Source organism: Streptomyces sp. M41(2017) (assembly GCF_002078175.1).
Taxonomy (GTDB): Bacteria; Actinomycetota; Actinomycetes; order Streptomycetales; family Streptomycetaceae; genus Streptomyces.
Window position 1 is genome coordinate 5,733,762 of sequence record NZ_MWFK01000001.1, and the last position, 115,343, is coordinate 5,849,104.

Sequence of the window (115,343 nt, forward strand, 5' to 3'; positions counted from 1 at the left end):
CAGGTGCGCGATCGCCTCGTGCGTCGGAAGGTCGGCACGGTCGAGCAGCAACTGGCGGGCGAGGGTCGCGCGGTTGAGCGACCGGTCGTCGAGAACGGTCGTCATCGCCGCACCACCCGCCTGCGGATACCCGCCGCTGCAGGGTGCGATGCCGTGGCACCTCCGACGGGCTTCCAGGTCCTGGTCACACTGTTCCTTTCCACACCGGTCAGGCAGTCAGCAGTCAGCTGTCAGGAGTTGACGGCTGACTATCGAAGGTCGGTCAGGTCGCCTTCTGGCCGTCGAGGCTCTCGCGGAGGATGTCCGCGTGCCCGGCGTGCTGTGCCGTCTCGGCGATGACGTGCATCAGGACCCTGCGCACGCTCTGCACGGCGCCGGGCTCGTGCCAGGGTGCCTCGGGGAGCGGGTGCGTCGCCGAGAGGTCGGGGACGGTGGCGACGACCTCCTCGGTGCGGGCCGCCACCTCCTCGTAGCGCTTGACGATGTCCGCCAGTGTCTCGCCGGGCAGCATGCGGAAGTTGTTCTGGTGGTCGATCGCCCACTGCGGGAACTCACGCGCCGTGCCGGCCGCCATGTCCGCCCAGGTGACTCCGGCGGGCAGGTCGTAGCGCAGCGCCGACGGGCCCTCCACGGCGAAGCGCAGCCAGCCCTCCTCGATGGAGGCGACGTGTTTGATCAGACCGCCCAGACTCAGGGAGCTGACCGTCGGGTTCGCTCCGGCCTGCTCGTCGGTGAGGCCGCGCACCGTGCCGGTGAGGGCGGACCGGACGGCCGCCAGTTCCGCGAGGAGGTCGGCCCGCTCGCCGTCGAGTGCGGCGGTGGACGAGGCGGAGGAAGGGGACGAGGGAGGCGTTGCCATGTGATCAGGTCCTTCGGGTCGGTCCGGTGGTTGCGAACGAGACCACCGTCTCAGGAGTAGCGGACAGGATGTGTCCGCTACTTGGGGGACGATCGGGGACATGCCGAAGACATCCGCGCGACTGCTGTCCCTGCTCTCGCTCCTCCAGGCCCGCCGGGACTGGCCGGGGCAGCTGCTGGCCGAGCGCCTGGACGTCAGCCCGCGCACGGTGCGGCGGGACATCGACCGGCTGCGCGAGCTCGGCTATCCGATCCGCACCGCGAAGGGCCCCGACGGTGGCTACCGCCTCGGCGCAGGTACCGAGCTTCCGCCGCTCCTGTTCGACGACGAGCAGGCCGTGGCCCTCGCCGTGGCGCTGCGGACCGCGGCCGTCACGGGTGCGGGCATCGAGGAAGGGGCGGTACGGGCCCTCAGCACCGTCCGGCAGGTGATGCCCGCACGGCTCCGCCATCGCGTCGACGCCCTTCAGGTCACCGCCGTGGACCGAGCGGGGACGGCGGTGAGGCCGCAGGCCGACCCGGCCGTCCTCCTGGCCCTCAGCGCGGCCGTGCGCGCCCGCGAGGTCGTCCGCTTCGACTACAGCCCGGCCTGGACGCCCCCGCCGGTCCCGGACACCTCGGTGCCGCACCCGGCGGGCGGCCTCGCCCCGGATCCGCCGCGCCGCGCGGAACCTCACCACCTCGTGACCTGGGGCGGACGCTGGTATCTCGTCGCGTGGGACCTCGACCGGGCCGACTGGCGCACCTTCCGGGCCGACCGGATCGACCCCCGCACGCCGAGGGGCCCCCGCTTCACCCCACGCGAGGTGCCGGGAGGAGACGTCGCCGCGTTCGTCGCCGGCAGGTTCCGCGGGTCGGTGGCTCGCGCGCGTGCCGGCGTGGCTGGTTCGCCCGGGTCTCGCGGCTCCACTGGAGCCGGGGGCTCGGACGGTTCCGGCGGGTCGGTGCCCTTGGCGGACTGGTCCTGCCGGGGCGAGGTGATCCTCGATCTGCCCGCCGCCGTCGTCTCCGGGTACGCGAGGGACGGCGTCGTCGAGGAGCTGGGACCCGGCCGGTGCCGCCTGGTCCTCGGTTCGTGGTCGTGGGCCGGTCTGGCCGCGGCCGTCGCCGGGTTCGACACCGAGATCGAAGTGGTCGGGCCGGCCGAACTCGCCGACGCCTTCGCGCTGCTGGCCCGTCGTTGCGCTCGCGCCGCGTCCCGCGCGGGGACCGGGGAACCCGCGGGCGCGAGCGACCCTTCCGTGGTCCCCTGAGACCTCGCACGCCACGGGGGCCGGCTCGCTGACCTGGAGCGTCCGTGGTCTCTCGCGCTGAGGCGAGAGCGGGACATGACCTCTTTCTGAGGCTCAGTCGTCACCGGGGGAGCGGCGGGAAGCCGGCTGACGGGTGCGTCGATGGATCACGCCGAAGGTCTTCTGGAGAGCTGTTGTCGACTCGTCGTAGGAGCGTTGGGCCACTCCGACGAAGAGGCAGTCGATGATGGCGAGTTGGGCGATACGGCTGACGGTGGCACCGGAGCGGAACGGGGTCTCCCGGACGCTGGTCGTGAGCACCAGGTCGGCGCTCCGCGCGAGGGGGGAGCGGGCGAAGTTGGTGAGAGCGACGGTCGTTGCGCCACGTTCCGCTGCGACCTGGAGGGGCTCGATCGTGTCCTGCGTCGTGCCGGAGTGCGAGATGGCGACGGCGACGTCCTCAGGCCTGAGCAGGGCTGCTGCCGTCAGCGCGGCGTGCGTGTCGGTCCAGATGAACGCCATCAGGCCGATGCGATGGAGTTTCTGGTGCAGGTCCTGTGCCACGAAGCCGCTGGCTCCGACGCCGAAGATGTCCACGCGGCGGGCGTGGCTCACGGCGTCGATGGCGCGGCCGAGGGTCTCGACGTCGACTCCGGCGCCGGTCTCCTCGAGAGCGCGGACCTCGTTGTAGATGATCTTCTCGACGATGCGGTCGAGTGTGTCTGTCGCGCTGATGTCGGTGGTGACCGCTGGTCTGTCGCCGCCCAGGACGTCCTCGCGTGCGGCCGCACTGGCAAGAGCGAGTCGTAGTTGAGGATATTTGGCGAGACCGATGGCTCGGCAGAAGCGCATGACGGTGGCGCTCGAAGTGTCTGCCAGGTTGCCGAGAGCACCGATGGGGAGGTGCGCGGCCGCGGCTGGATCGGAGAGCACGGCCTCCGCGACGCGTTGCTCGGAGGGGGCCAGGGAAGGCAGCGCCCCGCGGATGCGCATCAGGATGTCTGCGCTCGCCGCTTCTCGCGCGGTGTCGACGGTGTCGCGCCGGGGGGCCGGATGCGCCATGCGGTCCTCCTGTTGTGGATGGCGCAAGCCTAGCGACGTTCCGGGGCGGAGGTCAAAAATAAACTTCAAAAATGATGGCCCGTAACTTATTGACATGCGGAGGTTGCTGTTCCGATACTCGCTGGACATTGAACGACCCTGCGGACTGACGAACCGAGACGGCCAGCTGCCTGTCTCCGATAGGAGAGTCTTCGCATGACAGCCGTGCTGGCTGTGGACCTGGGCAAGACCGGCTGTCGCGCCGCGATCTGGACAGACCACAGCGATGAGCCCCTGCTCCTGTGCGAGCGGGCCGGCGCCCCCGGCCTGGCCGGTCTCGGTGGTGCCGCCGCCGCCGAGACCGCGGTGCTTGCCGCAAGCAGGCCGATTCTTCGACAGTGGCACGGTACGCACCTCGCCGCCGTCTCCGTCGGAGCGGCCGGCGCCGCTGCGGCGCCCGACGCTGCGGAAGAGCTGGCCCGACGTCTTCTCGCTCAGCTGTCCGCCGACGAGGTCGCCGTGACCAGCGACGCGGTGACAGCACACGCGGGCGCGCTGGGGGCCCAGGCCGGAGTGGTGCTGGCTGCCGGAACCGGAGCGGTCGTCGTGGGCATCGGCGACGACGGGACCTTCACCCGCGTCGACGGATGGGGCCCCTGGCTGGGTGACGAGGGCAGTGGCGCCTGGATCGGACTGGCCGGGCTCCGGGCGGCGCTGCACGCACACGACGGCCGCGCCGCAGACACCGTCCTGCGCAAGGATGCGACCGAAGCCTTCGGAGACCTGGACAGGCTTCCTGCCCTTCTTTCCAACGAAGAGAATCCTGCTCGCGTCGCCGCGTCGTTCGCTCCCCGAGTCGGCCTGGCGGCAGCCGCCGGGGACGGCGCGGCCGGCGAGATCATGCACGCGGCCGCGACGGCTCTGGCCCGGAGTGTGGTTGCGGCTGCCCGGACCCTTGCCGGACAGCGCTCCCTGCCGGTCGCTGTCACGGGTGGTCTGTTCGGCCTCGGCGAGCCGCTGACCGGCCCGTTCGAAGCACTGATCACGTCCTCGAACCTCCCCCTGCACATGGTCCCTCCACTCGGTGACCCGCTGGCTGGAGCGCGCACCCTCGCCTTCGCCGGCCGACTGCCGCACGAGGCGTCCGTCAAACGTGTCCGACACGAGGCCATCGCCCCGTCTCTGTCCACCGGGTGATGGCCACGGGGCAGCGCGCCGTCGACGCCACCCCGTTCCGTCGCCCCCACCGGTGCACTGGCACCTGCCGTCCCTTCTCGGTGCGACCGCACCTGCCCCACAAAGGAGTGAGCCCGTGCGTCACCTCGACCTTTTGGTGATCGTCGCGTATCTGATCGCGATCGCCTGGATCGGCCTGCGCCTGTCAGGACGCCAAAGATCGGCGAAGGAGTACTTCGTCGGCGAAGGCAAGATGCCCTGGTGGACCGTCTGTTTCTCGGTCGTGGCCACCGAGACCAGCGTTCTGACCGTCATCAGCGTGCCGGGTGCCGCCTACAACGGCGGTGGCTTCGGCAACGTCGAACTTGCCTTCGGCTACATCATCGGCCGCGTGATCGTCGCCACGGTCCTCATCCCGCTGTACAAGCGTGGAGGGTTCGTCAGCGCCTACCAGTACCTGGGGGAGCGTTTCGGACTGAAGCTGCAGGGGCTCGCCTCGGTGACTTTCGTCTTCACCCGGCTGCTCGCGGAAGGCGTTCGCCTGTTCGCCTCGGCGATCCCCATCAAGCTCCTGCTCGACGAGCTCGGCGTCCACACCAGCTACAAGCTCATCATCATCGTGCTGACGCTGATCACCGTTCTGTACACGTACCTGGGCGGAATCAAGGCCGTCATCTGGACCGACGCCATCCAGATGGTGTTGTACGTCGGCGGAGCCATCCTGGCGATCGCCGTCCTCAGCGGTCACGTGGGCGGGGCAGGCTTCTCCGACGCTCTGCACGCCGGCCGGTTCAAGCTGTTCGACACCGACTTCGACCTGGCGCACATCATGACCAGCTCGTTCGCCTTGCCGACCGCGATCATCGGCGGCGCCATCTTCGCGATGGCGAGCCATGGCTCGGACCAGTTGATCGTCCAGCGCATCCTGGCGACCAACAGCCTGCGTGACAGCCAGAAGGCCATGATCGGCTCCGGCGTTTTCGTCGCCGTCCAGTTCGCCGCGTTCTCTCTCGTCGGTGCGCTGCTGTGGAGCTACAACAGCCAGAAGACCTTCGCGGACATGGGGCTCGACAGCGCCGACAATCTCTACCCGCACTTCATCCTGCACGACTTGCCCGTAGGCATCTCCGGTCTGCTGGTGGCCGGCATCCTGGGCGCCGCCATGGGCTCCCTGTCGTCCGCGCTGAACTCCATGTCCAACTCCACCGTCTCGGACATCATCCAGGCCTTCTTCAAGCGGGCCCCTTCGGACGAGGCGCTCCTCAAGCTGGCGCGGGTGATGACACTGGTCTGGGCCGCGCTGATGGCCGTGTTCGCCTGCGCCTTCAGCACAAGTACCGGCAACGTGTACGTCACCGGTCTCACGATCGCCGGCTACACCTACGGCGCGCTGCTCGGCGCGTTCCTGCTGGGCCGGCTCGTCAAGCGTTCGAACGAGATCGACGCCGTGATCGCCTTCCTCGTCACCGTGGGCGTCATGACGTACGTCGTACGCGGCGTCAAGATCGATGTCACGGCGGCCGGAGGGACCGTACCGACCGCCATCGCGGCGCAGTGGCTGGTGCCCCTGGGCGTCCTCGTCACCCTGATCGTGGGTGGCGTGATGAGCCTGTTCCACAAGGCACCGGTCCCGAAGCCGGCGGGAGCGGCCGACGAACCCGCGACGGACACCGTGACCGTGGCCTGAGCATCACCGCATCACGCCCCGGCCCGGGGCGGTCCCGGCCGTCGTCGCCGAGGGCGTCCCGGGCCGCCCATCCTGGAGCACTCATGATTCGCACCCCCGGTCGTACTGCCGCCGGCACTCTTGTCTCCCCCGCAGGACCTCTGCGGCGCCGCGAAGGAGGCGTGTCATGCGTGTGATCGGCTTGATGTCCGGAACCTCCTACGACGCCATCGAGGCTGCCGCGGCTGACATCACGGTCGAGGGGGACGCGCTGGTGCTGCGGCCTCGCGGCGCCGTGAGCCTGGCCTACCCCGACGACGTGCGAAGGCGGATCAGCGCCGCGCTGCCGCCTGCCGCTGTGACGATGGAGGACGTCTGCCGGCTCGACACCGCGGTAGGCCAGGCCTTTGCCCAGGCCGCCGTCCACGCCGTCGGCGCACTGTGCCCGGACGGCGCCGACCTCGTGGTGTCACACGGGCAGACAGTGCACCACTGGGTGCAGGACGGCACCGTGCGAGGAACCCTGCAGCTGGGGCAGCCCGCTTGGATCGCCGAAGCGACCGGCCTGCCGGTTGTCTCCGACCTGCGCGCTCGGGACGTGGCGGCGGGAGGACAGGGCGCACCGCTGGTCGGCCTGCTCGACACCCTTCTCCTGCAGGGCCGCACCGGGACGCCGGCGGCTCTGAATCTGGGTGGGATCGCCAACGTGACCGTCGTCGCGCCGGGCGAGGGCCCCGTGGCCTTCGACACCGGGCCGGCCAACGCCCTCGTCGATGCCGCGGTGCGTCACTTCACTCAGGGGGCGCGCGACTACGACGAGGACGGGAAGCGCGCTGCCGCGGGGCAGGTCCACGAAGGACTGCTCTCGCGCCTGCTCGAAGACCCCTACTACCGTCGTGCGGCGCCGAAGAGCACGGGCAAGGAGCTCTTCCACCTGCCGTACCTGCTGGACGTCCTCGCGGCGGAACCGGTGACCGACCAGAATGACGTCCTGGCCACGCTCACCCGGCTCACGGCCGTCACCGTCGCCGATGCCTGTCGCGCGTACGGCGTCACCGAACTGATCATGTCCGGTGGAGGGGTGCGCAACCCGGTGATGACCGCGATGATCGGCGAGGAGCTGCCGGGAGTCCGTCTGCTGGTCAGTGACGACCTCGGAGTGCCTTCCGACGCGAAGGAGGCGCTGGCCTTCGCCGTCCTCGGATTCCTGACGGTCCATGGCGTGTGTGGTGCGCTTCCCTCCACCACCGGTGCCCGCCACGAATCCATCCTGGGAAACATCACGCCAGGACGCGGCCCCCTCAGCTTGCCTGCGGTGGCAGATACGCCGCGGCGTCTGCGCATCGTCAGCTGACGTCACCCCGGAACGACGGCGGCGGATCCCCGTCACCGCAGGCCGGGCGAGGCACGGCGCCCGGAGGAACTCTCAACCGGCATGCACGCGGACGGCCCTGGCGGCCACGACGTACTGAAGGACCCATGAGCCCTGCATCTGTTGTCCCACCCAGCCCCGCCGTCGGTGACCGAGCCGACGAACTGGCCGAACTGCTGCGCTCCTGTGTCAGTGACCCTTCCAGGGTCCTGACGGGCGTACCGCAGCGAGCGGCCGCGGCACATGACGCCTCTCACTATCTGCTGGACCCGCAGGCCGTCGTGCGTGCGGCCTCCGCCCAGGAAGTGGGGGCCCTGATGGCCGCCGCCCGCGCCACGGGTCTGCCTCTGACCCTGCGCTCCGGCGGCACCAGCCTTTCCGGCCAGGCAGGAACCGATGGCCTGTTGGTCGACGTGCGCACCCACTGGCGTCAGGCCGAGGTACTCGACGACGGGCTGCGTCTCAGAGTTCAGCCGGGCCTGACGGTCCGCCAGGCGAACGCACGGCTCGCCCGCCACGGCCGACGTCTGGGTCCCGACCCGGCCAGCGAGTCGGCCTGCACGATCGGCGGGGTGGTGGCCAACAACTCCAGCGGCATGACGTGCGGTACCCAGGACAACACCTACCGCACGCTGGAATCGCTGGAATTCGTTCTCCCTTCGGGCACGATCGTCGACTCGGCGGCCCACGACGCCGACGGTCTCCTGCGCGCGCGTGAACCCGAACTCCACGCCGGCCTGCTCCGGTTGCGTGATCGGATCCGCGCCTCGGAGAGCTCGCGCACGACCATCGCGCACCAGTTCTCCATGAAGAACACCATGGGCTACGCCCTCAACTCCTTCCTCGACCACACTCTGCCGGTCGACATCCTGGCCCACTTGATGATCGGCAGCGAGGGCACGCTCGGATTCGTGTCGCACGCCGTCTTCAGGACCGTTCCGGTGATGCCGCACGCCGCCACGGGCCTGCTCATGTTCCCCGGCCTGGCCGAGGCCACCGACGCACTGCCGGCCCTGCTGGCCGCAGGTGCGCGAACCGCCGAGCTGCTCGACGCCGCTGCCCTGCGCGTGGCCCGGACGGACGCAGGCGCAGACGAACAACTACGGGGGCTCCGGATCGAAAGCCACGCCGCGCTGCTCGTGGAGTTCACCGAAGACACGGTGGAAGCACTGGAGACGGTCCTCGCCGCGGCACGGCCGGCTCTGTCGCGGATCCCGGTCATCGGCGGCGCACGGTTCACCCGTGACGCCAAGGCGCGAGCGAAGCTGTGGCACCTCCGGAAGGGCCTCTATACAGCTGTGGCCGCGGCCCGCCCCGTCGGCACCACCGCGCTGCTCGAAGACGTCGCGGTACCCATGCCCAGGCTCACCGAGACGTGCGAAGGGCTCATCGGACTGTTCGATCAGCACGGCTACGACAACACCGTCATCTTCGGGCATGCCCGGGATGGCAACGTGCACTTCATGCTGACCCAGGACTTCGACTCGTCCGCAGAGGTCGAGCGCTATGCCCGTTTCACCGACGACATGGTCGATCTCGTGCTCGGCGCCGGCGGTACGTTGAAGGCCGAACACGGCACGGGCCGGGTCATGGCCCCCTTCGTGCGGCGACAGTACGGCGATGAGCTCTACGCGGTCATGCGGGACATCAAGACGCTCTGTGATCCTTCCGGGGTGCTCAACCCCGGTGTCGTGCTGGACGACGACCCGATCGCGCATCTGCGCCATCTCAAGAGCGTCCCGGCAGTCGACGAGGACCTCGACCGCTGTGTCGAGTGCGGCTACTGCGAACCGGTCTGTCCGACCGCGGACACCACGACCACACCGCGCCAGCGCATCGTCCTCCAACGTGAGATCGCCCTGGCGACGGCGCAGGGCGACGACGATCGGCGCGAGGCGCTGGAAGCCGACTACGCCTACGCCGCCGTGGACAGTTGTGCTGCCGACTCCCTGTGCGTGACGGCGTGCCCCGTGGCCATCGACACGGGTGCGGTGATGAAGCGGCTGCGCAGCGAGCGGCACAGCGACGTGGCCCAATCGATCGGCACGTTCACCGCCCGCCACTGGAGTGGTGCGGTCGCAGGTGTACGCACCGCTCTCACGGTTGCCCACAAGGCTCCCGCCCCCGTCACTCGTGCCCTCACGCGGACCATGAGGGGGCTGGGTGCCACCGAGTTGATTCCGGACTGGCAGGAAGACATCCCGCGGAGCGGCCCGGCACGTCCGGCGGCCCGTCGACCCGACCAGGCTCAGGCCGTGTTCTTCGCAGCGTGCATCGGCACTCTGTTCGCGTCGAGCACGGACGGTGCGTCCGGCGCGGTCCCGCAGGGAGCGGCCGGCGCGTTCTTGGCCCTGTGCGATCGGGCCGGCATCGCGGTGCGGGTCCCCGAGGGACTGGACGGCCTGTGCTGTGGCACGCCATGGCAGTCAAAGGGCTTCACCCGAGGCCACCGGGCCATGGCGGAACGCACCTTGCGCGCCCTGTGGAAGGCGTCCGACCACGGCAGGCTGCCCGTCGTCTGCGACGCCTCCTCCTGCACCCACGGGCTGCTCCAGCTGGCGGATGCTCTGCCACCGGAAGAGCGCACTCGCTATCAGGGGCTGCGCTTCGTCGACAGCGTCGAGTTCGCCGTCGAACGCATCCTGCCCGCGCTGCCGAAGCCTCGACAAGTGAACTCCCTGGCCCTGCATCCCACCTGCTCGACGGTGCACCTGGGCATCGACGACGCATTGCGTACGCTCGCGGAGACCGTCTCCCACGAGGTGTCCGTTCCCGACAGCTGGAGCTGCTGTGCCTTCGCCGGCGACAGGGGACTGCTCCATCCCGACGTCACGGCGGGTGCCACGGCGGCTCAGGCCGCCGAAGTGAAGCAGCGGGAGCACGACGCGTACGCCTCGTGCAACCGCACCTGTGAGATGGGCATGACCCGAGCCACCGGCCGAACCTACCGCCACGTTCTGGAAGTGCTCGACGATGCCACCCGATGACCAGGAGCACTGGAGCTCACATCAGGCAACAGGGCTCGAAAGTTGACGAAATCCTCACGTGAAAATAGATTTCAAGAGTGATCCGAGAAGTGAAGAAAACTTTCAGAAGTCCGGCGTCGCCCCCTCCCGCCGCTCTCGCGATCAAGGTCCGGACCCTCGCACCGTCGATGAGCCGTTCCGTGGGGCACGTCGCCCAAGTTCTCGTCGGGGATCCGGCGGGATGTGCGGTCCTCACCGTCACGGCACTCGCACGGCTCGCCGGGACCAGCGAAGCCACCGTGGTCCGCACCGCCCGCATTCTTGGCTACAGCGGCTACCGGGACCTCCGCGTCGCGCTGAGCGTGCTGGCCGCCCAGCAGGAGTCCGGCCAAGCCCCGGCCGTCACGAGTGACATAGCAGTGGACGACCCGATCGCCGACGTGGTCGCCAAACTCGCCCGGGACGAACAGCAGACGCTCGCCGAAACCGCTGCATGCGTGGACACCCGTCAGCTCGCCGCAGCAGTCGCCGCAGCGTCGACCGCCCGACGTATCGCCGTCTACGGAATCGGCGCCTCGTGCCTCGTCGGCCAGGACCTGGCGCAAAAGCTCCTCCGCATCGGTCTCGTCGCACACGCGCACACCGACCCTCACCTCGCCGTCACCGACGCGGTGCTGCTCCGCCAAGGGGATGTGGCCATCGCCATCACCGACTCCGGCTCCACGGAAGACGTCATCGAGCCGCTTCGGGCTGCCTTCGAACGCGGGGCCACGACCATTGCGATCACCGGAAACCCGGTCGGACCCGTCGCGCGGTACGCCGACCACCTCCTCACCACCACCACGACCCGGGAAAGCGAGCTGCGACCGGCCGCCATGTCGAGCCGCACAGGTCAACTCCTGCTCATCGACTGTCTTTTCGTAGGCATCGCCCAGCGCACCTACACGACGGCGGCTCCAGCACTCGCCGCCTCCTACGAAGCGCTCGCACACCGCCACGTACCGAACCCCCGTCAACCGCCGCAAGATTGAGAAAGCAGAACGCCCTCCCATGACTGCCACCAAGAACTCCGCCGCCTCTCCCGAGGGCTACAGCCGGCTGCGCGCTGAGCTCGACACCCTGACCACGGAAGTCTTTCGGCCCGAGCTGGCCGAGATCGACGCGCTCCCCACGCAGGAGATCGTGAAGCTCATGAACGGCGAGGACAGCAGCGTCCCAGTCGCCGTCGCGGAGAGGCTTCCGCAGATCGCCGCCGTCATTGACGCCATCTCCCTGCGTATGGCCCGTGGTGGGAGGCTGATCTACGCAGGAGCCGGCACCGCGGGACGGCTCGGCGTCCTCGACGCCAGCGAGTGCCCGCCCACCTTCAACACCGACCCGGCAGAGGTGGTCGGCCTCATCGCGGGCGGCGCCTCCGCGATGGTCACAGCGGTCGAAGGCGCCGAGGACAGCAAGGAGTTCGCGGCTGCCGACCTCGATGAACTGCGCCTGTGCGACAACGACACGGTGGTGGGCATCTCGGCCTCCGGCCGGACCCCCTACGCCATCGGAGCTGTGGAACATGCCCGAGCACTCGGCGCCCTGACCGTAGGGCTGTCCTGCAACGCGGGATCGGCGCTCGCAGCCGCCGCCGAGCACGGCCTGGAGATCGTCACCGGACCCGAACTGCTCACCGGCTCCACCCGGCTGAAGGCCGGAACAGCCCAGAAGCTCGTCCTCAACATGATCTCGACGATCGTCATGATCCGGCTCGGGAAGACCTACGGAAACCTCATGGTCGACGTGCGAGCCTCGAACGAAAAGCTCCGTGCCCGATCCCGTCGGATCGTCGCCTTGGCCACGGGGGCGCCGGACCGTGAAATCGAAGCAGCGCTCACGGCCACGGGTGACGAGGTGAAGAACGCGATCCTCACGATTCTGGGTGAGGTCGACGGTCCCACCGCTGCCGCACTCCTCGAAGAGTCCGACGGCCACCTGCGGCCCGCGCTCGCGCAGGCACGGGCGACGCGCTGACCAGTACGTCTTGTACTGCGTCGAGCGGCTGGGAGAGGCCCGGGCCGGGGCTAGTGCGCCGCCGTTCTCGCGGCGGCGTCGTGAAACGCGCGGCGGAGGTCGGTGATCCTGTCGCTGTCCCGCCTCGGATGAACCCGGTTGGTCAGCAGAACCGCGTAGCGTTGGGTGGCTGGGTCGATCCACAGGCTCGTTCCGGTGAAGCCGGTGTGCCCGTAGGAACGGTGGCCGAACGCCGTTCCGACGGGTGAGCCGATCTCGTCCTGTCCCTGCCAGGCGAGTGCGCGACGCAGGTTCAAGGCGTCGGTGTGGGGGGCCGTCATGAGGGCGGCGGTGGCCGGTGTCAGGAGCCCGCGGCCTTCGTCGGCAAGTGCGGTGGCGAGGAGTTCCATGTCGCCGAGGGTGGAGAAGAGGCCCGCGTGACCGCTGGGCTGACGGAGCACGGCCGCGTTCTCGTCGTGGACCTGGCCGACGATCATGCTGCGGCGCCAGCTGCAGTTCTCCGTCGCGACCGCCTGTTCGCGACACTCGGGTGCCGGACGGAAGAGCGTGCGCCGCATGCCCAGCGGTGCGCAGACCAGCTGGGTCACCAGATCCTGTAGAGGCTGCCCAGTGGCTGCCTCGGCGATGAGGCCGAGGATGATGAAGCCTTGGGAGCTGTACTGGACCCGTGTGTCCGGTTTCGCGGTGAGGGGCAGTTGGCGTACGGCTTCCAGGAGTTGGGCGCGCGTGGGGTGGTCGCGATACAACGGTACCCGGCCGGGGATTCCGGAGGTGTGGGTCAGGAGTTGTCGTACCGTCAGGTCCGCCTTGTCGCCGTGGCGGTATTCCTGAAGGTGCGTTCCGATGGTGTCGTCGAGGCCCAGTGCGCCGCGTTCGACGAGTGCCATGACCGCGATGCCGACCACGGGTTTCGTCAGTGAGGCGAGGTCCCAGAGGTCGTCGCCGTCCAGCGGTTGGCCGTCCCAGCTCCGAGTGCCGGTCCATCCGCGGTCCGTGGGTCCCTGCGGGCCTCCGACGGACCAGGCGGCGCCCGAGTAGATGTGCTGTTCCCGGCCTTCGGCGAGCAGTTCGTGGAGGGTGCTCATGGGCGTTCACCCTGGAACGGGCTGTTCGCCGCGCCCAGAGGGGGTGTGCGTCTGCCGAGGCCCGCGGAGACGGTGCGGGCGGCGGCGCGCACCATGGGCCCGAATGCCTCGACGTTGTCGTCGTCCAGGGTGAAGGTCGGGCCGGAGATGCCGAGCGCTCCGAGGACGCGGCCCTCCGCGTCGAGAACGGGAGCTGCCACTGATCTGACGTCCAGCTCGTCGTACTCGTCGTCGAGTGCGTAGCCGCGGAGCGCACTTGCGGCCAGGAGCTTCGTGAGGGTGGCGGGTTCGGTGAGGGTCTGCGACGTGAGGGCTTGGAGGTGCGGCGCCTGGATGATGGCGGCGCTCTCCTCGGGCGGTAGCGCCGAGAGCATGGCGAGTCCCACGCCGCAGGCGTGCAGTGGCGAGGCGTGGCCGGGCTGTGTACCCATGCGGTACTCGCGGGCGGGCTCGGACTGTTCGAGGTAGACGGCGTCGCCGGCGTGCCGGACCGCGTAGAACGCGAGGTGGCCGGTGCGCTGTCGCAGATCGGCGAGGGCGGGGCGGACGAGCTGGAGGACACCGCCGTCGTTCAGGGCCGCGGCGGCCAGGCCGAGGAGGCGCGGGCCGGCGCGATAGCTGCCGCCTTCGGAAGGCTCGGCGAAGCCGTGTTCCGCCATGGTGCGCAGATGCCGGTGGACGGTGGGTTTTGTCAGGCCCGTGCGGCGTGCGATGTCGCCGAGCCGATGGGGGGCGCCGGGCTGGACGAGTGCTTCGAGCACGTCCATCGCCTTGTCGACGGGCCCCTTCACGAGTTCCTGATCGACCAACCGGGTGTTGACCTCTTTCGCCATGACGCCTAGCTTAGCGCACCTCATTCCATTTAACGGAACGGAGGTGCTGCTCGATGGAACGCAGTCCTCGAGGGCGCACCAGGGACGGCAGCCGTCCCGCGCGACGCAATGTCCTGCGGGCCGGCGGCCTGATGCTCGGGGCCCTCGGCGCCCCGGCGCTGCTCAGCGCGTGCGGCACCACGGCGGCCGCGAACGGAGCCGGCGACGTCCTGCGCGTCTCCCAGCCCGGAGACCCCAAGACGCTGGATCCGCAGAAGCAGGGCGACATGGTCTCGATGAACGTCCTGATCAACATGTTCGACACCCTCACCACGCGGGGCAGGGACAATCAGCTGCATCCCAGACTCGCCGTCTCCTGGAAGGCCACCAGCAGGCGGACCTGGCGCTTCACGCTCCGCCCCGATGTGAGGTTCCACAACGGCGAGCCGTGCGACGCACACGCTGTCGCCTTCAGCGTCAAACGGCTGCTGGCTCCCGCCACCAAGTCACCGATCGTCGAACTGCGCTACGTCGAAGACGTGACCGTGGTCGACCCGCTCACCGTCGACGTCCACACCACGCTGCACGACCCGATCCTGCCCGCCAAACTCTCCCTGTTCGGCGGGGTGGTCGTCCCGCCGCGCTACCTGTCGGAGGTGGGCGACGACGGCTTCGCCCGGCGGCCCGTCGGCACGGGTCCCTTCACCTTCGTCAGCTGGCAACGGGACCACGAACTGCGCATGCGGGCCTTCCCCGACCACTGGCAGGGTCCGCCGAGCCTCGACGGCCTCGTCTTCAGCCCCGCTCCCAACGCCTCGTCCTCTCTGGCCTCCCTCCAGAGCGGAGGCGTCGACCTCGTCGCCGGCCTCACACCGGACGCCGCGCAGCAGCTTCAGGGCTATTCCGGCGTTCGGCTGGACGGTCATACAGGCATCCGCACGTCGTATCTGTCCCTGAACACCCTGGAAAAGGGGCCGCTTCAGGATCGCCGCGTCCGGCAGGCACTCAACCACGCGATCGACGTACCCCTGCTGATCAAGGCCGTCCTCGGTGGTAAGGCCACGGAGACTCCCGCGCTCGTCCCGCGAGGCGCGTTCGGCTTCGACCCGACCGTCAAGCCGTTCACTCGCTCGGTGGACAGAGCCCGCGCCCTGCTGGCCGAGGCCGGCTACCCGCACGGCTTCACCACCGCACTCACCGCGTCCAACGTCGACTCCAACGTCGCCGAAGCGCTTTCGGGCCTCCTGGCCAAAGCAGGAGTCCACGCGCCCGTCAACCTCCTCGACCCCGGCACGTACGCGGCTCGCCTGACGTCGGACAACCGGGGAGCGCTCGGTCCCCTGTATCTCGCGGCCAGCACCGTCTGGACGATGGACGGACAGAGCATCGTCCAGTCCAACGTGCGCAGTGACCGCCGCCAGAGCCGCTGGCATTCCAAGGAAGCCGACCGGCTCATCGACCTCGAAGAGCTCTCCGAGGATCCCGCACGGCGCGAGCAGGCTTTCTCCGATCTGCAGCGACTGATGCGCGAGGAAGCGCCGTTCGTCTTCCTCTACCAGCTCGACAACATCTTCGCCCGCAACGACCGGCCTCAGTGGAAGCCCGGATCCGCAGGCGTTCTCGCGATGCAGAGCGCGGAGGTCTCGCAATGAGCGACGTCACCCTCGACGAACCGCCGGCCCGCACACAGACCCCACCTCGCGTCGGTCACCGTGCACGTCTCCTGCGCACGATTCTCCAACGGCTCCTGACAGCCCTGTTCGTCCTGCTGTGCACGGCGACCGTGGCCTTCTTCCTCGTCAGGCTCTCCGGCGACCCCGTGAAGATACTCCTTCCGCCGGACGCCACGGCCCAGCAGGAGAGCGCGCTGCGCGCCTCCCTCGGACTCGACCGGCCGTTGCTGACGCAATACGCCGACTACCTCTGGGGGCTGCCCCGCCTCGACTTCGGCGACTCCCTCGTCTACGGGCAGCCCGTCAGGGAGATCCTCGCCGACCGGCTGCCCGCCACTCTCGAACTGGCCGGCGCGGCCCTGGCCGTGACCCTCGTCATCGCCATCCCGGCGGGAGTGTTCGCCGCGATGAGGCGCGGCCGCGGCTCCGACAAGACCGTGATGACGGGCGTCCTGCTGGGCCAGTCGACCCCGCCCTTCTGGGTCGGCATCCTCCTCATCCTGGTCTTCGCGGTCTGGCTTCACGCCCTGCCCGCCTCGGGATACGGACACCTCGCCAATCTGGTCCTGCCCGCCGTCACCCTCGCCGTCTACTCCGTCGCCGTCGTCGCGCGTCTGCTGCGTTCTTCGCTCATCGACGTCCTGACCTCGGACCACATCCGCAGTGCCCGGGCCAAGGGATTCGGACCGCTCAAAGTGGTTCTCACCCACGGACTGCGCAACGCCTCACTGCCCGTGGTGACCGTGGTCGGTCTGGAGGTGGGAAGCCTGCTCGGCGGAGCGATCCTCACCGAACGAGTCTTCTCCTGGCCCGGAGTCGGACAGCTGACCATCGAAGCGATATCCAACCGCGACTTCCCACTGGTCCAGGCCACGGTCCTCTTCTTCGCCACCACCTTCGTCGTGGTCAACCTGCTGGTCGACATCTCCTACAGCTTCCTCGACCCGAGGGTGAGGACGTCACGATGACCACTGCCTCAGCTCCCGCGAGCACCGAGACCCGCGACGCCGTGCAGACCGGCGGAGCCGGGTCCCCCGCCCTCACAGCGCTACGACGCAACAAGTCCGCCGTCCTCGCGCTGAGCGTCCTCTCCCTCCTGCTCATCGCCGCACTGTTCGCACCGCTCATCGCCCCCTACGACCCCAACGCACAGGACCTCCTCCAGCGCCTGCAGCCCCCCGCCTGGAGCGGCGAAGGCCACGCCGCCCATCTCCTGGGCACCGACCAGCTCGGCCGCGACATGCTCTCCCGCGTCATCTACGGAACTCGTGTCTCGCTGCTCGTCGGCGCGGGCGCCGCCCTGCTCGCAGGGGTCATCGGCACGCTCGTGGGGCTGGCCTCCGGCTACTTCGGCGGCTGGGCCGACCGGACACTCATGCGTCTGGCCGACGTGCAACTCGCCTTTCCCTCGCTGCTCCTGGCCCTGGCCATCGTCGGTTTCGTCGGCTCGGGCCTGTGGCCTGTCATCCTGGTGCTCGGGTTCACCGGCTGGGTCTCCTACGCCCGAGTCGTACGGTCCGAGGTGATGTCCCTGCGTACACGCGACTTCATCACCGAGGCCCGGGCGATCGGAGCCACCGACGCCACCATCATGCGCCGCCACCTCCTGCCCAACGTGGTCGCGCCCCTGCTCACCATCGGAACCCTTCACGTCGCCGCCGCCATCGTCGCCGAGGCCTCCTTGAGCTATCTCGGCCTGGGCGTGCCCAAAGAGACCGTCACCTGGGGCTCCATGCTGGCCGACGGACAGCTCTACCTGGGTACCTCCTGGTGGGTCGCGGTCTTCCCCGGCATCGCCCTGATGCTGACCTCTCTCGCCATCAACATCACCGGCGACGCACTGCGTGACGTCGCGGACCCGAAGGCCTACCGCCGATGACCATGGACCGAGCGACAACCAACCCCACCCGGCGCCCACCGACGGAAAGGCAGCCACTCCTGGAGATCAAGGGCCTGAGCGTCGACTTCCAGCTGCAGACCTCCACCGTGCACGCCGTACAGGACGTCTCTCTTCACGTGAGCGCCGGCGAAACCCTCGCCGTCGTGGGGGAGTCGGGGAGCGGAAAGTCGGCCACCGCACTCTCGGTGCTGCGCCTCAACCCGAGCCCACCGTGCCAGTACATCCGTGGCGAGATCCTCTTCGACGGACGTGACCTGCTCAAGCTTCCGGAGAAGGAACTCGGCCGGATCCGGGGCCGTGACATCGCCATGGTCTTCCAAGACCCCATGACGTGCCTGGACCCGCTCCAGCGCGTCGGCGCACAAGTCGCCGAAGTACTCAGGCACCACACCGACATGTCGCGTGCCGAAGCCAAGCAGGCCGCACTGGCCGCGCTGGACGAAGTCGGCATCCCCGACCCCGACCTCCGCTACCGCCAGTACCCGCACGAACTCTCCGGAGGCCTGCGTCAGCGCGTGATGATCGCGACGGCGCTGGTGGCACGCCCCCGAGTCCTCATCGCCGACGAGCCCACGACAGCGCTGGACGTCACCGTGCAGCGCCAGATCCTGGACCTCCTCGTCACCCTTCAGCACAAACACGACATGGGGGTCGTGCTCATCACCCACGACCTGGCCGTCGTGGCGGAGACGGCCGACCGCGTCGCCGTCATGAACCAGGGCAGAGTCGTCGAGACCGGCACCGTCCTCGATGTCTTCGACCACCCGGCCGACGAGTACACCCGCACGCTGCTCGCCGCCACCCCACGACTGGAGGCGGCATGACCCACGCAACCGCTGCGCCGATCGACCCCGCCGGGAACGTCATTCTCGAACTCGTCGACCTGCGCAAGGAGTTCGGCGCCAGGACCGTGAACGTGGCCGTCGACAACGTGTCGCTCCGCGTCCACGAAGGCGAGACGCTCGCGCTGGTCGGTGAGTCCGGCTGCGGCAAGACCACCCTCACCCGCCTGCTGCTGAAACTCCTCGAACCCACCGCCGGCAGCGTGCACTTCGACGGACGGGACCTCGCCTCCCTCTCCGCAGCGGAAATGCGGTCCGTACGTCGACAGATGCAGGTCGTTCTCCAGGACCCCTACTCCAGCATGAACCCCCGCATGCGCGTCTCCGGCATCGTTGCCGAACCCCTGGTCACCCATGACCCCGCACTGCGCGGTCGGCGCGCCCGGGCCCAGGTCGGAGAGCGCGTCGGAGAACTCCTGGAATCCGTCGGCCTGAGTGCCGGCGTCCAGAACCGCTACCCGCACGAATTCTCCGGAGGCCAGCGCCAGCGCATCTCCATCGCCCGGGCTCTCGCGCTCGACCCGCGTCTGCTGGTACTCGACGAACCCACCAGTGCCCTGGACGTTTCCGTGCAGGCGACCGTCCTGGACCTCCTGGCCGAGCTCCAGCAACGACTCGGCCTCACCTATGTCTTCGTCTCCCACAACCTCGCCGTGGTGGGCCAGGTCGCCGACCGTGTCGCGGTGATGCGACGTGGGCGTCTGGTCGAAGTCGGCAGCACGGCAGCCGTGCTGCACACGCCACAGCACCCCTACACCCGCCAGCTGCTCGACGCTGTGCCGGTGCTCGACCCGCGCAGGGGCCGACGCGGTGCCAGGGCTGCCGCCTTGCCCGAGGAGACCAGCCGATGAGCGCCCAAACCCTACGCGTGCGACAGCACGAGACCCGCCGCGCCCAGCAGGGCGATGTCATCCACGGCAGCCGTGCTCACCAGCACCCGCGGCTGCTCGCCACCGGTGAAAGCCGCACCGTCGCGCAGGCGTTGCTCGACGACGCTGCGGAAACGCTCACCACCCTGACGCGCCTCGCCATGCAGGATGAACAGGCCAGGAGCGAAAAGCTGCTGCACGTTCAGCAGACCCAGAGCGAGGTTGTGCGCGTACTCGTCGACGATCTCGCGGGCGAGCCCGTCGCTGTGGTCCACCAGTTCCTCCAGGGACGCGGCCGTGCCCAGCCCGGCGGCGCGAGCCCGGGCAAGCAGCCAGCCCGTGGTGGCCAAGGTCTTCCAGCAGCCGAGGTTCCCGCACGTGCACCGTTCGCCGCTCGCCGACACCGTCATGTGCGCACCGCTGCGGCCACCGGGCGGAGCCATGACCTCGCCTTCGTACAGCACCCCTACCCCGAGGACCGCACCCGTCGAGACCGAGGCGAAAGTGCGCCGCCCGCGCCCGGCACCGAACCATCGGTCGCCGAGCACCTGGAGGCGTGCGCGGTGCTCCACCCGCACACGTGCGCCCGTGAGTGCGCCGAGCCGCTCGGTCACCGGATATCCGTGCAGCCCGGGTACGTCGTTCACTTCCCGTATCAGACCGGTCAGGGGATCCACGAGCCCGGCCGCGGCAACCCCGACGCCACGCAGGTCATGCTTTCCGAAGATCTCGGCCGCCCCGGCGAGCGCGGCGTCGATGTCGCCAGGGGTCGCGGAGCCCGCGTCGTACGCGACCTCGGCGCGCTCCAGGATGCCGCCCGCCGCGGACAGTACGGCCGCCCTCACCCGACCGGGCAACAGCTCGACAGCGCCCAGCCGCTGCGGTGCGCGCGGAACGGTCGCCTCCGACACGGGTTCGGGGACCAGGCGCAGCGGAGAACGTTTGAGGACCATACGCCGACTCTGGCATGCCCGCGTTTCGGAGAGGAAGCACCGTGAGCCAATCGAGACTGAGCGAACTGACCTGGCGAGAGGTGCGTCAGGCCGGCGAGGAGGGCATCGCTCTGCTGCCCATCGGCTCGCAGGAGCAGCACGCCTCTCATCTGCCCATGGGGACGGACACGCACCTAGTCGAGGCGGCTGTGGACCGCGCGCTGGACCTGCTCGCCGAGGACACCTCTCCCGCCGAGGTGGTGCGGTTGCCGGTGCTGCCCTTCGGGCACAGTCCGCACCATCTGTTCGCCGCCGCGGTATCACTGTCCGCGGCGACACTGGGCGCGGTCCTGGACGACGTCCTGGACTCGCTCGTGACGAGTGGCTACCGCCGCATCATGATCGTGAACGGGCACGGCGGCAACGACGAGATCATGCGCCTCGCCGTGAAGCGGTTGGCCCTGCGCTCGCGGGTGACGGTCGCCGCATGCTCGTACTGGACCCTCACCTCCGGCACCGAGCCGGCGGGCCGGCCGGACGTCACTCCGGGACATGCCGGCTGGTTCGAGACCTCATTGATGCTGGCGGCCTGCCCCGACCTCGTGCGGACACCTGTGCCCGCGCGCGGCCCCGTCGAGCCCCCGCCCCTGTTCGACAACCCGCCCCACCCCGGCCTGACCGTGGAGCGACACGGCGAATGGGAACGCGTCGGCGGATCGACGGACGATCCTTCGGACGCCGACGCCACCGAGGGTGACCTGCTGCTCGACGACCGGGCCCGCGCACTGGCCCGTGCGATCCAGGCCTTCGACAAGGCAACGCGCTGAGCGACCGGCACGGTCCGTCCCGCAAGCCGGTCTTTCCGCTGCTGCAAGGAGAGAGAAATGAAGATCACTGACGTCGACGTGTGGGTTGTCAACCTTCCACTCGTCAACCCCTTCACCAGTTCATTCGAAACAAAAACGGGCGAAACGCGCACGGTGGTGCGCATTCGCACCGACGACGGTGTCGAAGGCTGGGGCGAATCGATGTGGGGCCGCCCGGTCGCTGCGATCGTCGAGTCGATCGCCTCGGACCTGATAGGCACCAGTCCCTTCGCCTTGGAGAGTTTCCACCGCAAGCAGCACATGGTGCCGTTCTTCTACGGATACCTCGGCTATGCGGCCATCGCCGCGATCGACGTCGCCTGCTGGGACGCGATGGGAAAGATCACGGGCCAGTCGATCACCGATCTGCTGGGCGGTGCTGTGCGCGACGAGGTTCCCATCACCGCGCTCATCACCCGGGCCGATGCCCCGGGCGCACAGGGTCCGCGACTGCCCGAGGCGATGGCGGAGCACGCCGTACGCGTCGTGGCGGAGGGCGGCTTCGAGGCGGTCAAACTCAAGGGCACCAGGGATTCGACAGGGGATGTGGCCATCCTCCGCGCGGTGCGTGACGCGCTGCCCGACGTGAATCTGCGAGTCGATCCGAACGCGGCATGGTCGGTGCCCGACTCCATCCGCGCCGGCATGGCCCTGGAGGAAATCGACCTGGAGTACCTGGAGGATCCATGCGTCGGCATCGAAGGCATGAGTCAGGTCAAGGCGAAGATCCGCATCCCCTTGTGCACCAACATGTGCGTGGTCCGCTTTGAGGAGTTTGCTCCCGCCATGCGCCTGAACGCGGTCGACGTCATCCACGGAGACGTCTACAAGTGGGGCGGTATCGCGGCGACCAAGGCACTCGCCGCGCACTGCGAGACCTTCGGCCTGGGTATGAACCTGCACAGCGGGGGCGAACTCGGCATCGCCACAGCGGCCCACCTTGCCGTCGTGGCCAGCACGCCTGTCCTGTCACGTGCCATCGACAGCATGTACTACCTCCACGCGGACGACATCATCGATCCGTTGCACCTGGAGAACGGCCGACTGCGGGTGCCGACGGGACCCGGTCTCGGGGTGAGCGTGGACGAGGACAAACTCCGACACTACGCCGCGGTCAACGAGCGCGACGGAGACCTGACGGGATGAACGAGCGCACCGTACACACCCTCGACGCCCCGGCCCCCGCAGGCGCCTACTCCCAGGGCGTGATCGCCGGTGGGTTCCTGTTCACCTCCGGCTTCGGCCCGCAGAACCCGGCAACCGGCGAGGTGGCGCACGGCGTGGCCGCTCAGACCACACAGGTGCTCCGCAACATCGGCGCCGTGCTCGCCGAGGAGGGACTCACCATGCGTGACGTGGTGAAGGTGACGACACACCTTCAGCATCTGAAGCGCGACTTCCACGCCTACGACCGTGCCTACCGTGAGTTCCTTGGAGACGCCCGTCCGGTGCGCACCACGGTGGGCTCGGATCTCATGGACATACTCGTGGAGATCGATGTAGTGGCCGCCCTGCCCGCACCGGGTCAGCCCGCCTGAAGGCGCCGGCGCTCGCCGATCGTCGACGAGCGCCGGCCGTGGCCGTGCGGCCGGCCACGCTCGTGACCAGGTTCGGCAACGGGAGCGACGTGGTCGGGCCGGCCGCGCTCCCCGGCGCCTTCGCAGCGCCGGCCCGCCGCCGTGCCAGGACCGCCTCCCACGCGGGGACCGGCGAACCCGGCGGCACGAACGAGCCTCCGGCGAGACCCTGGGGCTGCCCAGGTCCACCGGTCCCCGAGGCCCGCTGCGGGGGACGAGCCGCACGCCGGCCGCAGCGCGCCCGTACGCCGTCGCGCTCGTCGGGCAGAGCCCGAGCCCCGGCCATATCTTGAGAGAGTGATCCGTTCCAGCGCCACCCCCCAGGGTGGAGACGGCATCGACCCGCCACGGTCGTCGAGAACGTCGACAAGCCGACGAACCGACTACGCGGGCGCCATTTACGGCTCGATCCTCGCCGCCTCCGTAGTGGCCACCGCGGGATCGGGCGGGGAACACCCCCGGCTGGAAGTCATCGCCCTGCTGCTCGTGACCGGTCTCGTCTTCTGGGCCACGCACGTCTACGCCCACCTGGCCGGGGAAAGGATCGTGGGCCAGCCCTGGTCCTGGCCGGAGATCCGCCGCAGCGGCCTGCACGAGTGGGCCATCGTCGAGGCCGCGGCCCTTCCCGCCGCGGCCGTCGCCATCAGCTGGTTCGGGATGAGCGTGAACACCGGGCTGTGGCTCGCCCTCGGGGTGGCGGTCGCCCAGCAGGTCGTGTGGGCGTGCCTGGGAGCCGTCCGCGCCGGGGCCTCCCGGGGGCAGGTCTTCGCCGAGGGGTTCGTCAACCTGGCACTCGGCCTGATCATCGTGGGCGCCAAGGTCGTCCTCAAGGACTGACGGCGCGGCGTCGGCGAGGACCCACCGATCCCACACGGTCCACAAACCCTCTAGGGAGGCCGGCATGGCGGACGAGACTCCTGGAGCCCGGGCGGGAGAGAGGCCGCGGAACGGGCCCGGCGGGCGTCGCGGTGACGCGCCCCGGTATCTGCCCATCGCGGAGCACGGACTCATCGGCGACCTGCGCAGCGCCGCCCTGGTCGGAACGGACGGCACCATCGACTGGTACTGCTGCGGCCGCTTCGACGCGCCCAGTGTCTTCGCGTCGATCCTGGACGCCGACCGTGGCGGAAGCTTCGAGCTCGCCGCCGACGTCCCCGCGCGGGCGAAGCAGTTCTACTTTCCCGACACCAACGTCCTGATCACCCGGTTCTTCGCGGACGGCGGAGTGGGCGAGATCCAGGACTTCATGCCGGTCGTGGACGGCTCGCGCGAGGCCGACCGGCACCGCCTGATCCGCCGCGTGGTGTGCGTCCGCGGCACACTGCCCTTCCGCGCCCGGATCGCCCCCCGCTTCGAATACGGCACGGTCCCGCACACCGTTCACCTGGACGACGGCCAGGCGATCTTCGACTCGCCCGCGCTCAAGCTCGCGCTGACGTCGACCGTGCCCCTGGAGGCCGACGGGCAGGACGTGCGGTCGCTGTTCAAGCTGGGCGAGGGGGAGTCCGCGGTCTTCGCGATCGACCGGATCGACGACGACGTGCCGCCGCGCTTCTGCGCCGTGGCCGAGGCCGAGCGGGAGTTCAACTCGACCGTCGCCTACTGGCGGCGCTGGCTGTCCAGGTCGCGATACAAGGGCCGCTGGCGCGAGATGGTGCACCGGTCGGCGCTCACCCTGAAACTGCTCACGTACGCGCCCACCGGCGCCATCATCGCCGCTCCCACCACCAGCCTGCCCGAGCAGATCGGCGGCGAGCGGAACTGGGACTACCGCTACGTGTGGATCCGCGACGCCGCCTTCTGCGTCTACGCCATGCTGCGCCTCGGCTTCACCGAGGAGGCCGAGGCGTTCATGACCTTCCTCTCCGAACACGTACGCCTCGACGATCCCGACACGACGGCGCCGGGCGGTCCGCTCCAGATCATGTACGGCATCGACGGGCGCCGTGACCTGCCCGAGCGTGAACTGCCGCACCTGGAGGGCTACCGGGGATCCGCCCCGGTGCGTGTCGGCAACGCCGCCGTCGGCCAGCTCCAGCTCGACATCTACGGGGCCCTGGTCGACTCGCTGTACCTGTACGACAAGTGGGGCCAGCCGCTCTCCAGCGCGCACTGGGACGGCATCAGCGCGCTCGTCGACTGGGTGTGCGACAACTGGGACCAGCCGGACGAGGGCGTGTGGGAGACCCGTGGCGGCCGCAAGGCGTTCCTGTACTCCCGGCTGATGTGCTGGGTGGCCATCGAACGGGCCATGCGGCTGGCCCAGCACCGCGGTCTGCCCGCCGACACCGTCCGCTGGGGCACCGCCCGTGACGACATCTACCGGCGCATCATGAGCCGGGGATGGTCCGATGTGCGCCGGGCCTTCACCCAGTACGAGGACAGCGACATCCTCGACGCGTCCCTGCTGATGATGCCGCTCGCCAAGTTCGTCTCCCCGACCGACCCGAAGTGGCTGGCCACCCTCGACGCGCTGGGCGAGGACCTGGTCTCCGACTCGCTCGTGTACCGCTACGACCCGCAGGCGAGCCCCGACGGCCTTCAGGGCGAGGAGGGCACCTTCTCGATCTGCTCCTTCTGGTACGTCGAGGCGCTCACCCGCGCGGGCCGTATCGACGAGGCCCGGCTCGCCTTCGAGAAGATGCTCACCTACGCCAACCACCTCGGCCTGTACGCGGAGGAGATCGGCCACACCGGGGAGCAGAGCGGGAACTTCCCCCAGGCCTTCACCCATCTCGCCCTGATCAGCGCCGCCTTCAACCTGGACCGCAAACTCGGCTGACGGCCGCGAACGACGGCCGGTGTCCTCAGGGCGCGGTGAACAGGCCGGGGAACCGGGGAGCGAGCCACGGCCTGCGGCCCCTCACCAGGATGCGGCCACGCGCGAGAGGGCCGGCCTGTCCCTGGCGGCCCAGAGCCATCAGCAGGAACGTGACCGGCTCGATGTGGATCGTGCAGTCCGGCCGGGCCGACGGCCGGTCCTCGACGGACAGCACGCCGTCGGACACGGCCACGCCGAACCCGCCACCGCCCCAGAGCCGTACGTCGTAGCGGGCGTTCATGCCGGTGACACGGGAGGAGTCGGCGACCCGCGGCATCACCCGGAGCATGAACGGCATGGTCAGGCCCACCCGGGCACGGTCGAGCATGTGCGGCCTGCCCAGGGCGCGGGCGAGGTCGTAGCCGTGCCCGAGCATGTGCGTCAGCAGGTACGAGCCCAGCTCCTGGGAACTCATCGGACCGAGCGGGGTGACCATAGGCCCCTCGGCGGTCCCTTCCTCCAGCGCCCGCAGGCAGGCGTCCGCCTGCTCGACGATCATGGCGGCCAGCGGTAGCGGCTCCCGCTCCCCGAACTCCGCGAGGGAACGCTCGTTGGCCTGGGCGAGACTCTGCGGCGTGCCGTCCCCGTAGGGGCGCTCCTGCCCTGCCGCGAGCCCCGCCATCAACGCGTTGGCCAGCGCCAGATGCGCGGCCGCCTCGCCGACGTTCCACTCCGCCCCGGGTATCCGCCGGCCCATGTCGGTTCCGGGACCCAGCAGGGCGGCTATGTCCCGGGCGGTCCCGCGTATCGCCGTGCCGAGCCCGTCGGGCAGCGGCCTCCGCACATCCTGCCCCGCCACCGAGTCCACGTCGCGCCCTTCCTGTCGACGTCGCCTTCTCCTCGACCGGAACAGCCGAGGAGAAGGCGACGCGTTGCCGGTCACCGGGCGTACAGAAGACCAGGCGACCGCCGTGACGACAACCCCCTGAGCCGCGACGACGCACGCCGAGGCGGCCACGGGGCGGGCAAAGCGGACACAGGGGTCAGGACCGGGCCAGGACCGGATCGCTGTTGTACGCCTCCACCTGCAGGGACGGACGGCCGGACGCCAGAGCCGACGCCGGCCAGGACAGCGTCACCCGACGGGACTCTCCCGGCAGCAGCCACAGATAGTTGTCGCCGTACAGCGTGGGCAGGACGCGCTCCCGGCCGGCCCGGTCCAGCAGCGAGAGCCGGACCATCGCCGCGACCGCCGTGCCCCGGTTGCCCACGGTGGCGGTCAACTCGTGGCGCGCCCCCGCCTGCGACAGACGGGAGACCGCGGCGGACAGCTTGACCTTCCGCCCCGAGTTGAGCGCCTTCAGCGCGGCCGGGGTCCGCTGACGCCAGTACGTATTGACGGACAGCGGGCGGCCCGCGGAGTCCTCCAGGGTCAGCCGGAGCAGATGCAGATCCGGCAGGTCGTCGGTCCATCCGACGGTCAGGGCCCGTGTCGTGGTGGCGGCGGCCACTTCGACGCCCGCCGTATGGGTGGCCCCGTGCTGCCGGCCCGACAGGTCGTACAGACGGGCGGTGACCTTCGCCCCCTTGAGCGCCCGGCTGGTGTGGTTGACCGCGATCACCTGCCCGGTCCGGGGATCCGCCTGCACATGCAGGGGCTCGCAGCCCGAACGGGCCCCGTAATAGGTGCCGTTGACGTCGAAGTCGTAGTCGTAGGTCTGCCACACGGTGCTGTGCCACGCGGGGTGGGACATCCACAGCATGAGACCACTCGCGTCGTCCCACAGGTGCGCGTTCCACGCCTCGAACATGGCGCGTGTGTTCTCGTAGTTGACGAACTGGGCCTTGCGCGCGAAGTCGTCGAGGTCCGTCGCCGTACCGAGCCGGGTCTCGATGGCCGCCTTGTAGTTCTGCGGCGCCTGGTTACCGCGCTCGCTCCAGTCGTGGTAGTACCACGCACCGCGGATCGGCCACTCCGGCTCGTCGCCCGTCATGTTGCGCAGACTCGCCGCCGTGGAGACGACCGGCATACCGATCTCGGTGTGGAAGCCGAAACTGCTGCTGCCGTACGTCGACGGCTCGTAGTACTTCTCCGGCTCGACCCAGCCGTAGGGGCCACCGCCCGTGATGATGCCGCCGGCCGAGTTGTTCTGATAGAGGATGCCGGGAGCCTGCTGCTCGACCGCCTCCCGCATGCCCTTGTCGATGGCGGCCGGGGGATTGCCTTCGTTGGCCCCGCACCAGACCACCACACTGGGGTGGACGCGGTAGCGCAGCACGGTGTCCCGCGCCGTCGCGTTGAACGCGTCGTGGTCCGGCGGGTCCATGCCCCAGGCATTGGGGAAGTCGTTCCACACCAGGATCCCGTGCTCGTCACAACTGGCGAAGAACTCCTCGCGGTTGCTGCTCCCCACCCAGTTGCGGATCATGGTGAAGTTCATGTCGCGGTGCATCCGCACCGCCGCGTCCATCCGCTCCGCGGGCATCCTGCGCAGCAGCTCGTCCCAGCCCCAGTTGCCGCCGCGCACCAGAACCCGGACGCCGTTCACGCTGATCTTCAGCGGCTCGGGCGTGTTGGTCACCGACGTGACGTCGGTCCACGCCTCCCCGTCGTCCGACGCCTGGATCGTGTACGTCTTCGGGTAGGCCGCCTCCCACACGATGGCCACCCGGTCGAAGCGCCGTGCGCTGCCGAGGTCCACCCGGAGCCACTGGTGGTCCGCGTACTCCGAGGACCAGCGCGTGCCGGGGTCGCCGTCCGTCGCGGCGGAGGCCGGGTGATCGGACTCCTGCGTCGAGGCGGTGGCCGTCCTGCGCAGCGCGAGGTCGGTTCCCGGCTCGGCACTGTCGATCACCGAGAGGGACCACAGCGAGTTGCCCCAACTCGTGTTGCGCACGCCGCAGTCGATGCGCACGTAGCGTGCCGTGCGCGGGGTGAACTCCTCCACCTGGAGGCTGGCGTCACCGCTGTTGAACGGCAGCGGCACGGCGGTGTTGTCGACGGACTTCACGTCCCGCCACTGGTCGCCGTCGGTGGACACCTGCACCACATAGGTGCGCGCGTACGCCTGCTCCCACACCAGGTCGACGCGGTCGAAGGACTGCGTGGCTCCCAGGTCGACCCGGATCCACTGGTCGTCCTGGTAGGCCGAGGACCACCGGGTGGCCGGGTCGCCGTCCGTGACGTTGCCGGCCGCGTGGCCGTCCTCGTCGGTCGTCGACGCGGCGGCGTCGGCGTGCAGCGCGAGGTCGGTGCCCGGCCGGGCACTGTCGAAGACGGACAGCGTCCACAGTGAACTGCCCCAGTCGGTCGCCCGGGTCAGGCAGCGGACGCGGACGTGCCGGGCCTGCTGCGCGCCCACGTCCACGGACTGGGTGTACGCGTCACCGGAAGCGACGAAGGGAAGTGGTACGTCGTACTCGTAGCCGAACTGGCGTATGCCGAAGCGGGTTTCGCGCCGGTCGCTCTCGGAGCCGTCCACCACCGCGACCATCGTCAGGTCGTGCAGACGCGCGCTGCCGAGCCCGTTGGGCCACCACAGCTCGGGGTTGCGCAGCCGCAGCCCGCTGAAGGCGTCGGGGGCGAACACGACGTCGACGCTCCGGCCCGCCGGGACCGTGACGGTGCGGGAGACGCGTACGGAGCCGAACGCCGCGGTGACGGTCGCCTTGTGGTCGGCGCTGTCGGCGTTGCGGACCGGCACGACGATGGTCAGTTCGGCCGTCGAGGTGTCGGGGAGGTCCGGCAGGACGGTGTCCACCCGGGGATCGCCGATCACGACCTGCCCGGTGGATCTCAGGCGCACGTGGTTCCAGATGCCCGCGACCCGGTCGCGGACGGCCGGCATCCAGTCCCAGCCCGAAGAGGCCAGATACGTGGGGGAGTTGAGGTTCATCTGGTTGGCGCCGGCGTCGACCCACGCCTCACCGGCGGGTCCCTTGTCGCCGGGGCTGCCGGGCACGGGCATCGGCGTGATCTTCACCGCCAGCGCGTTCTCGCCCCGGGTCTCCAGGAGCTTCGTCACGTCGTGGGCCGAGCGGGCGAACGGGTACAGCAGGTCGCCCACCTGCTTCCCGTTGAGCCAGATGTCGGCCCGGTGGTTGATGCCGTCGAACTCCAGCCAGATCCGGCGCCCGGCACCCGTCCGCAGGCCGCGCGGCAGCTCGAAGTCCCGCTTGTACCACCAGGAGTGACGGGAGAGCGCCTCGGGGATGTGCAGGTTGTTCAGGCCGGAGACCGGGTCGGGCAGCTTGCCCTGGTCCACGAGGGACGCGAGGACGGTACCGGGCACCGTGGCCGGCAGCCAGGTCCGGGTGTCCACGTCGGTCCTCGACAGTGCCGCGCCGTCGCCCTTGGCCCAGTCGTCCATGGTGAGCGTCCAGCCGGACTCCAGCGGCACCGTGCCGTCGCCGGCCACCTTCAGTGCCGGGGCGTGCCCGTCGTGCGTGCCCCAGTCCGTCCACCCGGTGGCGGAGGGGCGGCGCCCCTGGGCGGAGCCGAACACCTCGAAGCCGTTGACGCCCAGGGGGTTGGGGCTGGACCGCTTGCGGGAGGTCAGCCGCACCCAGCGCGCCGTGGTCGGCTTCGGCAACTGGATGTCGACGACGCCGCCGGTGCCGGCCGTCGTGCGGTACACGCTGGTCCACGAGGTGTGGTCACGGGACGTCTCGACCACGAAGTCGACCGCGTAGCTGGAGAGGATCTCCTTGCCCGTGGTGCCGTCGGCCCAGTTCCCGGTCGCCGGAGGCGTGAACACCGGGTCGCTCGCGTCCGCTTCGAAGGTGAGCCGGATCCAGGTGACCCGGCAGTCCGCCTGGAGGTCGACCGAGATCCACTGCGGGTCGCCGCCCCCGGCCCGCCACCCGGTGCCCCGCACGCCGGGGGAGGCGACCCGGTCGACCACGAACTCCCCGGGCGTGGGGGCGTAGTCGGTGGACGAGACCGTCACCGGCCGGTAGACGGCGAGTTCGTCCTCGGACCCCCGCGCGACGACGGGGCCCTGGCGCCCGGCTGCCACGGCGGTACCGGGCAGCGCGCCACCCAGGCCGAATCCGGCCAGCAGCGTCGAGCCGGTGAGGACGATCGATCGTCGGGAGGGGGAGTGCGGCGGATTCGGCTGAGCCATCAGCGGGTTGTCCAATCACACGGGTGGTGCTTGAGGAGCACAGGAAAGGGGCGGCTTGGGGCATGGCAACGTTGTCACAGTGAATGACAACGTTGCCAAAGAGTGTGACGCGTGAGGGTTCCTGTCAAGAGTCGTGACGTCGACCGCCCCCGAAGCGGGAGGACTTGCGCCTCGTGGGAGATGGCCGGAGGGGTGGAACGTGGCGGAGCGGGCGCCGTTCTCTGCGCTGGTTTCGGCCAGGCAGCCCCGCAGTGGTGCGTGACTCCCGCTTCAGCCCCGCGACCTTCTGGGCGCCCTCGTGCCCCCGGGCGCCCTCGCTCGACCGAGGCCAACTCCGGGACGTCCCCGTCCCCCGATTCCTTTCACCGACCTGCCCGGTCCGTACTGCCGAACACGTTCACGGCGAAAGGGAAGACCATGACCAGCACCGAGGCCCTCACCGTTCCGTCGGCGATCCGGGAGGCCGATCGCGCGGTCCGCGCCGTCATCGACGCCGTCTGTGCCGCTTGGGCGGCGAACGACGCGGACGCGTTCGTGGAGCCGTACGCCCCCGACGCGACCGTCCTGCTTCCCGGCACGTTCCGGCACGACCGGGAGGAGCTGCGGACCGCCATGGCGGCCGCGTTCGCGGGCCCGCTCAAGGGCTCCCGGGCGCTCAACGAGGTCCAGAGCGTCCGCTTCCCCGGTGAGGACACGGCGCTCGTGATCTGCACGAGGTCCGTGGTCCTCGCCGGGGAGGACGAACCGCGCGAGGAGTCGCACGCCCTGGACAGCTGGGTGCTCTCCGCGTCGGACGGCGCCTGGTGGGTGAGGGGCTTCCACGGCTGCCCGGCTCACCAGGCCTGAACCGGCGACCACGCCGGCATCCGGCCGGTGGGCCCGTGTACCCGGGCCCACCGGCCGCGGGCCCTCCCCGAACGGTCCTGCCCCGCCGGTTCCACCGCCCTTCCCCTGGGCCTTACCTGTCGGGTAATCGCCCCCACGTCGCGCGACTGGCATCGTCGTTCCCGACGGAGCCCGATCGGCCGGAAGGACGCCACCATGACCGCGTACGCCATAGCCCACCTGCGCGAAGCCGAACCGCACCCCGAGATCGCGGCCTACATCGAGCGGATCGGCGCCACCTTCGAGCCCTACGGCGGCGGGTTCCTCGTGCACGGCGCGCAGCACGAGGTCTTGGAGGGCGGATGGCCCGGTCATGTCGTGGTGATCGGTTTCCCCGGCATGGCCGAGGCGCGCGCCTGGTGGGAGTCCCCGGCGTACCGGGAGATCGCTCCGCTGCGCTCGCGGCACATCGAGGGGGACATCGTCCTCGTCCCGGGTGTCCCCGAGGGGTACGACCCGGCGGTCACGGCGAAGTCGATGCGGGAGGCGCTGTCGGCCGGGTAGGCGGCACCGGCCGGGGCACGGACACGGCGGCCACGCACCGTCGTCGCCCGGCCGGTGGTCGGTGCGGACCTGGCGCGACGGAAGGGACGGCGTCCCCGGAACCACGGGTGACGCCGTCCCTTCCGTCGTGCGCGCGTCGGCGCGCTCAGGCGGGGAGGCCTGGGCCGGGCGGCTCCGGACGCGGGGCCCGATGGAGACGGGCACCCCGTCCGGAGCCGGACCGGACGTGACGGGTCAGCAGGCGCCCTCGTCCTGCCACGGACCCCAGTCGGAGGCACCGGGTGCCTCGTTCTGGGTCCACCACTTGGCTTTCCAGTTGTGATGGTTGTACGAGGCCTCGTTGCCGGCGGTGTACACCGCGGACGAACTCCACGCCGTCTTGCACGCGCCGCTCGGCGGCGTGGGCGTCGGGGTCGGCGTGGGCGTCGGGGTGGGCGTGCCGGTGGGCGGGGTCGCTCCCGCGAACTTCACCGAGTACTTGGCGAAGTCCCAGGAGTTCTGGGCCACGCTGGAGCAGGTGCCCGACGTACGGCCGCCGTTGTCGGCGGGCGAGCACTGGCGGTCGCGGTTGAGCGACCAGAAGGTGAAGCGGTCCATGTTGTGACTGGTGGCGAAGTCCAGCACGGTCTGGAAGTCGGCCTGCGAGAAGTACTCGCCGGTGTCGCTGCGGCCGTTCATGCCCGAGAAGCCCTCGTGGGCGTACGCGGTCGACTGGTCCCAGCCGAAGGTGGACTGGAGGATCGTGTTGAAGTTGGCGAGCGCGCTGGTCTGCGACGCGGCGCCGTTGAACCCGCCGTCGAACGGCATGATGGAGAAGTTGTTCGGCGTGAAGCCCTGCGACTTCGCTTCCAGCAGCATCTGCTTGCCGAACCAGCCGGTGCCGTCCGCCGTGCCGGCCGTGGTGACGGAGACGTACAGTCCGGGGTTGTTCTGCTGGAGGATCTTGGCGGCGCCGATCTCGTTCTTGATGGCCGCCGTGTTCTCGTACTCCGGCTCCTCCAGGTCGAAGTCGATGGCGTGCAGGCCGTACTTGGTGATGACCTGCTGGTACGCCGCCGCGGTGGAGGCCGCGTCCGAGCAGGCCTGGCCGAGCTTGGTGCCGCCGTACCCGCCGATGGAGACGGAGACGTCACCGCCCTTGGAGCGGATGCCGTTGATGACCGACTGCACGGCGGTGTCCGAGGAGACCGCCGACGTGCCGCCCCACGTCGGCGAGCAGCCGCCGCCGTTGGGAGCGAGGATGAAGGCGAGCTGGAACGCCTTGAGGCCCGTGGCGTCCATGATGGCGCCCGCGTCCGGCGGCTCGTTGTCCGTCGGCATCAGGTAGGGGGCGGCGGCGTACCAGCGGTTGCTGAGCGCGGTGGTCGCGCCCGAGGCGTTGCCCGCGACCAGCGCGGTCGTGCCGACTGCGGCCAGGCTGACGGCTGCTGCCGCGCCCAGACATGCGCGAAGACGTCTCACGGTGCCTCCAGAAGGGGTGGGGGAGTGGCCATAGCTTCCGGCCACTGTCGCGATCACGTCAATGAGTTGGACTAGACCAGATAGGTCTTTGGACTAGACCATGCAATCTCTTTACTCAAGGGCCTGTGCGTCGCGCTCCTCGGGGTGCGCATGGGGTCAATGCGGCCGCCTATGCGCCGAGTTGGCGGTGTCCGGCGTTCGATGCGATCCGCGACCGTGCGGGGCCACCCGGGAAAACGCGTGCGCAGACATCTTGTCACTGAGTGACATCCGCTCCTACTCTCCTGATGTGACTCCGGAGTAACTAACGGGCTTCGCACGGGACTTCGACGTCCGTCCTTCCTGGTCACACGCATGCGAACAGCGCACCACCCGACCAAGAGGCACAGCACGGGACGGCGCAGCCGCAGCCACGAGCACCGGGGCTCCGCCGTGCACAGCACCTCATGGCATGTCTCGCCCGGCGCCGCACCCTGTGCGGACGGGCGCTCCCGCACGCGTCGCCCGGCCGACGACGCGTGCGCGGCGGCGCACGTCCTGTGCCGGACCGCATCCCCTGCCCGGGCCGGGGCATGCCGCGGTTCCCCTTCACCATCCCGAGCCGTCCCCGTACCGGGGGCCGCCCTGCTCCACCCCGACCGGATCCACACGTCGTATCCCCACGGCGGCGGCCCCGGTCGGCTCCCCAAGCGGGTCCGTGCGTCGAGCCGTTGACCTCGCACGCCCGCATCACCGACCCCCTTCGAGGAAGCAGGGAGTGAGCCGCATGGAACGACCCCACCGACCCCACGGCCCCGAGAACGCACCCCGTTCGACGTCCGCCCGACAGCCAGGCCTGGAAGGGCCGTCGACCGAGTCCCGCACCGGATCCACCGCGCCCCGGGGCGGCCGGCTCCTCGCGACGGCCCTCGCCGTCTGCGCCTGCCTCGCCGTCCAGGCGCTCCCCGCCACAGCCGCCACCGGCGCGGCCGGCACCGTGTCCCGCGGGGTGACGATCCCCGCGTTCTACGACCCGCCCACCGCCCTGCCGGAGGCCAACGGCGCGATCGTGCGCAGCGAACCCCTCCCGCTCGCCCTCAGCCTGCCCGGCCTCAACGGCCCCTTGCCCGGCACGGCGACCCGCCTGATGTACAAGTCCACCGACTCGAACGGCGAACCCATCGCGGTGACCGGCGCCTACATCGAACCCTCGGCCGCCTGGAAGGGCGGCGGCCCACGACCGGTGGTCGCCGTCGCACCCGGCACCATGGGGCAGGGCGACCAGTGCGCCGCCTCCCTGGGCCTCCAGCACCCGATCACCCTCAACGGCGAGACGGTGTCGATCGGTTACGAGGACCTGTCGATCTACCGCCTCCTCGCAGCCGGCACGGCGGTGGTCGTCACCGACTACGTCGGACTCGGCGCGACCGACCGGCTCCACACCTACGTCAACCGCCTCGACGGCGGCCACGCGCTGCTCGACGCCGTCCGCGCCGCACGCAACCTCACCGGCGCGTCCGTCACCACCGCCTCACCCGTCGGCCTGTTCGGCTACAGCCAGGGTGGCGGCGCCAGCGCCTCCGCCGCCGAACTCCAGCCCTCCTACGCTCCGGACATCACCCTCGCCGGCACCTACTCGGGGGCGCCGCCCGCCAACCTCACCGAGGTGATCAAGGGCATCGACGGCAGCGCCCTCGCCGGCGCCCTGGGCTGGTCCCTCAACGGCTTCCTGCAGTCCGACCCTGAACTGAAGGCCTTCGCCGACGCCCACATCAACGCCGCGGGCAAGGCAGCGCTCTCCGACCTGTCCACCATGTGCGTCGGCGACTCGATCTTCGGATACGCGTTCAAGAAGAGCTCGTCGTGGACGACCGACGGTAAGTCCATCAGCGCCATCGTCGCCGAGACCCCGGCACTCCAGAAGGTCCTCGACGACCAGCGCATCGGCAAGCTGAAGCCGACCAGCCCGGTACGCGTGGCCACCGGCATCCAGGACGACATCGTGCCGCACGCCCAGGCGCGCCAACTCGCCGTCGACTGGTGCCGAAAGGGCGCCACGATCACGTACGACGCCGTGAACCTGCCCAACCTCGGCGACGGGCTGCTCACCAACCACCTCGTCCCCCTCCTCACCGACCAGGGCGACGCCATCTCCTGGCTCACCGACCGTCTCTCCGGGAAGCGCGCCACCTCCAACTGCTGGTCGATGCCCCTGCAACCCTGAGCGGCACGACCTCGGACCCCGGATCCTGGACCCCGGACGGCGTCAGAGCCGCCGGGGTCCTCGGGTCGTCTGCTCCGCACGCGCCGCCGCCTCTGCCCCCGCCGCGGCGGAGCGCGGACCTCCGCATCACGGGCGGTCCACGGGGTGGTGCGGCCCCTCCCGTGACGCGAGGATGCCCCCGCGCGTGGGACGCGCAGGAGTCCGCTCCCGCTGTCGCCCCGTGGACGACAGCCCGGAAGGCGCGGCGGCGACGCTCGCGCGGCGAGGACCGAAGGGGACATGCGATGGGCTCACACGCGGCACCCGGCCGGCGCAGGCGCGCCCTGCTGATGCCGCTCGGTCTCGTCCTCCTGGCCGGCGCCCTCTTCTGGGTCCCCGGCGCCGACGGCGCACCCCGTCCCACGGACGCCTGCCGCAGCACCGGAAACGCCCTGCCGCACGGCGACTGCGGCCCGTTCTGGCAGGTCCTCGCGGAGGACTTCAACGGCGACCGGGTGCCGCTCGGATCCTTCAGCGACTGCGACCACCACGCCGACACCTCCGCCGCGTACTGCGGTGGACTCAAGGGCTCGTACCGCGACAACTGGTGGGCCTACCCCACCGGTTGGCAGGACACGGCGAACGACCGGGACAGGAGCGTCGTCGGCACCTACCACCCGGAGGACACCGTGAGCGTGGGCCCCGGTGAACACGGCGACGGGATGATGCACATCCGCATGTGGCGCCCCGAGGACGGCGGCCCCGTACACGCTGCGGCGCTCGTGCCGCGTGCCGTGATGCAGATGGCGTACGGCAAGTACAGCGCGCGCATCAAGGTGACGAAGGTGGCCCCCGGATACAAGTCCGCCTGGCTGCATTACGGCGACGGCTGCGAAATGGACCATCCCGAGGGGGAGTGGACGGGTGGCATCACCGCCTTCCACCATCCCTGCGGCGGGGGAGAACAGGGCTACTTCCCCAGCGGCGCCGACTGGACCGAGTGGCACACCGTGTCGACGGAGTGGACACCCGGGCGCGTGCGGTTCTTCGTCGACGGCCGCCGGATCGGCGAGGACACCCGAGGAGTTCCCTCCGGCCCCCTCTCCTGGGTGCTGCAGAACGAGAGCGCCCTCGAAGGCCCCGGCGCGGCCCCCGGCAGCAGCGCGGAACTCGACGTGACCTGGGTCGCCGCCTACGCGTACGGATGGAGATGACCGCCCTCGCGTCTACGGCGACAGGGCCCGAGACGCCTCCACGGCCGCGCCGACGACGGCCCCGCCCGTCCGCCCGGGTGCGCCCCATCCGAAAGACAAGCGGACGTATTCGCTCAATGTGTGCCCATTTAGGGAAAAGCGCCTTGAATTCAGCCGACTATTTCTAGGCTCGCCTCCTGTTTCTCAGGAACGGGGAGGCCCCACGTGCCGCAATCCCACCGGACGGACGAGTACGATCTCGTCCTTCCCAGCGGTTTCGACGACATCGTCCGAGTGATCGACCGCCACGTCGCCGACCGGCAGGCCGGGACACCGACCGGGCGGCGCACGTCGAGACACCGCTTCCCCGCCCTGCTGCTCGCCCGCGAAGCGACCGCCGAACCGGGCGTCATGGCGGCGACCGCGGCCACTGCCACGCCCGACGACACCGGCCGCGGCCTCCCCGACCCTGCACTGTCGGCCCTGGTCACCCTCTACCACCAACGCCTGCTCCGCCTCGGCACCGGCGAGACGGGCCACCTCGCGAGCCTCGCCCCGCACGCGCTCGTCGACGAGGAACTGCTCGCCGGCGAACGCCCCGGCGAGGACGACCCGGGCAGCGACGGGCCCCACGTACGCCTGCTGGACCGGGTCGCACGACAGTTCCGCGCCACCATGCCCGACGGCTCCGGCACCCTCCGGCTCCCCGAGTTCGACGCCTGCCTGTCGGTCCTGCGCGCCGACGTCGCCCCGGGCGACGTGACGGACGAACGACGGGCACTGCGGGACCGGATCTACGACAAGTACGCCTGGAAGTTCGGATTCGCCGCCGAGGTCACGCGCCTCGGCGAAGAACTCGGCCCCCGCCAGTGGACGGCGATCACGAAGGTGGTGACGACACCGCTGGCCTGGCTGTGGCGGTGGTCGTACGGCCTGCGCGTCGACCGCGGAACCCGCTTCCGCTGGGTGGGCGCGATGCTCGACGAACCGGGGCGCAGCTTCCTCAACTCCGCCATGTCCCTGCGCGACGCCCACCTGCGCTCCAGAGCACAGGAACGCGCCGGCCGGGAGGCACCCGCCGACGCCACTCCGGCGGCGGCGTCCGCGCTGTACGCGGCGTCCGCCGTCTCGGCCCGCGACGAGGCCGTGGTCCGACAGGTACTGCTGACCGCCCTCGTCCACGACCTCGCCCGCGCCGCCCGCCCGCCGATCTGGAGTGCCCGCAGGCCCAGGCGGCGCTGGCCCTTCGTCCTGCTGCTGCCGACGGTCGGCGGCGACGACTCCCCGAGCCGCAAACTCCTCAACTCCTTCGCCGCGGTGGCCGAGGACCTCGGGACATGCCCGCTGCTCGTCCTGGGCGCCGCCACGGCGGACCTTCCGCCGTACGCCGTCCCCCTGCCGCGGCACACCGTCCCCGTCCAGGGCAGCCGCCACCTCGACACCGGCTCCACCGCGCAGGCGGTGGCCTCCCTGCTCGCCGCGGGTGCCGCCGGACGGCCCGTCGACGCCGTACGACTGGTGCCGCTGTCCCGCGTTCCCGACAACGGAACGACCGCAGAACGGCTCGCCGTCCAACGGACCGTGCGCTCCCGCGACCGGCGGGCCGCCGACTGGCTGCGCCCGGTCGTCGCCGCCGTGGCCGTGGCGGCGCTGATCGCCACCGGACTGTTCCAGGCGCTGCGCCCCGACGCGACACAGTCCCGCGCCACGCCCTCTACGCCCAACCCCTCGTGCCGGCACGTCAGCACCGGCGAACGCGTCGGCATCACCGACGGGGCCGACCACTGCGACCTCGCCCACGGCCTCTACGCACCCGAACTGCGGTCGCTGGAGCACACGTTGGGCGAACAGAACGCGAAGGTCGACCGGACCAAGCCCTACCGCACGCTGGTGTTCTTCGCCCCGCTGAGTGTCGGCTCCGCGTCCCGCCGCACCGTCCCCACCGGATTCCAGATGCTGCGCGGTGCGCTGCTCGCGCAGAAACAGGTCAACGAGCTGATCCTCAAGTCGCAGATGCCGGTCCGGCTGCTCGTGGCCAACGCGGGGGAGTACTTCGCCTTCGGCTCGCACGGCGGACTCAACACGACGAACCACAGCGGTGTCGACGTGTCCGCCATGATCGTCGACAGGATCCACCGTGACCACATCGCCGGTGTCATCGGCCTCACCCAGAGCCGACCGGAGTCCCTCCAGGCAGCGGCCGAACTCGATGCCAAGGGCGTCACCGTCATCGGCACCGGCGTCTCCGGCCAGCCCATGGTGGAGGGCGACTCCCCGGTGTCGTACTTCCAGCTCTCGCCCCCCGACGCGCGGATCGCCCGCGTCATGGCGGCCTTCGCCCGGCACTCGCCCCAACTGGCCGCCCTGACGAAGATCGACCCGGGGCACACCGCGCCGGCCGCCGTCGTGGTCTTCGACCCCCGGGACCACTACTTCAGTGCCGACTTCAAGAAGAGGTTCACCGACGCCTACAGCCACGACGGGGCGGTGTACCCGGTGCCGTACAGCGAGACGGGCAACGACAGTCAGACACCGGCCGTTGCCGCGAACATCTGCACCCTGATCCGCAAGACGGACGGATTCGTCCTCTACGCCGGACGCTCCGGCGTCATGCACGACCTCTTCTACTACCTCCAGAGCGACAAGGAATGCCGCACCCACCAGGGCCGGGTCGCCGTCCTCGCGGAGAGTCCGGCACCGGACCTCGTCCTGCACCCGGAACTGATGCCCCGCAACTACGGCTCCCTGAGCCTCTTCTACAGCCAGTTCAGCGTGCCCGACCCGCAGGGCTCGTTCGCCGGCAGCTTCCGGCAGTCCTTCAACGCCTCCTCGGACAGCGACGCGGCCGCCGGATACGACGCGGTGAAGGTCTACTTCAAGGTGATGAACGAGATCTCCGTCACCGACCCCGAGTTCACCCCCAGCGCCGTCGTCACCTTCCTCCAGTCCACCGGTGTCGCCGACTTCGTGGGGGAGTCGGGGATCATGACGATCGGCAAGGGCCACAAGTACCCGGTGGACAAGGAGATCGACATCCGCGAGATCACCGCGGACGGCCGCAAGCGCACCGACCTGACGTGCGGAGCGGTCACCGCGAAGGCCGACGTGATCACGCGCTGGGGCCCCGACGGGACGTTCCTCTGCCCGGAGGACGACTGACCAACGGACCAGGAAGTCGGCCGGCCGCCGGAACTGCTCGGGCAGCGGCATCGCCGCATCGGTCGGCGTCGACCACCCCCTCCACCGTGGGCAGCCCGTCCCCCACCTCCCCTCCCCGAACCTGAGTACACGTTCCGACCGCCGCGTCCGCCCCGGATCAGAACTCCTCGTGCGTCTCCGGGTCTCCGCCCAGACGACGGCGCGGATGATCGGAGACGGTCGCCAGTTCCTCGGGGGTCAGCTCGAAGCCGAAGATGTCCAGGTTCGCCCGCTGGCGGCCGGGGTCGGCGGACTTCGGAATGGGTACGGCCCCGAGTTGGGTGTGCCAGCGCAGTACGACCTGCCCGGGTGTCACGCCGTGCGTCTCGGCGATCTTCCCGAGGGCCGGGTCCTCCAGCAGGCTGGAGCCGCGGCCCAGGGGGCTCCAGCTCTCGGTGATGATGCCCTTGTCCGCGTGGAAGGCGCGGAGTTCGTCCTGGGGGAGGTAGGGGTGAAGCTCGATCTGGTTCACCGCCGGGAGGACCCCGGTCTCGGTCTCCAGCCGGCCGAGGTGTTCCGCGGTGAAGTTCGAGACGCCGATCGACCGTACGAGGCCCTGCTCGCGCAGCTTGATCATGGCCTTCCAGGAGTCGACGTACTTGTCCACGCGCGGCAGGGGCCAGTGGATGAGGTACAGGTCGACGTAGTCGAGTCCGAGGCGGCTCCGGGACTCCTCGAAGGAGGCGAGCGTCTCGTCGTAGCCGTGATGCCGGCCGGGGAGTTTCGTGGTGACGACGACCTCCTCGCGCGGGACGCCACCGCGGGCGACGCCCCGGCCGGTGCCGGTCTCGTTGCGGTAGTTCGTCGCCGTGTCGATGAGGCGGTAGCCGACGCCGAGGGCGCCGCTCACGGCCTGCTCGGCCTGGGCGTCGTCCATCGGCCAGGTGCCCAGACCGACAGCGGGGATCGTCGTTCCGTCATGGGCGGTGAGGGCCGGGATGCTGATCACGGGGAGCCTTTCGGATCGATGACGGGTACCGACCCATGGTGCACGGGTGCCGTCGCCGGGGCGACGCGGGCTCCCGGTGCGTCGCTCCCCGTCAGCCTCCCGGCCCGTCCCGGTACCCGTACCCGAATCGACCGATTCCGTCGAACCCGCCGACCGGGCACCCGCACCGGCCCGCCTGACGAAGGCGGACCGGCGCGAGCATGCCGGCGTGCGGGGGTCAGGCCGTGTGGAGCGTGAGTCCGTAGCGGTTCAGGATCTCGTTGATGGGCTGGTACCAGGTCTCGCCGCCGCTGCTGCAGTTGCCCCAGCCGCCGGAGGTGACGCCCTGGGCCTGGTCGCCGCTGATGAACGAGCCGCCCGAGTCGCCGGGTTCGGCGCAGACGCTCGTCTTGGTCATCTGGTGCACGGCGCCCTGGCTGTAGTTGACCGTCTCGTTCTTGGCGAGGACGTTGCCGCAGTGCCAGTGCGAGGTGGAGCCGGAGCGGCAGATCGACGCGCCGATGGGAGCCTCGCCGGAACCGCGGACGAGCTGGTCGGAGACGGTGCCCCAGCCGAGGACGACGGGGACCGTCCACCAGCCGCTGCCCACGTTGACCCAGGCGTAGTCGTTGTCCGGGAACGAGGAGCCCTGGAAGTTGCCGATGTAGCTGTGGTCCCAGCCGCTGACACCGGCGCCCGCCTGGCCGCAGTGCCCGGCGGTGACGAAGCCGCCGTACACGGAGAAGCCTATGGAACAGCGGACGTTGCCCGTGTAGTACGGGTCGCCGCCCACCGTGCCCGCGGCGAAGGTGCTCGGCGCCGAGCCGGTCTGTCGGACCGTCACGGGACCGGCCTTGCGGGCCTGCGCCACGAAGGCCCGGACATCGTTGTCATCCTTGTGGGGGGAGACCACGTTCACGACGACGGTGCTGGACCTGGGGTCCACGTGCCAACTGCTCACGCCGGCCGGTGCGTCGAGCGTGTCGAGGCGCTTCATCGTGGCGTCGAGCTGCCGCTCACTGTGCTTGACGAGGGTGACCCGCGCGCCGGTCGACTCGACGGCCTCACGCGCGGCCATCGTGGTCAGCGCGACGACGAGCCGGCCGCTCTTCACGTCGAACCACGAGCCCCCGTACGAACTGCCGGCCCTGGTCCGGGCGGTGCGCTCGACGGAGCGTGCGGTGGTCTCCTGGGAGAGCCGGGTGGTCGCCTGCTTCTCGGTGAGTCCGAGGTCGCGCTGCATCGCCGAGAGCAGCGCGGAGGAGGCGGGGGCCCGGGTTGCGGTGGGGGTGGTGAGGGGTGCGTCGGCGGCGGCGGTCTGGGTGAGTCCGACGGTGGCGGCACTGACGAGCAGGCCCGCGGACACAGCGGTGCGCAGAACTGTTGTGCGTCTCAAGGGAGTTGCCTTTCGTCGATCCGATGGTCGGTGAGTGGGGCGAAGGGCATGAGAGAGCGCTCTCAGAGGTGCGAGGTCGAGAATAGTCAATGAGGTTGAGCAGGTCCATGCCAATGCATGACCGCTCTTTGGGATCAGGTCGCGGCGCCACGAGAACGATCTTTCGGAGCACGTCCCGGCCGGACGTCCTGCGTCACACCCGATCGGATTCGGACGCTTCGCGGACCGGTTCCCCGCGATCTTGGGCGGCGATGCCGGGCCGAGGCCGAACGCCGCCTGACCACGGCCGCGTTGGCAGTAGGCTCACCCTGCTGCGACGCCCCGGTCGGCTGTACGGACCGGCTCTGCAACGGCTCGCGGCGACGGACGGATCTCTACGGCGTGAGGATGAAGTACACGTGCTGATAGCGGGGCGGTATCGGCTGCACACCACTCTCGGTCGGGGCGCGATGGGGGAGGTGTGGCGGGCGCAGGACGAGATGATCGGACGGCCCGTCGCGGTCAAGCTGCTGCTCTCCCAGGATGCCGACCCGACCGCCGCGGCCCGGTTCCGCCTGGAGGCGCAGACCGCGGGACGGCTGAACCATCCTCATGTGGTGGGAGTCCTGGACTTCGGCTCGTTCGAGGACCGGCTCTTCCTGGTGATGGAACTGATCGAGGGCGACAGCCTTTCCCACGTCCTCGCCACCAGCGGCACCCTTCCCGCCGAGCGGGTGGCGCGGATCGCCGCGCAGGCCGCCGCCGGGCTCGCCGCCGCGCATCAACAGGGCATCGTGCACCGGGACATCAAGCCGGGCAATCTGATGCTGGACGCCGACGGGAGCGTCAAGATCGGCGACTTCGGGATCGCCCGGTTCATGGACGACCCGGCCGGCGGCCTCACCGCGACCGGACAGATCGTCGGCACCAGCCTGTACCTGGCCCCGGAGCGGGCGCTCGGGAAGACCGCGGGACCACCGTCCGACATGTACTCCCTCGGCTGCGTCCTCTATCAACTCCTCACCGGGCGGCCGCCCTTCCAGGCCGCCAGTGCCGTCGCGATCCTCCACCACCACCTCGACACCGCCCCGACCCCGCCCCGGGAACTCGGCGCAGAGCTGCCGCCCGCGTTCGAGAACTACCTCCTCGGTCTCCTGGCGAAGCAGCCCGACGACCGTCCGACCGCGCAGCAGGCGGCGTCCTGGTACAGCACCGGCGCCTGGCAAGGGCGTCCCGAACCCCTTCCGGCCGTACGGCCGGCGCAACGCCGCAGCAGGCCCGACCTCGGAGTCGCGGGCCCCGCGACCACGTACGCCCTCCCGTCGGCCGCGCCCTCCCACGGGGCGACCGTCACCCGGGAGGCGGCGGGGGCCCGTCGCTCACGCAGACGCAGACGTTCCGGCGTGAGTGAACTCCTCACCCAGCGGCCACGAGCGGTGGGCGCCGCCGCGGGAGCGGTGGTCTTCGTCCTCGCGGTGCTCGTGGGCGTGGCCTTGTTCTCGCCCGACAGCAGCTCCGCGGAGACACCCGGGTCCGGTTCGGACGGCACGGTCAGCTCGTCCCCCACGGACGCGGCGCCGTAGCGGTCCGGACGCGGTCCGGTCAGGTCGACGACGGTTCCTGTCGGCGCGCGTCCTGCGATGCTCCGCCTGGGTCCGTCCGGGCCGAGTCGGCCCCCTCCGGGTTCGTCCCGGACCCGGTCGACGGGGATTCCGCCTTCGCCGGCTGCCGCTTCGCCAGCGCGGCCTCCAGTGCGACGCGTATGTCGTCCGGGAGTGTGCCGCCCCGGCCGAAGGCGAGGACCTCGTCCGCGATGACGTGCAGTTTGCGGTTGGTGTGCTGGGAGGTCTCGCGCAGCACGTCCCAGCTGTCCTCCGGGCCGATACGGCCGAGGACCAGCAGGGCACCGATGGCCTGATCCACGGTGGCGTGCGAGGACACGGCCCGATGGAGGTGGGTGCGCTCCTCGTTGAGCCTGTCGTTCTCCTGCACCAGGTCCGTGGTGGACAGCAGGCGCAGGGGATCGGACCTGGAGATCGCGAAGAACGCCATCGCTCTGGTGGGGGTCGGCTGATCATTCATCACGGTTCGTGTGCCCCGGATCGGCGTCGCAATCCCCACGAACCGGCGCACTCCGGCTGGTTCGGCCGTACGAAGGCGGGGAGGGGCCGAGCCCGTACCTCCGGGCACAGCCGAGCGGGGGCCCGCCGGAGTGTCTCCGGCGGGCCCCCGCTGCGGGCTGTCGTCGCGGTCAGATGCCGCGCTGCGTCTGGTAGTAGCCGCCGACCTGCTCGTGGTAGCCGGCGTCGCCGACGTGCTTGTCCTTGTCGAACTCGGGTGAGTCCTTGATCTGGGCCTTGGTGAGCGCCACGAAGATCTTGTGCTCTTCCAGGTCGACGGACTGCACGGTCCCGGCGGGCAGGAGGACGTGCTTGCCGAAGATCCATACGCCGGTGTCGACGACGAGGTAGGAGGAGTCGACCTCGTCCGAGTGCTTGTCGACCTTGCCGATGCTGCCATCGGTGGCCTCGACCTTGAATCCGGTCAGGTCGGTGCCCGCGGTGTAGCCGGTGGTCGGCTGGTAGCCCCAGATGTTGTCACTCATAAAAGTACCGCTCCCTCATCGAAATTCGTTGCCTGCTCACAGCTGGACTGTGGTGGCTCTTTAGGCGTCATCGAATTCGGTGACGTTCGTTCAGAAAGCCGAGTGCCCATGTGCTTTGGTCTCACACATGCGTCGTCACTTTTTTGTCTGTTGCCGCCGGGACGGACATGGGTGGGGCCCGACGCCGTGGCGTCGGGCCCCACCCATGATGCGCGTGTGCGTGCTGTTCGGGCTGTCTACCAGCGGTACCAGCGGCCACGCTTGCCGCCGCTCGCCGTCGGACGGATCACGAAGCCCAGGACCCACACGATCAGGACGATCACGGCGATCCACCAGAGCGCCTTGAGCGCGAAACCGGCACCGAAAAGGATCAGGGCGAGCAGAAGAACAAGAAGAATAGGAACCATAGTTATCGACCTCCGGAGCCTCGTGTGCCCGGCGATTCGATCTCCATTCCCGCGGAACCGGTGGAAGTTCCGGGTTTGAAAACTCTGTTCGGGGCTACGGAGGCGCGAACGTGGTCGCCCACCGGATTGCTGACATCCGTCGATCGCTCATACGGGCGCTGTCGAATGGAAGCGCCGGCGGCTCTCTGGCAGGGTTCTTTCGGTGACAGCCGACACGGGACCGGACCGCACCCCTGACGGGCGCTACGTCGTCGTCGGTGGTCGGCGCTGGCGGGCGACGGACCCACAGATCCCCGAGGACGCCGCGGCGCGCCTCCGTTCGCATCTCATGGCGGCCCGCCGCGCCGTCGCTGCCGCCCGGCGTGCGGAAGACCCCGAAGCCGAACGGGCGGCACGCACGCGTGTGCACCGGTCCAAGGTGGCCCTGGGGGAGCGCGGCACGCCGTGGTGGGAGCAGAGCGACGGGGAGCGCCGGGCGCGATGGCGCGAGGGCCTGGCCGCGCTCGACTGACTCATGAACCGGGCACACGGCGTCGACCGCGGGCGCCCTCGCTTCACCGCACGGGGGGGTGTCGTGCCGCGTCCGGTGGGTCAGCGGCAGCGGCGGAGACGGATGGGGCCGCGGGCCTTCGCCGGCTCGACGGGACGGCCGCCCTGGGTGATCTCCACCTCGCCGGCCGCGACGAGCCGCCGGGCCGCGTGCCGAACCGGCTCCATGAGCGCACGCCACCCGTCGTCCTCGCCTGCGTACACCGCCCGCGCGGCGTCGGAGGGACAGATGGTCGCGCCCGGGGCACGGCCATCCAACAACTCCAGGATGACTCGCTCCAGGCGCCGGTCCGTCGTCTGCTCGTCGTGCGGCACTCCACCAGTATCGCAGCGGAGGCGGCAGGGGGCCTGACCTAGAGTTCTCACGGCCTACGTGACCAGGCTCGTCGGGTGTCGGCGTCGCCGCATTCACCAGCCGACCAGATCCATGGACCGGTGAGCGAGCCAGTCCATGAACGACACCGGCTGACCGCTCAGGTTCAGAGGAAGGATCTGGTCACAGGTGGCTCGGCCGTCGAACCACAGTGAGCCCCTGAGCGGACCGCTGACAACGAGCAGGGTCGAGAAGCCACATCCGTTGTCCTGGATGAACACTGCGCCCGAGGTCATGCGCTCCTGGAACACCCCGTACTCGGCGTCCCACTGCCCCCACGCCGCTCGGTAGGCATCGTGGTCCGCGAAGTCCTGCGTCCGCGGCTCGCGCGCGTCCAGGTCATCCTTGTAGGCACGGTAGGAGTCGGGAGGCGCGAAGTCGGTGGTGAGCAGGTCGTAGTTGGTCGACGAGTCCCCGTACCAGCCCCAACCCACCGCGGATCGGTAGAGCCGGTTCACCGTGCCCCCGGCACTCCGGCGGAGCAAATACGCTCGGTACTGGCCCGGAAACCTGATGCCTAGCTCTGCTTCCGCTTCGCAGATCTCTGCTTCGGACAACGGCGGCGGGGAAGCGATCCGCCCCGCGGGCGGGCGGCCGCACTCGCCCGAGCGTCGCCCCCGAGCGATGCGCTGGTCTATCTCTGTCCAATCGGTCGCCACACAGGTGAGGGTAGACGCGAAAGATCCGTCAGGACACGTACGTGGTCATGATGCCGACCGGTCCTATTGGGGAGGATCGTCCAACCACGCGGCGGGACCGGACGCACCGATCGCTGGGCGCTCTGAGAACCGTACGTCGACCTGAGTGAGGCCGTCCGGCCGTCTGGCCCCGCCGACCCGAACCGGCGTCAGCCCTTAGTCGTCGCGGACGACACCGGTGTCAGCAGGCCGCGGGCCTGGACGGCCGGGAGGGACAGGGTTCGATAGCCCACGCTCTCGAACAGGACCGTGATCCTGTTGCCCTCCTCGCTCATCACCTGGCCCTCGCCCCAGGTGCTGTGTCCCACCTTCATGCCCGGCGGAAAGTCGCTGTCGGCGGTCCCGGCCGCCTCGGGTTCCAGCGGGTCGGGGCCCGTGCCGGAGAGGATGTCCCCCGTTCGGACGGGGGTTTCCTTCAACTCCTGTGTGCGGGCGCACGTGTCGCAGCCCGCGCAGTCGCCCTCCGCGAGCGTCTCACCGAAGTACCCGAGCATGTGGCGCCGGCGACAGCCGTTCGTCTCCGCGTACGCCCGCATCATCTCCACCCGTGAACGCTCCAGGTCGACACGCGCGGTGGCGATCCGTACCGCCTCGCGGACGCAGACGTCCCGCCGCGCCCCGGGAACGGCCCGGACGCCACCGCGCTTCTCCGTCGTCACCGCTCCCGCCTCCTCCAGGAGGTGCAGCATCGACGTGAGCGGTGTCTGCGACAGCCCCGTGCGTTCCCGCAGGGCCGTCGCCGTGACCGGCCCCTGCTGCTCGCGCACCGCGTCGATCAGCCCGCCCAGAACCTCCGGGTCGGGGTGGGCGCCCGTCCGGAACCGCTGCACACCGAGGTCCTCGGGCCGGTACGCGAGGATCGCCGTCGACGGCTTTCCGTCGCGGCCCGCCCGGCCGATCTCCTGGTAGTAGGAGTCGAGGGAACCCGGCACGGAGGCGTGCAGCACGAAGCGGATGTTCGGCTTGTCGATGCCCATCCCGAACGCGGAGGTGGCGACCACGACATCGATTTCGCCCTCCTGGAAGCGGTCGTGCGTCCGGGAGCGCTCGGCCGCGGAGAGCCCCGCGTGGTACGGGGAACTGTCGAATCCGAGCGCCGACAGCTCCTCCGCGTACTGCTCGGCCTCGCGCCGCGTCCCCACGTAGACGAGGCCAGGTTTGGCCTCGGCCGCGGCCCGCTCCACCACCCACTGGCGCTTGCCGGCGTTCTCCCGGTGCCGTACGACCTCCAGCGTGATGTTGCGGCGGTCGAACCCCGCGACCACCTCGTGCGCGTCGCGCATGCCGAGCCGCTCGACGATGTCGGCCCGCACGGGGGCAGCCGCACTGGCGGTCAGGGCGAGGAGCGGCGGCCGGCCGATGCGCTCGCGTACGTGGGACAGGGACAGGTAGTCGGGCCGGAAGTCGTACCCCCACGACGACACGCAGTGCGCCTCGTCGACCACCATCAGCGCGGGTGAGGCGGCGGCTATCTGCTCGACCACCTCGTCCTTGGCGAGCTGCTCGGGCGAGACGAACAGGAAGTCCAGGCTGCCTTCGCGAACGCGCTCCCACACGGCTTCGTTGTCCCGCGCACGCTGGGCGGAGTTGACCGCCGAGGCGTCGGAGCCCTCGATCCGGGCGAGCGCGGCGACCTGGTCCCGCTGGAGCGCGATCAAGGGGGAGACGACGACGGTCGGCCCCTCCAGCAGCACGCCCGGTACCTGGTACACAGCAGACTTCCCCGCGCCCGTCGGCATCACGACGATGGTGTCGCGCCCCTCCATCACGGCAGTCATGGCGGCGAGTTGGGAGGGCCGCAGCCGCTCCCAGCCGAAGACCTCACGGGCGCACCGGCGCAGACGTCTCGTGAGGGACCGGTTCCTGAAGTAACCGACCTTGATCCGCATGGCACTCCTGACGCTGCTCTCCAGTGGGGCTCGCCGCCCGGGTACCCCCGGCCGCGACGGAAAACAGCCCGGGCGCGGAGAGTTGCCGTTCCGTGTCCTCGGAGGGCACGGTGCGACGCTTCTCCGGCGCCAGCGTGGGCTCGCCGGGTCGCTCCGCCCCGGCGGCGCGTCACCCCTGCGGCGCGATGTCCGATCGCACGACCGCGTACAGGACCATGTCGCGCCATGCGCCGGCCCGGAAACACGCTCCGCGGAGGACTCCCTCACGGGTGAAGCCCGCGCCCTCCAGAGCACGCTGCTCGGCGATGTTCGTGAGTTCGGTGCTTGCCTCGACCCTGTTCACCTTGGTGTGGTCGAACAGGTAGGCGGCCAGCTGCCGCTGAGCCTCCTTGCCGTAGCCCCGGCCGCGTTCGGCCGTGAGCAGGGAGATGCCGATGTTCCAGCAGGGCGACGCCGGCCCCTGCATGACTTCGTGCCACTGCACCTCACCGACGAACCGCTCGTCGTCTCCGGCGATCACCAGCCGGCCGCCTTCGGCGGACAGGAAACCGTCGGCCCACCGGCGTCGGAGCTGCCCAGGGTTGCGGAACCCGAAGAAGCCGTGGTCGCCGGCCTCGGCGGGGTCTTCGTGAAGGCGTTCGAGCTGGTCGAGGTCCGTCTCGGTGACGGGGCGCAGGTGAATGTGATCATGAAGCGGCATGGTCACCAGCGTACGAGGCGGCAGGTGCGGGACGTCGCACGGTCCCAGGTCGGCCGGTCCCGGCTCGTCGGGGCGCCGCCGCGCTGCGCCGCCACGGGACCCGCGGCGGTGGCGTGGAGCAGTCGCGCCATAATCCGGGGGTGACTCCGACCGCGCGGCAGCTCGCCCTGGCCACCCTGGACCGTCAGCTCCTGCTCGAACGGCAGCGCCTCGACGTCGCCGACGCGGTGCGCCGGGTCTGCGCACTCCAGGCGCAGACTCCGGCATCGCCCTATGTCGCCCTGTGGAACCGCCTGGAGGGCTTCAGACCCGAGGACCTCGACGCGGCGTTCGCGGATCGCCGGATCGTGAAGGCGACCCTCCTGCGGATCACCCTGCACGCCGTCCACGCCGAGGACTACGACGCCTTCCGGGCCGCCATGCTGAGCACCCTGCGTGCCTCCCGGCTGTACGACCGCCGCTTCACCGCGACAGGCCTGACAGCGGACGACGCCGACGCGCTGCTCACGGAACTCGCCGACCACCTGCGGCTCCCCCGCACCGGCGCGGAGGTGGAGAACCACCTGAAGGAGCGGTTCGGCGAACACGCGCACCGCATGTGGTGGGCACTGCGCACGTTCGCGCCCGTCCACCACGTACCGACGGACGGCACCTGGTCGTTCAAACAGCCGAACACCTACCGCGCCGCCCGGACCGCTTCCCGAGCCGCACCCCAGGACCCGGACGAAGGAGTCCGGCAGTTGCTGTTCTCCTACCTGCGGGCCTTCGGCCCCGCCTCCGCGCAGGACTTCGCCCGCTTCACCCTGCTGACACGCCCCGTGATCTCCCGGGCTCTGCAGCAGCTCTCCGACCAGTTGGTGCGGCTTCCCGGCCCCGGCCGCGCGGCCCTGTTCGACCTGGACGGGGCCACCCTGCCGGCCGAGGACACGCCGGCCCCGCCGCGCCTGCTGCCGATGTGGGACAGCACGCTCCTGTCCCACGCCGTACCCGGGCGGCTCATGCCCCTGGAATACCGACCCCTGGTCGTGCGGCGCAACGGAGACGTACTGCCCTGTCTGCTCGTCGACGGCGAGGTCGCGGGAGTGTGGCGGGCGACCGACGGCGGACTGGAACTGACCGCCTTCCGCACCATCGGCAAGGCCGCGTGGCGCAGTCTGACGGAGGAGGCCGAGCGGCTGACGGCCTTTCTCGCCGACCGCGATCCGACGGTCTACCGACGGTACGGACACTGGTGGGACAAGGGCTTCTCCGCGGTCGAGGGCCACGGTACGACGGTAAGGGTGACGCCATGAGCGAGCGCGCGGCGAGCCGGACGGCGGTGCTCGTCTGCCAGGGGCGGGCGGCGGCCGACGGGAGAGCGGGGACGGGTCGGTTCGCTGATCCGGTGGCGGTACGGCTGCTGCGGGCCGAGGAACGCACCCCCGTGGAGCAGGTGCGCGCGAACACTCCGCCGACGGGCTGGCGGGAGCGCGCGGCGTACGAGGGCGTGCGGGCCTGCGCCGAGGTGGTCGTGCCCCGCACGGTGGCGATCGACGAGGCGCTGCGCGCACACGCGGGGGACCAGCTCGTGATCCTCGGCGCCGGTCTGGACACACGGGCCTGGCGTCTGTCGGAGCTCGCGCGGACCGACGTCTGGGAGGTCGACCATCCGGCCTCCCAGCAGGACAAGCTTGACCGCCTGCCCGCCGAACAGTCGGCCGTGTCCCGGTCCGTGCGCTTCACGCCGGTCGACTTCGCGCTCGACGACCTCGGGGTGGCCCTCGACGGCGCGGGCCACGACCCGTCGACCCCGACGGCATGGCTGTGGGAGGGCGTGGTCCCGTACCTCACACGCGACGAGGTACGCGCCACCGTGGCCGCCCTCGCCGCCCGGACGGCCCCCGGCAGCGTACTCGTCGTCAACTACCAGAGTCCGTCGACGAGAGCGGCCGCAGGCCGGCTCCTGACCCGCTTCCTCGGCAGTTCCATCACCTCCGGCGAACCGTGGCGCTCGCTGTGGCGACCGGAGCAACTGGCCGCGCTGCTCGACGAGTACGGCCTGCGCGTGCTGTCCGACGACAACCTCCTCGACCTCGCCCACGCCCATGGCATCCCGCCCCAAGGGCGGACGTCCCTGCGGTCGGGCCGTGTCGCCGTCGCCGAGAGCCGCTGACGCGCCGGGTCGAGGGGACGACCCGACGGGAGCACGGCGACAGCTGGTGTCCGCAGGTCCTCGGGTCCCGATGACCGCGCGCCGGCCCTGAGCGGACGGTCGTCACGAGGCGCGTTCGTGAAGTGCCGCCGGGTGGCCGATTCCGCCCTGCCCGTCTCGCGCCCCGGCAGGTCTCCGAACGGCCCGGATGCGCGCCGAACGGCCCTGGACCATGCTGGCCCCATGGCATCCGCGACGCCCGTGACCGTGTACCCGCCCAGCGAGGGAGGCGGTCGGCGTGTACAGGTCGACACCGCCGTCCTCGGTACCGCCTACTCGCTGCACGACCTGACGGCGTTCCTGCAGGAAGCGGGTTTGCAGAACTGGGACGAGCTCGACGTGGTCGGCTCCGACCTGATCGAGTGGCGCGGCGGCGGCCCGGATGTCTGGGACACCCCCTAGCGCCGCGAGCGGCCGAACGGCCGGCCGGTGACTCTGTGCGCCCGTACGGGCGCACACCCGTCCGCGGCGGGATTGCAGTCCGAAAGCGGAGCGCCCCTTCTTAAGTACGGCTTAAACGCGCCTTAAGAGTTCGAGGGTGACGCGCTGGTCCTCAAGTAAGCCCAGTTCAGAGGGATTTGGTGATCCCTCCAAGTGGTTGGCCTCTCCGTGAGTCATGCGTAGCATCGGGGCCCATCGGTGACGGCCGTGCCGTTGTGAGAGCGCTCTCAGGGTTTGCTCGGATCATCCACGCGCGAACGTCGACCGTGCCGGACAACCGAAGAGTCTCCCCCCGACAGGGTGCGTCGCGTCGGCGCACCTCTCCGCAGGGCCACCCCCCACAGCCTCGCCGCAGGCACAAGCACCAAGGAGCACCACAGACATGACGCCTCGTCACCAGCGTGATCTCTCCCGCCGCAAGATGCTCTTCGCCCTCGGCGGCGCCGCCGTGGCCGTCCCCGCGATCGCGGCCGTCGCGCCGTACGCCCTGGCCGACACGACGGACGCCTCCACCAAGGCCGCCGCGGGATCGCTGCCGCTGACGATCGTCAACAACAGCGGCTCCTTCGACAACGCGTCCGTTCACGTCTACGTCGTCGGCAACCAGGACGGCCAGCAGGTCCGCGTCACCCAGGACGGCACCCTCGCCCCGATATCCCTCGCGGACAACGGCGCCGACGGGTTCACGGACTACGCGCTCACCTTGTCCGGCAGCGGGGAGACGCAGCTCAGCCTCCCGCACATGTCCGGCCGCATCTACGTGTCGCTCGGAGAGAAGCTGAAGTTCAAGGCCGTCGCGGACGGCAACGGCAACGCGGCACTCCAGTACCCCGCCGGCTGGGTCACCTCGGACCCCAACTACGCGGTGCTGCACGACTGCGCCGAGTTCACCTACAACTCCGCGGGCATGTTCTGCAACACGACCATGGTCGACATGTTCAGTGTGCCCATGAGCATCCGCCTGAACGGGGACAAGGAACAGACCACCGGCACGGTCCGCGACGGCGGACGTGCGGCCGCCTTCGCCGCGGTGAAGGGCATCGAGGACTTCGCGCCGCTGGTCGTGGACGACGTCCGCATCATCGCCCCCGGCCATGGTCTCGACGCCGGCCTGTTCGCGAAGGACTACTTCGCCCCGTACATCGACGAGGTGTGGAGCACCTACACCGGCAAGGACCTCACCGTCACCACCAACGCGGGTGCGTTCACCGGACGGGTGCGCGCCGACAAGTTCACCTTCGACGGGCCCGCCTCGGTCTCCTTCAGCAAGCCCTCCACCCGTGACGTCCTGTTCTGCGACGGCAACCTCGCCGCTCCCAACGACGGAACCACGGGTCCGGTGGCCGCGGTGCTCGGTGCGGGCTTCAACCGCTCGACCCTGCTCAGCAACCCGGCCCAACCGACCACCTCCGCGGCCGACTTCTACCGGACCGACCTCACCAACCACTACGCGAAGGCCGTCCACGCGGCGACCGAGGACGGCAAGGCCTACGGCTTCGCCTTCGACGACGTGGCCGACTTCGCCTCCTACATCCAGGACACCGCCCCCACGGCGATCCGCCTGACGCTGACGGCGTTCTAGGAACCGCTGTCCGGGGACGGTAGATCGGGGAGTCACCGCGGTCGGCGGCGGTGACTCCCCTTCCTCTGGGTCACGTTGGGCGTCAACAGCCCAGGCGGGGGCGACGTGGCGTAGAGGCCCGCCCACTCGGGCGTCAGGCTGCCTCCTCCAGGCTGTCTTTGGAGTCCTTGGAGTCCTTGGAGTCCTTGGAGTCCTCGGGGTACTTGGGGTCCTTGGGGTCCGGGATCACTCGCGACCGCCACCCGGTCGCCATCACCAGGGCGGTGCCCACGAGAAGGCCCAGCGCGGGCAGGACCGGGAAGCGGCCGCCGGGGGCGAAGCCCCGTACGGCGAATCGGGTCAGCGCGAGCACGCTCACCGCAAGACCCGGCCACAGGAGCCAGGCACGGTCGGGCGCGGCGCTCGGGCGGGTCCGCTCGTGGAGCAGGGTCAGCCCGCGCTCCAGCGGGCGCAGCGCCACCACCACGCCGGCAAGGACCGTGCCGAGCACCAGCAGCCACGGCACCCGCAGCGCCCACCAGGCCGCCGAGCCGAGAGCGGGCTCGGGGGCGAGACCGGTGAGATAGAAGGCGGCGGCCACCACCAGCACCGGCAGCATGTGCCACAAGTACAGGGTCATGCTGGCGCCGCCGACGGGACCCACGACGCGCCACACCCGCTCGCGGGCCAGCAGTCGCCGCACCGCCGGGGCGGCGACCAGGCACACGCCGGTCTGTGCCACCACCCAGGCCAGCATCGCCGCCGAGGGAGGGTTGGTGTTGCTGGGGTCCTGGCCCGTCACCAGGATGAGGCTCACGGGGAACGGCCCGAACGCGATCAGGGCGCCGAAGGCCACCGCGCCACACCCCGCCATGACCTGCGCCAACGGCCGACGGCCCGTCAACAGGCCGTCCTGCCAGCAGAAGCCGAGCTGATACGCGACGCCCCACACCAGAACGTAGTCGAGCAGTCCCACGTACGGGGTGTGGGCCGTGACCACGAACACGTCCGCGGCCAGTGCGACCACCGCCATGGCGACGGGGACACGCAGCCCCCAACGCCGGTGCAGGAAGTGCAGAGCGGGGGTCGACGCACTGAGCACGAGGTACACGGGCAGGAACCAGAACTGCATGGCCATCGCCCAGCCGACGAGCGCGAGGGTGCCGGAGTCCACGCCCACCGCCGAGCAGATCCCGACCGAGCAGAGCACCAGCACGCTGTACGCCCCTGCCGGAAGCAGCAGCCGCAGCGCCCGGCCGCCCACCCATCCCGCGGCGGTCCCGCCCGCCGGGCGCGCCCGCTTCCAGGAGCCGCCCGCCGCGTGGCCCCCGGCCAGGAAGAACAGCGGCATGATCTGGAACCCCAGGGTCAGCCACTGGGTCCAGGGCAGCGTGGCGAGCAGCTCCGGTGCCGTGATCTCGCCGTCGGACGACCGGACGAGCGCGGTGATGACCCAGTGCCCGAGCACCACCAGGACGATCGCCCACGCCCGCAGGAAGTCGACATAGCGGTCCCGTTCCGCGCTTCTGCTCATGGATCGTCATGCTGCCCGCCACAGGCCGTACCCAAGGCCGGACGTGGAGGCCGCAACCAATTCGTGCCTCCTGCGACATCCCACGGAGTCCCCAGGGCCGCCGGGCGGCATCGACCGACACGCGGTCCGGTCGGCGCGCGCTCCTCGCTCCGGGCCACTACTCCGGTCGCGCGCCGCCGTTGAGCGGATGGGATGGATCTCGGCCCAGCCGGATTGCTTCCGTGGGGCACGGTCTACGGAACACCCATGGATCCATCGCTGGGCGGGCACGACGGGCCGACGACACAACTCGAGCTGGCCGTGCTGGGGACGCTGTTCACCGAGTCCCCCATCGGCCTCCACGTCCTGGACCCGGACCTGTGTCTGGTGCGGTTCAACAGAGCGGCCCGGCACATCCGGGCCTTCCCTCTCGACGACGCCGTGGGCCGTCACCCGCGGGAGTGGGCGGGAGACTTCTACTCCGGGGCCTTCGAGACGATGCTGCGGGACGTACTGAGTGACGGTGTGGCCGTGCTCGACGTCGAGGCGCGGGGCCATCTCACGCCGGGGTCGCCCGAGACCGTCCTGTCCATCTCCACCTTCCGGCTGGAGGACCCCGCAGGCGCCGTGCTCGGGGTGATGGCGGCGATCGTCGACGTCACCGACCAGCACCGGGCGACGGCACGGCTGGAACTGCTGGAGCGGGCCAACGGACGCATCGGCACGACGCTCGACATCTTCCGCACGGCACAGGAGTTCGCCGACGCGCTGGTGCCCGCCCTGGCGGACGTGGTGGCCGTCGAGGTCCTGGACTCGGTCCTGCGCGGCGAGGTCTCCGCGCCGGGCGCCGTGTTCGAGCACGGTGCGTTGCGGTGCGCGGGCGTGAGCGCTTCCGTTCCGGAACCCGCCGACAGGCTTCCCACCATCGGTGAGGCGATCGGCCTGCTGTTCGGTACCCCCTTCTCGCAGAGTCTGTCCGACCTGCAGCCGCGCCTCGTCGCCGAGCTGACATCGGGCAACGGCTGGCCGAACCACGAGGCGGTGCGGGGACGGCGCATGCTCGAAGCGGGGGCCCACTCCCTCCTCGTCCTGCCGCTGGCCGCCCGTGGCGCCGTACTGGGCGTGGCGCACTGCTACCGGGACCGCACCCCCGGAGCCTTCGACGACGACGACCTCGCCCTCGCCTCCGAACTCGCCGACCGCGTCGCCCTGTGCCTCGACAACGCCCGTCTCTACACACGCGAACGCTCGGCCGCCCGCATCCTGCAACTCAGCCTGCGTCCGCCGCAGGTGGTGGGGCACGCGGCGGTGGAGACGGCGTCCAGCTACTTCCCGCTCGGCGCGGGAGGCGACTGGTTCGACGTCATCCCGCTGTCCGGAGCACGGGTCGCCCTGGTCACCGGCGACACGGCCGGCCAGGGCCTGCAGGCCGCCGCGACCATGGGCGAGGTCCGGGCCGCGATCGGGGCGCTCGCCGTCCTCGACCTGCCACCGGACGAGGTCCTGCAACGCCTGCACGCCCTGGTGACCCGGCTGCGCGGAGAACGGCCCGACCACACGGACCCGACCGAACACGATCCGTCCGACGGGCACACCACGTGTCTGTACCTCGTCTACAGCCCCGTCACACGCCGCTGCGCCGTCGCCAGTGCCGGGCATCCGCCGCCCGTGGTCGCCCTCCCCGACGGCCGCGTCGAGTACGCGACCGTGCCCGTGGGGCCGTCGCTCGGACGTGGCATGCCGAAGTACGCGACAGCCGAGTTCGAGCTCGCGGAGGGTTCGGTCCTGCTGCTGTCCAACACCGCGATGCTCCGGTCCGTGTCGGACGACGCGCAGGAGCAGCTGGCGTCCGTCGCCGACGTCCTGCTGCCCACCGACCGGCCCCTGCAGGAGATGTGCGACGAGGTGCTCTACAGCCTGACGCCGCACAAGGCGGAGAGCGACGACGCCGTCCTGCTCCTGGCCCGCACCCGTGTCCTCGGCCCCGACCAGGTCCGCTCGTGGACTCTTGCCAACCGTCCCGAGAGCGCGGGCGAGGCCCGTGACGCGGTCGAAGAGGCACTGGCCGCGTGGGGGCTGGAGCAACACGCGTTCACCGCCAGCCTCGTCGTCAGCGAACTGGTCACCAACGCCATCCGGTACGCGGACGGCGACATCGGACTGCGCCTCATCCTCGACGGGCCCGTCCTCGTCTGCGAGGTGACCGACGACAGCAGCACGGCGCCGCACCTCCGCTACGCCGAGGAGGCCGACGAGGGCGGCCGGGGCCTCTACCTCACCTGGCAGGTCAGCCGACGCTGGGGGACCCGCCCGGAACCGCGCGGAAAGACGATCTGGGCCGAACTCGCCCTGTCCGAAGCCGATTGAGCCGTTCCCGCCCACGACGTAGCCATCCGCCTGGGCGCCCGGACACGTTCGGCCGGGCCCCCGCTGTTGTGCCGCGCCGGAACGGCGCCGTCGTCGGCGGGATGCCGGCGACCCGACACGGGAGGTCCCCGACCTCGACATTCGTCCGGCATCGCACGCCACCGGTTCCGCGGGTCCGGAACGACCGATGAGTTGTCCTCGGCTCCGGAGTCTGCCCCTGGGACGGAACGTTTTCGGCCCGTCTTCTCGGCATCGGAGAAAGGAAGGACGACCCATGGCAACCGTGCACGCCGGCATGGCCATCTCGCTGGACGGCTTCGTCGCCGACCGCAAGGGCAGCGCCGCGCGCCTCTCCGACCCGGAGACACTCCGCGGCAGCGCGTACATGGACGAACTGATCGAGCAGACCGGCGCGGTCGTCATGGGCAGGCGCTCGTACGCGATGGCCGAGGACCCGGACTCCTATGTCGGCGCCTACGAGTTCCAGGTCCCGCTCTTCGTCCTGACCCACACACCACCGCGGGTCATGCCCCAGCAGGACGAGAACCTCACCTTCACCTTCGTGACCGACGGGATCGAGTCGGCGATCGGGCAGGCGAGGGCCGCCGCGGGGGACCGGGTCGTCCAGGTGCTCGGCGCCGATGTGATCGGGCAGACCCTGCGGGCCGGACTCGCCGACGAACTCCATCTCGACGTGGTGCCCGTGCTCCTCGGCTCAGGACTCCGGTTGTTCGACGACCCGGAGGTGGAGGGCATCGCCCTGAAGAGGATCGGCGTACGGGAGGTCGGAGCGGTCACGGCCCTGCGGTTCCTCGTCCTCACATAGGCCCGCCGTCGTCGCGCCCGCCCACTTCCCGTCGTACGCGGCACGGTGGGCCCGTGTCGTCCCGCGCCGCCCGGGCGCCCGTCCGTTACGCTCGCAGCGCCACACCGGGCCCGAGATCACGGAGGACAGCACGGCGGGGATCAATCGTGAACGCCTCGTCAGGACGCTGACGTTCTGGCTGCGTCCCGCGTTCGCGTTGCGCGTCCTCAACCGCTTCCAGAAGATCGTCGGCTTCGACCGCTCGATGGCCCTGGCCTCCAGCGCGCTGACCGCCGTGATCCCCCTCAGCATCCTCTGCGGCGCCGTCCTCAGCAGTTTCTCGGACTACGACGCCGCCGAACGGATCATCAAGCGCTACGGCCTCACCGGGCAGGGCGCCGAGGCGGTCAGGTCGCTCCTCGCCCCCGCCGACGGCACCAGCGCCGGCGTGGGCATCTTCGGAGGCATCTTCCTGATCATCTCCGTGCTGAGTTTCGCCCGGGCCACCCAGCGCCTCTTCGAACAGACCTGGCAACTGACCCCGCTCAGCGTCCGCAACACCCGGAACGGCCTCGCGTGGATCCTCGCGCTCGCCTGCTACACGGCGGTCACCGGCTGGATGCACGCGACACTCGGCGGAAAGCCCCTGGGCGTGGTGGCCTCGGTCTGCGAAGTGCCGGTGAGCATCGCCTTCCTCGTGTGGAGCGGCACCGCCCTGTCGGCGAAGCGGATCCCCTGGCGGGACCTCCTGCCCTTCGGTGTCACGGCCGCCGCGCTCACGGCCGTCTACTCGGTGGGCGCCTCCGTCTATCTCCCGCGTCTGTTCAACTCCTACGCCGCGCGCTACGGAGCGGTCGGCGCCGTCTTCGCGATGATCTCGGCGCTCTTCGCCGCGATGTTCGTCATCGTCGCGTCCGCCGCGCTGGGGCGGGAGATGCGCGACGAACTGGTCCGGATCCGGGCGGGCGACCGGCCGTCCGACGACGAGATCCGCCGCCAGTGGGACAGCGTCGTGGACCAGGCGCGGTCCCGCTGGCGCTCCACCCGCGACCAGGTCTCCCACCGCCGCTCCAAGGACGAGAGGAAGCGGCAGCCGTAGGACGGGCGCACCACGCCCGTGCACCGGCCTGAGTCGGCGCGTTCGCACATCTCCACGACCGGCTAGGTCGCCCGTGCCACGAGGAGGGCCACGTCGTCGTGGTCGTCGGAATTGCGCAGGCCGTACAGCAGGAGGTCGCAGAGTTCCTCCAGTGGCCGACCCGGTTCGTCGAGGAAGCTCAGAAGGACGTTCAGCCGGTCGTCGATGGGGTGCAGGCGGGTCTCGACGAGGCCGTCCGTGTACAGGACGAGGACGTCGTCGGCGGCCAGGTCGACGGTCGTGGTCTCGAAGGGGATGCCGCCGACGCCGAGCGGCGCGCCCGGCGGCAGGTCCAGCAGCACGGGAGCGGTGCCGGGACGGGCCAGCGCGGGCGGCATGTGCCCCGCGTTGGCCACGCGGCACTGGCGGCTGTGCGGGTCGTAGACGGCGTACAGGCAGGTGACGATGTAGTGCTCCAGATCGCAGGTGATCTTGTCCAGGTGCTGGAGCACGTCGCCGGGATCGAGGTCGAGGTCGGCGTACGCGCAGGTGGCGGTCCGGAGCCGGCCCATGGTGGCGGCCGCGTCGATCCCGTTGCCCATGACGTCACCGACGACCAGGGCGGTCCTGTCGTCCGACAGCGGGATGACGTCGTACCAGTCGCCGCCGACCTCACTGGTGGCCTGGGCCGGCTGGTAGCGGGACGCGACCTCCAGGCCGTTCAGGTTCGGCGGGTGCTCGGGCAGCAGGCTGCGCTGGAGGGTCACCGCGGTGTTGCGGACGCTCTGGAACCAGCGGGCGTTGTCGATGGCGACCGCGGCACGGCTCGCCAGTTCCGTCGCCAGCACGACGTCGTCGTCGTCGAAGGGGACCGGGTTACGGGTGCGCTTGAGGTCGAGGGCACCGAGCACCTCACCATGGGCGATCAGCGGGACCGCGAGGTACGAGTGGACACCGGCCTGTGCCAGCAGGGAGCTGGCCTGGGCGTCCCGGGCGATCCGCGGCAGATCCTGCTCCCCGACGTGCCGCACCAGGACCGGCCTGCCGGTGTGCACGCACAGGGTCACCATGCGGTCGCCCTCGTAGGTGGCCAGGTCGCCGGGCGGGTCCGCGGCACGCAACGCCACCGTGGGATGGGACGCCTTGAGCGCCAGCGCGCGGAAGAACTCCGGGCCGTTGTCCGGACGGCGCATCCGGCGGCACGCCAGCGCCGAGTCGAGCACGTCGACGGCGACCACGTCGGCCAGCTCCGGGACCGCGATGTCCGCCAGCTCGCGGGCGGTCTGGTCCACCTCCAGCGTGGTGCCCACCCGCGTCGAGGCGTCGGCGATCAGCGCCAGACGACGGCGCGCCCGGTCGGCCTCGGCGGCCGCGCGGTGCCGCTCCGTGACATCGACGACCGAGGCCGCCGCGCCCAGCACCCGCCCGCCCGGGTCCTCCAGCCGGTAGAAGGACAGGGACCATGCGTGCTCGTGCTCGGGGTCCGCCGGCGGGCGGCCCACGTGGTACTGGTCGAGCAGCGGAGTTCCGGTGGTCAGCACCTGACGCAGCGCGGACTCGACGGTGTCCACGTCGGGGAACGGCAGCGTCTCCCGCAGATGCCGCCCGATGTGGTCCTCCGCCGGGATGCCGTCGATGCGCTCCAGCGCCGGGTTGACCATGAGATAGCGCAGGTCGGGGTCCATCAGGGCCAGGCCGATGGGGGACTGGTTGATCAGCTGCTCGCACAGTGCGAGGTCGGTCTCCACGCGTTGCAGGAGCGTGTGGTCCGCGGCGATACCGAGGGCGTACACATCACCGAGGTCGTCCAGGAGCCGCATGTTGCGGAACTCCATCAGGCGGGTGCTGCCGTCCTTGTGCCGGATGGGGAAGGCACCGGCCCAGCTCCGGCCGGTCGCCAGCACCTCGGCGAACAGCTTCGAGACGGACTGGAGGTGCTCGGGGTGGATGATCAGCCGGGCCGCGTACTTGCCGAGGACCTCCTCGGCCGTGTACCCGATCAGGTCCTCGGCCTGCGGGGTCCAGAACACGATCCGGCCCTCGGCGTCGAGAACCATCGCGGCGACGCTGAGGACGTCCAGCAGCCCGGTCGGCCGGCTCGCGTCGGGGTCGTAGCCCCCGCTCTCGGACTGCAAGGAATCGGCTGTCATCCCTGGCCCTCCTCCACCGGCCGGCGCGGCGTGCCGGCTCTGTCGCCGGTGTAGCGCACGGCGGCCCTTACCCCGGCTCTTCCATGCTGCGCCCTGACACCGGTCATGCCCACTCCAGAGCGCCTTCTTGGCATGTACGGGGCTGAGCGCCAGGTGTGTTCCGGGCCGGGGAGCGGGCCGCGCGGGGGCCGCCGACGCGTGTTCGCGGGGCCACGAACCGGCACGGGGCGGCCCGGCGTCCTCCCGCGCCCGGCACCCCGCACCGTGCCCTTCGCCGGGCCGTGCACAACACGCGGACTAGCAGGAACATGGCTGTAGAGGATGAGCTGCATGGACTCCGCACAGGAAGGTTCCGACGCGTCCGTGTCCGAGGGACCGGGCGCGCCGCTCGACGCGTCGACCGACGCCGCGGTGGTGGTGTCCGGCGACGGAGTGCTGATCGGCTGGACCCGCGCCGCCGAGGCACTGCTCGGATACCCGGCGGCCGAGATGGTCGGGACCTTCGCGGGCCGCCTGCTCGCCATGCCCCGGGACCCGATCCGCGTGGCCGGCATCGCCGACCGCTGCCGCGCCGGCATGGGGTGGAGCGGCTCCGTACCCCTGCGCCGCAGGGACGGGCGGCCCGTCGAGGTGGACCTGAGGGTCTCCGCGGCGTTCGGTATCGACGGCCGTGAGTGCTTCCTGGTGTCGGCGCGGGACCAGCGCCGCCGGTGGACGGCCGACCCGGCCTTCCTCGACCGGTTCGTCACCCGCGCCCCGGTCGGCATGGCCGTGCTCGACCTGGACCTGCGCTACGCGTGGATGAACGACACCCTGGAACACCTGGGCGGCGTTCCCCGCGACCAGCGCCTCGGGCGCCGCCTCACCGAACTGCTGCCCGGCCTCCTGTCGGAGACCATCGAAGGGCTGATGCACAAGGTCCTGGCCACCGGCGACCCCGTCATCGACTACGAGTACCTGGGATGGAGTTGGGCCGACCCGTACCGCCAACACGCCTACTCCACCTCGTTCTTCCCCCTGCTCGGAGCCGACAACTCCTTCACCGGCGTGTGCTACACGGTCCTCGACATCACCGAGCGGTGGAACGCCCGGGAGCTCCTGTCCCTGGTGAACGAGGCGGGGACCAGCATCGGCGGCACCCTCGACGTCCTGCGGACCGCGCAGGAACTCGCCGACTTCGCGGTGCCGCGATTCGCGGACTTCGTCGTCGTCGACCTCCTGGAGCCGGTGCTCAGCACGGAGGGGCACGGCGCCTGGCTGTCCGACGTCGGGCCCGCCTCCGTCGCGCCGGAGATGCGGCGCGCCGGGATGAGCTCGGTGCGCGAGGGCTGCCCGGAGGCCGTCGCCCGGATCGGGGACCGTGCCGACTTCCTCCCGCCGCCGCACGACGTCCACCTGCTCACCGAGGGCGAACCGGTCCTCCTCTCCGTTCTCGACCCGTCCGACGAGCTGTGGCTCGCCGAGGAACCCGAGCGGGCGAAGAGCATCCGCCGCTTCGGCCTGCACTCCCTCATCTCCGTGCCGATGAGGGCCCGCCACACCGCCCTCGGCCTGGCCACGTTCGTCCGCTCCCTCAACCCGGTCTCGTTCCTGCCCGACGACGTCCTGCTGGCCCGAGAGGTGGTGGCACGCGCGGCCCTGTGCGTCGACAACGCCCGCCGCTACACCCGGGAGCACACGGCGGCCGTCACCCTCCAGCACAGCCTGCTGCCCCACCCCCCGACCGGCGGAACAGCGCTGGACATCGCCTCCTCGTACCTGCCCGCCGACCCGACCGGGGGGGTCGGCGGCGACTGGTTCGACGTGATCCCGCTGTCCGGCGCCCGCGTCGGCCTGGTGGTCGGCGACGTGGTCGGTCACGGCATCACCGCCGCCGCCACCATGGGGCGCCTGCGCACCGCCGTACAGACCCTCGCCGACATGGAACTGCCCCCCGACGAACTCCTGGCCCATCTCGACGACCTCGTGCTCCGGCTCAGCGAGGAGAAGACCCATGACGAGGCGGCCGGACAGAACGGGTCCGCGTCCTCCTTCCTCGGAGCGACCTGCCTGTACGCCGTCTACGACCCTGTCACCCGGTGCTGCACGATGGCGCGGGCCGGACATCCGCCACCCGTGGTCGTCGGACCGGACGGACAGGTCTCCTTCCCGGAGCTTCCCGCCGGACCGCCGCTCGGGCTCGGTGGGATGGCCTTCGAGGCGCACGAGATCGAGCTGGAGGAGAACAGCCTGGTCGGCCTGTACACCGACGGCCTGGTCGAGGGCGACCACGACATGGAGCAGGGCATGGCCCGGCTCGGCGAGCTGCTCGCAGGACCGGACCAGGACCTCGAAGCCCTCTGCTCGGCGGCGGTCCGCCAACTCGTCCCCGTGCCGCAGCCCGACGACATCGTCCTGCTCCTCGCACGGACGCACACGCTGGGAGCCGACCGGGTCGTCTCGTGGGACGTCCCGGTGGACCCCGCGGCCGTGTCCGACGTACGGGCCCGGGCCACCCGCCGCGTCGAGGAGTGGGGCCTGGGCGACCTGGCCATGACGACGGAACTCATCGTCAGCGAACTGGTCACCAACGCGATCCGCTACGCCGAGCCGCCCATCCGACTGAGGCTGCTCCTCGACTCCCGGCTGACCTGCGAGGTCGTCGACGCCAGCAGTACCGCCCCGCGGCTGCGGCACGCGCGGAGCACGGACGAGGGAGGCCGCGGCCTCTTCCTGGTGGCGCAGCTCTCCCTGCGCTGGGGGGCCCGCCACACACCGGAGGGGAAGGTCATCTGGGCCGAGCAGGAGATCCCGTGAGCGGGCTCAGAGGTCGAGGCCGGTGGCCCCGGTGGCCGGCCCCTGGTCGCCGACGACGCGGAACGCCGTCGCGGTTGCAGGCAGGGTGCCGGGAGGGGCGGTGGGTGCGGACAGGGACGGTGGTTTCGGGGAGGTGGCGCCCTCGCGTTCGATGGCGACGAGCAGGTTCCGGGCCCGGCGCTCGACCAGGATCGGAACGTACGTCCTGATCTTCGCCTCCCGGAACGCGTCGTGGGCCGAGGCGACGGTGTCGTCGACGACAGACGCCTCGATCGTGGGGTGAGCGGCCTTCAGCCGAGTCGCCAGGTGCACGAGCGCGGCCGTCTCGTCCTGCGAGCGGTCCCCGCGCACGCTCTCACGGTTTGCCGCCGAACGGCCGTCGGCGGACGCGTCCTGCGCGCTCGACGGGCCGGGGCCGTCCGCCACCCCGGTCGGCGGGGGCGGCGGCCCGTTGTGCCCGGCCGCGGAGGGTGCGGACGCCTCGGATGCCCCCGGGGCCGCGGATGCGCCTGGTGACAGCGGTGTCATGGGTGACAGGGGTGCGACGGGAACCGCAGGCGCTTCTTCGGACAGGGGTGCCGAGTCGTCCGCCGTCATCGCTCACCCGCCCGCGCTCTCACTCACCGATCAGCCGCCTCCCTCATTCTCGGCCCGTCCGCGCGAATGTGCCTGACGGACGGCACCGGGCGGACAGGGAGGGGAAGGGAAGTGGAGGAGGAGCGGAGGGCGAGGCGAGGAGGGCGAAGCCGCGGCCCCGACCGCCGCATCGGCCGGCGCGAGGACGGCGGGGCCGATGCGGGTGGTCGCGGTCGGGCCCGAGGCTTCTGACCGGGTACTCGTCAGGCAGCGGCACACCTCGGGCAGGAGCGCACCCATAAGGCCTGACGGGCCTGACAGATCTGACGAACTCGACAGGCATGACGGAGCGTCACAGCCAGTGCGTCACACCGGACTTGGGCCTCGGTGTCAGCCGAGGGCCTTGACCGCCTGGTAGTAGGTCCACGCGGTGCTGGTGCAGGCGGTCTTCGTCACGCCGCTGTAGGCGTTGCAGACCCGCTTGAGGTCCTCGTAGAGGGCGCTGTCGAGACGGGACTTGTTGGCGTCGAAGGATCCGGCGGCCTTGTAGTTGCGATAGCCGAAGTCGTGACGGGCGCAGGAGGTGGAGAAGGGGAAGCCGAAGGGGTTGTCCGGCGAGGAGGAGCAGTAGTCGGTGGACCAGTCGAACGAGTACGCCGACCAGGCGGCCTGATTCGACCGTGCCGCGACCCAGAGGTTGTAGCTCGACGCGCTCGTCTGCGTCCAGCTGGACAGGATCTGGGGCTTGTCGGCAGGAGCGGCGGTGGCCGTGCCGGCGGTCGCGGTGACAGCGGCCAGCGCCATGGCCGAGGCGGCCAGGCCGGTGGCGAATCTACGGTGCATCCCAACACCTCCACGAAGGTGCCGCCCGGTTGGGCAGCAGGTTCATGACAAGATGATCGGTGGAGTGATCCCGCTTGCCTAGCCGTCGGCGCTCAACAATCAATGAACTCAAGTAGTTTTCGAGTCGCCGGAACCTGAACTGCCCTTTTCCCGCTCAGGGTTGTGTGGCGCTCCTCCCGCCGAACCGGGCGAGTTCCTCGGCCGAACCCTGCGGCAGCTCGGCGATCCCGGCGTCCGGCAGGGCCGCGATCACGGCGCTCAGCCGCGTGCGCAGATCAGGAATCGGAGCCCAGCCCGACTCCGGCGCCCCCGCGGCCGTGAGCAGGAGGTCCCCCGGATAGAAGGTCGCTTCGAGCAGGGGCTCTTCGAGCAGGAGAAGCGCCGCCAGCGGGAGGGTGCAGTGCAGAGCCACCCGCTGCGCCACCAGCATGCGCAGGTCGCCCGGGCGTAGATCGCCGAGTTTGCTGTGCCGCAACGCGTGCACGGTCCGGACGAGCCGGGTGGCGTCCGCGCCGGGTGCGGGCCATCGAGGAGGATCTACCTCGTCGAGCGTGCAGCCGAGGTGGAGCAGCGGGTTCATGGGGTCATTCTCCTGGTCGCCAAGGGGGCACCGATCGGGGCATCCGTCAGGGCGTCGATCAGGGCATGGTGCAGAAGCGAGGACGGTCTGCGGGGGCCGTGACCGGATCGGTCCGGTGGTGGACCCGATGAGGCCTGTCGCCACTGTGGCCGCGCCCGTCAGAGTGGACCCATGACCCGAGCACTCGTCGTCATCGACGTCCAGGAATCGTTCCGTGCAGGCCCGCTGTGGGAGACCATCTCCCGCCCGAAGATCGCGCACCAGGTGGACCGCCTCGTCCGCCTCGCCCGGCAGGCCGGCGACACCGTGGTGTGGGTACTGCACTCGGAGCCCGGCAGCGGCGACGTGTTCGACCCCGCGCTCGGCCACGTCCGGCTGCTGGAGGAGCTCCACCGAGAGGAGGGCGAACCGCTCGTCCACAAGACCTCGCACAACGCCTTCACCACCACCAACCTGCAGCAACTCCTCACCGAACGCGGTATCCGCGAACTCGTCGTGTGCGGCATCCGCACCGAGCAGTGCGTCGAGACGACCACCCGCGTGGCGAGTGACCTCGGATACCGGGTCACCTTCGTCACCGACGCCACGGCGACCAACCCCATCGCACACCGCGACGCCCCCGCCGGGCAGTCCGTGGCCGAGCTGCTGGCCGACCCGCGCACCCTGAGCGCCGAGGAGATCGTCCGGCGCACCGAGTACGCCCTGGCCGGACGGTTCGCCACCATCGCCACCGTCGACGAACTGGAAGCAGCGGCCGGCTCTCGGGCATGATGACCGGATCGTGAGCCACATCGTCTTCTTCCTGGTGCCCGGAGTCCATCTGCTGGACCTCGCGGGACCCGCGCAGGCCTTCTCCACGGCCGCCGACTTCGGGCACCCCTACACACTCCACTACGTCGCCGAGCAGCCGCAGGTGCCGACCGCCCAGGGCCTGCCCCTGGTGACCCGGGTCGACTGGCCCGAGCTGGGCCCCGAGGACCTGATCGTGGTCCCTGGCTGGCGCGCCCTCGACCTCGCCGACGCACCCGCCGTCGGAGAGCCCGCGCTCCGTGTCCTGCGCGACCACCACGCCCGGGGCGGCACCGTCGCCAGCGTCTGCGCCGGAGCCGACGCGCTCGGCCGGGCCGGCCTCCTCGACGGCCGCCGCTGCACCACCCACCACGACGTCCAGGACGACCTCGCCCGCCGCTACCCCCGAGCGGTCGTCGTCCGCGACGTGCTCTACACCGCCGACGACCGGGTGGTCACCTCCGCCGGCATCGCCAGCGGGATCGACCTCGCCCTGCACCTGGTCGCCACCCGGCACGGCCCCGCCGTCGCCGCGCAGGTGGCGCGGGACATGGTGGTCTACGCACGCCGCAACGGCAACGAACCGCAGGCCAGCACGATGCTCCGCCACCGGTCCCACCTCGACGACACCGTGCACCGGGCCCAGGACCTGCTCGACACCCGGTTCGACCAGCCACTGCCCCTGCCCGACCTGGCCGCCGCCGTCGGGGTGAGCGAACGCACCCTCACCCGCCTCTTCACCCGGGCGACCGGAGGCCTCACCCCGCTGCGCTACCAGCAGGCCCTGCGCCTCGAACGTGCCGAGCACCTCATCAGCCACGGCCTCACCGTCGACGCCGCCGCCCACGCGGTCGGCTTCGAGGACGCCCGCATGCTGCGCCGCCTGCGGGCCCGTACCGCCTGATACGTCGCAGGCCCCCTCAGTCCTTGCGGCCCGCCCCCGTCAGCGACGCCCGCTGGCGCGCCGCGCGGACCGCCGCCGTCAGCGAGGCGATGTCGTAGGCGCCGTAGTGGCGGCGGCCGTTGACGAAGAACGTGGGCGTGCCCGAGACGCCGCTGAGGTCCGCCGACTCGACGTCCATCGCGACCCGGGGCGCACCCGCGCGGGCCCGCAGGTCGTCGCGGAAGCGGTCCGCGTCCAGGCCGACGTCGGCGGCGTACCGCAGCAGATCCTTCGGGAGCAGGTCGCCCTGGTGGGCCATGAGGAGGTCGTGCATCTCCCAGTAGCGGTCCTGGTGGGCCGCGGCCTCGGCGGCCTCCGCGGCGAGCTGCGCGTTGGGGTGCACGTCGGTGAGCGGAAGGTGCCGCCACACGTAGCGGACGTCACCGAAGTCGGCGAGGAGTTCGCGCACCACGGACTCGGCGCGACCGCAGTAGGGGCACTCGAAGTCGCCGTACTCGACGAGCGTCACCGGCGCGTCGAGCCGCCCCCGCACGTGATCGCGCTCCACGTCGACGGGTTCGCTGAGGTCGACGATGGACTCACCGGTGCCGAGCAGGGCCCGCGCACGCGAACGCGCGTTCAGCGCGCCGATCAGCAGCGTGACGATCCACGTGAGCAGGAACGAACTGGCCACGGCCGCCAGGATGCCGATCTTCGCCTGCTCCAGACGGTCGCCCTCGAAGGCCAGTGACGCGATCAGCAGGGCCACGGTGAAGCCCACACCGGCCAGCGTGCCGCCCGCCGTGATGGCGCCCCAGCCCACGGGCGGCCGCAGTCGTCCCCGGCTGGCCCTCGTGGTGAGCCAGGTCGCGCCGATGATGCCGACCGGCTTGCCGACCACGTAGCCGAGGAGGATGCCGAGGGTGACGGGCGAGGTGAAGGCGTCGGCGAGCTGCCCGCCGCCGAGGGTGATGCCCGCGTTGGCGAGCGCGAAGAGCGGCACGATGACGTAGCTCGTCCAGGGATGGAACATCTGCTGGAGCCGCTCGTTCGGCGAGAGCGTTGAGGCGAGCCCGCGGCGCACGGTCCGTTCGAGTTCCGGAGTGGGCTGTTCACGGAAGCGCCGGAACAGACTGCTCGCGTGCTCCAGGTCGCCGCGGTCCGCGGCGTACGCGTAGGTCAGCAGGCCCATCGCGAGACCCGTCACCACCGGATCGATCCCGGACTTGAGCAGCGCAACCCAGATCGCGACGCCCAGGACCCCGTACAGCGCGGGGAACCGTCTGCCGATGGTCTGGCGCACCAGCAGGACGAGCGCGAACAGGCCGAGGGCCGTCAGCAGCGCGGGCAGCGCGATGGCGTCGCTGTACGCGACGACGATGACGGCGAGGGCCAGGAAGTCGTCCACCACGGCGACGGTGAGCATGAAGACCCGGAGGTTGTTCGGCAGTCGCGACCCGAAGATGGCGAGCATGCCCAGGGCGAAGGCCGTGTCCGTGGACATGGCCGCACCCCAGCCGTGCGCGTCGGAGCCGTGGCCCGCCGTGACCGCCAGATAGATGGCCACCGGCACGATCATGCCGCTCACCCCGGCCAGCAGGGGCAGCGTGACCCGGCGGCGTTCCCGCAGCTCGCCCAGGTCGAACTCGCGGCGCGCCTCCAGTCCCACGACGAAGAAGAACAGCGTCATCAGCCCGCTGTTGATCCACTCCCGCAGATCCAGCGACACCCCGCCCGACCCGATGCGCACGGACAGCTCGGTGCCCCACAAGGACTCGTACGAGCCCGGGCCCATGTTGGCCCAGGCCAACGCCGCCAGGGTGGCGGCGAGCAGCACGGCCGCGCTGCCCGTCTCCGTCCGCAGAAAAGCGCGCAGCGGACTGCGCGGCTCCGTTCCGCACAGACTCTGGCCCGACAGGGACGACGACTCGGATGGCATGGTCACCTTCTGATTCTCACCCCGGACCGGATCGGTCCACACGCCGCCACCCGGCAAGCGGTGATCCCGTGTGCGCGTACCCGCCGACCGTGCGGACGTCGGCCGGGCGCGGGAGAATCGACAGGTGCGCATCCGGACAGGAAGGGCGTGGCGCCGTGGTCACCTTCTCACCCGGCTTCCGGGGACGGCCGAGGACCTCCGACGGGCGGCTGCCCCCCGGACAGTACGAGGCCTACGACTTCCCCGTGCTGTCCGCAGGACCCACGCCCCGGGTCAGTCGTGACACCTGGCAGTTCACGGTGACCACCGAGACCGGAGCCGAGCACACCTGGTCCTGGACGGACCTCATGGGCCTGGCCTCCGAGCGGCCCACCGTGGATCTGCACTGCGTCACCAAATGGTCCAAGTTCGACACCCACTGGCAGGGCGTCTCGCTGGACCTCCTGCTCGCGGACGTCGAGACCGCCGCAGAGTTCGCCCTGGTCCACGCCTACGGCGGCTACACCACCAACCTCCCCCTGGAGGACCTGCTCGACGGACAGGCGTGGATCGCCTACGGCTACGACAGCGAGGACGTGCCGCCCGAGCACGGCGGTCCCGCCCGGCTGCTGGTACCGCACCTGTACCTGTGGAAGTCGGCGAAATGGGTGCGCGGGATCCAACTGCTCCTGGACGACGAACCGGGGTTCTGGGAGAGCGCCGGCTACCACGACTACGGAGACCCATGGCGCGAACAGCGGTACCAAGGCGACTAGGCGACCGGCTGCGCTGGCGGGCGGCCACGCTGACGGAGCGACGGCAGGAGACACCGGCCGCGAGCACCCTGATCCTGGACGTCCCCGGCTGGCCCGGACACCTCGCCGGCCAGCACGTGGACGTGCGGCTGACGGCCGCCGACGGCTACAGCACCCAGCGCAGCTACTCGATCGCCTCCGCGCCGGGCGCCGAGCACGTCGAGCTCACCGTCCAGCGCGTCGAGGACGGCGAGGTGTCGCCGTACCTCGTCGACGCGTTCGGCGCCGGTGACGCGGTGGAACTGCGCGGACCGGTCGGCGGCTGGTTCGTGTGGCGCCCCGAGCAGACCGAGCCCGTACTCCTCGTCGCCGGCGGCTCGGGACTCGTCCCGCTGATGGCGATGATCCGCGCCCGCCGTGCCGTCGGCGGCCGGTCGCCGTTCCGGCTCATCTACTCCGTGCGCACCCCCCAGGACCGGCTCTACCAGGACGAGCTGCGCCACACCGACCCGGGCCTGGACGTGGCGTACGTCTACACACGCACCGCCCCCGAGGCCGCGCGGCGCCCGCCCGGGCGGCTGCGCGCCGAGGACCTCGTGACGTCCGGGTGGCCCCCCGACTTCGAACCGACCGTCTACGTCTGCGGGCCCACCGGCTTCGTCGAGTACGCGGCCGACCAACTGGTCGGACTCGGGCACGCCCCCGGACTCGTCCGTACCGAACGCTTCGGTCCCAGCGGAGGCTGAGATGACCACGCTCCCCATCGACGCACCGTACGACGCCTACGACGACGACGCCCACGAGGACGGCAACGTGCTGGCCGGGCCCCTCTCCGAGGTGTTCGCCGTCGACCTGACCGTGGCGGTCGCCACCTGCACCGGCTGCGGCAATGCGGGACCCGTCGCCCGGCTGCGGGTCTACGGCCGCGGGCCCGGGCTGATCGCCCGCTGCCCCGACTGCGCCCACGTCATGCTCCGGCTCGTCCGCGGCCCCGGCACCGCCTGGCTCGACCTGCGCGGAACCGTCAGCCTGCGCATCGCACTGCCCGACGCTCTCCCGGACGCGTAACGCACATCCGCCCACAGTCGGTCAGGATTCGAGAAGCGCACGGCAGCGGGCCTCACCTAGCCTTGCTCCCCGGGCGTCGTCACATCGCGCGCGCCGGCTTCGTCAGGGTGGTGGACGGAGGTTCCCGCCCGCCCCGCGGACGGAACCGACGCGACAGTGCCCGGCATCGCGGCCGGGGCTGGTTGGATCGAGCCAGGCGATGCCGACGGAGACCGCGCAGGCGGCCGCCCGAGAGATGGAGAGACGATGAGCAAGGCCACGAGGACGGACCCGCAGCCGTCTGCGCCGCACGGTGCCGACAGTCACGATCTGATCCGCGTGCTGGGCGCGCGGGAGAACAATCTCAAAGATGTCAGCATCGAGATCCCGAAGCGCCGGCTGACCGTCTTCACCGGCGTGTCCGGCTCGGGCAAGAGCTCACTGGTGTTCAACACCATCGCCGCGGAGTCGCAGCGCCTCATCAACGAGACCTACAGCTCCTTCGTGCAGGGCTTCATGCCGACGCTCGCCCGGCCCGAGGTCGACGTCCTCGAAGGCCTCACCACCGCGATCATCGTCGACCAGCAGCGGATGGGCTCCGACCCCCGCTCCACCGTCGGCACCGCCACCGACGCCAACGCGATGCTGCGCATCCTCTTCAGCAGGCTCGGCAAGCCGCACATCGGCCCGCCGAGCGCGTACGCCTTCAACGTCCCCTCGGTGCGCGCGAGCGGCGCCATCACCGTCGAGCGCGGCGCCAAGAAGACCGTCAAGGCCACCTTCAACCGCACCGGCGGCATGTGCCCGCGCTGCGAGGGCCGCGGCACCGTCTCCGACCTCGACCTCACCCAGCTCTACGACGACTCCAAGTCCCTCAACGAGGGCGCGATCACCATTCCCGGGTACGGCTCGGACGGCTGGAACATGCGCCTCTACAAGGAGTCGGGCTTCGTCGACCCGGACAAGCCGATCAGCAAGTACACCAAGAAGGAACTCCAGGACTTCCTCCACCACGAACCGACAAGGATGAAGATCGCCGGCATCAACATGACGTACGAGGGGCTGATCCCCCGCGTGCAGAAGTCGATGCTCTCCAAGGACAAGGAGGCGATGCAGCCGCACATCCGGGCCTTCGTCGACCGCGCGGTCGCCTTCACGACGTGCCCGGAGTGCGACGGAACCCGGCTCAGCGAGGGCGCCCGTGCGTCGAAGATCAAGCGGATCAGCATCGCCGACGCGTGCGCGATGCAGATCAGCGACCTCGCCGACTGGGTCCGCGCTCTCGAGGAGCCGTCGGTGGCGCCGCTGCTCACCGCACTCCAGCAGACACTCGACTCGTTCGTGGAGATCGGCCTCGGCTACCTCGCCCTCGACCGGCCGGCGGGCACGCTCTCCGGCGGCGAGGCGCAGCGCGTCAAGATGATCCGCCACCTCGGCTCGTCCCTCACCGACGTCACCTACGTCTTCGACGAGCCCACCGCGGGTCTGCACCCGCACGACATCCAGCGCATGAACGAACTGCTGCTGCGCCTGCGCGACAAGGGCAACACGGTGCTCGTCGTCGAGCACAAGCCCGAGACCATCGCGATCGCCGACCATGTCGTCGACCTCGGGCCCGGCGCCGGTACGGCGGGCGGCTCCGTCTGTTTCGAGGGCACCGTCGAGGGACTGCGGACCGGGGGCACGGTCACCGGCCGCCACTTCGACGACCGGTCGTCCGTCAAGGAGACCCCGCGGGAGGCGACCGGCACACTGGAGATCCGCGGCGCCTCGGCGAACAACCTGCGTGACGTCGACGTGGACGTCCCGCTCGGCGTCCTCGTCGTCGTCACGGGCGTCGCGGGTTCCGGCAAGAGCTCGCTCGTCCACGGCTCGATCCCGGCGGGCGAGGGCGTCGTGTCCGTCGACCAGAGCCCGATCCGCGGTTCACGGCGGAGCAACCCGGCCACGTACACCGGGCTGCTCGACCCGATCCGCAAGGCGTTCGCCAAGGCCAACGGCGTGAAACCGGCCCTGTTCAGCGCCAACTCCGAGGGCGCCTGCCCGACGTGCAACGGCGCGGGCGTCATCTACACCGACCTGGCGATGATGGCCGGTGTGGCCAGCCCCTGCGAGGACTGCGAGGGCAAGCGGTACCAGCCGTCGGTGCTCGAGTACCACCTCGGCGGCCGCGACATCAGCGAGGTGCTCGCCATGTCCGTGGACGAGGCCGGGGAGTTCTTCGCCGCGGGCGAGGCGGCCACCCCCGCGGCACAGCGCGTCCTCTCCCGGCTCTCCGACGTCGGCCTCGGCTACCTCACGCTCGGCCAGCCGCTCACCACGCTCTCCGGCGGCGAACGCCAGCGCCTGAAGCTGGCCACGCACATGGCCGACAAGGGCGGTGTGTACGTGCTCGACGAGCCGACCACGGGTCTGCACCTCGCCGACGTCGAGCAGTTGCTCGCGCTCCTCGACCGGCTCGTCGACTCCGGCAAGTCCGTCATCGTCGTCGAACACCACCAGGCCGTGATGGCGCACGCCGACTGGATCATCGACCTCGGCCCCGGTGCCGGTCACGACGGCGGCCGGCTCGTCTTCGAAGGCACCCCGGCCGACCTCGTCGCCGCCCGCTCCACCCTCACCGGGGAACACCTCGCGGCCTACGTCGGCGGCTGAACGGCAAGGGCGCGCCCGGGTCCGGCAGCTCACTGCCGGGCCCGGGCAGGTCTCCTCCGTGACTTTGCGGAGCACGAAGAGGAGGCCCTCGCCGTCCGGGGTCCCGGGACAGCAAGCAGATGAAGAAATCGGGCGGGTGCCGAGATTTCTGAGCATTCAAGCACCTGGACAGCGGCCTGAGAAGTGGGCCTTTGAGGAGTTCACGGGCGCTTGTGGTTCACCAGTTCTCGTCCGGCGGGATAGGGGAGCGCCGCCGACAGCGACTCCGCCGTGTCGAAGGCCTGGTGGGCCTCGGTGACGCGGCCCAGGGCGGCGAGCGCGGCCGCATGGGCGATACGGGCGTCCGCTTCGGCCAGCCGCTCGCCCGCCTCGCACGCCCGGGCCGTCTCACGGGCCGCCAGCTCGGCGGCTCCAAGGCCGTCCCCCGTGCCCAGCCGTGCCCACGCGGTCAGGGGCGCGGCCCCCGTCGTCGCCGCGTCGGGCTCGGTCAGCAGCTCCAGGGCTGCTGCGGGGCGACGTCGGCGCAGCAGCAGTTCGGCCCGTGCCAGCCGCACCTCGTGCAGGGCCTGCTGATCACCCTGCCCGTCCGCCGCGTCCGCGGCACGGGCGAGCAACTCCTCCGCGGACGGCGCGGTGCCGGCGTCAGGGCCGGCGCCCGGCCGCATCCGGACACGGGCGAGGGCGGCCAGCGCGTACGCCGTCGACCAGGTGACGGCCCCCTGCCGACGGTCGTCGTCCACCGCGGCCTCGGCCAGTGCGGCCGCCGTCCCCGGCTCTTCGAGCAGAAGATGCAGTTCGGCGAGGTTCGCACGCTCGAAGGCCGCCGCGGTCGGATCGCCCGAGCGCTCGGCGAGTTCGAGCGCGCGGCGGCCGGTCCGGGTGGCCTCCCGCAGCCTGCCCGAGCGCCGGGCGTGCTCCCGCAGGACGGAGAGGACCGACGCCAGTACCTGAGGATCGCCGTACGCCTCCGCGTGCGGCAGCGCCTCGTCGGCCACCGGACGCGCGTCACTGAACCGGCCCGCCAGCGCGAGCGCCGTGGCCTGCGCGGTGAGCGCCCTGGCCAGCAGACCCCGCCGTTCCGGTCCCGTCACCCGCTGGGCTGCCTCGTGCGCGGAGCGCGCCGCCTCGACGGCGTCCGGATAGTGCCCCGTCACGAAACACAGCACGGACCGGCCCAGATGATGGGCCGCCGCCGCGTCGGCGGCCGTACCCGGAGCGGGCGGTGACGCGTCGAGGAAGGCGAACCCCTCCGTGGCCGAACGCGACTTGGCGAGCACCTCGGCCAGCCGCGCCGCCGCCAGCACCCGGCCGTCGCCGTCCCCGCGCCGCCGCATGTCCTCCAGGGCCTCCCGCAGGATCAGGGCCGCGTCGTCGTAGCGGGCCATGCGGCGCAGCACCGCGGCCCGGTCGATCCTGATCCAGGCAGCCTCGGCCGCCGCGGAGTCGAGGCGCTCCGTCAGCTGCACGTAGTAGTGGTCGGCCGCGTCGTTGGCGCACAGCGCGGCGGCGCGCTCCGCCGCCCGGCGCAGGAACCCGGTCGCACGCGGGTCGTCGGCCAGCGTCAGATGGACGGCGAGCGTGTCCACCGCCTCGGGCCTGCGCCGCAGTACGGTCTCGGCGTACGCGGAGTGCAGCAGCCGGCGCCGGGCGGCCGACAGGCGTTCGTAGCAGGTGAGCCGGATCAGCGGGTGCCGGAAGGCGAGCCCGGGCGCGCCCTGACCGTCGGTGACCACGTCGCGTTCGGTGAGCACGGACGCCGCGATGGCCGCGTCCGCTCCCGCCGTGGCCTCCGCGGGCGACAGCGGCGGATGCAGACCGCCGCCCGCGACGTCGAGGACGTCCGAGAGCGCCGCGTCGCCGCCCGCCGCCGCGACGGCCTCCACCACCCGGCGCGCCGCAGGACCCAGCCGCGCCAGCCGCTCGGCGACCAACTGCCGCACGCCGTCCGGTGTTTGACTGCCCGCGTCGTCGGGAGCAGAGGCGAGTTCCAGGGCGAACAACGGGTTGCCCAGGGACAGTTCCCACACCCGCTCGGGCGGCTCGTGTCCGGGCGGCAGGCCCAGAGTGTCGGCGGCGAGGGCGAGGCAGTCGGCGCGAGTGAGCCGCTCCAGGCCGACACGTTCGGCCAGCTGCTGCCGTACGAGGGTGTCCAGGACGGTGAGCCGGGGGTCGAACTCCGCGAGTTCCTCGGAACGGTAGGTCACGAGGAAGCGCCAGTCGGCGTGCGCGGCCGCCGCACGCCGGGCCAGATGGCTCAGGAGCTGCCAGGACCCCACGTCGGCGGCGTGCAGGTCGTCGAGGACGACGAGTACCGGTGCGGTCGTGGCGAGATCGTGGAGCATCGCTGCCGTCGAACGGAACAGCCGCTCCCGCTCCTCCTCCGGGCTGCGCTCGGCGGCCGCGCCGACCTGCCCCAGCGAGGGGAGCAGCGACGCCAGTTCGGGATGCTCGGTACCGGTCCGTGCCCGTTCGGCGGGCGGCCGTTCCGCCAGCCATCCGTCGAGCGCCTCGGCGAACGCGCCGAACGGGGTGTGGCCCTCCGCGTCATGACCCGCACCCCACAGCACGGCCGTCCCGGAGGCGAAGGCCTGCCGGGCCGCTTCGAGAGCGAGCCGCGTCTTGCCGAGCCCCGCCTCCCCGCCGATCAGCCGCACGGGCGGACCGCCCGCCCGCAACAGGTCGTCGAGCGCCCGGCCGCGTCCGCGCAGCGGCGCGGGCACGGCGCCCCGCAGGACGGCGGGCGGCAGGAAGGCCTGCCCGGCCGCGGTGGCCGGCCCGGCGGGGCTGTCCGTGTCGAGCGCCTGGAGGTGCAGCCGCTCGGTCACGGGGCCCGGGCGGATGCCGAGTTCGCCGTCCAGCGCCTGCCGACAGGCGTGGAACTGGCGTATCGCCTGACGGCGCAGTCCCTGCCGCAGACTGGCCCGCATCAGGAGCTGGTGGGCACGTTCCTCGGCGGGATGCTCGTCGAGGACCTGCCGCGCCGTGGCCGCGGCCTCCTCGGGCGCACCGTCGTCGAGGAGCGCCTCGGCGAGCGTGAGGCGCAGCCGGTCGCGGAGCCCGGCGAGCCGTTCACGCAGCGCCCGGGCCCAGTCCGCGTAGCGGTCCTCGGGCAGGAGCTCGCCGGTGAACGCGTCCAGCGCGGCGGCCAGTCCGGGGGCGGTCGGCGTGCGCAGCGCGTCCTCGGCCAGCCGCTCGGCGTGGTCGGTGTCGATCCACACGGTCCCCGCGTCCAGACGCAGGAGAGCACCGTCGGAGACGAGGTAGGAGGAGGCCCTGCGGGGGGCGAGTTCCGGTTCGAGGGCGCGGCGGGCGGCGTGCAGGGCCACCCGCAGGCTCCCCAGGGCCTGCTGGGGATCGGCGTCGGGCCAGCACACCTCCGTCGCCTGCTCGCGGTGCAGGCTGTGCCCGGGCGCGACGGCGAGGAGCTTCACCAGGGCCTGCGCGCTGGGCCGCGGCCAGCGCTCCGCGAGCGCGGGCCCACCGTCACGTGTGACGTGAAAACCGCCGAAAAGGTGCAGGCGCAGCAGTGGGGGAGTGCCGGCCGACCCCTCGGCGGGGTGACCTGGTGGCTGGTTCGTGTAGTGCTCACCCATGAGCGCGTCACTCTAGACGGCCTGGCAGGGGAGGTGCGCAGGCACCCCGGTGACGGCCCGGGGCGGATCGTGCGGAGCGCGCCCGGCGTGGCCGCGGTCGACGTCCGCCGGCCCCGTGTCCCGCGTCCACCGGGACGGGGTCCGCTGCCGCGCACCCGCCCCGCCCGGGCGAACCGGAGCGGGGCGTCGCGGCCGGTCACCACCGGCACGGCGTGGATGCGGCGTGGCAGGGCTCCGGCCGGCACGGAGCCCCGCCGCCCGTGCTACCCGGCCACCGCGTCGAAGACCACCGGCAGCGACCGCGGGCCGCGGGTGAAGACACCCTGCTCGGCGGGGTCGAAGCCGTCGGCGAGGCGGAGGCCGGGCAGAGCGTCGAGGAGCTGGTTCACACCGGTCTCGACCTCCGCCTTGGCGAGGAGCGCCCCCACGCAGAAGTGCCGCCCGAGGGCGAAGGCGAGATGGTCCGCGGCGGCGGTGAACGCGGAGGTCGTGCTCAGGTCGTCGCGGAAGATGTCGAAGCGGTCGGGCTCGCGATAGCGGTCCCCGTCACGGTTCGCGGAGCCGATCAGGCACGTCACGGTGGCACCCGCCGGGATGACACCACCGGAGACCTCCACCTCCGTGGCGGACTGCCGCATGATCATGTGGACCGGAGGGGTGTACCGCAGCGTCTCGGCGAAAGCCGCCGCGATCAGGGTGCGGTCCTCCCGGACGGCCGCCAACTGGTCAGGATTCCGCAGGAGGTTGGCGAAGACGCTCGCGATCGCCTTGTCGGTGGTCTCGCCCCCGGCCGCCAGCAGCAGACTGCAGAACGCCTTGATGTCCTCGTCGCTCATCCGCACGCCGTCCACCTCGGCGGCACACAGCACGGACAGCAGATCCTCACCCGGGCTCTCCCGCCGCTCGCGGATCACCGGGATCATGTACTCGGCGAACTCCACCCGGGTGCGCTCGCCGGCCGCCGTCACCTCCGGATCGGCCGCGAGGTTGCCGAGGAACGCGATCACGGCCGTGTACCAGCCGTGGAAGCGGGTGTGGTCGGCCTTGTCCAGGCCCAGCATGTCGGCGATCACGTTGACCGGGAGCCGCGTGGCGTAGTCGCTGACGAGGTCCGCGGAACCGGAGTGCCGGAAGGCGTCGATGAGTTCGCGCGAGTTGCGCTCGATGACCGGCAGGAACTTCTCCTGCAGATCGCTGCCCCGGAACGCCGGCGCCACCAGCGCCCGCCGCACGGAGTGTTCCCGCCCGCTCAGCTGAAGGATCGTCCGGCCGTGCACCGGCTCCAGCTGCCAGTTGTAGTTGTCGGTCGTGAACTCGGCCTTCTTGTCCTTGAAGACCCGCTCGACATCCGCGTACCGCGAGACGATGTAACTCTGCATCGCCTCGTGCCAGATCAGCGGCTCCTCCTCCCGCATCACCCGGTAGGCCGGATACGGGTCGGCGGCGAACTCGGGTGAAAGGATGTCGGGGGCCTGTCGTGCCGTGGACATGAAACTCCTCGAACTGGACGCCGGGGTCACTCCGGGCGTACTGATCACCCGACGAGTCGAACAGTCAACGTGTCCTCGAATCCGGGGTGTTGAGGAGGGTGCTGCGCACTTCATCGCTCGGCCGACGGCCCGGTCGACGGGGGCGCGTCGCCCTCCGCGAGGAGCCGGCCGTCGAGTTCGACGGCCAGCGGAGTGGCGACGAACATCGAGGAGTACGTGCCCACCGCCAGGCCGATGAGAAGAGCCAGGGCGAAGTCGGTGAGCGAGCCGCCGCCGAACACCGCCAGCGCCGTCAGGACGAAGGCCGCGCCCACACCGGTGTTGACCGTACGCGGCAGCGTTTGCAGCAGCGCCCGGTCGGCCGTGCGGGAGAAGGGCACCGTGCTGTCGAGGCGGCGCAGCTCCCTGATGCGGTCGAAGACGACCACCGAGTCGTTCACGGAGTAGCCGATGACGGTCAGCAGCGCGGCGAGGAACACGCCGTCGACCGGCCTGCCCCACCAGGCGAAGACACCGAGGAGGATCACGACGTCGTGGGCGAGCGCGGCGACCGCCGAGGTGCCCAGCAGCCAGCGGAAACGGGCGGCGAGGTAGACGAGTTGGGCGGCGAGGGCGACAGCGAGAGCGATCAGCGCTCCGCGTCGAAGCTCCCGTCCGAGGCTCGGGCCGATCGACTCGTCGCGCACCGTCTCGGCCCGCGGCGCCAGATCCTTCACCACCGCGCTGACGGAGGCTGCCTGCGCGTTCGTCAGCGGGCCCGTCCTGACGATGACCCGGTCGTTCCCGGCGCCCTGGACGACAGCGTGCGGAAAGCCGGCCTCGGCGAGCGCGACGCGCAGCCGGTCGGGGGCGACGGGAGTCGTCGTGGCGTACTCGACGAGTCGGCCACCGGTGAACTCCACACCGAGGTCCAGGCCTCGCGCGGCCATCCCGGAGGCGGCCAGCACGAGGGCGACCGCGGATCCGGCCAGCCAGCGGCGCGGCGTACGCATCGGCCGGGGATTCCAGCGCCGCAGTCCGTCGCGGACGTGGCCCGTGTGGGCGATACCGGTGAGCCGTGGACGCCGGCGGGCCCAGGGGCGACCCACCGTGTGTTCGGCGAGCGCGCGCGTGACGACCAGGGCGCTGACCATCGACGCCAGAACGCCGATGCCCAAGGTGACCCCGAAGCCGCGCACGGGACCCGAAGCGAGGAAGAAGAGCAGGACAGCGGCGATGAGGGTGGTGACGTTGGAGTCCGCAATGGCACTGAAGGCGCCGCGGAAACCGGCGTTCAGCGAGGAGCGGGGCGTGGCACGGGCCCGGCCGGCGTGCTCCTCGCGGGCGCGCTCGAAGACCAGCACGTTGGCGTCGACCGCCATCCCGATGGCCAGGACGAACCCGGCGAGCCCCGGCAGGGTGAGTGTGGCGCCGACGGCGGCCAGCGCCGCGTAGGAGATCAGGCCGTAGCAGGCGAGGACGATCGTCGCCAGCACGCCCATGAGCCGGTAGGCGACGCAGAGGAACAGCGCGGTCAGCGCCGTTCCGACGACCGCGGCCCACGCGCCCGCCCGGATCGCCTCGGCCCCGAGGGACGGCCCGACGACCCGCTGCTCGACGGTCTCCACCGGCACCGGAAGGGCGCCCCCCGCGATGAGCAGCGCCAGCTCGCGGGCCTCGGCGCCGTCGAACGAGCCGTTGATGCGCGTCGCCCCGCCGCCGATCCCGGAGCCGCACGAGACCGAAGGGTCGACCTGAGGGGAGGAGATGACCTTGCCGTCCAGCACGATGGCCACGCGGCGCGCGGGATCTCCCGCCGGGTGACAGGCCGCCTCGCCGGTCAGCCGGGCCCATCCGTCACGACCGGCCCCCCTGAAACCGACCGCGACGTGCCACCCGGCTCCGGTCTCTCCGTCGAAGAGGGCGTCCGCCGAGGTGATGTCCGCACCGGTCAGGGCCGGAGCCCGCAGGCGCAGCAGCGTGCCGGACTCGTCCGGCAGAACCTGCTGGTGAGGCCGCTTGGGGAGGGGCAGGGGCGTGTCGTCCGGGCCGGCGGCGATGCCGAGAACGGGGTGGACGGTTAGCTGAGCCGTGCGGCCGAGCAGGTCGGCCGCGTGCCGGGGGTCCTGCACGCCGGGCAGTTCGACGACGATCCGGTCGCCGCCGGAGCGGACGACGGTGGCTTCGGAGACCCCGAGCGCGTCGACACGCCCGCGCAGCACCTCCACGGTGCGGTCCATGGCGCCGGCCCGGTCGACGCTTCCGCCGTCCGACCCGGCGCCCGTGTCCGCCGCCGCGTCGGCCGGGGAGGGCGGCCGGGTCTCCAGCACGATCTGGGTTCCGCCCCGCAGGTCCAGACCGAGCTGGAGGGGCACGGTCAGCGCCACGGCGAGGGAGAGGGCGACGACGGCGAGAGAGATCAGCGCGCGGATGCGCGGGGCGCCGGGCACGGCAGGCCTCCGGTGGGTGGCTCGGGGTGGGTGGTCGGACGCGGGGTGCGCGGCGGCCTCGGGCGGCGGACGGATCGGCAGGGAGTGCGCCTCGGCCGACGTCCGGGCGCGTCCGGGGGCATGGCGCTTCGGCCGAGGAAGGCCTCAGGGCTCCGACGGGGGAGTGGGCGGCCGGAGCCCTGAGGCGGTCGGCGGGTGTTGGTTCGGCGCGGTCGCCCGGGGGATCAGGGCTCGATGAGACCCGAGCGGATCGCGTAGCGGGTGAGCTCCAGTCGGTCGCGCAGGCCGAGCTTGTGCAGCATGTTCGCCCGATGCCGGTGGACGGTCTTGATGCTGATGAAGAGCATCTCGGCGATCTCCTTGGAGGAGTGGCCCTCGGCCACGAGCTTGAGGACCTCCTCCTCGCGGGGCGTCAGGACCTGGTCCGGGGGTTCCTCGCCGTCACGGAGGCGGTCCAGGTAGGTGCGGACCAGGGCGGTGACCGCGCCCGGGTAGAGGAAGGGCTCGTCGCGCAGGGCCGCACGGCAGGCGTCCACGAGATCGCGGTCGGCCACGGACTTCAGCACATAGCCACTGGCACCGGCCTTCAAGGCCTGGAAGAAGTACTGCTCGTTGTCGTGCATGGTCAGCATCAGCACGCGTAGTCCCGGCTTCAGCGCGACGAGTTCCCGGGCGGCCTGGAGACCGGTCATCCGGGGCATGGCGATGTCCAGGACGACCAGGTCGACGTCGTTGGCGCGGGCCAGCGCGATCGCCTCGGCCCCGTCCCCCGCCTCGGCGACCACCGTCAGATCCGGCTCCTGGTCGAGGATGAGCCGCACGCCGCGCCGCACCAGCGCGTGGTCGTCGGCGAGGAGGATCCGGATCACGGATTCGTCGGGCGTGGTCATGACTGCTTCCTCGCGTCGGGCACGGACAGCCGGACCTGCGTTCCGGAGGCCGCCGAGGTGATGTCGAGCGTGGCCCCGATCAGCAGCGCGCGCTCACGCATCCCACGGATTCCGGCACCCTCGCCGGCGAGGACACCCCCGTGGCCGTCGTCCGTGACGGCCAGCACGACCGTGCCGTCCGTGTGCCGGAGGCTCACCTCGACCCGCGCGGCCTCGGCGTGCCGGGCGGCGTTCGTCAGCGCCTCCTGAGCCACGCGGTACAGCACCAGCTCCGTCTGCTGGTCCAGGTCGGGCAGGCCGGAGGCGAAGGCGCGCGCCACCCGCAACCCGGTGTGGGTGGCGAACTCGCCGGTGAGCGAGGTCAGGGCGCTGACCAGGCCCAGATCCTCCAGGACGTCCGGCCGGAGCCGTCGTACCAGGCGGCGCACCTCGTCCAGGCTCTCCCGGGTGATCTCCTGCGCCTGCCGCAGCTCACCGCGCAGGGGTTCGTCCGCCTGGTCCGAGGAGCGCTTCAGGGACAGCAGGATCGCGGTCATGGTCTGGCCGACCTCGTCGTGCAGTTCCTGGGCGATACGTCGCCGCTCCGCCTCCTGGGCGAGGAGCACACGGGAACTGCTGGCGGCACGCTCCTGTTCGAGGCGGTCCAGCATGGCGTTGAACGTACGGATCAGCTCGGAGATCTCACCGCGGCCCCGTTCCGGCAGCCGCTGCCCCGGGCGCAGGAGGTCGACGGTCGTCATCAGCTTCCTGAGCCGCGCCACCGGAGCCAGTCCGATCCGCAGCAGGGCCGCGTTGGCGACCAGCATCACGGCCAGCCCGGCCACGAGGACGACCGCCTCGGTCAGCACGACCGGAACGGACACCGTGACCGGGGCCCACAGCAGCAGCGCGGTGGCACTTCCCAGCACCAGCGCGTTCAGCGCGAAGAGCCGCCAGAACAGGGACAACGGAATGACGCCTTTCTCACGAGCACGGTTCTGTCTCCACTGTCCGTCACCGCGCACCCGGACCGGGAATCGCGGTCGACTCGGCGACCGGCCCGGCGCCCAGCCTGCCCCGGAGCGCCCGCGGCCGTCGATGGGGTCCAATGCCCATTTCCGGCCCGGCCCGCCCCTTCCACGCCCCCTCCACCGATCCCCTCGGACGACCGCAAATGGGTACTGCGCCCGATGGGAATCACCGGGGCGGAACGTCAAGGTGAGGACAGAACACGAAACCGGCGGCCACGGACCTGCCCTCCGGGGACGCGATCCCCGCGTACGCATCGTCCGCAGGCCACCGGCCCCCCAGCCCCGCAACCCCCAGGGAGAAACCGCCATGTCCCTCGACACGCCCCGGAACGCGACTCGACGTCCCCGGACCCTGACGACGCACGAGGCGCGTCAGCGTCTCGAACACGAACGCAACGCGCGGCTCGCCCAGTTGCGCGCCATGGACGAGGCAGGGCAGGACGCGGAGGAGCAGGTGATGGCGGCGCAGCGGGACGTGGCCGAGCGGGTCCTCACCGAGATCGAGGACGCCTCCAGCCGTATCCGGGACGGCAGTTACGGCGTCTGCGTGGCGTGCGCCCGGCCCGTACCCGTGGAACGCCTGGAGATCCTTCCCTACACACGGTTCTGCGTCCCGTGCCTGCACGGCACCGGCTGAGAGCCCGGCCCGTGGGCGGAACCCCGTTCCGTCCCGCGCCGGCCTCCCCGCCCCCGCCCTCGCCGTATCCCGTTTCCACCCTGCCCGAGGGGATGAAGTGGTGACCCGTCAGACCGTCGACGACCGCGACACCCGCCTGTCCGCGCGGGATCTCGCCGCGCTGCGCGAGAACCTGCACGAACAGCGCCTGTTCCGGCGCGAGCAGCTCGACCAGATCGGGTCGGCCGTCCCGAGCCGCACCGAGGGACCGCCGGCCCGGCGGTCCGCCTCGCAGATCGAGGTCCGCGTCCAGCTCGCCGCGTCGGCGCGCATGGTCCTCGCCGACGTCGAGGCGGCGCTCGCCCGCATGGACGAGGGCCGCTACGGCGCCTGCCACCTGTGCCACGCCGCCATCGGCCGCGAGCGGCTGGCCGTCGTGCCGCAGGCCCGCTACTGCGGTCGCTGTCAGCAGGTCAGGGAGGCCGGTCGATGACCACGGCCCCTCGTCCCGTACGGCACCGGGCCTGGCCCCGGTGCCGTACGTGCCACGGCATCGCCCTCGACCTCGGCAGCGCCCGCACCCGCGCGTGGACGTCCGGCCGGGGCATGATCCTCGACGTCCCCACGGTCACCTTCCCGGGCGACGGCCCCGTGCACCCGGTCCGGCGGGGCGCCATCGTCGACACCCCCGGCATCGCCCGCATGCTCGACCGACTGCTCACCCACCGGCTGCCGCGCATCGGCCGGCCACTGCTCATCCTGACCACGCCCGCCCTCGGGGGCGTCGCCTTCCGCACCGAAGCCCGTATCGCGGTGGAATCCCTGCGGCCGTCCACCGTGCTCACCGTGCCGTCCGCGCGAGCCGTGGCGGCGGCGGCCGGCGCCGACGTGACCACCGCGCTGCTCGTCGTGGACATCGGCGCCCACATCACCGAGGTCGTACTCCTCGCGGAGGACACCGTCATCGACGCCCACCACACCGACCTGGGGCTCGGCGACCTCGACCCGGCGGAGCCACCCGCACGCATCACCGACGCCGTCGTCGCGATGGTCACCACCATGCTGGAGCAGGACCGCACCACCCTGACCCTCGACGCCCTGCGGCGAGGCGTCCTCCTCTCCGGCGGAGGCGCCCTGCGCCCCGACATCACCCACCGCCTCACCCGGCAGCTGCACGCCCCCGTCGAACCGGCCCCCGCTCCCCACACCGCGGCCGTCCGCGGCGCCTCCCACCTCCTGAACGCCGCACACACCCGTCCCTCCGCGGCCCTGGGCACACCTCCGCCGCGCGGGCACGGGTGAGCCCCTCGCACGGGACGCGACGCGGAGGGCCTGGGAGGACCGCCGCCGCGGCGCCCGGCCGGGAGGAAGGGGACATGCCCGTTCAGCCGCCCCGACCGTCCGCGAACGTGCGTCGACGGCAGGCCGCTTCCGGCCCGTTCAAGCCCGTGCGTGGCGGTACGGGCGGAAGAACTCCCTGAGTTCCTCCGCGTACAGTTCCGGCTGCTCGAAGGGGGCGAAGTGGCCGCCGCGCGACGGTTCCGTGGCGCGGGCCAGGTTCGTCGTGCGTTCCAGCCAGGCACGGGGCGCGCGGACCAGGTCGCCGGGGAAGATCGAGAAGCCGGACGGCACCTCGACGCGCCGGGCGAGCTGGGCGGGCGGGATCGCGCCGTTCGCGCGGTACATGCGCATCGACGAACCGATCGTCTCCGTCAGCCAGTAGAGCGTGACGTTCGTCAGGATCTCGTCCTTCGTGAAGCACCGTTCGACGTCACCGTCGCAGTCGCTCCACGCCCGCAGCTTCTCGACGATCCAGGCGGCGAGCCCGGCCGGCGAGTCGGTGAGCCCGACGGCCGCCGTCTGCGGCTTCGTGCGGTGCATGGCGGCGTACGCACCCTCGGACCCTCCCCACGCCGCCGCGCCCTCCATCCACGCACGCTCCTCGGGCGTGAGGTCGGCGGGGTCACCGCCGAACACGGGCAGGCCCCCGTCCATGCGGTGGACGGCCACGACCCGGTCGGGATGGTCGAGCGCCAGGTACCGGCTCACATGGCTGCCGATGTCACCACCGGCCGCGCCGAAGCGCTCATAGTCCAGCACGGACATCAACTCCGCCCACAGACCGGCCACGGCGATCGAGTCGAGCGGGGCGCCGGTGGGGCGGTCGGAGTATCCGTAGCCCGGCATGTCAGGCACGATCACGTCGAACGCGTCGGCCGGGTCCGCACCGTGGGCACCGGGATCGGTGAGGAGCGGGATCACCTTCGTGTACCGCCAGAACGAGTCAGGCCAGCCGTGGCTGAGCACCAGCGGCAGCACCGGACCGCGCGGCGCGACGGCCCGCGCGTGCACGAAGTGGATCCCGAGACCGCCCAGCGGGACCCGGAAGTGGGGGAGCCGGGCGAGGGCCGCCTCCTGGGCGGGCCAGTCGAAGCCGTCAGCCCAGTACGCGACGAGCTCGCGGAGGTAGTCGAGATCGGTGCCGAGCGCCCAGCCGGCGTCCTCCGGCGCGTCCGGCCACCGCGTTCCGCGCAGGCGTGCGCGGAGGTCGTCCAGGGCGGCGGGGGCCGTCCGCGGAGTGAACGGCTCGGGACGGGGCGCGACATCAGGCATGAGCCGCATCCTACGGAGCGCGCCGGTGCGGACCGCCGACCTGCCGTTCGGACGACCTCGCGTCGCGCTGTCGGGCGGTGCGTCCCGCGCGCCGCACCTTCCCGCCTCCACGGGGCCCGCCCGCTCGGGCCGGTTACCGGCGTCCCCGAGAGGCGCGCTCGGCGGCCATGCGGACGACCGCCGTTCCACCGTCCAGATCCACCATGGTCCTGTTCGGCGGCGCGCCGTCCTCCTCGTCGTCGCGGAGGATGAGCGCCGACTGCCGTTCCTTCAACTCGCTCTGCTTGCCCGGCGAGAAGGTCGCGTGCAGTTGCTCGAAACCGGTCGCCGATATCTGCCCGTGCCGGGCGCTGTTCCGCCAGGGCAGCAGTCCCGCCCGGCCCAGACGCAGGACGAGCTGGTCGGCGAAGGCCACCGCCGTCAGCAGGATGACCAGTCCCGGCAACGTCATGAAGACGACGAATCCCATGCCGCCAGTATCCGCCCCGGACCGGTCCGGCGTCCGGCCCACTCTCCGGACACGTGAGCACGGCCCGCTGAACTGGCGGGCCGCGGCTCCCCTTCGGGGCGAATCAGCCGGTTCGTTCCTCGTACGCGGCCCTGCTCGCCTCGATGTCCGCGATGTGCTCCATCGCCCAGCCGGCCAGCGCGAGCGCCGGCGGGATGAGGCTCCGGCCGTTCGGCGTCAGCGCGTACTCGACCCGGGGCGGAACCTCCGCGTACGCCGTCCTCGACACCAGACCGTCGCGTTCCAGATTCCGCAGGGTCAGCGTCAGCATCCGCTGCGAGATCCCCGGGACCTGACGCTGCAGGTCGGTGAAGCGCAGCCGTCCCTGGTCGAGTGTCGTCACGATCAGCAGGGTCCACTTGTCGCAGATGCGGTCGAGCACGGCGCGGATCGTCCGCCCGCCGTCCCCGCGGATCATGCATGTGTGCTCGTACTCCGACATGACAGCTCCCTGTACGTGACGCACACCCGTGTGCCTTTTGTGAGCCCCTCGACGGTGACCCATCATGGGGCAACTTACGCCGGGTAACTATTGTGCGAGGGAATGACCATGGACGTCGCGTACTGGATCGTCGCGGGGCTGCTGGCGCTGTTCTACGTCTACGCCGGGGGCATGAAGGTCCTGCGGAGCCAGGAACAGCTCCGGCCCATGATGGGCTGGGTCGACCGGGTGCCCATGGCGCTGGTCAGAGTGATCGGGACGCTGGAGATCCTCGGCGCGGCGGGGCTGATACTGCCGCCCCTCACCGGGATCGCGCCCGTCCTCGCCGTCGCCGCCGCGGTGGGCCTCGTCCTCCTCCAGGCCGGGGGCATCGCCGTCCACGTCTCCCGCGGCGAGGCCCGGCTGATCGGCCTCAACATCGCCCTGCTGGTCGCAGCGGCGGCGTCCGCCCGGCTCGGCACCACCTGGCTCTGACGTCCGGACGCGCGCCCGGGGCGGGGGCGTCGGGCGACACGCAAAAGGGCGGGAGCACGGCACCCGGCCGACTCCCGCCCCGTTCCGCCGACCGTCAGGTGCGGTAGGCGTAGTACGCGGCGTTCGGGTACGACGCGATGATGCTCGCCACCGACCTGTTGTAGGTGTTGGTGGAGTGGTACGACAGGTACGGCACACCCTGCGGGCTGCGGTACGTGACGATCATGCTGTGGTCCTTGGACCCGTCCTTGTTGAAGTCCATCTGCAGCACGTCGCCGATGTCCAGCTGGTAGACGTTGGCGAGGCTGGTGACACGCTTCGAGGACAGCGCGAACCACGAGAACTCGTTGACACCGATGAACGAGTCCGACTGGATGTCCGCGGTACCGAACCAGTTGTGGAAGTCGTTCGTGTAACCGGGAACGTGCTTCCAGCCACCGGCCTTCAGGGACTGGCTGACGAAGTTGGTGCAGTCACCGCCGGCGCCCTCCCCGTTGAAGTCCGGGTACGCCGGGTTGTACGTCTTCCAGTACTTGGCCGCGTACGCCGCCATGGCCTTGTAGTCGTAACCGGAGGCCGTGAGGTTCTTCGGTTTCGCCGCCGGGTTCTTCGTGATCGCCGAACGGGCGGCCGTGGGCGGCCCGTCGTCGGCGGTCTTCGGGGCGGCGACGAGCGGGGTGGTGGCGACCTGGTTGACCGCGACACCGTCGTCGGTGTCCCGGACACCGGTCAGCTGCCAGTCGCCCTTGCGGTCGGCCTTGAACGTCAGCTGGTGGTGGGCCTGGAAGCCGGTGGTCTTCGGCTCGGAGCCCGTGGCCTTGTCGTACGTCAGCGTCGTCGTCTCGGTGACGGTGACGGTGGCGTGACGGCCCTTCACCTTCGTGGTGTCCAGCGAGACCGTCGTGTTCCCCGCACGGTACTTCTCGCCCAGCTTCGCCAGACGGTCCTTGCGGCCCTCGAGCTGCGACAGCGCGGACTTCTCGGTGCGCGTCTGGGTGGAGGACAGACGCACGTCGCCGGAGAACCGGGACGTGGCCCGCTTGCTCGTCCCGTTGTCGACCAGGGCGTCGGTACGGTCGGTGAAGACCGCGTCGGCCAGCTTCTGGAAGGTGGCCTTCGTGGACGCGTCCACCTTGGGGTCGGCGGCGACACTCGCCGCGCCGGCGGACCAGTTGGGCAGCAGCGCCGCTCCGGCGACGACCGATGCGGCCGCCGCCGTGACTATGGTCGCGCGTTGCCGCTTACGGCTCAGTTTCCTTGATTTCAATGGTGTTCCCCTCTACGCCGGTATTCGATACCGGAGGCCGCATCCTCGCACGGCATGTGTGGCTCCCGTGAAGGGGGTTGTCGAAGTGATATCGCCGTAATCTGCGGACGGCGCGGCGCCGTTGGGGCCCCGGCCCCTCGCACAGGCGCGTCCCGTCCCCCGGCCGGCTGCCCGTACGGCCCGGCCGACCGGCCCGCGAGCGCAGGCCACGTACCCTTTCTCCCGTGTCAGGAAGCCGTCTGCATCGCGTCGCCGTCCTCGTCCTCGAAGGGGCCAAACCGCTCGATGTCGGAATTGCCGCGCAGGTGTTCACGACCCGCGCGAGCATGCCGTACGAGGTACGGGTGTGCGGCGCGGAACCCGGGCTCGTCACGGGCGGCGACGGACTGTCGTACCACGTCGCCCACGGCCTCGACGCCCTCGCGTGGGCCGACATCGTCTTCGTCCCCGGCTACCGCTCCCCCGACCGCGAGGACCCGCCGCGCGCCGTCGTCGACGCGCTGATCGCCGCCCACCGGCGAGGGGCACGGCTGGCCGCCATCTCGACCGGCGCCTTCGCCCTCGCCGCCACGGGGCTGCTCGACGGCAAGCGCGCCACGACGCACTGGCACTACACCCGGGCGCTCGCGGCGAAGCACCCGCTCGTCCACGTCGACGAGAACGTCCTCTTCATCGACGAGGGCAGCGTGCTCACCTCGGCGGGCGCCGCCTCGGGCATCGACCTCTGTCTCCACATCCTGCGCGGCGACCTCGGTGTGGCCGCGTCGAACCACGCGGCCCGGCGCCTGGTCGCCGCTCCCTACCGCAGCGGCGGTCAGGCCCAGTACGTGCCACGCAGTGTGCCCGAGCCGCTGGGCGAACGGTTCGCCGCCACCCGCGAGTGGGCACTCCACCGGCTCGGTGAACCCCTCTCCCTCGACAGGCTCGCCGAGCACGCGGCGGTGTCACCGCGGACCTTCTCGCGGCGGTTCGCCGACGACACCGGCTACACCCCGATGCAGTGGGTGATGCGGGCCCGGATCGACATGGCGCGTGAGCTGTTGGAGCGTTCGCAGTGGAGCGTCGAGCAGATCGCCGCAGGCGTCGGCCTGGGCACGGGCGCCAATCTGCGGCTCCACTTCCAGCACATTCTCGGCACCAGCCCGAGCGAGTACCGGCGCACCTTCACCCAGGGCGAATAGCCCCGCCACCCGCTGGCGCGATCCTTGCGGACCATGGCGATCTCGCCGGTGTCACGGCGGCGCCGCGCGAGCGAGGCTGGGAGGGAACCCGCAGGGACCGGAAGGACACCACTCATGACTCGCATCGCCATCAACGGATTCGGCCGCATCGGACGCAACGTGCTGCGCGCGCTGCTCGAACGCGACACCAAGCTGGAGGTCGTCGCCGTCAACGACCTCACCGAGCCGGCCGCGCTCGCCCGGCTCCTCGCCTTCGACTCGACGTCCGGCCGCCTCGGCCGACCCGTGACCGTCGACGGGGACACCCTGGTGGTCGACGGCCACCGCATCAAGGTGCTCGCCGAGCGCGAGCCGGCTCAGCTGCCCTGGGCGGAACTCGGCGTCGACGTCGTCCTGGAGGCGACCGGCCGCTTCACGTCGGCCGCGGCGGCCCGCGCGCACCTCGACGCCGGCGCCAGGAAGGTCCTCGTCAGCGCGCCGTCCGACGGCGCCGACGTCACGCTCGCGTTCGGCGTGAACAACGACGCCTACGACGCGGCCACCCACACGATCGTCTCGAACGCGTCGTGCACCACCAACGCGCTCGCCCCGCTGGCCGCCGTCCTCGACGAACTCGCCGGTATCGAGCACGGCTTCATGACGACCGTGCACGCCTACACCCAGGAGCAGAACCTCCAGGACGGCCCGCACCGCGACCCCCGCCGCGCCCGTGCCGCCGGCGTCAACATCGTGCCGACGACGACCGGCGCCGCCAAGGCGATCGGGCTGGTGCTGCCGAACCTCGAGGGCAAGCTGTCCGGCGACTCGATCCGCGTGCCCGTCCCGGTGGGCTCGATCGTCGAGCTGAACACGACCGTGGCCCGCGACGTGACGCGTGACGAGGTCCTGGCCGCCTACCGCACGGCGGCGGAGGGCCCGCTCGCCGGCGTCCTGGAGTACTCCGAGGACGCCCTCGTGTCGTCCGACATCACGGGCAACCCGGCCTCGTCGATCTTCGACTCGGCCCTCACCCGCGTCGACGGCCGCCACATCAAGGTCGTCGCCTGGTACGACAACGAGTGGGGCTTCTCCAACCGCGTGATCGACACGCTCCAGCTCCTCGCCGCGAGCTGACCGAGGACGAACGACACCCCGGCGGGCCCCGGCGGAACGGGGGAGCAGGCGAGCGCCGGGGTGCCCCTCGGGAAGGGCCGGGGCGCACCGACGGCCCGGTCGACCCGCGCGGTCTCCTCAGTCCACCGGCCAGGTGTGGACCGGGGCGTTGAGATGCATGTAGTCGATGTACTGCCGGGTCATGAGCCGCAGGGCCTCGTGGCGGTCCTGGTGGCCCGAGGCCTCGAGGTGGTGCAGCATCTCCTTCTGCCAGACCGCGCCGTTGCGCGCGGTGACGCACCGCTGCTCGATGATGCCGAGCAACGGTTCCCGCCAGGCCGCGTCCATGCCCGAGCGCTCCAGGCCCTGGTGGGCCAGCGGCAGCAGTCTGCGCAGGACGAGTTCGGGCACCGGGACCTCGCCGGTTCCGGGCCAGTACAGGCGGGCGTCGATGCCGTGCCGTGCCGCCGCGTGCAGGTTGTCCTCCGCGGCGGAGAAGGACATCCGTGACCAGACCGGCCGGTCCTCGTCGACGAGCGCGCGGGTGAGGCCGTAGTAGAAGGCCCCGTTGGCGAGAGTGTCGGCGACCGTCGGGCCCGCGGGCAGTACGCGGTTCTCCACCCGCAGGTGCGGCCTGCCCTGGACGACCGCGTACACCGGACGGTTCCAGCGGTAGATCGTGCCGTTGTGCAGGGTCAGTTCGCCGAGATCCGGAATGTCGCCGCGGTCCAGCATCCCCGTGGGGTCCTGGTCCTCGCACAGGGGCAGCAGGGCAGGGAAGTAGCGGAGGTTCTCCTCGAAGAGGTCGAAGACGCTGTTGATCCACCGCTCCCCGAACCAGACCCGGGGCCGTACGCCCTGGGCCTTGATCTCCTGCGGACGGGTGTCCGTCGCCTGCTCGAAGAGCGGGATGCGTGTCTCGTGTGCCAGTTCCTTGCCGAACAGGAACGGAGAGTTGGCGGCGAGCGCGACCTGCACCCCGGCGATCGCCTGCGCCGCGTTCCAGTAGCCGGCGAACTCCTCGGGCGACACCTGGAGATGGAACTGCGTGCTCGTGCAAGCGGCTTCCGGCGTGATGGTCTCCGCGTAGGTCCGCAACCGGTCGACGCCGTCCACCTCGATGAGCAGGTCCTCACCGCGTGCCGCGAAGACCTGCTCGTTGATCAGCTGGTAACGGGCGTTCTCCGACAGGGCCTTCGGGCCCACGTCCTCCTCGCGCAGGGTGGGGAGGATACCGACCATGATCAGGTGGACTCCCATGGTCCTGGCGCGTTCGTCGGCGTGGTTCAGCGCGGCGCGGATCTCCTCCTCCCAGGCGTCGGGACCGCCCGCGGTCAGCCGCCGGGGCGGCACGTTGATCTCCAGGTTGAACCGGCCCAACTCGGAGTCCCAGGCCGGATCCGCGATCGCGTCGAGCACGTCGCTGTTCCGCATGGCCGGGTCGCCCTCGGCGTCGGTCAGGTTCAGCTCTATCTCCAGGCCCACCTGGGGCCGCTCCGCGTCGAACCGTGACTCGCGCAGCATCTGCGCGAAGGCGTCGAGGCACTCCTGCATCTTGATGCGGTACTGGCGTCGGTCCTCGCGGGTGAAGACCAGCGCCGGAACATCTCGCCCCATCGGCCCTCCCGGGTCTCACCCCACGGACACATCTCCCCTCCAGCCTCGCACCGCGAAGCCGGTCCGACCATGCGAGAGAGGGTGCGCCCCCGTCGGCGGGGTGTGACCGGACACCGGTGCCGCAGGATCCGGCCCCGCTGCGGCGCCCTGCCTCCCCGCCGGTCCGATCACGTCGGGCCGGGGTGACGCACCTCAACCGGCTCCCGCCGTCCGGCCGTTCAGAACCAGGAGGTGATGCGTCCGCGACCGCCGGCCTTCATCCAGCGTCGTACCAGCCGGACGGCCTGGATGACGGTGAGCGGCCACAGGATCGCGAAGCACCACAGGACGGCGGGCTGGGACGTGCGGTAGCCGACGACGGCGAGAAAAACGGAGCAGATCAGCATCAGCACGATCGAGAGCGGGAGCCACGACCGGCGGGCCGGGGTGGGAGGCTGGTCCGGTCCGACGTGGTCGTGCCGCAGCCCTTCCTCGATCTCCGCGAGCGCGGCGCGTTCGAGCGGAGACAGCCGGACAGCGTCCCGGTGGTCCTTCTCGTCCACGGCGACACACCTCCTGAGGATTCTTCGTGCGAAGCGGGGCTCTCGGGGTGCCCGGCAAGGACTGGACCGGATGCTCGGTGAGCGGGGGAGGGTCCCTCGGAGCGATCGTCGCGGCGATCGGCGGAGGGGTGCCGGGTCACGTCACGCGGCTCTCCGACTGCGGTGTGTCGTCCTCTTCGTCGGGCAGATGGACGTCGCCGACGGCGAGGTTGACCTCCACGACCTCCAGGCCGGTCATCCGCTCCACGGCCGAGATCACGTCGGTACGTACGCCGGTGGCCACATCCGCGATGGGATACCCGTAGTCGACGACCAGGTCGAGGTCCACCGCCGCCTGGCGCTCACCCACCTCGACGCTCACTCCACGGCTCGCTCCGGGACGTCCGACGGGGACCCGGTCGCGCACGGATCCGAGCGTTCGCGCCATGCCGCTGCCCAGGCTGTGCACGCCCACGGAATCCCGCGCGGCCGCTGCGGCGATCTTCTCCACCACACTGTCGGCGATGGTGGTCCGCCCCCGGCCGGCCGGATCACCCTTGCCTCCGGAGCCGGAACGGGTCGACTTGTCGGTCTGGTTCTTGCTGGTCGCGGGGCTGCTGCTCAGGTCCGTCATCGAGACCTCCTCCATACGGAGACGTACGAAGTGCCCGGCCATATAACGGGCACGCCCTAGTGGCTATCGTCACACAAACGGAGTAATTCGTGCGATAGGAGAGAAAAGGTGCGAAACGCCGATCGATCTGCAAGAGCACGCTCAGGCAGGTCGATCCCGCCGTCGCTTGCCCTACCTGAAGTAACAAGATCAAAATGCCGGTGGGCGCCTCGGGCAACTATGCGGGACGCTCTTCACCCTCCCCCCTCGCGCGCCGTGTGAGCCCGGCGTGTCCCCCCGCGTCAGGAGCCCAGGATGCAGACCCCCGATGACGCCCTCGATCAGGCGCGCAGGTCGTACGACGAGCACCTGAACTCCTGCCGCCAGTGCGCCGCGGACCGGACGCCGTGCGCCGTCGCCAAGCACCTCAGGCGCGTCTGCAACAGCCTCGACCTCGCCGCCCGACGCGGCGCCCCGGGAGGTCCCGCCCCGCGGACGCGATGAGCGGTGCGGCCCTTCGGGGGTGGCCCTGTCGCCGTGCGGCAGGATGGGGTCATGAGCGTAGTCAAGATCAACGTACTGACCGTCCCTGCCGAGCAGCGGGAGACATTGGAGAAGCGCTTCGCCTCGCGGGCCCACGCGGTGGAGGGCTCCGACGGGTTCGAGTGGTTCGAGCTGTTGCGGCCCCTCGAAGGCACCGACAGCTATCTCGTCTACACCCGCTGGCGTGACGAGGAGTCCTTCCAGGCCTGGATGGAGGGCCCGATGCAGGCCGCCCACCAGGGTGGTGCCGCCTCTGGCGGCGAGCGTCCTCGGCCCGCCGCGAGCGGATCCACGCTGTGGTCCTTCGAGGTCGTGCAGCAGGCCGCTCCGGCCAAGCCGTAGCCGCTGCGCCGTCGCGGGGGTGTGACCTCCCGCGGGAAGGTCAACCGCGGTGCGCGTCGCGGCGGTTGACCTTCCTAGGGCACGCCCAGCTCGAACAGCACGTATCCGGCGTAGGAGCCGGAGGCGAGTGCCGCGAGGCCGAGGACCGTGCACAGCACCGGTGTGCCGAGGCGGCGCATGGCGGTGGCGCAGGGGATCAACAGCGGGAAGGCGGGGAGCAGATAGCGGGAGACGTTGCCGAAGATCTGCTGGCTTCCCAGGACGAGCGCCATCGTCAGCACGGTGTACGCGACCAGGACCGGCGGCGGGCGCAACCGCAGGAGCAGAGGCAGGGCGAGCAGGCCGAGCAGAACCGTGGCGGCGCCGACGAGGTCCTCGTAGGGGTACGCGAAGAGGTAGTCGAAGTGGCCGACCGGGAGCGATGTGAAGACGTCGAAGGTCTGCCGCCCGTAGTCGAACGTGTGGGCCCAGGCGCCTTTCTGGAGCGCGAAGTAGCCGCCGTAGTCGCCCATCCGGTGCCCCACCCAGCCGAGATGGCCGGCCAGACCGAGCGGAGCGATCGCGACGGCCGCGAGGGGCCGCAGGACCGGACCTCGGCGTCGTCTTCCGTCCGGGGCAGGCAGGCAGCCCCACCGGCGTGCTTCGCGGTGGTGGCGGCGCAGTTCCAGCAGGACGGCGAGTGCCAGCGCGGCGATGAGGGCGGTGGCCGTCGGACGCGTGAGACCGGCCAGGCAGGTCAGGAGGCCCGCGGTGAGCCAGTTGCGGCGCATGACGGCGTGACAGGCCCACGCGGCGAGGGCGATGTAGAGGGATTCCGAGTAGCCGGACCACTCCGTGCCCGATCCGGGCCACACGGCGAAGAGCCCGGCGGCGGCCAGCCCGGCACGGGTGCCGCTGACGCGGGACGTCACGGCGTGGATGCCCAGCGCCGCGACGAACGAGGCGACGATCGAGACGGTCAGTCCGGCGCCGAACAGGCCCAGTCCCGTGACGGAGGAGACCAGGCGCATGAGGGCGGGATACAGCGGGAAGAACGCTGCGGAGTTGCCCTCCAAGGTGATCAGGCCGGTGGCGCCGGGGACCGGGACGAGCGCCGGGTGGTAGCCGTGCGCGGCGATCTGCTGGTACCACCAGCCGTCCCAGGTGGCGAGGACGTCCCAGGTGTGGGCGCCGCCCCCGAAGCGGGGATGCTTCCGCCGGAAGTCGCCGGTCGAGTCGAGCAGGAACATGAAGACGCAGAAGCCGGTCAGCTTCAGCGTGCCGTACAGGGCGAGGACCGGCACATGAGGCCGCACCGACCGGCACAGTCTCTCCGACGCCTCCTGGGCGCGGAGCCGGAGCGGGGTGTCGCCCTCGTGCGGTTCGTCGGCGTTCGGTGCCGGGTGCAGGGCTCTGACACTCGGCGGAGTTCTCCTGTCCGGTCGCGGGGCGGCCAAGGGGCGGTGTCCTCCGCCGGGGCGGGAGATGCCGTCCTCGTTCGGTGAAGTCCCGGCTCGGGCGGGAGGGTTGATCATCGCGGGCCTCCCGATGTGCCGTTGCCGGGGGCGGTCGTGGGGAACACCCAGGTGCGCAGGAGCGCGAACCGCAGCAGCGTCGCCGCCAGGTTGGCGCCGACCAGGACGGCGATCTCGGTTGCCTGTCCCGGGGCCTGTGCCCAGCGGTGCAGAGCGGCCAGTGAGCCACTGGTCAACGCGAGCCCCATGCCGAGGACGGCCAGCCCCTTCACCTGGTGGCGCAGCGCACCGCCGCCGCGCAGACCGAAGGTGAACCGCCGGTTCGCGGCGGTGTTGGCGAGGGCGCACACCAGCAACGCCCAGGCGTTGGCGGCCTGCGGCCCCGTCACCGGACGCAGTGCCGCGTAGAGGAGTACGTATCCGACGGTGCTGGCCACGCCGACGCCGGCGAACCGCAGCAGCTGCGCCGTGAGGGAGTCCGGGGGCACGGCGTCCGCCGACCGCCCCAACCTGGCCGTGGGCAGGGTTCCGCGGGCCAGCGCGCGGCCGATCCTGGCGATGCCCCGCAGGTCGGCCACGACGGTGGAGACCAGGTCGACCCGGCTGTCGGGGTCGTCCACCCAGTCGACCGGCACCTCGTGGATACGGAGCCCGGCGCGCTCGGCGATCACCAGCAGTTCGGTGTCGAAGAACCAGGCGGAGTCCTCGACCAGGGGCAGCAGCCGTTCGGCGACGTCGCTGCGCACGGCCTTGAACCCGCACTGGGCGTCGGAGAAGCCGACCGCGAGGGTGGAGCGCAGGAGGGCGTTGTAGCCGCGGGAGATGATCTCGCGGCGGGGGCCGCGGACGACGCGCGAGCCTCTGGCGAGACGAGTGCCGATGGCGATGTCGGAGTGACCCGAGATCAAGGGGGCGACCAGAGGGAGGAGCGCGTTCAGTTCGGTGGACAGATCCACGTCCAGGTACGCGAGCACCGGCGCCCGCGAGGCCGACCAGGCGGTACGCAGGGCTCGGCCGCGCCCCTTCTCCTCCAGGCGGATCCACCGGGCCTCGGGCAGTTCGGCGGCCAGCCGGGCGGCGATCAGCGGTGTGGCGTCGGTACTGGCGTTGTCGGCGACGGTGATGCGGAAGGGGTACGGAAAGGTCTCGCGCAGGTGGGCGTGGAGCCGCCGCACGCCGGGCTCCAGGTCGGTCTCCTCGTTGAAGACGGGAACGACCACGTCGAGGACGGGCTCCGTGTGGTCCGCGGGCAGGGGGAGTCGGGCGGGCCGGGGGTACGGGGGCCGCCGCTCCCCGTGCGGCCGTTCGTCGCGGTGTCGGTCCATGGGCGGGCGCTCCTGAGGGGGGTCGTGCAGGATCGCCCGGGTGGGGAGGTCCACGGGAGCGGAACTCGGTGTCTTCATCACGTTTCGTCCTGTTCTGTGCGCTGTCGCCGGACAGGCGGAAGCGGCTCGCGGTCCGGCGGCGATCAGGAGGTCCGGGCCCGAGCGCGGCGGCTACGGGAGAGGGGGCGTGGTGGGTGGGGGCTATTCGGTGCCGTGCGTTCCGGCGCCGTACGAGGAGGTGACGTTCGAGGTCGCGGTGGACTGCGTCCCGCTGGGTGGCGCCGGGGTGGTGGCCGGCGGACCGGTGGTCGGCCCTCCGGTCGGATCGGCGGCGACCGAGGTCGAACTCTCGGGCGCGGTGGGGCTGTCGGGTGTGACGGAGGTCCCCGCGCCGTCCTCCGCCGTGGAGGTGGCCGAACCGGTGGGCGTCTCGCTGGGGGAGAGGGTCGGTGCCGGCGTCACGGCGGGGGACGTCGGGGTGGTGGCGGGGCGTGGGAGGGGCGCCTGCGGCCGTTCCTGGTTCCGGGCGTGCGGCATCAGGAACAGACCGACGCTGATTCCGGCGACCGCCAGCACCGAGCCGGCCGCCTTCCGGGCCGCGCGGATCCGGCGGCGTCCGCGGACGCCGGACCGGAGGCCGTCCTGCTGTGCGGGGCCGAAGGGGGTGTGTTCGTGGGAGTCGCGCATCATCCGCGCCAACTCCCGCTCGAAGTGGTCCATGGAATCCTTCACCCCACCGGCTCGATGACGTCCGCCAGGATCTGGCGCAGGCGCGCCACACCGCGTGACGCGTGGGAACGGGCGGTACCCAGCGGGCACCCGAGGACCTCCGCGACCTGCTTCTCGGGCAGGTCCTGGTAGTAGCGCAGCACGACCGCGGCCCGCTGCCGGGGCGGCAGTTGGGCGAGGGCCGTCTCCAGTCGCGAGCGTTCCACGACGGCGGCGGACTCGTCCGCGGTCTGTGCCAGGTCGGGCAACTGCTCGACGGGGCGTTCGCCCCACCAGCGGCGCCGCGCGGAGCGGGCGGCGGCACGGGCAAGGACCTTGCGCACGTACGCCTCGGGAGCCTCGTCGGCGACCTTCGGCCAGACGAACCAGAGCTTGACCAGTGCCTCCTGGAGCAGATCCTCGGCGCGGTGCCGGTCACCCGCGCAGAGCAGGCGCGCGAGGTGGAACAGTGCCGACCAACGGGCCGCGACGAATCCGTCGAACCCGTCGGTCCCCTCGCTCTTTGGCTGTCGCATCCGCACCGTCCCCGCACTTGCCGCCTTCGTACACCTGGAGAAAGACGCCGGGGGGCGCTTCGCTATGCACTTCGGGCGCGTGATCTGGGTCACGGCATGCGGGGGCGGCGGTGTGACGACGCGCAGGTCAGAGCGTGCCGCGCATGTGCTGCGTGAGGCGGTCGCGTTGTTCGTTGAAGGCGACGCGGGCGCTCTGCAGTTCCTCCGAGTCGAAAGGGAGCCCCTGGGCGACGGTGTCCCGGTAGGTGCGCAACAGGGCGACGGTGTGGGTGGCCTGCCGGACGACGTGGTCGTCGGCCACCAGGGAGAGTTCCAGCCGGCGGGGCAGGACGTCGCTGTCGCGCAGGACGGTCGCGGCCCGGGCGAGCGCGGTCTCGTCGCTGTCGTGGCCCCGGGCGATGTTGACCAGGATCTCGCTGGCCTCCGCGGTGGCGTTCAGGAAGGCGACGTAGGAGGCGCGGCGGTCGTCCCGGGTGCGCTGCTCACTCTCCCGCAGCCAGCGGCGTCGTTCGGCGAGCGCGGACGCGGCAAGGGCGATGAGGGCACCCATGGTGGTGCTGAGAAGGCTGGTCCATTCCACATCCCTACTGTGCTCAGCCGGTGACCCGCCCAACCCGGGTGCGGACCGGTCTCGTTCCCGACGCGGTTGCCGGAGTCTCGCGTCGGGTCGGGTGCATGGATGCGCGGACGGGCCCGTCCCGGTGTCCAGGACGGGCCCGCCCGCGGTCGGAGGCCTCGGTCGTGCGGCAGCGGTGCGGTGGGGCGGACGGGTCAGGAGGCCGGGACCTCGTCCACGAACGCGGTGCCGGCCGTGCGGTACGCGGCCACCTTCGCGGACACCTGGGCCGGGGTGAGCACCTGGTCCTTGACGTGCAGGACATAGTCGACCTGCTCGTTGTAGGCCCGGGCCGTCGTCGACGTCTGTCCGGCGAGGTCGATCAGCCACTGGTTGAAGTTGATCGACATCGGCCGCTCCGGCAGGTACTGGGCGTCATGGGTGCCGAAGAGCTGTCCGTCGATGTAGTACTTGATGCTGCTGTTGTCGATCGTGAGCACCAGGTCGTGCCAGCCGGCGTAGCTCTGGCGCGACTCGGTGTGCTGGTTGACCGCCTGCCAGGGGTCCGGGTTGTACGTCTCCCAGGACGTCGTGTACAGGATGTTGCCCGACTCGCCCCAGCCACCGTTGGGCAGGTACTCGAAGTCGTACTCGGCGTAGTCGTCGGCCATCGGGGCCTTGAGGTCGTTGATGGTGAAGAACGTCTGCACCAGGTGGTCGCCGTCGGGGCCCGACTGGGGGGCGTCGGCGAACTTCACCCGCGCCGCGTAGGTGCCGTTCTTGAACTTGGTGCTCTTGGAGACGACCTCGGTCTGCTTGGTCGACTCCGCGGTGCCCGCGGTCGACGTCTCCAGGTTCATCACCTTGTTCCCGGACACGGTGGGGAAGGTGACCTTCGAGGGGTCCCAGTTGGCGCCGGGGACCCCGGGGCCGCCGGAGTTGGAGCGGACGTTCCACCCGTGCGCCGAGATGGCCGGGTCGGTGTACGACGTGTAGCTGAAGTCGTCGAACAGGGACTGGCCGCCGCCGGGCGGGTCGGTGGGATCCGTCGGGTCGGTGGGGTCGGTCGGATCCGTCGGGTCGTTGCCGGCCGGAGCGGTCCCCCAGACGGTGGCGCCCGCGAGCTGTGCGGTGACCTTGTTCCAGTCCGCGTACGAGGTCTGCGCGCCGCTGAAGGAGTAGTCGTCCGCCTGGTTGAGGGTCTGCCAGTTGGACTGGTAGAAGCGCAGCTGCATGTCACCGGTGTCCGCGCCGGACGCCAGCGTGCCCGCCGAGGAGGTGAAGCCGATCTCCAGATAGCGGTCCGCGGTCGCGGTGGGGTTGGCCAGCGTGCCGAAGGTGCCCGTGATGTTCGCGCAGCCCTTGACCGCCCAGGAACACGCGAATCGGTAGCTGGTGCTCGCCGAGTCCGCCTTGAAGTAGTAGCGGATCTTCACCTGGCTCAACTGGACCGATGTCGAACCGGTGTTGCGTACTTTGAGCCAGGGTTCGCTCTGGTCGGCGGTGGCTCCGCTCGCGCTGGTGCGGTACTGGACGGCCACGCCACCGTCGGCGGCGCCGGCGGTCGTCGGGAGGGCGATCAGGGCACTGCCGCCGAGGAGGGCGGACAGGGCGAGTGCCAGACGGCGGCGGCCGGTCGGCGGACGGTTTCTCATGTGAGTTCCTTTCGGGGGCTCCCGTTCGGCGCGGGAGGGTGGGGGTGCGCAGGAACACGGTGGGGAGAACGGCGGTACGCGCTTGACCAGTTGGCCCGTGGGCTTTACCAGTTGACGTCGCATGAAGGTGGCATAGACCATTGCAGGCGTCAACCCCCTTGGGGTTAAGGGGGACTTGGTGGAGGAGGGTGTGGTTGCCGCCGAGCGGAGGGAGAGGTTCGGGCGGCTCGATCACGGAGGCCGCCCTTGGCCGACGGACCAGTTATGGTCAGGGGCCATACCAGTTGGCCGGTACCGACGACGAACGAGAGCACCGCATGGAGATCGATCCCGCCGCCTCCCGCGCGGTACTCAAACGCGAGAGAGTGCGCGACACGATCCTCGAACTCATCGAGGAGCGCCGCCCCGGGGACGCCATCCCCTCCGAGCGCACGCTCTGCGCCGAACTCGGCGTCTCACGACCGACGTTGCGAGCCGCGGTCGACCAACTCGTCGTCGCCGGGCTGCTCGTACGCGAGCACGGCCGAGGTATGTTCGTGGCGGCCGAGAAGATCACCCAGGAACTGGTGTCGGGCCGGGAGACCTTCAGCCTGCCGCAGGCCGCGGGAACGTGGACCAGCCGACTCCTGGAGTTCAGCACGCTCCCCGCGGGCGCCCGGGTCGGCCGCAGACTGCGCATCTCGCCCGCGGCCGGAATCCGCTACGTGGCGCGCCTCCGACTGGTCGACGGCGCGCCGATGGCCATCGAGTACCTGCACGTGCCCGCCGCCCTGGTGCCCGACCTGACCAGTGACGAACTGGAGAACGGCGACCTGTACGAACATCTCGGCGAGCGGCACGGAATCCAGGTCAGCGAGGCGGTCCAGTCGATCGAACCGACCGTGGTGAGCCGTGACGAGGCCGGCCTGCTCGACGTGCCGGAACTCTCCCCGGCCCTCCTCTTCGAGCGCCTCACCTCGGACTCCGCCGGCCGGCCCGTGGAGTACGTCCACTCGATCTACCGGGGCGACCGCTACCGCATCGTGTCCCGGCTGGCGCTCGGCCCGCGCTCCGGGCACGCGTCACCGGGGGACGGGCACCACCCCGGCATCCCGCCGGGAGACTTCCTGCCGGGCGAACCCGTCACGTTCTCCACCCGAGGAGTGGTGGCCGGCGACCTCTTCGGACGCGTCGGCGACCGGGGCGACGGCCGGCCCGCCGGGTGACGGAGGACGGGGCGGGGGGGCGACACGCATGTGTGTAGCCCCCCCGCCCCGTCCTCCGTCACCCGCGCCGTCGTCTCCCGCGGGCGGTGCCACTGTCCGCCGACGTCAGGACCGTTCCCCGTTCGCGGCCCTCAACAGGCCCGCGATCACCGTGAACCCCCGCCGCTCCGCATGCTCCAGAGCGGTCACACCCTCGGCGTCCGGGAGCCCGGGCGTGGCACCCGCCGCGAGGAGCAGTTCCACGATCTCCTGGTGCGCCCGTCCGCCGTCACCCAGGATCACGGCCTCCAACAGGGCGGTCCAGCCGAGGCGGTTGACGTGGTCGACGTCGATGTCCGTCTCGTCGAGCAGCGCGCGGACGTAGTCGACGTGCCCCCGTTCCGCGGCGGGGATGAGCGCGATGCCGCCGAAGCGGTTGCGGACCTTGAGGTCAGGGCGTGCCGGGAGCAGCGTCCGCAACATGGCGACGCTGCCGGTGACCCCTGTGGCCAGCCAGGCGCTGTCCTCGCGGTCGTCCTGGGCGTCCGCGTCCGCGCCCGCGGCGACGAGCACCTCCGCCGCCGGCACGTGGTCGCCGAGGGAGGCGAGGAGCAGCGGGGTGCGGCGGTGCGCGTCGCGTGCCTCGGTGTCGGCGCCCGCGGCGAGCGCGGAGCGCACGGAGTCCGCGTCGCCCTCACGGGCGGCGTCGAGCAGGGCGAGGTCGTGCGGGTTCATGGGGCTGTGCTCCTTCGTCGTACACGTGAGGGCGGGCCGCGCGCGGGTCGCGGCCCCCCCCCGCGACGGAACCCCGGTGAGGTGGTGGCCCGCCGAGATCATCATGCGTTGAGGAGTGCGCGCCGGGCTCTGCCGGGTCGTTCCACCGGACCGTCTTCGGGCGGGGGCCCTCTCGACCCGGTGGAACCCCACCCCGGCTCCCGAGCGGGGTCCCACCGACCCGGTGGAACCCCGCCCCGGCCCGCCGGAAGGCCGACCGCTTCCGGGTCAACGGCCCAGCGCCGCCACGCCCGCCGCCGCGAACTTCTCGTCGAGGTCACCGGAGGGGGCCCCGGCGACACCGATCGCCGCGACCGGGGCACCCTTCACGTCCACGGGCGCGCCACCGGCGAGGAACAGCGTGCCGGGGATGTCCTTCAGGTTCGGCGCCTGCGCCAGGCGCTTGGCCAGTTCCGAGGTGGGCGCGTTCCAGGAGACGGCCGTGTACGCCTTGCGCTCCGCGGACTCGTAGGACTGCGGGCCCGCGCCGTCGCCCCGCAGGGTGACGAGCGTGTTGCCGTTGCGGTCGACGACGGCGACCGTCACCTTCTGGTTCTCCTTCTCGGCGGCGTCGAGCGCGGCCTGCGCACCCTTCGTGGCGGCGTCGATCGAGAGGTGGGTGGACGTGACCGTGCTGCCGCCCTTCACGCTCGCGACGGGAGTGACGCCGGTGGAGGCGGACGACGAGGCGTTCGCGGACACCGTGCCGAACGTGCCGGCGGCGACGGCGGCGAGCACGGCACCGCCGGTGGCGATACGGGCGCGGCGGGAGAGCTTCTTCATGAGGTCGACTCCAGGTCTGGGAGGGCGGTTCGCTTCTTCCGCTCTCCAGCCTGGTGCCGGGGGAAGGCCGTCACCGTCGGCGTTCCGGCTCGCCGCGCGCTGCCGACCGGCCCACACCGGGGTCAACCGATCGGATGACCCCGGACCCGCCCGGACGGGTCACCATGGAAGGGTTCGGGCAGGCCAGAGCCGCGAGCGGAAGCCGAGAAGGAGGTGGACGGCATGGACACGGAAACGGACCGGACGGACGTCGAGGCCCCCGGCGCGGACCGCGCGGACGGCGCGGGCGCGGTCCGGAGCGGCGGCGCCGACGAGCGGACGGACCCCCGGTACGCGGCGGACACCCGCCTGCTCGGCGTCGTGATGCACGTGGCGTTCTTCCTGCTGCTGGGCGGCGCCCTCGCGCGCTTCCTGCTGCGCCATCCCGGAGAGACCCGCACGCCGTGGATCATCGCGCTCTCCGTCGTCCTGGCCGTCCTGTACGCCGTCCCCTCCGCTGGAGCCGTCCGCGGCCACACGGGACGCTCCGGCCGGGAGCCCGCCCGGGGCCGGCCCCGTGACCGGCTGCCCGCCCGGGGCCGGCCCCGTGACCGGCTGCCCGCCGTCCCCGGCCTCGGCTGGCTGGCCGCCGTCGTCGCCGTGTGGATGGTCCTCGTCCTGCTCGCCCCCAGCTTCGCCTGGTGCGCCGTGCCGCTCTTCTATACGGGCCTGCGCATGCTGCCCACCCGGGCGGCGCTCGTGCTGGTCGTGGTCCTGACGGTGTTCGTCGTCGCCGCCCAGCTCCGCCTCGCCGGCGGTTTCGACCCGAACCTGCTGCTCGCCCCGCCCGCCGTCGCCGCGATCGCCACCGCCGTCTTCCTCCAGATGGAACGGCAGACCGCACGCCAGCGCGCCCTCATCGACGACCTGATCCGCACCCGCCGGGAACTCGCCGCCGCCGAGCGCCGCGCCGGCACCCTCGCCGAACGGCAGCGGCTGTCCATGGAGATCCACGACACGCTCGCCCAGGGACTGTCGAGTCAGCAGATGCTGCTCCAGGCCGCCGACCGTGTCTGGGAGTCCGACCCCGGCAAGGCGCGCGCCCATGTCCGCACCGCCGAGGCCGTCACCGAGCACAACCTCGACGAGGCGCGCCGCTTCGTGCACGACCTCGGTCCGGCCGACCTGGCCCGCGGCACGGCCCTCGACCAGGCCCTGCGCGCGCTCGCCCGGCGTGAGTCGGGTGAACGCCTCACCGTCCGGGTCCACGTCGACGACGCGGGACGCGTCCCGCACGTGCCGGAGCGCGTCCGCTCGGCCCTGCTGCGGATCGCCCAGGGCGCCCTGGCCAACGTACGGGAGCACTCCGGGGCACGGACGGCCACGCTCACGCTCACCCTGCTGGACGACCAGGTCGTCCTCGACGTCGCCGATGACGGCCGCGGCTTCACCCCTGGGGAGCCGCCCGCCGCTTCGCAGGGGGTGCGCGGACACGGAATGCCCGCCATGCGCGCCCGGGCGAGCCAGCTCGGCGGCACCCTCACCATCGAGTCGGCGCCCGCAGAGGGCACGGTCCTGTCCGCAGCGATCCCCCTGGAGTCCCCCCGATGACAGCCGCCCCCGGTGCGCCCGACGCCTCCCGGCCCGCCGTCCGCATCCTGCTGTGCGACGACCACGCCGTCGTCCGCGCGGGACTGCTCGCCCTGCTCGACAGCGCCCCGGACATCGAGGTCGTCGGCGAGGCGGGTACGGGCGAGGAGGCGCTGGCCCTCAGCGCCAGGCTCGCCCCCGACGTGGTTCTCATGGACCTCCAGCTCGGCGACGGCATCGACGGCGTGGAGACCACCCGCCGGCTCACCGCGGCTCCCGGCGCCACGCCGCACGTCCTGGTGCTGACGACGTACGACACCGACGCCGACATCACGCGGGCCATCGAGGCAGGGGCGACCGGCTACCTGCTGAAGGCCGAGCGCCCGGAGGAACTGTTCGCCGCGATCCAGGCCGCCGCCCAGGGGCGCACGGCCCTGTCGGCCCCGGTCGCGAGCCGCGTGATGGCCAACATGCGCAGCCCGCGGCCCACGCTCACCGACCGCGAACGCGACATCCTGACCCAGCTCGCCCAGGGCCTCGGCAACCGCGAGATCGCGAAGGCCCTGTTCATCAGCGAGGCGACGGTCAAGACCCACCTCGGCCGCATCTACGACAAGCTCGGCGTCGACACCCGGGCGGGCGCGGTGTCGGTGGCGAAGGAACAGCGCCTGCTGCCGTGACGCCCGAGGTCCCGGGTGGGCGCGGACGTCCCACCCGCACGGACCGAGGCGGGCTAGCCGTCCGGGCGGGCGCGGTCGGCCTCCGCGAACACCTGGAGGGCGATCTGGTAGCTGTCGAAGGCGCGGGCGGCCCCGGCGTACGCCTCGACCTGGATGAACACCTCGACGATCTCCTCCGGCGTCACACCGCTGTTGAGCGCGATACGGAGCTGGCCCCGCAGCGGTTCGAGCGTGCCGAGGGTCGCGGCGATCGTCACGGACACCAGGGCACGGGTCCGCGTGTCGAGCACCTCGGTGCGTGGCCACGCGTCGCCGAAGGTGTGGACGGTGGCCAGACGCTTGAAGTCCGCGCCGTTCGCCGGCTCACCGGGGCCGGGTTCCAGGAATCCCGTCAGCGGAATGCCGAGCAGCCGCCCGGCGGTGTCGAGGGCCGTCGCGTAGCGCCCCTCGTCGTCTGCGTCGGCTGTCACGTGCGCCCACCTCCGTGGGGATCCGGCCTCAGAACCCGAGTTCGGTGAGCCCGGGGTGGTCGTCCGGCCGACGGCCCAGCGGCCAGTGGTACTTGCGGCCGGATTCCGTGATGGGTACGTCGTTGATCGAGGCGTGCCGCACCGCCATCAGGCCGTCCGCGTCGAACTCCCAGTTCTCGTTCCCGTAGGAACGGAACCAGTTGCCGTCGACGTCGTGGGACTCGTAGGCGAAACGCACGGCGATGCGGTTCCCGTCGAATGCCCAGAGTTCCTTGATGAGTCGGTAGTCCAGTTCTCGCGACCATTTACGGGTCAGGAACTCGACGATCTCGTCCCGCCCGTCGACCCATTCGTCGCGGTTTCTCCAGCGCGAGTTCTCGGAGTAGACGAGCGACACCTTGTGCGGATCCCGGCTGTTCCAGCCGTCCTCGGCCAGCCGGACTTTCTCCAGGGCGGATTCACGGGTGAACGGCGGGAGAGGGGGGCGTTCCGTCACAGCGGCTCCTGAGATGGGGGATTCGACTGCGGTGCGTCGCCCGGTCCTCGTGTGGCCGGTGACACCCGACCATTTTAGAGTGGGTGAATGGCTTGCTCATCCGGGGGCCGGACAGCGTGTCCGCCGTGAACGCGCCCGTATCGGTCCGTCCGGAATTCACCACGATCGACGGGCTCTCCGTCCGCTTCGCGCGGAGCGGGGACACCGGCGGTGCCGGACAGGACGCCCTGCTGCTGAGCCCCTGGCCCGAGAGCCTCTACGCCTTCGAGCAGGTGTGGTCCCGGCTCTCCCGGAGCGCGCGCCTGACCGCCGTGGATCCACCGGGATTCGGCCGATCGGAGTCCCGTGACGAACTGCGCTCGCCGCGGGCGATGGGGGAGTTCGTGGTCCGGCTGGCCGACGCCCTCGGGCTGGAGCGGCCGCATCTGGTGGGTCCCGACATCGGCACGGCGTCGACGCTGTTCGCCGCCGCCGCACGACCGGACAGGTTCCGCAGCGTGGTCGTGGGCAGCGGCGCAGCGGTGGTGCCCCTCCAGCTCACGGGGCCGCTGAAGGAATGGGTGGAGGCCCCGGACCTGGAGCCGTACCGGCGGATCGATCCACGACGGATCGTCGACGCCGCACTGTCCACCATCGACGGCTTCACGCCGTCCGACGGGATCCGCGACGACTACCACGCGTCCTACGCGGGCGACCGCTTCGTCGAGTCGATGCGCTACGCGCGGGCATATCCGGCGGAACTCCCGGTCCTGGCCGACCTGTTGCCCGGCATCAGGACCCCGGTGCGGATCATCGCCGGTGTCCGGGACGCGGTCGTGCCGTCGGTGAACGCCGAGTTCCTGCACGACCGACTGCCCGACAGCCGGCTGGACTTCATCGACGCGGGCCACTTCTGCTGGGAGGAACGGCCGGAGTCGTACGCGGAACTCGTCGGCGACTGGTGGACGAGGAGAAGTGACGTGCTGGACGAGGAGAAGGGACGGACATGACCTGTCTGACACGCCCGCTGCTCTACGGAGCGGCGGCAGGCGCCGCCGGCACCACCGCGCTCAACATCGTCAGTTACGCCGACATGGCATGGCGGGCGAGGCCCGCGAGTTCCACGCCCGAAGTCACCCTCAGCAAGCTCGCGGAGAGGCTGCACGTGCGGATTCCGGGCGAGGGCGAGTCGCTGAAGAACCGGATCGCGGGCCTCGCGCCCATGACCGGGTTCGCCGCCGGACTGGGCATGGGCGCCGTCCTGTCCGTGGCTCGCGCCGCCGGCTGGCGCCCGTCGTTGACCACGGAGTACACGGTCGCGACCCTCGGCGCGCTGATCGGCACCAACGGCCCGATGACCGTCCTCGGCGTCACGGATCCCCGGACCTGGTCGGCCACGGACTGGATCTCCGACGTGGTCCCGCACCTCGCGTACGCGGTGGTGACGGTGGGTGTCCTGGAGCGCATGTACGGAGTGGCCGGGGTGTAGCGGCACCCGCCTCGATGTCCGGCCCCAGAACCGGACATCGAGGAGGGGAAGTGTGCGGAGAAAGCGAAAGAGGTGTCCCGCGATGTCCCGCGGTGGCCTCCTTCGTGGTGCCCGGAATTCGCCGTTCACGGCAATCCCCGGGCTGTTCGCCCAACGCGCTGAAGAGCGGTGCCTCGACTAGAGTGAGGGCGACGACGTGCTCATTCCGGTCGCCCTTCGCCGCTGACCTCTCCGTCGAATCCCCGTACATCCGAAGCGGTCTTTCGTGGCGTCGCCAGAAACGTCGACTCAGGCGCGGACACCGTGCGACGCGTGGAGTTCCGGACCAGTTCGAGAGGAAAATTCACATGCCCTTCGCCACCGCCAAGGACGGCACGCAGATCTTCTACAAGGACTGGGGTTCGGGCCAGCCGGTCGTGTTCTCCCACGGCTGGCCGCTGACCGGGGACGCGTGGGATCCCCAGATGAAGCTGATGGCGGACAACGGGTTCCGCGCCATCGCCCACGACCGGCGCGGTGGCGGCCGTTCCGGGCAGCCGTGGGAGGGCAACGACCTCGACACGTACGCCGACGACCTGGCGGCGGTCATCGAGGCCGAGGACCTCCACGACGTCATCCTGGTCGGCCACTCCACCGGCGGCGGCGAGGTCACCCGCTACATCGGCCGCCACGGCACCGGACGGGTCGCCAAGCTGGTCCTGCTCGGCGCGATCCCCCCGCTGATGCTCAAGACGGACGCGAACCCCGAGGGCCTGCCCATCGAGGTCTTCGACGAGATCCGCAAGGGCGTCGAGACGGACCGCTCGCAGTACTACAAGGACCTCAGCGCCCCGTTCTACGGAGCCAACCGCGACGACTCGACGGTCACGCAGGGCACCCGCGACGAGTTCTGGCTCTGGAGCATGACGGTCGGCATCAAGGGCGCCTACGACTGCATCAAGGCGTTCTCCGAGACCGACACCACCGAGGACCTCAAGAAGGTCGACGTGCCCACGCTGATCGTGCACGGCGACGACGACCAGATCGTCCCCAAGGTGGCTGCGGGCGACAAGTCCTCCAAGCTCGTCAAGGACGCCGTCTACAAGGTCTACCCCGGAGCTCCGCACGGACTGGCGATGGTGCCCAAGTTCGCGGAGATCTTCAACGCAGATCTGCTGGAGTTCGCGCGCAGTTGAGCCGAGCAGAACCCGACGAGCGGCCCGGCACCGGAGGTGCGGGCCGCTCCGTCATGCCACAGGGAGCGGCGGGACAGCGGAGGTGCCGGACACACGGCGTAGCGAGCCCGCGTGCCGTCGCTCGTGTTGGGCCCCGCGCTGAACACGTGCGCCTCGCTGTCGAGACGGCGGCCCGACCCGGCGTCGACGACCACCGGCTCCACTTCCTCACCGCTCACGGCGGCTCCGATCGCCGCTGACGGACGAGCCCGGCCGCCGGGGCGCCCGACGTGTCGGGCGGCGTCAGCCCGAGAGCCGCGCCGACGCCAGCGCGTGTGCGCGGTCCAGGGCGTCCGCGGCCGGACAGGCGACGTCCGGCACGACCCCGGTGCCCTCCCAGTTGGTACCGGAGACCGGGTTCGCCGAGCGGCCGACGGGGATCGTCGCCTCCAGGTGCGGGTGCACCGTCCAGCCCTCCCGTGGATGCGCCCCGCCGCGCGTGCGCTCACCCACGATCACGGCGCGGCCGAGCTGCTGCAGGTCGTAGGCCAGCTCCTCGGCGGCGGAGAACGTGCGCTCGCTGGTCAGGACGTACACCGGCCCGGTGCCGCCGAACCGCCTGCCGGGAACGTGCGGCAGGCTCCAGGACTGTTCGTAGCGCTCGCCGGCGCGCCAGAACATCGTGTTCAGGTGGGTGCGCTCGTCCAGCAGGTGGCTGCAGACGAAGGCGACCGTGTCCGGGTCGCCGCCGAGGTTGGCGCGCAGGTCCAGGACGAGGGCACGGGCGTTCGCGGCGAGACTGAGCGCGGCGGTCAGCGGCTCCGCCGCCCACTCCAGCGGAAACAGCGCGGGGGCAAGCTCCACCACGGCCACCCCCGCGTCGAGCAGCTCGACCCGCGGCGCACCCCCCAGCGAGTTGTCGAAGTCGCGGCGCATCGCTGCCAGAGCGGCCGCCCCCTGTTCTTCGGGTACCCGATCCGCGTGGTACTTCAGACTCAGATGGCGGTCGCCGTTGACGGACTGCAGATCCGCGGTGACGAGCCGGCCCAGCTCCTCGGCGTTGTCGACGTCGTACGAGCCCTCGGCGAACCGCCGCCGCAGCAGGGACCCCAGCTCCGCGGCGACCTCGGGGAAGACATAGTGCTCGGTCAGGAGCCGGACGGTCTCGTCGATGACAGGGGCGGGGCTGAGGTGCGTGAGGGTCGTCATGGCGGCGAGTACAGCACCGGGCTTGCGAAAGCGTCAAGACGGTTGGACACTTTGCGCCATGCATGACGAGCCCTCGCACATACGGCCTCCCGAAGAGGTCCAGGAGATCAGCGCGCCCGAGCAGTTCGCCGCGCTCGCCCATCCGTTGCGCCAGCGGCTGCTCTTCGCCCTGGGGCACAGACCCGCGACCACCAGCCAGTTGGCGGTGCAGCTCGACGCGAGGAAGGGCAACGTGAGCCATCACCTCAAGGTGCTGCGCGAAGCCGGACTGGTCCACGTCGCCGAGACCCGCCAGGTACGTGGCGGAACCGAGCAGTACTACCAGCGCACCGCGCGCCGGATGCTGGTCACGGAACCCCAACCGGCGGGCACCGCGGCCATGTTCGCCGGTGTCGCCCAGGAGGTCGAACGCTCGCCCGCGGAAGTCGGACTGACGTTGCGTCACCTGCGGCTCGGTCCGACGCGGGCGAGGCAGTTGGCGGAGACCCTCACCCGGCTGGTCGACGAGGCCGAGGAGGACGCGGACGATCAGCCGGTGCACGGCGTGTTGGTGACGCTGTATCAGCAGGCCGAAGGGGCCGGCGGGACCGAGAGCTCGGGGGGCTGACACGACGTGTGCCGCAGGGAGGGGCGCCGGTGCCGCGGTCCCGTGTCAGGAAGGGCGGCCGATGCCCCCGCCGGGCTCCGTGTCGGGCCCCGGCCCCTCTCCCTCCGGTAGCGGCTGCTCCGTCCAGATCGCCTTGCCCTCCGTGGTGTAGCGGCTGCCCCAGCGTTCGCAGAGGGCGTTGATGAGCTGAAGGCCCCGGCCGCCCTCGTCGGTGTCGGAGGCGCGACGGATGCGGGGCATGGTCAGGCTCGCGTCGGACACCTCACAGACGAGGGTTCCGCTGCACAGCAGCCGGAGCCCGATGGGCCCCCTGGCGTGCCGGATGACGTTGCCGACGAGTTCGCTGGCCAGCAGTTCCGTGGTCATGACCAGGTCGTCCAGGTCCCACTGCGCGAGCTGCTCCCGGACGTGGCGGCGGGCCTCACCCGCGGCCTCCGGCCCTTCCGGCAGCGCCCAGGAGGCCATCTGGCGGTCCGCCACGCCGTGCACCCGGGCGATGAGCAGCGCGGCGTCGTCCGCGGTGGGCTGACCGCCCGGGAGCAGTCCCACGGTGACGGCGTCGCACACGTCCTCCAGATCGGTGCGCAGGGCGGCCCGGGGGAGCAACTCGGCCAGATGGGCCATGCCTTGGTCGATCTCGCGGTGCCGTGACTCCACGAGCCCGTCGGTGTAGAGCACCAGAAGGCTGTCCGCCGACAGCTTCAGCTCCGTCGTCTCGAACGGCGGGAACGCCGCGCCCAGCGGGGGGTTGGAGGCCACGTCGGGGAAGTGGGCGCTCCCGTCCGGAAGGACGACGAGCGGGGGCGGATGTCCCGCCCGCACCACGGTGCACGAGCCGTCGGTGGAGTCGTACAACGCGTACAGGCAGGTGGCGTAGGAGTGTTCCCCGAGGCCGCCGACGATGTCGTTGAGGTGGCCCATGATCTCGTCGGGCGGCAGCTCCAGGGCGGCCAGGGTGTGCAGCGCGGTCCGCACGCGGCCCATCGTCGCCGCCTCGGGCAGCCCGTGTCCCATCACATCGCCGATGACGAGGGCCACCTGCCCCGCCGACAGCGGGATGAGGTCGTACCAGTCGCCGCCCACATCGGCGGTCTGCCCGGCCGGCAGGTACCGGGCCGCGGCCGTCACCTCCGGCAGGACGGGCAGTCTCGGGGGCAGCAGGGCCCGTTGGAGTTCCTGCGAGCGGGTGAGCTCGGCGTCGTACAGCCGTGCCCGCTCCAGGGCGTGCGCCACGAGGGCACTGATGGTGATCAGCAGCGTGCGCTCCTCGGAGCTGAGGCGCCGCGGGGTGTCGAAGGCGATGACGCACACCCCGAAGGTGTGGCCGGAAGCCGTCAGCGGGAGGAAGGCCCATGCCTCCTTGGTGGTCGGGGGCCGGCTGGCGCCCTCGGGGAACGCGGACGCCCATTCCTCGCGCGACGAGTAGAAGAGGGGCTCGCCCGTCAGGACCGCCCGCCCGACCGGATGGGCGGCCGACAGCTCCATGCCCTGCGTGCCGTGCATCTGCCGGAGGAACGTGTCGGGGTAGGCGACCGACCCGATGTGTACGAGCCTGTCGCCCTCTCGGACGAGTACCAGCAGGCCCCCGGCATCGAACGGCGGCAGCACACGGTGCGCGATCGCGCTCACCACGTCGTGCGAGGTGGTGGCCGCGGCGAGCTGACTGGTCAGTTCCACCGTCCGGCTCGCCCGCTCCGCCGCGCTCCGGATGGCCTCCACCTGTTCGGTCTCACGGCGCCGCGAGTCGGTGACGTCGGTGAGGTAGAGGGTGACACCGCCGGGAACCGGGACGAGCCGCAGGTGGTGGCAGAGACCGGTGTCGGCCATCGTGACGTCGAAGCCGAGAGCGACGGACTCCTCGGCCCCGCGCCTGCACCGCTCCTCCACGTCCGGCATGCTGCGCAGCGCGGGCAGGCCCCACAGGTCCCGTCCGAAGAGCTGCTCGTCGGGGGCGCCGAGAACACGCTCGGCCTCCAGGTTGGCGAACGTGATGCGCCAGTCGTCGTCCACGGACAGGAACGCGTCGCTCATGTACTGCAGGGCGCGGCTCAGGGCGTGGCGGGTGGAGCGCGACGCGTCGCTCGCCCAGCCCTTGCCGACGATGCGCGCGACCTGCCCCTGGTCGTCGAGGACGACGTGACCGGACGCACGGGTCCACGAATAGCTGCCGTCGCCGCCCCGGACCCGGTACTCGGCCTCGAACGGGGTGTGCGTCCGGATACTGCGGTCGGCCGCCGCGAGCGTGCTCGGGAGGTCGTCGGGGTGCACCGCCTTCATCCAGCTCTCCACGCGGGGCACGAAGTCCGCCGGATCGGTGTGATAGACGCTCATGGCCGCAGCGTCCCAGAGCAGCTCACCCGTGCGCACGTCCCACTCCCACGAGCCGACGGGAGTGAAGTCGAGGTCGGTGCCGAGCCGGGCCGGCGCCGGCATCCCTTTCAGCCGGCCCATCGTCCAGTCCGCCACCGTGGTGAGGAACGTCCACTGCTCGGGCGTCGGCTCCCGGTTGTCTCCGCTGAGACAGGTGATCGCGCCGATGGCGCGCGGCCCGTCGACCAGCGGAACGGAGAACCAGCCGGACCGTGACAGCAGCGGCGCGGCCGACTCCACGAGGTCCGCGGGGACCGCGCCCCGCCATACGGGCTCGCAGGACCGCACGGCACACGCGGTGGCGGTGGGTCCGTTCTGGTCGACGATCTCCCAGGCCCGCGTCAGCGACTCCGGCAACCCCGCGGAGGAGACGAGACGCAGCGCCGACATCGGGCCCCGCAGATAGACGGCCCCGCCGACGCACCCCAGCTCCGCCATGGAG

Annotated in this window: 101 protein-coding genes and 1 pseudogene (2 of these 102 cut by a window edge); 53 read left to right on the forward strand and 49 right to left on the reverse strand. The window is 71.2% G+C overall.

Annotated features, from left to right (window positions below):
- Together B0675_RS25105 and B0675_RS25110 are read right to left on the reverse strand one after the other, a co-directional pair.
- Positions 1-105, reverse strand: partial view of a winged helix DNA-binding domain-containing protein gene (locus tag B0675_RS25105; protein ID WP_081221318.1) — the 5' end (the start) only. It extends 1,017 nt beyond the left edge of the window; 105 of the gene's 1,122 nt are visible here — the first part of the coding sequence; its start codon is at positions 103-105; the stop codon falls past the left edge of the window.
- 157 nt (positions 106-262) lie between these two features.
- Positions 263-859: a DinB family protein gene (locus B0675_RS25110; RefSeq protein WP_081221320.1), complete on the reverse strand. Its 597-nt coding sequence runs from the start codon at positions 857-859 to the stop codon at positions 263-265.
- Between the two features lie 100 nt (positions 860-959).
- On the opposite strand from B0675_RS25110, the gene B0675_RS25115 reads away from it, so the two are divergent.
- Positions 960-2,111, forward strand: a complete 1,152-nt coding sequence (locus B0675_RS25115) for a WYL domain-containing protein (protein ID WP_081221323.1) — start codon at positions 960-962, stop codon at positions 2,109-2,111.
- Positions 2,112-2,204: 93 nt separating this feature from the next.
- Here the strand turns inward: B0675_RS25115 and B0675_RS25120 are convergent, their stop codons facing one another.
- Entirely contained in the window at positions 2,205-3,152 is a 948-nt protein-coding gene (locus B0675_RS25120; RefSeq protein WP_081221326.1) for a MurR/RpiR family transcriptional regulator, read from the reverse strand.
- Positions 3,153-3,347: 195 nt separating this feature from the next.
- On the opposite strand from B0675_RS25120, the gene B0675_RS25125 reads away from it, so the two are divergent.
- The 6 genes from B0675_RS25125 to murQ all read left to right on the forward strand — a co-directional run bounded on the left by B0675_RS25125 (position 3,348) and on the right by murQ (position 12,324).
- Positions 3,348-4,328 (forward strand): BadF/BadG/BcrA/BcrD ATPase family protein, encoded by a 981-nt coding sequence (locus B0675_RS25125; RefSeq protein ID WP_081221328.1) that lies wholly within the window; start codon positions 3,348-3,350, stop codon positions 4,326-4,328.
- A 115-nt stretch (positions 4,329-4,443) separates the two neighbouring features.
- Positions 4,444-5,994: a sodium:solute symporter gene (locus tag B0675_RS25130; RefSeq protein WP_081221331.1), complete on the forward strand. Its 1,551-nt coding sequence runs from the start codon at positions 4,444-4,446 to the stop codon at positions 5,992-5,994.
- A 166-nt stretch (positions 5,995-6,160) separates the two neighbouring features.
- The gene (locus tag B0675_RS25135; protein WP_081221334.1) at positions 6,161-7,327 is read left to right on the forward strand and encodes an anhydro-N-acetylmuramic acid kinase; all 1,167 of its coding nucleotides are present in this window, start codon (positions 6,161-6,163) and stop codon (positions 7,325-7,327) included.
- Between the two features lie 125 nt (positions 7,328-7,452).
- Positions 7,453-10,332 (forward strand): FAD-binding and (Fe-S)-binding domain-containing protein, encoded by a 2,880-nt coding sequence (locus B0675_RS25140; RefSeq protein ID WP_081221337.1) that lies wholly within the window; start codon positions 7,453-7,455, stop codon positions 10,330-10,332.
- A 77-nt stretch (positions 10,333-10,409) separates the two neighbouring features.
- Complete coding sequence (locus B0675_RS25145; RefSeq protein WP_107482727.1) at positions 10,410-11,342, forward strand: MurR/RpiR family transcriptional regulator; 933 nt, start codon at positions 10,410-10,412, stop codon at positions 11,340-11,342.
- Between the two features lie 19 nt (positions 11,343-11,361).
- Positions 11,362-12,324: an N-acetylmuramic acid 6-phosphate etherase gene (gene murQ, locus B0675_RS25150; RefSeq protein WP_081221342.1), complete on the forward strand. Its 963-nt coding sequence runs from the start codon at positions 11,362-11,364 to the stop codon at positions 12,322-12,324.
- Positions 12,325-12,374: 50 nt separating this feature from the next.
- Here the strand turns inward: murQ and B0675_RS25155 are convergent, their stop codons facing one another.
- Both B0675_RS25155 and B0675_RS25160 read right to left on the reverse strand, forming a co-directional pair.
- Entirely contained in the window at positions 12,375-13,409 is a 1,035-nt protein-coding gene (locus B0675_RS25155) for a serine hydrolase domain-containing protein (protein WP_081221345.1), read from the reverse strand.
- Complete coding sequence (locus tag B0675_RS25160) at positions 13,406-14,242, reverse strand: IclR family transcriptional regulator (RefSeq protein ID WP_081221348.1); 837 nt, start codon at positions 14,240-14,242, stop codon at positions 13,406-13,408. The genes B0675_RS25155 and B0675_RS25160 overlap by 4 nt, the downstream gene beginning before the upstream one ends.
- Positions 14,243-14,295: 53 nt before the next feature.
- On the opposite strand from B0675_RS25160, the gene B0675_RS25165 reads away from it, so the two are divergent.
- From B0675_RS25165 to B0675_RS25185, 5 genes are read left to right on the forward strand one after another with little or no spacing between them, the layout of a single operon-like run.
- On the forward strand, positions 14,296-15,873 hold the full coding sequence (locus B0675_RS25165; RefSeq protein WP_081221350.1) for an ABC transporter substrate-binding protein: 1,578 nt from the start codon (positions 14,296-14,298) through the stop codon (positions 15,871-15,873).
- Positions 15,870-16,862 carry an ABC transporter permease gene (locus B0675_RS25170; RefSeq protein ID WP_081221353.1) on the forward strand — a complete coding sequence of 331 codons (993 nt, stop codon included), beginning with the start codon at positions 15,870-15,872 and terminating at the stop codon, positions 16,860-16,862. The genes B0675_RS25165 and B0675_RS25170 overlap by 4 nt, the downstream gene beginning before the upstream one ends.
- Positions 16,859-17,773, forward strand: coding sequence for an ABC transporter permease (locus tag B0675_RS25175; RefSeq protein ID WP_081221355.1), 915 nt, complete (start codon positions 16,859-16,861; stop codon positions 17,771-17,773). Before B0675_RS25170 ends, B0675_RS25175 begins: the two co-directional genes overlap by 4 nt.
- Positions 17,770-18,618 (forward strand): ABC transporter ATP-binding protein, encoded by an 849-nt coding sequence (locus tag B0675_RS25180; RefSeq protein WP_081221358.1) that lies wholly within the window; start codon positions 17,770-17,772, stop codon positions 18,616-18,618. Before B0675_RS25175 ends, B0675_RS25180 begins: the two co-directional genes overlap by 4 nt.
- Entirely contained in the window at positions 18,615-19,487 is an 873-nt protein-coding gene (locus B0675_RS25185; protein WP_081221361.1) for an ATP-binding cassette domain-containing protein, read from the forward strand. Before B0675_RS25180 ends, B0675_RS25185 begins: the two co-directional genes overlap by 4 nt.
- 11 nt (positions 19,488-19,498) lie before the next feature.
- Here B0675_RS25185 and B0675_RS25190 read toward each other — a convergent pair whose 3' ends face one another.
- Positions 19,499-20,437 carry an ROK family protein gene (locus B0675_RS25190; RefSeq protein ID WP_081222002.1) on the reverse strand — a complete coding sequence of 313 codons (939 nt, stop codon included), beginning with the start codon at positions 20,435-20,437 and terminating at the stop codon, positions 19,499-19,501.
- A 62-nt stretch (positions 20,438-20,499) separates the two neighbouring features.
- Between B0675_RS25190 and B0675_RS25195 the strand changes: the two genes are divergently transcribed.
- From B0675_RS25195 to B0675_RS25215, 5 genes are all read left to right on the forward strand, one after another.
- On the forward strand, positions 20,500-21,264 hold the full coding sequence (locus B0675_RS25195) for a creatininase family protein (protein ID WP_081221363.1): 765 nt from the start codon (positions 20,500-20,502) through the stop codon (positions 21,262-21,264).
- 57 nt (positions 21,265-21,321) lie between these two features.
- On the forward strand, positions 21,322-22,449 hold the full coding sequence (locus B0675_RS25200; RefSeq protein WP_081221366.1) for an enolase C-terminal domain-like protein: 1,128 nt from the start codon (positions 21,322-21,324) through the stop codon (positions 22,447-22,449).
- Complete coding sequence (locus tag B0675_RS25205; protein ID WP_081221368.1) at positions 22,446-22,841, forward strand: Rid family hydrolase; 396 nt, start codon at positions 22,446-22,448, stop codon at positions 22,839-22,841. The genes B0675_RS25200 and B0675_RS25205 overlap by 4 nt, the downstream gene beginning before the upstream one ends.
- A gap of 336 nt (positions 22,842-23,177) precedes the next feature.
- Positions 23,178-23,717 (forward strand): hypothetical protein, encoded by a 540-nt coding sequence (locus tag B0675_RS25210; protein ID WP_241539872.1) that lies wholly within the window; start codon positions 23,178-23,180, stop codon positions 23,715-23,717.
- A gap of 64 nt (positions 23,718-23,781) precedes the next feature.
- On the forward strand, positions 23,782-25,662 hold the full coding sequence (locus B0675_RS25215; RefSeq protein WP_081221371.1) for a glycoside hydrolase family 15 protein: 1,881 nt from the start codon (positions 23,782-23,784) through the stop codon (positions 25,660-25,662).
- Between the two features lie 25 nt (positions 25,663-25,687).
- On the opposite strand, the gene B0675_RS25220 is transcribed toward B0675_RS25215, so the two are convergent.
- Both B0675_RS25220 and B0675_RS25225 read right to left on the reverse strand, forming a co-directional pair.
- Positions 25,688-26,509 (reverse strand): maleylpyruvate isomerase family mycothiol-dependent enzyme, encoded by an 822-nt coding sequence (locus B0675_RS25220; RefSeq protein WP_241539873.1) that lies wholly within the window; start codon positions 26,507-26,509, stop codon positions 25,688-25,690.
- Between the two features lie 175 nt (positions 26,510-26,684).
- Positions 26,685-30,767 (reverse strand): discoidin domain-containing protein, encoded by a 4,083-nt coding sequence (locus B0675_RS25225; RefSeq protein ID WP_081221373.1) that lies wholly within the window; start codon positions 30,765-30,767, stop codon positions 26,685-26,687.
- Positions 30,768-31,184: 417 nt separating this feature from the next.
- Here B0675_RS25225 and B0675_RS41460 point away from each other — a divergent pair, with 417 nt between their 5' ends.
- Together B0675_RS41460 and B0675_RS25235 are read left to right on the forward strand one after the other, a co-directional pair.
- Positions 31,185-31,613 carry an SgcJ/EcaC family oxidoreductase gene (locus tag B0675_RS41460; RefSeq protein WP_179165365.1) on the forward strand — a complete coding sequence of 143 codons (429 nt, stop codon included), beginning with the start codon at positions 31,185-31,187 and terminating at the stop codon, positions 31,611-31,613.
- Between the two features lie 195 nt (positions 31,614-31,808).
- Positions 31,809-32,156, forward strand: coding sequence for a DUF1330 domain-containing protein (locus tag B0675_RS25235; RefSeq protein ID WP_081221379.1), 348 nt, complete (start codon positions 31,809-31,811; stop codon positions 32,154-32,156).
- 234 nt (positions 32,157-32,390) lie between these two features.
- Here B0675_RS25235 and B0675_RS25240 read toward each other — a convergent pair whose 3' ends face one another.
- Positions 32,391-33,617: a chitinase gene (locus tag B0675_RS25240; RefSeq protein ID WP_081221381.1), complete on the reverse strand. Its 1,227-nt coding sequence runs from the start codon at positions 33,615-33,617 to the stop codon at positions 32,391-32,393.
- Positions 33,618-34,383: 766 nt separating this feature from the next.
- Here B0675_RS25240 and B0675_RS25245 point away from each other — a divergent pair.
- The 3 genes from B0675_RS25245 (at position 34,384) to B0675_RS25255 (ending at position 40,151) form a co-directional block, all read left to right on the forward strand.
- On the forward strand, positions 34,384-35,820 hold the full coding sequence (locus tag B0675_RS25245) for a lipase family protein (protein WP_081221384.1): 1,437 nt from the start codon (positions 34,384-34,386) through the stop codon (positions 35,818-35,820).
- Positions 35,821-36,104: 284 nt separating this feature from the next.
- The gene (locus tag B0675_RS25250; protein WP_081221386.1) at positions 36,105-37,013 is read left to right on the forward strand and encodes a glycoside hydrolase family 16 protein; all 909 of its coding nucleotides are present in this window, start codon (positions 36,105-36,107) and stop codon (positions 37,011-37,013) included.
- A gap of 204 nt (positions 37,014-37,217) precedes the next feature.
- Positions 37,218-40,151, forward strand: a complete 2,934-nt coding sequence (locus B0675_RS25255) for an amino acid ABC transporter substrate-binding protein (RefSeq protein WP_081221389.1) — start codon at positions 37,218-37,220, stop codon at positions 40,149-40,151.
- A 157-nt stretch (positions 40,152-40,308) separates the two neighbouring features.
- Here the strand turns inward: B0675_RS25255 and B0675_RS25260 are convergent, their stop codons facing one another.
- Both B0675_RS25260 and B0675_RS25265 read right to left on the reverse strand, forming a co-directional pair.
- A complete protein-coding gene (locus B0675_RS25260) occupies positions 40,309-41,139 on the reverse strand; it encodes an aldo/keto reductase (RefSeq protein WP_081221391.1) in 831 nt (276 codons plus the stop codon).
- A gap of 217 nt (positions 41,140-41,356) precedes the next feature.
- Positions 41,357-42,514 carry a S1 family peptidase gene (locus tag B0675_RS25265; RefSeq protein WP_081221394.1) on the reverse strand — a complete coding sequence of 386 codons (1,158 nt, stop codon included), beginning with the start codon at positions 42,512-42,514 and terminating at the stop codon, positions 41,357-41,359.
- 398 nt (positions 42,515-42,912) lie between these two features.
- Between B0675_RS25265 and B0675_RS25270 the strand changes: the two genes are divergently transcribed.
- Entirely contained in the window at positions 42,913-44,076 is a 1,164-nt protein-coding gene (locus tag B0675_RS25270; protein WP_081221395.1) for a serine/threonine-protein kinase, read from the forward strand.
- Positions 44,077-44,095: 19 nt separating this feature from the next.
- On the opposite strand, the gene B0675_RS25275 is transcribed toward B0675_RS25270, so the two are convergent.
- The 3 genes from B0675_RS25275 to B0675_RS25285 all read right to left on the reverse strand — a co-directional run bounded on the left by B0675_RS25275 (position 44,096) and on the right by B0675_RS25285 (position 45,505).
- Complete coding sequence (locus B0675_RS25275; protein ID WP_241539874.1) at positions 44,096-44,575, reverse strand: ANTAR domain-containing protein; 480 nt, start codon at positions 44,573-44,575, stop codon at positions 44,096-44,098.
- A 169-nt stretch (positions 44,576-44,744) separates the two neighbouring features.
- Positions 44,745-45,098 carry a PRC-barrel domain-containing protein gene (locus B0675_RS25280; RefSeq protein ID WP_081221397.1) on the reverse strand — a complete coding sequence of 118 codons (354 nt, stop codon included), beginning with the start codon at positions 45,096-45,098 and terminating at the stop codon, positions 44,745-44,747.
- A 236-nt stretch (positions 45,099-45,334) separates the two neighbouring features.
- Complete coding sequence (locus B0675_RS25285; protein WP_067385923.1) at positions 45,335-45,505, reverse strand: hydrophobic protein; 171 nt, start codon at positions 45,503-45,505, stop codon at positions 45,335-45,337.
- 202 nt (positions 45,506-45,707) lie between these two features.
- On the opposite strand from B0675_RS25285, the gene B0675_RS25290 reads away from it, so the two are divergent.
- Positions 45,708-46,016, forward strand: a complete 309-nt coding sequence (locus B0675_RS25290) for a hypothetical protein (RefSeq protein ID WP_081221398.1) — start codon at positions 45,708-45,710, stop codon at positions 46,014-46,016.
- A gap of 80 nt (positions 46,017-46,096) precedes the next feature.
- Here the strand turns inward: B0675_RS25290 and B0675_RS25295 are convergent, their stop codons facing one another.
- The 4 genes from B0675_RS25295 to B0675_RS25310 form a co-directional block, all read right to left on the reverse strand.
- Entirely contained in the window at positions 46,097-46,369 is a 273-nt protein-coding gene (locus B0675_RS25295; RefSeq protein ID WP_081221399.1) for a DUF3253 domain-containing protein, read from the reverse strand.
- Between the two features lie 93 nt (positions 46,370-46,462).
- A complete protein-coding gene (locus B0675_RS25300; protein ID WP_347109828.1) occupies positions 46,463-46,984 on the reverse strand; it encodes an SMI1/KNR4 family protein in 522 nt (173 codons plus the stop codon).
- Positions 46,985-47,274: 290 nt separating this feature from the next.
- A complete protein-coding gene (locus B0675_RS25305) occupies positions 47,275-49,014 on the reverse strand; it encodes a RecQ family ATP-dependent DNA helicase (protein WP_081221400.1) in 1,740 nt (579 codons plus the stop codon).
- Between the two features lie 169 nt (positions 49,015-49,183).
- Entirely contained in the window at positions 49,184-49,714 is a 531-nt protein-coding gene (locus tag B0675_RS25310; RefSeq protein ID WP_081221402.1) for a GNAT family protein, read from the reverse strand.
- A gap of 140 nt (positions 49,715-49,854) precedes the next feature.
- Between B0675_RS25310 and B0675_RS25315 the strand changes: the two genes are divergently transcribed.
- The 4 genes from B0675_RS25315 to B0675_RS25330 all read left to right on the forward strand — a co-directional run bounded on the left by B0675_RS25315 (position 49,855) and on the right by B0675_RS25330 (position 53,928).
- Complete coding sequence (locus tag B0675_RS25315) at positions 49,855-51,006, forward strand: winged helix DNA-binding domain-containing protein (RefSeq protein ID WP_081221405.1); 1,152 nt, start codon at positions 49,855-49,857, stop codon at positions 51,004-51,006.
- Positions 51,003-51,866 (forward strand): class I SAM-dependent methyltransferase, encoded by an 864-nt coding sequence (locus B0675_RS25320; protein ID WP_081221408.1) that lies wholly within the window; start codon positions 51,003-51,005, stop codon positions 51,864-51,866. The genes B0675_RS25315 and B0675_RS25320 overlap by 4 nt, the downstream gene beginning before the upstream one ends.
- Positions 51,867-52,088: 222 nt before the next feature.
- Positions 52,089-52,307: a hypothetical protein gene (locus tag B0675_RS25325; protein ID WP_081221410.1), complete on the forward strand. Its 219-nt coding sequence runs from the start codon at positions 52,089-52,091 to the stop codon at positions 52,305-52,307.
- A 421-nt stretch (positions 52,308-52,728) separates the two neighbouring features.
- Entirely contained in the window at positions 52,729-53,928 is a 1,200-nt protein-coding gene (locus tag B0675_RS25330; RefSeq protein WP_081221413.1) for a beta-1,3-glucanase family protein, read from the forward strand.
- Between the two features lie 133 nt (positions 53,929-54,061).
- Here B0675_RS25330 and B0675_RS25335 read toward each other — a convergent pair whose 3' ends face one another.
- Positions 54,062-55,441 (reverse strand): acyltransferase, encoded by a 1,380-nt coding sequence (locus tag B0675_RS25335; RefSeq protein ID WP_081221415.1) that lies wholly within the window; start codon positions 55,439-55,441, stop codon positions 54,062-54,064.
- 246 nt (positions 55,442-55,687) lie between these two features.
- On the opposite strand from B0675_RS25335, the gene B0675_RS25340 reads away from it, so the two are divergent.
- From B0675_RS25340 to B0675_RS25350, 3 genes are all read left to right on the forward strand, one after another.
- The gene (locus B0675_RS25340; RefSeq protein ID WP_179165366.1) at positions 55,688-57,787 is read left to right on the forward strand and encodes a SpoIIE family protein phosphatase; all 2,100 of its coding nucleotides are present in this window, start codon (positions 55,688-55,690) and stop codon (positions 57,785-57,787) included.
- A 274-nt stretch (positions 57,788-58,061) separates the two neighbouring features.
- Positions 58,062-58,613, forward strand: a complete 552-nt coding sequence (locus B0675_RS25345; RefSeq protein WP_081221420.1) for a dihydrofolate reductase family protein — start codon at positions 58,062-58,064, stop codon at positions 58,611-58,613.
- 196 nt (positions 58,614-58,809) lie between these two features.
- A complete protein-coding gene (locus B0675_RS25350) occupies positions 58,810-59,691 on the forward strand; it encodes a YhjD/YihY/BrkB family envelope integrity protein (RefSeq protein WP_241539876.1) in 882 nt (293 codons plus the stop codon).
- A gap of 62 nt (positions 59,692-59,753) precedes the next feature.
- On the opposite strand, the gene B0675_RS25355 is transcribed toward B0675_RS25350, so the two are convergent.
- Positions 59,754-61,820, reverse strand: a complete 2,067-nt coding sequence (locus B0675_RS25355; RefSeq protein ID WP_081221422.1) for a SpoIIE family protein phosphatase — start codon at positions 61,818-61,820, stop codon at positions 59,754-59,756.
- A gap of 330 nt (positions 61,821-62,150) precedes the next feature.
- Here B0675_RS25355 and B0675_RS25360 point away from each other — a divergent pair, with 330 nt between their 5' ends.
- Positions 62,151-64,616, forward strand: a complete 2,466-nt coding sequence (locus tag B0675_RS25360; RefSeq protein ID WP_081221425.1) for a SpoIIE family protein phosphatase — start codon at positions 62,151-62,153, stop codon at positions 64,614-64,616.
- Positions 64,617-64,622: 6 nt separating this feature from the next.
- Here B0675_RS25360 and B0675_RS25365 read toward each other — a convergent pair whose 3' ends face one another.
- From B0675_RS25365 to B0675_RS25375, 3 genes are all read right to left on the reverse strand, one after another.
- Positions 64,623-64,967, reverse strand: a complete 345-nt coding sequence (locus tag B0675_RS25365) for a hypothetical protein (protein WP_143661096.1) — start codon at positions 64,965-64,967, stop codon at positions 64,623-64,625.
- A 615-nt stretch (positions 64,968-65,582) separates the two neighbouring features.
- Entirely contained in the window at positions 65,583-66,035 is a 453-nt protein-coding gene (locus B0675_RS25370; protein ID WP_081221429.1) for a phospholipase, read from the reverse strand.
- A 154-nt stretch (positions 66,036-66,189) separates the two neighbouring features.
- Complete coding sequence (locus B0675_RS25375; RefSeq protein ID WP_081221432.1) at positions 66,190-66,615, reverse strand: contact-dependent growth inhibition system immunity protein; 426 nt, start codon at positions 66,613-66,615, stop codon at positions 66,190-66,192.
- Positions 66,616-66,786: 171 nt separating this feature from the next.
- Here B0675_RS25375 and B0675_RS25380 point away from each other — a divergent pair, with 171 nt between their 5' ends.
- A complete protein-coding gene (locus tag B0675_RS25380; protein ID WP_081221434.1) occupies positions 66,787-67,386 on the forward strand; it encodes an isochorismatase family protein in 600 nt (199 codons plus the stop codon).
- 10 nt (positions 67,387-67,396) lie between these two features.
- On the forward strand, positions 67,397-68,308 hold the full coding sequence (locus B0675_RS25385) for a DJ-1/PfpI family protein (protein WP_081221437.1): 912 nt from the start codon (positions 67,397-67,399) through the stop codon (positions 68,306-68,308).
- A 16-nt stretch (positions 68,309-68,324) separates the two neighbouring features.
- Here B0675_RS25385 and nhaA read toward each other — a convergent pair whose 3' ends face one another.
- Positions 68,325-70,226 carry a Na+/H+ antiporter NhaA gene (gene nhaA, locus B0675_RS25390; RefSeq protein WP_081222007.1) on the reverse strand — a complete coding sequence of 634 codons (1,902 nt, stop codon included), beginning with the start codon at positions 70,224-70,226 and terminating at the stop codon, positions 68,325-68,327.
- 155 nt (positions 70,227-70,381) lie between these two features.
- Between nhaA and B0675_RS25395 the strand changes: the two genes are divergently transcribed.
- From B0675_RS25395 to B0675_RS25410, 4 genes are all read left to right on the forward strand, one after another.
- Positions 70,382-70,981: a molybdopterin-dependent oxidoreductase gene (locus B0675_RS25395; RefSeq protein WP_107482730.1), complete on the forward strand. Its 600-nt coding sequence runs from the start codon at positions 70,382-70,384 to the stop codon at positions 70,979-70,981.
- Positions 70,951-71,706: a ferredoxin reductase gene (locus B0675_RS25400; RefSeq protein WP_081221439.1), complete on the forward strand. Its 756-nt coding sequence runs from the start codon at positions 70,951-70,953 to the stop codon at positions 71,704-71,706. Before B0675_RS25395 ends, B0675_RS25400 begins: the two co-directional genes overlap by 31 nt.
- A 1-nt stretch (position 71,707) precedes the next feature.
- On the forward strand, positions 71,708-72,028 hold the full coding sequence (locus B0675_RS25405; protein WP_081221442.1) for a DUF6510 family protein: 321 nt from the start codon (positions 71,708-71,710) through the stop codon (positions 72,026-72,028).
- A gap of 246 nt (positions 72,029-72,274) precedes the next feature.
- On the forward strand, positions 72,275-74,662 hold the full coding sequence (locus B0675_RS25410; protein WP_081221445.1) for an excinuclease ABC subunit UvrA: 2,388 nt from the start codon (positions 72,275-72,277) through the stop codon (positions 74,660-74,662).
- Positions 74,663-74,862: 200 nt separating this feature from the next.
- Here B0675_RS25410 and B0675_RS25415 read toward each other — a convergent pair whose 3' ends face one another.
- The 5 genes from B0675_RS25415 to B0675_RS25435 form a co-directional block, all read right to left on the reverse strand.
- Positions 74,863-78,255 carry an AAA family ATPase gene (locus tag B0675_RS25415; RefSeq protein WP_081221447.1) on the reverse strand — a complete coding sequence of 1,131 codons (3,393 nt, stop codon included), beginning with the start codon at positions 78,253-78,255 and terminating at the stop codon, positions 74,863-74,865.
- 263 nt (positions 78,256-78,518) lie between these two features.
- Positions 78,519-79,745: a cytochrome P450 gene (locus B0675_RS25420; RefSeq protein ID WP_081221450.1), complete on the reverse strand. Its 1,227-nt coding sequence runs from the start codon at positions 79,743-79,745 to the stop codon at positions 78,519-78,521.
- A gap of 110 nt (positions 79,746-79,855) precedes the next feature.
- Positions 79,856-82,174, reverse strand: a complete 2,319-nt coding sequence (gene secD / locus B0675_RS25425; protein ID WP_107482731.1) for a protein translocase subunit SecD — start codon at positions 82,172-82,174, stop codon at positions 79,856-79,858.
- Between the two features lie 224 nt (positions 82,175-82,398).
- A complete protein-coding gene (locus B0675_RS25430; RefSeq protein ID WP_081221453.1) occupies positions 82,399-83,064 on the reverse strand; it encodes a response regulator transcription factor in 666 nt (221 codons plus the stop codon).
- The gene (locus B0675_RS25435) at positions 83,061-84,011 is read right to left on the reverse strand and encodes a HAMP domain-containing sensor histidine kinase (RefSeq protein ID WP_081221454.1); all 951 of its coding nucleotides are present in this window, start codon (positions 84,009-84,011) and stop codon (positions 83,061-83,063) included. The genes B0675_RS25430 and B0675_RS25435 overlap by 4 nt, the downstream gene beginning before the upstream one ends.
- A gap of 370 nt (positions 84,012-84,381) precedes the next feature.
- Between B0675_RS25435 and B0675_RS25440 the strand changes: the two genes are divergently transcribed.
- From B0675_RS25440 to B0675_RS25450, 3 genes are all read left to right on the forward strand, one after another.
- Positions 84,382-84,711, forward strand: a complete 330-nt coding sequence (locus B0675_RS25440) for a TraR/DksA C4-type zinc finger protein (protein WP_081221455.1) — start codon at positions 84,382-84,384, stop codon at positions 84,709-84,711.
- Positions 84,712-84,808: 97 nt separating this feature from the next.
- Positions 84,809-85,183, forward strand: a complete 375-nt coding sequence (locus B0675_RS25445; RefSeq protein ID WP_081221456.1) for a TraR/DksA C4-type zinc finger protein — start codon at positions 84,809-84,811, stop codon at positions 85,181-85,183.
- Positions 85,180-85,992, forward strand: a complete 813-nt coding sequence (locus B0675_RS25450) for a rod shape-determining protein (protein ID WP_081221457.1) — start codon at positions 85,180-85,182, stop codon at positions 85,990-85,992. The genes B0675_RS25445 and B0675_RS25450 overlap by 4 nt, the downstream gene beginning before the upstream one ends.
- Before the next feature lie 138 nt (positions 85,993-86,130).
- Here B0675_RS25450 and B0675_RS25455 read toward each other — a convergent pair whose 3' ends face one another.
- The 3 genes from B0675_RS25455 to B0675_RS25465 all read right to left on the reverse strand — a co-directional run bounded on the left by B0675_RS25455 (position 86,131) and on the right by B0675_RS25465 (position 88,253).
- A complete protein-coding gene (locus tag B0675_RS25455; protein WP_081221458.1) occupies positions 86,131-87,303 on the reverse strand; it encodes an epoxide hydrolase in 1,173 nt (390 codons plus the stop codon).
- A 133-nt stretch (positions 87,304-87,436) separates the two neighbouring features.
- Positions 87,437-87,772, reverse strand: a complete 336-nt coding sequence (locus tag B0675_RS25460) for a DUF6191 domain-containing protein (RefSeq protein WP_081221459.1) — start codon at positions 87,770-87,772, stop codon at positions 87,437-87,439.
- A 103-nt stretch (positions 87,773-87,875) separates the two neighbouring features.
- Positions 87,876-88,253, reverse strand: coding sequence for a helix-turn-helix domain-containing protein (locus tag B0675_RS25465; RefSeq protein WP_081221460.1), 378 nt, complete (start codon positions 88,251-88,253; stop codon positions 87,876-87,878).
- 108 nt (positions 88,254-88,361) lie between these two features.
- Between B0675_RS25465 and B0675_RS25470 the strand changes: the two genes are divergently transcribed.
- On the forward strand, positions 88,362-88,727 hold the full coding sequence (locus B0675_RS25470; protein ID WP_081221461.1) for a DoxX family protein: 366 nt from the start codon (positions 88,362-88,364) through the stop codon (positions 88,725-88,727).
- Positions 88,728-88,821: 94 nt separating this feature from the next.
- Here B0675_RS25470 and B0675_RS25475 read toward each other — a convergent pair whose 3' ends face one another.
- A complete protein-coding gene (locus tag B0675_RS25475; protein ID WP_081221462.1) occupies positions 88,822-89,994 on the reverse strand; it encodes an amidase domain-containing protein in 1,173 nt (390 codons plus the stop codon).
- Between the two features lie 224 nt (positions 89,995-90,218).
- On the opposite strand from B0675_RS25475, the gene B0675_RS25480 reads away from it, so the two are divergent.
- Both B0675_RS25480 and gap read left to right on the forward strand, forming a co-directional pair.
- The gene (locus tag B0675_RS25480) at positions 90,219-91,175 is read left to right on the forward strand and encodes a helix-turn-helix domain-containing protein (RefSeq protein WP_081221463.1); all 957 of its coding nucleotides are present in this window, start codon (positions 90,219-90,221) and stop codon (positions 91,173-91,175) included.
- A 114-nt stretch (positions 91,176-91,289) separates the two neighbouring features.
- Positions 91,290-92,288 carry a type I glyceraldehyde-3-phosphate dehydrogenase gene (gene gap / locus B0675_RS25485; RefSeq protein ID WP_081221464.1) on the forward strand — a complete coding sequence of 333 codons (999 nt, stop codon included), beginning with the start codon at positions 91,290-91,292 and terminating at the stop codon, positions 92,286-92,288.
- 117 nt (positions 92,289-92,405) lie between these two features.
- Here gap and B0675_RS25490 read toward each other — a convergent pair whose 3' ends face one another.
- The 3 genes from B0675_RS25490 to B0675_RS25500 form a co-directional block, all read right to left on the reverse strand.
- Positions 92,406-93,884 (reverse strand): glutamate--cysteine ligase, encoded by a 1,479-nt coding sequence (locus B0675_RS25490; protein ID WP_081221465.1) that lies wholly within the window; start codon positions 93,882-93,884, stop codon positions 92,406-92,408.
- Between the two features lie 218 nt (positions 93,885-94,102).
- Complete coding sequence (locus B0675_RS25495) at positions 94,103-94,426, reverse strand: hypothetical protein (RefSeq protein ID WP_081221466.1); 324 nt, start codon at positions 94,424-94,426, stop codon at positions 94,103-94,105.
- A 136-nt stretch (positions 94,427-94,562) separates the two neighbouring features.
- Positions 94,563-95,039 (reverse strand): Asp23/Gls24 family envelope stress response protein, encoded by a 477-nt coding sequence (locus tag B0675_RS25500; protein WP_081221467.1) that lies wholly within the window; start codon positions 95,037-95,039, stop codon positions 94,563-94,565.
- Between the two features lie 294 nt (positions 95,040-95,333).
- Between B0675_RS25500 and B0675_RS25505 the strand changes: the two genes are divergently transcribed.
- On the forward strand, positions 95,334-95,522 hold the full coding sequence (locus tag B0675_RS25505) for a hypothetical protein (protein ID WP_081221468.1): 189 nt from the start codon (positions 95,334-95,336) through the stop codon (positions 95,520-95,522).
- A gap of 51 nt (positions 95,523-95,573) precedes the next feature.
- Positions 95,574-95,903: an antibiotic biosynthesis monooxygenase gene (locus B0675_RS25510; RefSeq protein WP_081221469.1), complete on the forward strand. Its 330-nt coding sequence runs from the start codon at positions 95,574-95,576 to the stop codon at positions 95,901-95,903.
- Positions 95,904-95,977: 74 nt separating this feature from the next.
- Here the strand turns inward: B0675_RS25510 and B0675_RS25515 are convergent, their stop codons facing one another.
- The 6 genes from B0675_RS25515 to B0675_RS25540 form a co-directional block, all read right to left on the reverse strand.
- Positions 95,978-97,210 (reverse strand): glycosyltransferase family 39 protein, encoded by a 1,233-nt coding sequence (locus tag B0675_RS25515; RefSeq protein WP_107482840.1) that lies wholly within the window; start codon positions 97,208-97,210, stop codon positions 95,978-95,980.
- A gap of 203 nt (positions 97,211-97,413) precedes the next feature.
- Complete coding sequence (locus B0675_RS25520; protein ID WP_081222010.1) at positions 97,414-98,682, reverse strand: bifunctional glycosyltransferase family 2/GtrA family protein; 1,269 nt, start codon at positions 98,680-98,682, stop codon at positions 97,414-97,416.
- Positions 98,683-98,883: 201 nt separating this feature from the next.
- Complete coding sequence (locus B0675_RS25525) at positions 98,884-99,402, reverse strand: hypothetical protein (RefSeq protein ID WP_081221470.1); 519 nt, start codon at positions 99,400-99,402, stop codon at positions 98,884-98,886.
- A gap of 8 nt (positions 99,403-99,410) precedes the next feature.
- Complete coding sequence (locus B0675_RS25530) at positions 99,411-99,926, reverse strand: SigE family RNA polymerase sigma factor (RefSeq protein WP_081221471.1); 516 nt, start codon at positions 99,924-99,926, stop codon at positions 99,411-99,413.
- Positions 99,927-100,053: 127 nt separating this feature from the next.
- Positions 100,054-100,506, reverse strand: a complete 453-nt coding sequence (locus tag B0675_RS25535; RefSeq protein ID WP_143661097.1) for a hypothetical protein — start codon at positions 100,504-100,506, stop codon at positions 100,054-100,056.
- A gap of 191 nt (positions 100,507-100,697) precedes the next feature.
- A complete protein-coding gene (locus B0675_RS25540; RefSeq protein WP_081221473.1) occupies positions 100,698-102,137 on the reverse strand; it encodes a cellulose binding domain-containing protein in 1,440 nt (479 codons plus the stop codon).
- Positions 102,138-102,454: 317 nt separating this feature from the next.
- Between B0675_RS25540 and B0675_RS25545 the strand changes: the two genes are divergently transcribed.
- On the forward strand, positions 102,455-103,342 hold the full coding sequence (locus tag B0675_RS25545) for a GntR family transcriptional regulator (RefSeq protein ID WP_081221474.1): 888 nt from the start codon (positions 102,455-102,457) through the stop codon (positions 103,340-103,342).
- 105 nt (positions 103,343-103,447) lie between these two features.
- Here B0675_RS25545 and B0675_RS25550 read toward each other — a convergent pair whose 3' ends face one another.
- Together B0675_RS25550 and B0675_RS25555 are read right to left on the reverse strand one after the other, a co-directional pair.
- Positions 103,448-104,056, reverse strand: coding sequence for an ankyrin repeat domain-containing protein (locus B0675_RS25550; RefSeq protein WP_081221475.1), 609 nt, complete (start codon positions 104,054-104,056; stop codon positions 103,448-103,450).
- A gap of 267 nt (positions 104,057-104,323) precedes the next feature.
- The gene (locus tag B0675_RS25555) at positions 104,324-104,878 is read right to left on the reverse strand and encodes a heme-binding protein (protein ID WP_081221476.1); all 555 of its coding nucleotides are present in this window, start codon (positions 104,876-104,878) and stop codon (positions 104,324-104,326) included.
- Positions 104,879-105,241: 363 nt separating this feature from the next.
- Here B0675_RS25555 and B0675_RS25560 point away from each other — a divergent pair, with 363 nt between their 5' ends.
- Both B0675_RS25560 and B0675_RS25565 read left to right on the forward strand, forming a co-directional pair.
- The gene (locus B0675_RS25560) at positions 105,242-106,468 is read left to right on the forward strand and encodes a sensor histidine kinase (RefSeq protein ID WP_241539980.1); all 1,227 of its coding nucleotides are present in this window, start codon (positions 105,242-105,244) and stop codon (positions 106,466-106,468) included.
- A complete protein-coding gene (locus tag B0675_RS25565) occupies positions 106,465-107,127 on the forward strand; it encodes a response regulator transcription factor (RefSeq protein ID WP_081221478.1) in 663 nt (220 codons plus the stop codon). The genes B0675_RS25560 and B0675_RS25565 overlap by 4 nt, the downstream gene beginning before the upstream one ends.
- Before the next feature lie 53 nt (positions 107,128-107,180).
- On the opposite strand, the gene B0675_RS25570 is transcribed toward B0675_RS25565, so the two are convergent.
- Positions 107,181-107,597 carry a carboxymuconolactone decarboxylase family protein gene (locus tag B0675_RS25570; protein ID WP_081221479.1) on the reverse strand — a complete coding sequence of 139 codons (417 nt, stop codon included), beginning with the start codon at positions 107,595-107,597 and terminating at the stop codon, positions 107,181-107,183.
- A gap of 28 nt (positions 107,598-107,625) precedes the next feature.
- Complete coding sequence (locus B0675_RS25575; protein WP_081221480.1) at positions 107,626-108,093, reverse strand: nuclear transport factor 2 family protein; 468 nt, start codon at positions 108,091-108,093, stop codon at positions 107,626-107,628.
- Positions 108,094-108,218: 125 nt separating this feature from the next.
- Between B0675_RS25575 and B0675_RS25580 the strand changes: the two genes are divergently transcribed.
- The 3 genes from B0675_RS25580 to B0675_RS25590 all read left to right on the forward strand — a co-directional run bounded on the left by B0675_RS25580 (position 108,219) and on the right by B0675_RS25590 (position 110,736).
- Positions 108,219-109,082, forward strand: a complete 864-nt coding sequence (locus tag B0675_RS25580) for an alpha/beta hydrolase (protein WP_179165367.1) — start codon at positions 108,219-108,221, stop codon at positions 109,080-109,082.
- The gene (locus tag B0675_RS25585; RefSeq protein ID WP_081221482.1) at positions 109,079-109,561 is read left to right on the forward strand and encodes a hypothetical protein; all 483 of its coding nucleotides are present in this window, start codon (positions 109,079-109,081) and stop codon (positions 109,559-109,561) included. Before B0675_RS25580 ends, B0675_RS25585 begins: the two co-directional genes overlap by 4 nt.
- A gap of 347 nt (positions 109,562-109,908) precedes the next feature.
- On the forward strand, positions 109,909-110,736 hold the full coding sequence (locus B0675_RS25590; RefSeq protein ID WP_081221483.1) for an alpha/beta hydrolase: 828 nt from the start codon (positions 109,909-109,911) through the stop codon (positions 110,734-110,736).
- Positions 110,737-110,831: 95 nt separating this feature from the next.
- On the opposite strand, the pseudogene B0675_RS42080 reads toward B0675_RS25590, so the two are convergent.
- Together B0675_RS42080 and B0675_RS25600 are read right to left on the reverse strand one after the other, a co-directional pair.
- A pseudogene (locus B0675_RS42080) lies at positions 110,832-110,957 on the reverse strand (transcriptional regulator); the annotation flags it as partial.
- A 61-nt stretch (positions 110,958-111,018) separates the two neighbouring features.
- Positions 111,019-111,924: a S41 family peptidase gene (locus tag B0675_RS25600; RefSeq protein ID WP_081221484.1), complete on the reverse strand. Its 906-nt coding sequence runs from the start codon at positions 111,922-111,924 to the stop codon at positions 111,019-111,021.
- Positions 111,925-111,982: 58 nt separating this feature from the next.
- Between B0675_RS25600 and B0675_RS25605 the strand changes: the two genes are divergently transcribed.
- Positions 111,983-112,531: a winged helix-turn-helix domain-containing protein gene (locus B0675_RS25605; protein WP_081221485.1), complete on the forward strand. Its 549-nt coding sequence runs from the start codon at positions 111,983-111,985 to the stop codon at positions 112,529-112,531.
- Between the two features lie 45 nt (positions 112,532-112,576).
- Here the strand turns inward: B0675_RS25605 and B0675_RS25610 are convergent, their stop codons facing one another.
- A protein-coding gene (locus B0675_RS25610; protein WP_107482732.1) for a SpoIIE family protein phosphatase crosses the window boundary here: on the reverse strand, positions 112,577-115,343 show its 3' portion. Its footprint extends 80 nt past the window's final position; only the last 2,767 of its 2,847 coding nucleotides appear in the window; the start codon falls outside the window, past its right edge; its stop codon occupies positions 112,577-112,579.

Coding starts and splice junctions, on each gene's coding strand:
- B0675_RS25110 (WP_081221320.1), bottom strand. CDS start 859: ATGGCAACGCCTCCCTCGTCCCCTTCCTCCGCCTCGTCCACCGCCGCA.
- B0675_RS25115 (WP_081221323.1), top strand. CDS start 960: ATGCCGAAGACATCCGCGCGACTGCTGTCCCTGCTCTCGCTCCTCCAG.
- B0675_RS25120 (WP_081221326.1), bottom strand. CDS start 3,152: ATGGCGCATCCGGCCCCCCGGCGCGACACCGTCGACACCGCGCGAGAA.
- B0675_RS25125 (WP_081221328.1), top strand. CDS start 3,348: ATGACAGCCGTGCTGGCTGTGGACCTGGGCAAGACCGGCTGTCGCGCC.
- B0675_RS25135 (WP_081221334.1), top strand. CDS start 6,161: ATGCGTGTGATCGGCTTGATGTCCGGAACCTCCTACGACGCCATCGAG.
- B0675_RS25140 (WP_081221337.1), top strand. CDS start 7,453: ATGAGCCCTGCATCTGTTGTCCCACCCAGCCCCGCCGTCGGTGACCGA.
- murQ (WP_081221342.1), top strand. CDS start 11,362: ATGACTGCCACCAAGAACTCCGCCGCCTCTCCCGAGGGCTACAGCCGG.
- B0675_RS25155 (WP_081221345.1), bottom strand. CDS start 13,409: ATGAGCACCCTCCACGAACTGCTCGCCGAAGGCCGGGAACAGCACATC.
- B0675_RS25160 (WP_081221348.1), bottom strand. CDS start 14,242: ATGGCGAAAGAGGTCAACACCCGGTTGGTCGATCAGGAACTCGTGAAG.
- B0675_RS25165 (WP_081221350.1), top strand. CDS start 14,296: ATGGAACGCAGTCCTCGAGGGCGCACCAGGGACGGCAGCCGTCCCGCG.
- B0675_RS25170 (WP_081221353.1), top strand. CDS start 15,870: ATGAGCGACGTCACCCTCGACGAACCGCCGGCCCGCACACAGACCCCA.
- B0675_RS25175 (WP_081221355.1), top strand. CDS start 16,859: ATGACCACTGCCTCAGCTCCCGCGAGCACCGAGACCCGCGACGCCGTG.
- B0675_RS25180 (WP_081221358.1), top strand. CDS start 17,770: ATGACCATGGACCGAGCGACAACCAACCCCACCCGGCGCCCACCGACG.
- B0675_RS25185 (WP_081221361.1), top strand. CDS start 18,615: ATGACCCACGCAACCGCTGCGCCGATCGACCCCGCCGGGAACGTCATT.
- B0675_RS25200 (WP_081221366.1), top strand. CDS start 21,322: ATGAAGATCACTGACGTCGACGTGTGGGTTGTCAACCTTCCACTCGTC.
- B0675_RS25205 (WP_081221368.1), top strand. CDS start 22,446: ATGAACGAGCGCACCGTACACACCCTCGACGCCCCGGCCCCCGCAGGC.
- B0675_RS25215 (WP_081221371.1), top strand. CDS start 23,782: ATGGCGGACGAGACTCCTGGAGCCCGGGCGGGAGAGAGGCCGCGGAAC.
- B0675_RS25225 (WP_081221373.1), bottom strand. CDS start 30,767: ATGGCTCAGCCGAATCCGCCGCACTCCCCCTCCCGACGATCGATCGTC.
- B0675_RS41460 (WP_179165365.1), top strand. CDS start 31,185: ATGACCAGCACCGAGGCCCTCACCGTTCCGTCGGCGATCCGGGAGGCC.
- B0675_RS25235 (WP_081221379.1), top strand. CDS start 31,809: ATGACCGCGTACGCCATAGCCCACCTGCGCGAAGCCGAACCGCACCCC.
- B0675_RS25245 (WP_081221384.1), top strand. CDS start 34,384: ATGGAACGACCCCACCGACCCCACGGCCCCGAGAACGCACCCCGTTCG.
- B0675_RS25250 (WP_081221386.1), top strand. CDS start 36,105: ATGGGCTCACACGCGGCACCCGGCCGGCGCAGGCGCGCCCTGCTGATG.
- B0675_RS25275 (WP_241539874.1), bottom strand. CDS start 44,575: ATGAATGATCAGCCGACCCCCACCAGAGCGATGGCGTTCTTCGCGATC.
- B0675_RS25280 (WP_081221397.1), bottom strand. CDS start 45,098: ATGAGTGACAACATCTGGGGCTACCAGCCGACCACCGGCTACACCGCG.
- B0675_RS25285 (WP_067385923.1), bottom strand. CDS start 45,505: ATGGTTCCTATTCTTCTTGTTCTTCTGCTCGCCCTGATCCTTTTCGGT.
- B0675_RS25305 (WP_081221400.1), bottom strand. CDS start 49,014: ATGCGGATCAAGGTCGGTTACTTCAGGAACCGGTCCCTCACGAGACGT.
- B0675_RS25310 (WP_081221402.1), bottom strand. CDS start 49,714: ATGCCGCTTCATGATCACATTCACCTGCGCCCCGTCACCGAGACGGAC.
- B0675_RS25320 (WP_081221408.1), top strand. CDS start 51,003: ATGAGCGAGCGCGCGGCGAGCCGGACGGCGGTGCTCGTCTGCCAGGGG.
- B0675_RS25325 (WP_081221410.1), top strand. CDS start 52,089: ATGGCATCCGCGACGCCCGTGACCGTGTACCCGCCCAGCGAGGGAGGC.
- B0675_RS25330 (WP_081221413.1), top strand. CDS start 52,729: ATGACGCCTCGTCACCAGCGTGATCTCTCCCGCCGCAAGATGCTCTTC.
- B0675_RS25335 (WP_081221415.1), bottom strand. CDS start 55,441: ATGAGCAGAAGCGCGGAACGGGACCGCTATGTCGACTTCCTGCGGGCG.
- B0675_RS25340 (WP_179165366.1), top strand. CDS start 55,688: ATGGATCCATCGCTGGGCGGGCACGACGGGCCGACGACACAACTCGAG.
- B0675_RS25345 (WP_081221420.1), top strand. CDS start 58,062: ATGGCAACCGTGCACGCCGGCATGGCCATCTCGCTGGACGGCTTCGTC.
- B0675_RS25355 (WP_081221422.1), bottom strand. CDS start 61,820: ATGACAGCCGATTCCTTGCAGTCCGAGAGCGGGGGCTACGACCCCGAC.
- B0675_RS25360 (WP_081221425.1), top strand. CDS start 62,151: ATGGACTCCGCACAGGAAGGTTCCGACGCGTCCGTGTCCGAGGGACCG.
- B0675_RS25370 (WP_081221429.1), bottom strand. CDS start 66,035: ATGCACCGTAGATTCGCCACCGGCCTGGCCGCCTCGGCCATGGCGCTG.
- B0675_RS25375 (WP_081221432.1), bottom strand. CDS start 66,615: ATGAACCCGCTGCTCCACCTCGGCTGCACGCTCGACGAGGTAGATCCT.
- B0675_RS25380 (WP_081221434.1), top strand. CDS start 66,787: ATGACCCGAGCACTCGTCGTCATCGACGTCCAGGAATCGTTCCGTGCA.
- nhaA (WP_081222007.1), bottom strand. CDS start 70,226: ATGCCATCCGAGTCGTCGTCCCTGTCGGGCCAGAGTCTGTGCGGAACG.
- B0675_RS25400 (WP_081221439.1), top strand. CDS start 70,951: ATGGCGCGAACAGCGGTACCAAGGCGACTAGGCGACCGGCTGCGCTGG.
- B0675_RS25405 (WP_081221442.1), top strand. CDS start 71,708: ATGACCACGCTCCCCATCGACGCACCGTACGACGCCTACGACGACGAC.
- B0675_RS25410 (WP_081221445.1), top strand. CDS start 72,275: ATGAGCAAGGCCACGAGGACGGACCCGCAGCCGTCTGCGCCGCACGGT.
- B0675_RS25415 (WP_081221447.1), bottom strand. CDS start 78,255: ATGGGTGAGCACTACACGAACCAGCCACCAGGTCACCCCGCCGAGGGG.
- B0675_RS25420 (WP_081221450.1), bottom strand. CDS start 79,745: ATGTCCACGGCACGACAGGCCCCCGACATCCTTTCACCCGAGTTCGCC.
- B0675_RS25430 (WP_081221453.1), bottom strand. CDS start 83,064: ATGACCACGCCCGACGAATCCGTGATCCGGATCCTCCTCGCCGACGAC.
- B0675_RS25440 (WP_081221455.1), top strand. CDS start 84,382: ATGTCCCTCGACACGCCCCGGAACGCGACTCGACGTCCCCGGACCCTG.
- B0675_RS25450 (WP_081221457.1), top strand. CDS start 85,180: ATGACCACGGCCCCTCGTCCCGTACGGCACCGGGCCTGGCCCCGGTGC.
- B0675_RS25455 (WP_081221458.1), bottom strand. CDS start 87,303: ATGCCTGATGTCGCGCCCCGTCCCGAGCCGTTCACTCCGCGGACGGCC.
- B0675_RS25460 (WP_081221459.1), bottom strand. CDS start 87,772: ATGGGATTCGTCGTCTTCATGACGTTGCCGGGACTGGTCATCCTGCTG.
- B0675_RS25465 (WP_081221460.1), bottom strand. CDS start 88,253: ATGTCGGAGTACGAGCACACATGCATGATCCGCGGGGACGGCGGGCGG.
- B0675_RS25470 (WP_081221461.1), top strand. CDS start 88,362: ATGGACGTCGCGTACTGGATCGTCGCGGGGCTGCTGGCGCTGTTCTAC.
- gap (WP_081221464.1), top strand. CDS start 91,290: ATGACTCGCATCGCCATCAACGGATTCGGCCGCATCGGACGCAACGTG.
- B0675_RS25490 (WP_081221465.1), bottom strand. CDS start 93,884: ATGGGGCGAGATGTTCCGGCGCTGGTCTTCACCCGCGAGGACCGACGC.
- B0675_RS25500 (WP_081221467.1), bottom strand. CDS start 95,039: ATGACGGACCTGAGCAGCAGCCCCGCGACCAGCAAGAACCAGACCGAC.
- B0675_RS25505 (WP_081221468.1), top strand. CDS start 95,334: ATGCAGACCCCCGATGACGCCCTCGATCAGGCGCGCAGGTCGTACGAC.
- B0675_RS25510 (WP_081221469.1), top strand. CDS start 95,574: ATGAGCGTAGTCAAGATCAACGTACTGACCGTCCCTGCCGAGCAGCGG.
- B0675_RS25520 (WP_081222010.1), bottom strand. CDS start 98,682: ATGGACCGACACCGCGACGAACGGCCGCACGGGGAGCGGCGGCCCCCG.
- B0675_RS25525 (WP_081221470.1), bottom strand. CDS start 99,402: ATGGACCACTTCGAGCGGGAGTTGGCGCGGATGATGCGCGACTCCCAC.
- B0675_RS25530 (WP_081221471.1), bottom strand. CDS start 99,926: ATGCGACAGCCAAAGAGCGAGGGGACCGACGGGTTCGACGGATTCGTC.
- B0675_RS25540 (WP_081221473.1), bottom strand. CDS start 102,137: ATGAGAAACCGTCCGCCGACCGGCCGCCGCCGTCTGGCACTCGCCCTG.
- B0675_RS25545 (WP_081221474.1), top strand. CDS start 102,455: ATGGAGATCGATCCCGCCGCCTCCCGCGCGGTACTCAAACGCGAGAGA.
- B0675_RS25550 (WP_081221475.1), bottom strand. CDS start 104,056: ATGAACCCGCACGACCTCGCCCTGCTCGACGCCGCCCGTGAGGGCGAC.
- B0675_RS25555 (WP_081221476.1), bottom strand. CDS start 104,878: ATGAAGAAGCTCTCCCGCCGCGCCCGTATCGCCACCGGCGGTGCCGTG.
- B0675_RS25560 (WP_241539980.1), top strand. CDS start 105,242: ATGCACGTGGCGTTCTTCCTGCTGCTGGGCGGCGCCCTCGCGCGCTTC.
- B0675_RS25565 (WP_081221478.1), top strand. CDS start 106,465: ATGACAGCCGCCCCCGGTGCGCCCGACGCCTCCCGGCCCGCCGTCCGC.
- B0675_RS25585 (WP_081221482.1), top strand. CDS start 109,079: ATGACCTGTCTGACACGCCCGCTGCTCTACGGAGCGGCGGCAGGCGCC.
- B0675_RS25590 (WP_081221483.1), top strand. CDS start 109,909: ATGCCCTTCGCCACCGCCAAGGACGGCACGCAGATCTTCTACAAGGAC.
- B0675_RS25600 (WP_081221484.1), bottom strand. CDS start 111,924: ATGACGACCCTCACGCACCTCAGCCCCGCCCCTGTCATCGACGAGACC.
- B0675_RS25605 (WP_081221485.1), top strand. CDS start 111,983: ATGCATGACGAGCCCTCGCACATACGGCCTCCCGAAGAGGTCCAGGAG.